Origin of the sequence: Novosphingobium barchaimii LL02 (assembly GCF_001046635.1) — a bacterium.
GTDB classification, from domain to species: domain Bacteria; phylum Pseudomonadota; class Alphaproteobacteria; order Sphingomonadales; family Sphingomonadaceae; genus Novosphingobium; species Novosphingobium barchaimii.
The window spans coordinates 55464-165697 of the sequence record NZ_KQ130455.1; the positions used below are offsets into that span (position 1 = coordinate 55464).

Genomic DNA, 110234 nt, shown 5'->3' on the forward strand with positions numbered 1-110234 from the left:
GATCCGCCCGATAGTGCCGGCGGCGAGGTCGATCATGTAGTTGGTCCCGTGCCCCCGCGAATCGTCGAAGCTGCGTCACAGGATGGCACCCGTTGCGCCCGGCTCTTGGCGTAATGGCCACCGATGCCTTCCTCGAAGCGGCTGCGCGACACGGTCAGCGCGCCGTAGTTGCCGATTATAGGTCGAATGAACGCAGCCTGCGCTTCGCAGGTGCCGAGCCGGGTGAAGGTGGTCCTATCTATGGCGATGGCACTGGCAGGGTCCTTGTCAAGAAACTAGCGCGGCGATACGGCGGAAGGATCAACGCGCTTAGTCCCGCTCGCCCCAGCGCCATTTCCATCCTCCGCGCGTGTGCTTTGCGGCCACGACCGCGAACAGACCGGTAGCCAGCAAGAACAGAGCAAATGCCGCCGCCCGCCCCGCGGGATTGCCCATGCCGTGGAGCATGCCGATACCAGCAAGGGCCGCGACATAACAGGCTATCACCAGCCAGCCCTGCCAGGCGATCGGCAGGCCGGCGCCGTAGCCGTAGCGCCTGGGTGCGAACCAGGCGCCGCGTTCATCCATCATACGTGTCATCGTTCGTCTCCTTGGGGGGGCGGCCGCGACGTGGCGGCTCCGCGACTTCGAGCTTCACCCCGCGCCGGGCGAGGGCCTCGCGCAGCAGTACTTCTACCTCCGCATTGACCGACCGAAAATCGGCCGCTGCCGCCCGTTCCAGAGCTTGGAACAACGCCGGATCGAGACGGAGCGCGAAAGCCTTTTTGCCGGGTGACGCCATATGAGACTTACTGGTAGAGCGTGCCGGCGTTGAGGACCGGCTGGGCTTCGCGCTCTCCGCAAAGCACGACCATCAGGTTGGAGACCATGGCTGCACGGCGCTCGTCGTCGAGTTCGACCACGTTCTTCTCTGAAAGCTGGGCCAGGGCCATTTCCACCATCGAGACCGCGCCTTCCACCAGCTTGCGCCGCGCGGCGATCACGGCCTCGGCCTGCTGGCGGCGCAGCATGGCCCCGGCGATCTCGGGCGCGTAAGCAAGGTGGGTGAGGCCGCATTCGTCCACGGTAAGGCCGGCGACCTGCAGACGCTCGATCAGTTCCGCGCGCAGTTCCGCGTTCACCTGGGTATGGCTACCGCGCAGGGTGATCTCGGCGTCCTCGACGTCGTCATAGGCATAGCGCGAGCCGATGGAGCGGACGGCGGATTCGATCTGCACGTTCACGAAGGCCTTGTAATCGTCCACGTCGTAGAGCGCCTGCGCGGTGTCGGCGACGCGCCAGACCACATTCGTCGCGATCTCGATCGGATTGCCGCGCAGATCGTTCACCTTGAGCTTTTCGGAGACGACGTTGTTCGAACGCACCGAGATCTTGGTCTTGGCCATCCACGGCCAGACCCAGCGTAGGCCGGCAATACGGTCGGTGCCGCGATAGCTACCGAACAGGGTGACGGCGGCGGCCTGGTTGGGCTGTATCATGTAGAAACCGCTGAGGATAAGCACCTGCACCCCTACGGCAGGAAGCACGAAGGCGAGGAACGCCATGACCGTGCCCGGCCCTGGGTCGGCGCTCGAGGCGAGGCTGACGATGGATGCGAAGGTGGCCACCAGCAGCGCCAGAAACACCGCGAGCATGACATAGCCGCTACGTGCCGAGGCCAGGCGCTCGCGGCTGGCATTGATGGGCAGGTGCGAATCGGACATCAGCGATAACCCTCTTAAAGTGATATCACATTAATATCGAATTCGGGATGCCCGTCAACGTCGCCGAAAGCACCTGCGCGAGGGCAGCTTGAAATTTCCGCGCTTGGCCTGTATAAACAGGTCTGCGGGCCGGGCCCCTCTGGCGCGGTGCAGGACATGATTTCTGCATCTCGTGATGTCGGACCGCATCGGGTGAAACCGGTGCAGGACCACACACTCGCTCTGGCATTGATTTGTCACGCAACTCCCGCCCGCTTCATCCGATCGAACCCACTCTAGTTCGATAGGGATTTGTAATGACCAATCGCATGTACCGCCTGCTTGAGCTTCACCAGAAGCTGGACGCCGTTATCAAGCGCACGAAGGCAAGCCGTTTTGTCGACCCGTTGGCGGTCGCCCGGCTGGAAAAACGCAAACGCAGACTGAGGGACAGGCTGGCGCGACTTTTCGCGTTCCCGCCGCACCGCGCGGTGAGCCTGTAATCCGCCTTTGTCGGTGTACCTTCGCGGGTGCCGGCGCTGCTTTTCCCCTGGGCCTTGACCGGCCCCGTTCGGGCGTAAATCCATGGAATTTCTTTTCACACTCTGGCTAGGCACGCCTGCCTGGTTCTGGCTGGCTTTCGCCGCTCTCGTCCTCATTCTCACCGCCTTCGACCTCGGCGTCCTGCACAAGGACGACCGCGAGATGGGCATCGCCGAATCGCTGAAGCTGTCTCTGTTCTACATCGCCATTGCCATGGCGTTCGGCGGCTGGATCTGGTGGGCCAAGGGCTCTGCCCCGGCGATCGACTACTACACTGGCTATTTCATCGAGAAGGCGCTCTCGATCGATAACGTCTTTGTCATATCGATGATCTTCGGCTTCTTCGCGATCGCGCCCAAGTATCAGTACCGCGCCCTCTTGTGGGGTATCCTGGCGGTGATCGTGCTGCGCGGTTTGATGATCGCGGGCGGCGCCGCGCTCGTTTCGCAGGCGCATTGGGTCATGTACATCTTCGCCGCGTTCCTGATCTTTACCGGCGTGAAGATGCTGTTCGCCAGCGACGAAGCCCCGGACATCGGCAACAACCCTGTGATCCGATGGATCTCCCGGCACATGCGCGTGACCAAGGCGCACCATGGTGAGCACTTCTTCGTGCGCGAAACCGACGCGAAGGGCGTGCTGGTCTGGGCCGCGACACCGCTTTTCCTGGCGCTCGTGGTCATCAACCTCGCCGATCTCGTCTTCGCGGTGGATTCGGTGCCGGCGATCTTCTCGATCACGACGGATACGTTCATCGTCTACACGTCAAACATCATGGCTATCCTGGGCCTGCGTGCGCTTTACTTCGCGCTGGCGGCGATGGTGCACCGCTTCCACTACCTCAAGTATGCGCTGGCGCTGGTGCTGGTATTCATCGGCGGCAAGATCCTGATCGCCGACTTCGCGCTGGGCGGGGCCAAGTTCCCCCCGCTGCTCAGCCTTGCCGTAACGCTGGCGCTGATCGCAGGCGGCGTGGTCTGGTCCTTGTGGAAGACGCGCGGGGACGAGGCGGCCTGACCTTCAGGTCGAGCGCCCCTTGCGCACCGTCTGGTGGCGCTCGATCACCTGCTCCAGATCCGGGCCAACAAGATGCAGACGGGCCTGCTCCAGCAACAGGTCCGTTTCGCGCAGCACCTGTTCGCGCCGCGTCGCGCTGGAAACCTGCAGCGCGGCCGAGCGGAACGTATCAAAAGCCACGAGGCAGGCGATCGGACTGGTCGCCACGCCCGATCGTACCGAGCCCAGGCCGCGCGCCAGGAAATGGTCGAAGCCGTCGCGCAGCGGCGCAACCGGGCAGTCGGCGACCGGCTCGTTCCAGGCATCGCGGTCGAGATCGCGCTGGCCGATGAGCGAGGTGGCCGCGCCCAGCCAGTGCAGGGCGTTGACCGCCGTGAAGGGGTCGTTCACCGCCGGCGACAAAGCGCGCAAGGTGATCTCCACAAGTTCGTCGATGGAGAATTCCAGGTCTTGTTCGGGCGTGCGGGTGCCGCCCAGCGCGAATGCCCTGCGGATCTGCGCCGCCACCGGATCGGGCACGGCATCGGTCCCGGCCATGACCAGCGGCACGCCGGCGGAAACGAAATCGCCTGGCCGTGCCATCAGCCAGATCGGCATGTCCACGGTCCGCGCCACACCTACCAGGTGGTCGAAATCGATGACTCGGATATAGCCCGCCGCCTGCGCCTTGACGACGGTGCCCATCGGCCATTCGGCCATCCGGGCCTCGGCGGTGCCTTCCTCAGGAAAGCGCGAGGCGGCTTCTTCGAGCAGCCGGCGGCCGATCGCTTCCAGCACTGAATTGATGCGGATGCTGTCGGGCACGTGGTGCAGGAAATAGACCAGCACGGCGACGCACAGCAGCATCAGGCACGAGGCCAGCGCCAGCGACGCCTGCGGCACGAAGGCAAGATCCTGATCGCCCGCCGTGCGCACGCTCTGCAAGACCGAGATCGCATAGACGAAGGTGCCCACGAAGGTCGCCAGGCTGAACTGGTTGCCCTTGTCCTCCATGAAGTTGTTGAGCAGGCGAGGCCCGAAGGTCCCGCTGGCATAGGCGACCGCCGCGATGGTGATCGAAAACACGGTCGAGGCCACGCCGATCACCGATCCGGCCAGCACGGTCAGCATGTTGCTGGCCCCATCGGGTCGGGCCGGTATGATCCAGTGCGCGTTAGCCAGCCATGCGGTAGCGCCGGTGCGGTCGAGATGCACCAGCCCCAATGCCAGCGCTAGCCCGGCCAGCGAGAACAGGGCGGGGTAGAACCAGTAGCTGGCGCGCACCGCGAACCAGTTCGAGCGCAAGGACGCGAGCATCGAGAATTTCCCTGTAGCCAAGGCGGGGGGCAAGGCGCTGCCGACGCGCCTGCATTATACAGGTGCGGAGCCTTCGCAAGGCCGCTAGGACGCGCAGCGATGACCGTGAACCCATCCCAGCCAACTGCGCCGCCGTCTTCCGGGCATGACTGGACGCCGCGTCATCTGCTGGCGCTGCTTGCAGCCAATGTCGCGCTGGCGCTGGGGGCATGGCTGGTGCGTCTCTCGGACACCGGGCCGGTTGCCGCCGGGTTCTGGCGCCTGACGCTGGCGCTGCCGGTGATCGCGCTGCTGGCCTCGCGCGAATCTTCGGCGCAGCGGCGGATGGGACGAGGAACGCTGATCCTGGTCGTCGCGGCTGGCGTATTCTTTGCGCTGGACCTTGCCGCATGGCACGTCGGCATCGTCCAGACGAAGCTGGGCAATGCCTCGCTGTTCGGCAATTCAGGCAGCCTCATCGTGATGGTCTGGGGTTTGTTCACCGCCCACCGGGCGCCGCGCACGGCGGAAATCGCCGCAATTGCCGCTGCGCTTGTCGGGGCAGGAATGCTGATGGGCGGTTCGCTGGAGATCAGCCACGCCAATCTCGTGGGTGATCTGTTCTGCTTGCTCGCCGGGGTATTCTACGCGGTCTACATCATCATGCTAAACGCCGCGCGTGAGCGGCTGGGGCAATATTCGCTGCTGGCCGTATCGACGGCTGCCAGCGTGCCCGTGATGCTCGTCATCGCGGTCCTGCTGGGCGAGACGATCATGCCCCACAACTGGACTCCCCTAATCGCGCTGGCCATCTCCAGCCAGTTGATCGGGCAGGGCTTCCTGATTTACTCGCTCAGGCACTTTCCGCCGCTGATCATCGGCCTTGCGCTTATGGCGCAGCCCGCTCTAGCCGCGACGGTGGGCTGGCTGGCGTTCGGGGAGACGCTGGGCACGCTTGATGTGGCGGGCATGGTATTGCTCGCTTTCGCGCTGGTGCTCGCAAGAGCCGGCGACAAACCCGCTGCAAGGAACTGAAGGCATGGCGCGACTGGTACTCTTCAACAAGCCGTTCGATGTACTCTCGCAGTTCACTGACCTGCGTTCGCCCACCCCGCGCGCGACGCTGTCGGATTTCGTGGATGTGCCCGGCGTCTATCCCGCCGGCCGGCTCGACCGGGACAGCGAAGGGCTGCTGCTGCTGACCGACGATGGCCGCCTGCAGTCGCGCATCGCCGACCCCCGTTTCAAGACCGCCAAGACCTATCTTGTGCAGGTTGAGGGCGAACCGGACGAGGCCGCCATCGCATCGCTGTGCAAGGGCGTGGCGCTGAACGACGGTTTGACGCGCCCCGCCAAGGCCCGCCGCATCGACGAGCCGGAGCTATGGCCGCGCACCCCGCCGGTGCGTTTCCGCAAGAGCGTGCCCGACTGCTGGATCGAGGTCACGATCTACGAGGGCCGAAACCGTCAGGTCCGCCGCATGACTGCCGCCGTCGGCCATCCTACCCTGCGCCTTGTGCGCTGGCGCGTCGGTGACTGGACGCTGGAGGGCGTTGCGCCGGGCGAATGGCGCGAAGCCGAATTCTGATCTGAATACGGCAAGGGAGACAAGGCCGATGCCACAAGACAGCATGATCGTCGTATGCCCCGTCTGCGCGGCCGCAAACCGCCTGCCCGCGGACCGGCTGGGCGCCGGCGGCAAATGCGGCAAGTGCGGCCATGCGTTGTTCGCCGCCGCGCCGGTCACGCTGACTGCGGCCAATTTCGATGCCTATGCGAGCAAGAGCGACCTGCCGCTGTTGGTCGATTTCTGGGCATCGTGGTGCGGACCGTGCCGGCAGATGGCCCCGGCCTTCACCGCCGCTGCGGCGCAGCTTGAACCGCGGATCCGCCTCGGCAAGCTGGATACCGAAGCGGAAACCGCGATCGCCGGGCGCTATGCGATCCGCTCGATCCCGACGATGATCCTGATCCGCAAGGGCCGCGAAATCGCGCGCCAGTCCGGCGCGATGCCGGCCGGCGCGATCGTCTCATGGGCGCGGCAGGCGGCGGGCGCCTGACCGCTCAGCGGCTGCCGAGGTCGCCCTTGCCGATGGTGCCGCTTGCCATCTCCAGCATGCGGTCGAGGCTCTTCTTGGCGGCGAGGCGCAAGGGTTCCTCGATTTCCACGCGCGGGGTCAGATCGCGCAGGGCGACGTAGAGCTTTTCCAGCGTGTTGAGCGCCATGTAAGGGCAGATATTGCAGTTGCAGTTGCCGTCTGCGCCCGGCGCACCGATGAAGGTCTTGTTGGGGATCGAGAGCTGCATCTGGTGGATGATGTGCGGCTCGGTGGCGACGATCAGCGTGTCCTGCGGGATCGTGGCGGCATACTGCAGGATACCGCTGGTCGAACCCACATAGTCGGCGTGGTCAACGATGTGGGGCGGGCATTCGGGGTGAGCGGCGATCGGCGCGCCCGGGTGCTGGGCTTTCAGCTTGAGCAGCTCGGTCTCGCTGAACGCTTCGTGGACGATGCACACGCCCGGCCACAGCAGCATCTCGCGGTTGAACTTGCGCGAAAGGTAGCCGCCCAGGTGCCGGTCGGGGCCGAAGATGATCTTCTGGTCCGCCGGAATCTGCTGGAGGATCGTCTCGGCGCTGGAACTGGTGACGATGATGTCGGACAGCGCCTTCACCTCGGTCGAGCAGTTGATGTAGGTCAGCGCGATGTGATCGGGGTGCGCCTCGCGGAAAGCCTTGAACTTTTCAGGCGGGCACGAATCTTCCAGGCTGCACCCGGCGTTGATGTCGGGCAGCACCACGATCTTGTTCGGCGAGAGAATCTTGGCGGTATCGGCCATGAATTTCACGCCGCAGAAGGCGATGACATCGGCGTCGGTCTCGGCGGCCTTGCGGCTGAGTTCGAGGCTGTCGCCCACGAAGTCGGCAAGGTCCTGCAATTCCGGGCGCTGGTAGTAATGGGCTAGGATGACCGCATTGCGTTCCTTGCGCAGCCGCTCGATCTCGGCGCGCACGTCTATGCCGGAAAGATCGGCTGGCATAACGGTCATGGCATTCCCTCTGGTACTGCGTCCCGGTCCTTGCGCCGGCACGGGGCCTATCTAGGGACGCGCGCGCCCGGACCCAAGGGGAAAATGCGCGATCAGGCAGCGGTGTAGCCCCTTGCGAACCCGATCCACCACGGCGATATCGCCAGCAGTTCGACCAGCATGTGGTTCAGTACGATCACGAGCATCACTGCCGTGGTTGCTGGATGTACCCTGCCAAGCACACGGCGGTCATGGCGCGCGATGATCACGGCGACCATAAGCTGAACCACCATCGCCAGCCATTCGCCCCAGGGCACGATCAATGGCATCGGCAGAACCCGGCCCAGCGCAGGGTCCATCAGCAGCACCGCGGAGCCGACCATCAATCGCTTGTGCCAATCCGCCTCTCGACGATGGATGACTGCGGTCAGGACGAGTGCCACGAAAGCCACCATGCCGAGATGGACCAGCGCAAGGAAATAGGCGGGCGTGAAGAATGGGGGGTAGAACTGCATGCGCAAGGCGGTCATGCAGGTCAGACTGGTCAGAATGGCGATCAATGGCAGCATCACCGCGCTCGCCCAGCCAACCTTGCGGTGCAGGGCCAACCTGGCGCCTACGCCGGAGCGCATGGTGTCGCCAGTACGCCCGGCCAGCAGCGACTGGGTGACAAACAGACCAAGCCAGGACAGCATCACCAGGCCGTGGATATGGAAGATGGCCGGCACCTTGGTATAGGGCACAAAACCGCGCAGGCCGAACTGGGCGAAACCGAAGAGGATGAAGGCGCTGATGCCGATCGACATCTTCGCCCAGAACGAGATACGCGCCACCTTCGCGCCAGCTGCGGTTGCCATGAATCGTCACCCACCCTGTTATGGGGCGGATAATAAAGCCGGTGCCGTTTTTCGCCAATACTTGCCGTAAAAACTAATTCGCGGCGGCAAGCGACCAGTTGTCGTCATGGCGCACTGTAATGCCGCGCTTTTCCAGGTCGATCAGGTGGGCAAGTACGGAGCGGCCCGCCGCCGGCCACAGTCTTTCATCGACCCCTTTGTACATCAGGGGAACCATGTCAGCGATTCGGGTGTGGCCCGATTCGATCTGGCGCAGGATCTGGCGCTCACGCTGGCGGCGGTGGCCGATCATGCCTCGCACAAGCTGGCGCGGCTTGGTGACTTCGGCGCCGTGGGCGGGGTAGTAGACCACGTCCTGCTCGCGCTCGTAGAGGCGGGCCAGGCTGGCCATGTAATCGCTCATATCGCCGTCGGGCGGGGAGACGACGCTGGTCGACCAGCCCATCACATGGTCTCCGGTGAACAGGGCGCCGGTTTCCTCCAGCGCGAAGCAAAGGTGGTTCGACGTGTGCCCCGGCGTGGCAATGGCGCGCAGGGTCCAGCCATCGCCTCTGAGCGTCTCGTTATCGTGCAGCACACGATCGGGGGCGTAGCCAGCGTCGAACGAGGCATCAGCGCGCGGGCCGTCATCGTCAAGCACCAGCGGTGCGCAGCCCACGATCGGCGCGCCGGTGATTGCGCTGAGCGGCGCTGCGGCTGGCGAATGGTCACGGTGGGTATGGGTGCAGCAGATCGCCACAACCCGGTCGTTTCCGATTGCCTCGACCAGCGCGGCGATGTGTTCCGGCTCGTCCGGGCCGGGATCGATCACCGCCACCTCACCGGCCTCGCCCACGATGTAGGTCTGGGTGCCGGTATAGGTGAAAGGCGACGGGTTGCGCGCCAGCACGCGCCTGACGAGCGGGCCGATGCGTTCGGCCACGGTATAGGGCCTGTCGATCTGGGTTGCGTCCATGGCGGCGATATGGGGTTTGCCGGCCTGCCTGTCGAGACGCTTGCCGCGCAGGGCCCTCGTTCTCCGCTGAAGTTCTCAGCCGGCGATGCGTCGTTCGATACGGTCTCGCAGGCTCTGCAAGGCACTGGGAGAGGCTAGGTCTGTCAGGCGCCACGATTGGTCGAGGCGCAGCAGGCGCTCGTAGAAACGGCGCGTGGTTTCCACCAGGCGCGCGGTCGTGGGGGCGAGCAGGGCGGTCTGCTGCGGGTCGGAGAGGCGCATATCGGATGATAGACGGCCATGGCGACGAAGCTGCATCTCGTTGATTTCACGGCGGAAGAAGGCCCGTTGGTTGAGCAGCCACGCGATCGCGTGCATCATCCGCGTGGTCGTGCGCAGGCCTTCGCTCGACAGCGCGATGCGGGCGAGGTCTTCGTCCTGCGCATGGTCGCTGTCGGGCCGGCCGGAAAGCGTGAAGGCGGTACGCACCTCGTCCGAGAGGAGCAGTGCCTCGCAATAGAGCGCCTCGACGATGCGTGGATTGATGGTGGCCGGTTCGGACATGACGGTTTCATATTTCCGAACCGCGAGTCGGCGGCAACTGGGCTGCGGCCAAAATCCCGCGCAAAAAAACCGCTGTCCCCTATCGGTACGCTTCACAGCGATGGCGACGTAACCGCAATTGCCGCAAATTGATGCAAATCGCGGATTTCAGCAGCATCCGGGAGGAGCCGCGGCCAGCGTGTCAGGCAATGATGTCCGGGATCAGGTAATCCGCAATCTGGCTGATCTGGTCCTTCAAAAGCAGCTTGCGCTTCTTCATGCGGGCGATCTGGAGCTGATCGCCAGACCCGGCGCCCATCAGAGCATCGATTGCCGCGTCGAGATCGCGATGCTCAATCTTCAGGATTTCGAGGCGCTTGCGCATTTCCTCTTCGGTCACGCCGGAATTCCTCAATCACAAAATACGCGCTGGAGCGACCATCCGTGCATGGCCCGGGGCAGCGCACGGCGCGAATCCTGCCCAGCGCAGGATTCATACGATTCACCGATATGAAGCATTACGAGTCTTCGCAAGATGCCCCGAATGTGGTTCCTTCCCTTTCGCGCCGGATCATCGAAGCCGAGTCGCCAATTCGGGTCACTCGACAGAAGTTCGTTCGCCACAGGTCCGGCCCCATAAGGAGGAACCGTCCATGGATAGTTCGCACGTCAGCGCTCTTCAGCTCAAGCATGCCGGTATCGAACGGCAGATCCACGAGGAATTGAGCCGTCCGATGCCTGATGCCGTGGTGGTCCAGGCTCTCAAGAAGAGAAAGTTAGCGCTCAAGGAGGAGATCGGACGGTTCTAACCGCCGATCCCGAGCCGCCTTATCAGTTGAAGGCCAGACCGCAGGCGCATTTTACGCCCATACGAATCCACCGGTCGCACCGGAGATCCCCGATATAATACCAATTACCTGAATCGACGGCATCCGCTGCGTTCCCAAAGCGATCCCTTTGCGTTACTCCTCTGGGTATGAGTGGAGCCGTCGAAGCAGCCAGAACCATCCTCACCCGCCTTCACGAGGTGATGGCCTCACGCAGCAATGCGCAGGCCAAGCTCAACAACGTGGTGGAAGTGATCGGAGAAAGCCTCGATAGCGAGGTTTGCTCGATCTACCTCCTGCGTGAAGGGATGCTGGAACTTTTCGCGACGCGCGGCCTTGCCCAGGAAGCCGTGCACGTCACGCGCATGGCCGTGGGTGAGGGCTTGGTTGGCACGATTGCCGACCAGACCGGCACGCTCAACCTGGCCGAAGCAGCCGCGCATCCTGACTTTTCGTACCGCCCCGAAACGGGCGAGGACAAATATCACTCCTTCGCGGGCGTGCCGATCGTGCGGCGCGAACGCGCGGTTGGCGTACTGTGCGTCCAGCACGTGGAACCGCGCCGCTACGAAGAAATCGAGATCGAGGCGCTGCAGACGGTGGCGATGGTTCTTTCCGAACTCATCACCAATGCCGACCTCATCGACGAGGAGGACGCCCGCGCGCTGAGCGCGGGCCAGACCGGACCGATGCAGATGAACGGGCTAACACTCGTCAAGGGCCTTGCGCTCGGCGTGGCGGTCTATCATCAGCCGCGCGTCACCATCGAGCATATTGTCGCGGAGGATACCGAGGCCGAGCGCCAGCGCGTCATCACGGCATTCGACCGAATGCGTGAACAGATCGACCGGATGGCCAACCAGGCCGAGTTCGGCGTCGGCGGCGAGCATGAGGAGGTTCTCGAAACCTATCGCATGTTCGCCTACGACGAGGGCTGGACTCGCCGCATCAACGAAGCGATTGATAGCGGCCTAACCGCCGAAGCTGCGATTGAGCGGGTTCAGCAGCGCACCCGCATGCGCATGCGCCAGATCGACGATCCCCTGCTGGCCGATCGTATGCACGATCTGGAGGATCTGGCGAACCGGCTGCTGCGGATCGTCTCGGGCCAGCTCGGGACGGCGGCGTCGATGGGGCTGCGTAACGATGCGATCCTGATCGCGCGCAACCTTGGCCCGGCCGAACTGCTCGAATACGACAGGCGGCGCCTCAAGGGCGTGATCCTTGAGGAAGGCTCGCTCACCAGTCACGTCGTAATCGTCGCGCGCGCCATGGGCGTGCCGGTACTGGGCCGAGTGCGGGGGTTACGCGGCGTCGTGCGTGACGGCGACCAGATTCTGCTCGATGCAGATCAGGCCACCGCCACCGTACGTCCCTCGCCTGGCTCGCTGGAGGCTTTCGACGCCCGATTCGCCAGGAGCCGTGAACGTCAGGCCATCTATGCGGGTCTGCGTGACGTGCAGGCGACGACGCGTGACGGCACCCGGATCAACGTGATGATCAACGCCGGGCTCCGCGACGATGTCGCCAACCTTAACCTTACCGGCGCTGATGGCATCGGCTTGTTCCGCACCGAATTCCAGTTCCTCGTTTCTGCCACGCTGCCCCAGCGTGAGAAACAGACCCGTCTCTACCGCGATGTCATGGATGCTGCGGGAGACCGCCCGGTAGTGTTCCGCACGGTCGACATCGGCGGCGACAAGACGCTGCCTTATCTGCGCCACGACGACGGCGAGGGGGAGGAGAACCCGGCGATGGGCTGGCGCGCGCTGCGCGTTGCGCTCGAACGCGATGGGTTGCTCAAGGTGCAGGCGCGTGCGCTGCTTGAGGCCGGCGCAGGCCGCAAGCTCAACGTCATGTTCCCGATGGTCGCGGAACCGTGGGAGTTCGACGCTGCCAAGGCCGTGTTTGACGGCCAGCTCGATTACCTGCGCAAACGCAAGAAGGTGCTGCCCGAAGTGATTCGCTACGGCGTGATGCTCGAAGTGCCGGCGTTGGCCGAGCAACTCGACCTGATCGCGCCGAAGATTTCGTTCCTTTCGATCGGCACCAACGACCTTACCCAGTTCCTGTTCGCGGCTGACCGTTCCAACCCGAAGCTGGCGGAGCGTTACGACTGGCTTAGTCCGGCGATCCTGCGGTTCCTCAAGCGGGTCGTGCGCACACTTGACGGCACCAAGGTGGACATCAGCGTTTGCGGCGAAATGGGCGGGCGCCGCCTGGAAGCGCTGGCGCTGCTCGGACTGGGTATCCGGCGCTTATCGATCACTCCGGCAGCGGTCGGCCCGATCAAGGAACTGGTCGGCAAGGTCGACCTGGGCGAGATCACTGTCGCCATGGACGGCTGGATGGCGGCGCCGCCTGCCGACCTGCGCGCCGAGATGGTCGCCTGGGCCGCCGCGCGTGATATTCATGTCGATTGAGCGCGCCGACACTCGCGAGTCGGCCCAATGCCCGTGAGCCTGGGCGTGTTCGCTATTTGTCTCAACGAAAATGTTCAAAGTGCAGTTATGGCCGCATAATTTTCAAGCGATTGGCGGTGCACTGATTGACTTTGCCTCGTCAGACGGTTTGGTTAGTCACAGGTCAGGTCGCATTTACCACACCCTTCTGGAGCAGAATGGAAAACGTCGAATCCCAGGGTCATGCGCGAGAGTCGCAAAGCGCCGGAGCCCAACTTCGCGCGGCGCGTGAAGCTGCCGGCCTCAGCCGTGCGGACATCGCCTCGCAGACCAAGGTCGCCGAACGACATCTCCTCTCCATCGAGGAGGATCGGCTGGGCGATCTCGCTGCGCGCACGTATGCGGTAGGTTTCGCGCGGGCCTATGCCCGCGCCGTTGGTGTCGACGAAAAGGTAATCGCGGCGAAGATCCGCGCCCAGCTTGAAATTGACGTGCCCGAGCGGCATGAGGCCGTTCCCAGCTTCGAGCCGGGCGATCCCGCGCGTGTGCCTACCCGGCGCCTCGCCTGGATCGCGGCGGCTGGCGTGCTGGTCGCGGTGGTGGTGCTTCTGGTGTTCTGGAGCAGCTTCCTTTCGCCCCAGGGTGCGCTGCCCGATCTCATCGCCGACAAGCCAGCTCAAACCGCTGCGCCTGCGACCTCCGTGCCGCCGCCGCCGGCGCCCGTTCCCACGAGCGGCCCCGTTGTGCTGACGGCGACCGGCGATCAGGTCTGGCTCAAGGTCACTGATGGCACGGGCGCGCAGGTGCTCCAGAAAGAACTCGCCAAGGGTGAGAGCTGGACCGCGCCGGCGGGCGTTGCTGGCCTGAAGCTGCGTACCGGCCGCCCAGATGCCTTGCAGATTTCGGTCGGCGGCAAAGCGCTCCCGCCGCTTTCGGACAAGCCCGAACTTGTGACGGGCGTTTCGCTTACCCCGGCAGACCTGCTTGCCCGCTCCAATCCAGGGTCTGCATCGGCACCGGCCGGTTCTGGTCAGAGCGCTGCGCCTGCACCGCTTTCCACGGTTTCCAACTAACCCCGCCTCGACAGGCGGGGGCAGTTTCGGGCAACACGCCCGAACCAGCCCACTGGTTAATTCCCGGTTCCGCCGGCCGCTGCCATAAATGCGGCTTGCGATTTTCCGGCACGGAGTTGATTTGGCGATGAAACGTACCCTTGGCGCATTGCGCACGACACACTGGCTGGCAACGGCTGCTGCGGTGTCGATCCTCGCTGGTGGAGTAGCCCCCGCCTCCGCCCAGGATGCGAACACGAGCGCGCGCCTCAATAAGGTCGAATCCGAAGTGCGTGCTTTGCAGCGCAAGGTTTTTCCGGGTGCGGACGGCAAGTTCTTCGAGCCCGAAATCACTTCGAAGCCTGCCCCTGTCACTACCCCCGGCCAGCCCGCCAGCACCCCCGTCACCGACCTCTTGACCCGCATGGACTCGGTCGAAGCGCAGATGGCGCGGCTTACCTCCCAGGTCGAACAAAACACCAACCGCATTGGCCTGCTTGAAGCCAAGCTCGCCGCCAGCGCGCCGGCACCGCTGCCGATGGACGCAGCGCCGCCCGCACCGCAGAGCAACCTCGACGCCATGAGCGGGGGCGCTTCGACAGCGCCCGTCACGCCGCGCCCCGTCGTGGCGGCTCCTGTTCCGGCGGCGCCTGCGCGTCCGGTGGCGGCGACATCCTCGCGGATCGAGGCGGTGAAGGCCATCGTCAAGCCGCAGAGCGCTGATGCCGGCGACGACGAGTACAGCTACGGCTTCCGTCTGTGGGAAGCGAAGTTCTACCCCGAAGCGCAGCAGCAGCTGAAGATGTACCTTGAAAAGTACCCCAAGCACGCGCGGGGCAGCTGGGGGCGCAACCTGCTCGGCCGCGCTTATCTGGACGACAATAACCCGAGCGAGGCAGCCAAGTGGTTCCTCCAGAACTTCCAGGCCGACAAGCGCGGCGACCGTGCTTCCGACAGCCTGCTCTACCTCGCGGTGTCGATGAAGCAGCTCAAGGACACCAAGCGCGCCTGCATCGCGCTCGCCGAATTCAGCGAGACGTATGCGGCCGAAGCGGCGGGACGCCTGAGCGGTCTTTATAACTCGACCCGCAGTGGACTGACCTGCACCTGACATGCCGATAGACGAAGGCGCTGCGGGCCGGTTTCGGGCCGGTCTGGCGGCGCTCTGGCCTGAGGGCGTGGATGAGGAAGGCGCGCGGCTTGGCTTAGCTGTATCCGGCGGGCCTGACAGCCTTGCCCTGTTGCTGCTGGCCCAGGCGGCGCTGCCGGGACGGGTTGAGGCAGCAACGGTGGACCACGGGCTGCGGCCCGAAAGCGCGGGCGAAGCAGCCGAGGTCGCGCGGATCTGCGCAGACCTTGGCGTTCCCCATGCCGCGCTGCCGGTCGAAGTCGCGCCTGGCAATGTCCAGGCCGAGGCCCGCGCCGCGCGCTACGCCGCGCTGGCGGGCTGGGCTGCGCAGCAGGGCCTCGCCGCGCTGGCGACCGGCCATCAGGCCGACGATCAGGCCGAAACTCTGCTGATGCGCCTCAACCGGGCCAGCGGCGTAGCGGGCCTTGCAGGTGCGCGTGAGCGAGGCACGGTGTCCGGCGCGGCCCTGCCGCTGCTGCGTCCGGTGCTGGCATGGCGCCGCGCCGAGCTTGGCGACGTGGTGCGCGGTGCCGGGCTGGTCGCCGCCGAAGATCCCAGCAACGCCAACGACCGTTTCGACCGCGTGCGTATCCGCAAGGCGCTGGTCGATGCGGACTGGCTCGACGTTGCCGCCATCGCACAAAGCGCCGCGCATATCGCCGAGGCCGATGCCGCGCTCGACTGGATGGCCGCGCTCGAATGGCGTTCCTGCGTGAAGAAGGAACCGATGGGTCTGAAATACCGCCCTCAGGCTCCGCGGGCGGTGGTCTTGCGCGTGCTTGCACGGGTCGTGCGCGAACTGGACGGCGAGGAAGCGCGCGGCGGCGCCATCGCCCGGCTGCTGGAAAGCCTTGTTTCGGGGCGACCCGCGTCCATTGGCAATCTGGTGGCGCGGCCCAATGCGGGCGGCTGGAGCTTTGCGAAAGCCCCGGTCAGGGCGGTCCGGCGCGAACGCTGAGGTTTAGCCACCGACGAGGCTGTCGCCCATGCCGACCTGCTTGCCGCGTGTAATATAGACCTTGTCGCCGACTTTAGTCGTCGAGAACAGTTTGGCGGCGAAGTCGTTGGGCATGCCCACGCAGCCGTGGCTGGCGTAGCCAAGCGCCACGTCAGACCCGTGCAGGGTGATCCCGTCGTTGGTCAGGCGCTGCATGTAGGGCATCGGCGCGCCGGTGTAGATGTTCGAGACGTGGTCCTTGTCTTTCTGGGTGATCGGGAAGACGCCCAGCGGAGTGGGCTTGTCCTCGGTGCCGAGCAGGACGGCGGTCGCGCCGATCTCATAGCCGGAGCGGAACACCGACAGCACCCGCGCATCGAGGTCCACCGTCACGACGATCGGTCCGGCGGGCACGTTCTTGTCGTCCCAGTGCCATTCGCCGTATTTGATCGCGCCGCTGATCGGCAGGATGCGCTTGATGACGAAGGGCTCGTCCTTCTTCCGTACCGGGGCGGGCCTGGCATCGGCGACCGGGGTAGGGGCCGCCAACTTCGCCTCGGCCAGCGATGCCGGTTCCGGCTTATCGGGCGAGGCCGCGACCACGAGCACGCCGGCAATGGCGGCAAGGGCGACGAAGCCCGAGGCGAGGAGAATGCGCGCGTCCAAGTGAATTTTTCCGTTCCTGTCTGGCGACTCTCTCTGGCAGATCGGCCTTATCATCGCGTAAATGACGGTGAAGTGCCAGCGAGCGCGGAGGCGAGTTTGTCGCAGATGCGGCGGGGTGCGTTCGTTAACGCGGCGATGCGATCCGGTGCGCTGTCGCAGCGTTACCTGCGCCTCAGCGCTTGGCGATGCCTTCGCGCAGGATCGAGTTGGCCAGTTCCGCCACTTCTTCGGCGCCCGCGTCTTCGGACCAGACGGCGTAGCGCAGCCCCAGGAACACGTTCATGCCCATGATCGCCCAGGCATGAGCCTCGCCCAGGTCTTCGCGCAGCTCGCCCTTGCGGATGCCTTCGGCGAGACGTTCGTGGATGCGGCGTGCGGTGTTGCGATAGTGCAGGCGGAAGCTGTCCGGGTCGACGAATTCGCACTCGTCGATGATGCGGTAGATTTCCTTGTGCTCGCTGGCGAAGCGCAGGAACCCGGTGAGCGAGGCGCGTTCGGTTTCCAGCGCGGGCAGGTCCTGCTGCCGGGCGCTGCGCGCTGCCTCGCGGACTTTGCCGCTAAGGTCGTCGACCAGCGCGCGGAAGATCTCGTCCTTGGAATTGAAGTAGGTGTAGAAACTGCCCAGCGCCGTGCCCGCGCGCCGGGTGATGCCGGTGATCGAGGCTTCGTGGAAACCGCGCTCCCCGAATTCGATCGCCGCCGCGTCGAGCAGCTTGCGCAAGGTACGCCGGCCTCGTTCGGTGCGAGGCGCCTTGTCGGCAGGGCCTTTGTCAGCTGGTGGCGTCGGTGTGGTCACAACGACACAGCTAGACCGCTCTTTGTGCATTGGCAAACATTCAAAGTTGAAAGTCGGTTCAACTGTCAATAAGCAGGCATCCAACGATAAGCGACCATGGGAGAGTATACGATGCGCAAGGTGCGATTCCTCGCGATTTCCTCCAGCGTTCTGGGCCTGTGCGGCGGTTTCGGCATTGCCGCCCCGGCGCTGGCTCAGGAGGCCCCGGCAAGGCCCGAAGCCGCCTCCGAAGCATCGGGCGGCGATATCATCGTCACAGCGCGCCGCCGCGAGGAACGCCTGGTCGACGTGCCGATCGCGGTCACCAGCTTCAGCGGCGAACAGCTCGCGAAATCCGGCGCGATCGATATTACCGAGATCGCCAATTCAGCCCCCAACGTCACGCTGGAACCGTCACGGGGCACCAACTCCACGCTGTCCGCGTTCATTCGCGGCGTCGGCCAGCAGGACCCGGTATCGGGGTTCGAGCAGGGCGTCGGGATCTATCTTGACGATGTGTACCTCAATCGCCCGCAGGCCGCCGTTCTGGATATCTACGATGTCGAGCGGATCGAAGTGCTGCGCGGGCCGCAGGGTACGCTTTATGGGCGCAATACCATCGGCGGCGCGGTGAAGTATGTGACCAAGCAGCTGCCGCAGGACTTCTCGCTCAAGGTTAAGGGCACTTACGGCACTTACGACCAGGCCGATCTGATCGTCACCGCCTCGGCGCCTGTGAGCGACCTGATCCGCGTCGGTGGATCGGCGGCGCGCCTGTCGCGCGGGGGCTTCGGCAGGAACCTGACCACGGGCGATGACAACTACAACAAGGATATCTGGGCTGCGCGCGCCAGCGTCGACATCGGCGGCTATGGCGAGCCGGTGCTGATCCGCATCTCGGCCGATTACACCAAGGACAAGTCGAACCCGCGCGGCGGCCACCGTCTGATCCCCGGCTACGCTTCGGGCGCGCCGGTGCTCAGCGACGTGTTCGACACGCGCGGCGGCCTCAACGATCCCCGGCAGGAGGTCGAGGCTTACGGCTTCGCCATCAACGCCACCGCCGAACTGAGCGATAGCCTGACCTTCCGTTCGATCAGTTCGTGGCGCAAGGACGACAGCGCTTCGCCGATCGACTTCGACGCGCTGCCCGCGGTCGACCTCGACGTGCCCGCCTTCTATCGCAACGAGCAGACCAGCCAGGAATTCCAGTTCCTCTACGACGATGGCGGCATGGTGCAGGGCCTGCTCGGCGGCTACTATCTTTCGGCCAAGGCGGACACGCAGTTCGACACCCGGCTGTTCACCGCGCTGAACGGCCTGACCGCCTTCACCCAGGCGAATGTCGATACGGAGACCTTCGCGGTCTTCGGCGACTTCACTTTTGATTTCACCCAGCAGCTCAGCCTGTCGGTGGGCGGTCGATATACCTGGGATGAACGCCGCGCGCAGATTTTGCGGCAGAACTATCTTGGCGGCGGATCGCCGGTATTCGGCGGGGCGGGCCTGCCACTGGGCGCGCCGAGCACCGATTTTTCGGGCAAGGCGACCTTCAAGAAATTCACCCCGCGCGCCTCGATCAGCTTCAAGCCGACGCCGGACCACAACATCTACGCCAGCTTCAGCCAGGGCTTCAAGGGCGGCGGCTTCGATCCGCGCGGCGTCGGTGTCAACGCGCCTGCGGCTACGCCGGGGAGGCCGACCGACGCCGAAGTCACCGATTACCTCAGCTTCAAGCCCGAGACGGTCGACAGCTACGAGATCGGCTACAAGGCCAACCTGTTCGGCGGCGGCTTCTATATCGCGGCAGCGGCGTTCCAGATGGACTACAGGGACGTGCAGATCCCCGGTTCGGCGGGCTGCAGCGTGGGCGGTATCCCGACCTTCTGCGGGATCATCACGAATGCCGGCAAGGCCCGATTCCGCGGCTTCGAACTGGAAGCCAATGCCCGTTTGGCACAGGACATGATGGCGGCGGGCGACCGGCTCAGCCTGTCCGGGTCGCTTGGCTACATCGATGCCAAGTATAAGGAATATATCGCCAATATCGGCGGCGTTCCCACTGATGTCGCCCCCAACCGCGATGTTCAGAACACCCCCAAGTGGACCACCAGCGCCACGCTGGCCTACACGGCGCCCGTGGGCGAGGGCGACGTCTCGTTCAGCACGACCTATGCGTACCGCAGCAAGACCCACCAGTTCGAGATCCCCAACCCCTACCTCGACCAGAAGGGGTACGGACTTGTCGACGCCAGCCTGGTCTACTCCGCACCGGGCGGGCGCTGGACGCTGGGCGTGCACGGCAAGAACCTGTTCGACAAGCAGTACAAGACCTCGGGCTATACGTTCCTTGCCGCCAATCCGGTCACCGGCGAACTGCTGACGGCGCCCAGCGGACGGTTCATTCCCACGCTCGGCACCGAGGGCACGCTGACCGCCTTCTATGGCAACCCGCGCCAGGTTTTCGCCACCGCGACACTGGCGTTCTGAGGGGTCTGCCGGTCCATCATGGCCCGGCACCCCTGCGTCTGAAAGGAACCTTGCGTTATGGACTACCGCGTCCACCGCTATCGCAGCGCCTGCGGGCGGCTCGACCTTGCCGCGCGCGATTATCCGGGCGCAGGCCCTCAGGCTCCGGTCCTGCTGATGATGCACGGCCTGACGCGCAACAGCGCCGATTTCGAGCCGCTGGCGGCAAAGCTGGCCGGGCGCTACCGGATGATCGTGCCCGACCAGCGCGGGCGCGGTCTTTCGCAGTGGGACCCGGACCCTGCGCAGTACCGCCCGGACGTCTATGCGCAGGATATGCTGGCGCTGCTGGATGACGTTGGCATTGCGCGCGCCGGACTGGTTGGCACATCGATGGGCGGGCTTATGGCGATGGTGATGAACGCGCTGCGGCCCGGTCTTGCGAAGGCGGTGGTCCTAAACGACATCGGGCCGGTGCTGGATTCGGCGGGGCTGGCGCGGATACAGGGCTATGTCGGCCCGTCGGGCGGGATGGCGGACTGGACCGAGGCTGCCGCCCGCACCCGCGCGATCAACGGCTCGGCTTTTCCTGATTACGGCAGCGCGGACTGGACGGCGTTCGCCCGCCGTATCGCCCACGAGAACCCCGACGGCACCATCTCCTTCGCCTATGATCCGGCCATTGCAAAAAGCGTTGTCGGGGACGATCCGCAAACCGTGCCGCCCGACCTCTGGCCCTTGTGGGATCTGCTGGACGCTGTGCCGGTGCTGGTGGTGCGCGGTGCCCTTTCGGACCTGCTCGGCGCCGCGACCATGCAGGAGATGGCGCGCCGTCACACTGGCAGCTATGCGGGCGTTGAAGTGCCGCGCGTCGGCCACGCCCCGATCCTTGACGAGCCGGCGGCGCTGGCGGCGATCGAAGCCTTCCTCAAGGAGCATGTAACCTGACATGAGCGACACCGCCGCCATCGCCCAGCCTGCGAGCAGGCCCGCCGCCTCGCCCAACCTCGTGCTGGGGATGCTGCTGCTCGTCTACATCTTCAATTTCGTCGACCGGCAGATCCTCTCGATCCTGGCTGCGCCGATACAGGCCGAACTTGGCCTCGACGATGCCGAACTGGGAATGCTGGGCGGCCTTGCCTTCGCGATCCTCTATTCGACGCTGGGCGTGCCGCTGGCGTGGGTGGCCGACCGCACAAGCCGGTCATGGGTCATCACCGGCTCGCTGGTGGTGTGGAGCCTGTGCACTTCGGCCTGCGCGCTGGCGCAGGGGTTCTGGCACATCTTCCTTGCACGCGTGGGCGTCGGCGTTGGCGAGGCAGGGGGGGTGGCGCCCAGCTATGCGGTGATCGGCGATCATTTTCCCAGCCACCGCCGCGCTTTCGCGCTTTCGGTCTATTCGCTGGGCATCCCTCTTGGCTCTGCGATGGGCGTACTGGCGGGGGGCTATGTGGCGCAGGCGGTGGACTGGCGCACGGCGTTCCTTGTCGTCGGACTCGCCGGCATCCTCATCGCGCCGCTGTTCAAGCTGGTGGTGCGCGATGTCCCGCGCCCTGTCGGCAACGCGGCCGAGGCATCTTCGATCCGCTTTGGCGATGTGGCCGCGACGCTGGCGGGCAAGCGCGCCTTCTGGCTGCTCAGCTTCGGCGCCGCGTCCAGCTCGATGCTCGGATATGGCCTGATGTTCTGGCTGCCCAGCCTGCTCCAGCGCAGCTTCGGACTGGACCTCGTCCATACCTCGTGGTTCATCGGCGCGGTGCTGCTGCTGGGCGGCTGCGTGGGCGTGCTGGCGGGCGGAATCCTGGCTGACCGGCTGGGGAAGGGCGACCGCGCCTGGTACGGCCGGGTTCCGGCGATTGCCTTCGTCTGCGCCGTGCCGCTGTTCGCTGGCGGCATCTGGACGTCCAGCGTGCCGCTGGCGTTCCTGATGTTCCTGGTGCCTCAGGCGCTCGCCTATTTCTGGCTGGGCCCGGTGACGAGCGCGGTTCAGCATCTTGTCGAGCCGCCCGCGCGGGCAACCGCCTCGGCGCTGTTCCTGCTCGTCAACAACCTGATCGGGCTTGGCGGCGGCATTTATGCGCTGGGCGCGCTGTCCAAGGCGCTGGCGCCGGTATGGGGGAGCGAATCGCTGCGCTATTCCATGCTCTTCGCGCTGGCTCTCTATCTTGTTGCTGCTGCGCTCATGGCGCTGGCCGGGCCCGCGCTGCGCCGGGAATGGGTGGCGGAAAAGTGATCGGCTCCGGGATGGAGGGGGCAACGCTGGCGTTAACCGCCGCGCTTTGTGCGCTGGCGGCGCTCAACCTGGCGAGCTTTGCCGCCTTCGCCATCGACAAGGCGCAGGCCAAGGCCCGCCGCCGCCGGATCGCGGAATCGACGCTGCTCTGGCTCGCACTCTTGGGCGGCAGCCCCGGCGCTTACGCCGGGCGGCGCGCCTTTCGTCACAAGACCCGCAAGCAGCCGTTCGTCCGGCGCCTCCACACCGTTGCGGCGCTGCAGGTGGCCGCGCTCGGTGCTGGGGCTTACCTGCTGCTGCGATAGTCCTCAGACCAGCCAGCTACCGGGATTGGGCATAGGCAGCTGCTTCTGGGCCTTGAGAATGCTCATAACACTGCGCACGATGACCAGCACCGACACCAGCGGCAGGATCACGAAACCGATCAGGGCGACCATCAGCACGAAGCCCAGCACCGTCCCGATCAGGAAGATCCAGAAAGTGCGAATCGCATATTCGTAATGGGATACTTCCCACTGTGCCTTGGGTTCGCCGCGCCAGACATAGGCCAGGACCACGCCGACTATCCCGGTGATCCCGGTGATGTACGAGGCGAGGTAGAGCAGGTTGATGATCGTGGGATTGTTGAATTCGAACCCCGTAACCGGGGCCGAACCGGCAGGCCTTTCAGCGGGCTTGGGGTCGAACTCGGTCATTGCTGTCCTCCTGTCGGCGCGCGGGCCGGGTTCCCGATAAAGCGATGCTGCCCGGTTTGACCCGCCGAAGCAAGGATGCCGGGCGCCTCCAACCCCGGCGCCGCGCCTGCTCCGGCCTATGTTCAGCACGAATGGCACGGTCGCGGGCAAAACCAAGGCTGGCGCCGCGCGGCGGGGATGGTTAGAGAACGGCTCCATGAGCGATACCAGCGATACCGTTTCCTTCGGCTATGAAGACGTCCGTGCAGAGGAGAAGGAGGAGCGCGTGGGCGCGGTCTTCTCCGCCGTGGCGCGCAAGTACGACATCATGAACGATGCCATGTCCGCGGGCATGCACCGGGTCTGGAAGGACAAGTTCGTGCGCCGGGTCAAACCGCGCAGTCATGAACAGATCCTCGACATGGCCGGAGGCACTGGCGACATCGCCTTCCGCATGGAAGAAGCGGGCGCGCGCATCACCGTCTCGGACATCAACCAGGACATGCTCGACGTCGGGATCGAGCGCGCGATGGAGCGCGGCATCGACACCCTCGTCTGGTCCCGCCAGAACGCCGAGGAGCTGAGCTTCGAGGACCGTTCGTTCGATGCCTATACGATCGCGTTCGGCATCCGCAACGTCACCCACATCGACAGGGCCCTGGCTGAGGCGCACCGCGTGCTCAACTATGGCGGGCGCTTCTTCTGCCTTGAATTCTCGACCACCGAATGGCCGGGTTTCAAGGAAGTCTACGATGCCTATTCGCACAAGCTGGTGCCGAAGATCGGCCAGATGATCGCGGGCGATGCCGAATCGTACCGCTACCTGATCGAATCGATCCGCCGCTTCCCGCCGATGCCCGAATTCGAGGGCATGATCCGCAAGGCCGGCTTCCGGCACACCAAGGTCGAGCCGATCATGGGCGGCCTCGTCGCGATTCATTCGGGCTGGAAGGTCTGACCACACGGTGACCACCACCCCCGTCCACATCGTGCGCCTGCTCAAGTGGGGCCGCATCCTCGCGCGTCACGGCGCGCTGCGCGGGATCGAGAACGACCGCAACGCCCCGGCGGCGGTCAAGCGGCTGTGCCGGATTGCCCGTTTCGGCACCCGCCAGTCGCCCGAGCCGGACTATGCCGGTGCCTTCCAGGAAATCGGCCCCGCCGCGATCAAATTGGGTCAGGCGCTGGCGACGCGTCCCGATCTCGTCGGCGAAATCCCCGCGCGTAACCTGCTCAGCCTGCAGGACAGCCTGCCGCCGGTGGCCTTCGCGGCGATCCGCAGCCAGATCGAAAGCACTTTCGGCAGGCCGGTCGAAACGATCTTCGCCAGCATCGAAGAGGAGCCGGTCGGCGCGGCCTCGATCGCTCAGGTTCACCGCGCGGTCACGCCGGACGGGCGCAGGGTCGCGGTCAAGGTGCTGCGGCCGGGCATCCGCGAACAGTTTTCCCGCGACGTCGAGACATACGAATGGGCCGCTGCCCACCTTGAGGCTCTGGGCGGCGAGGCCACGCGCCTGCGCCCGCGCGCGGTGATCGCCAACCTCAAGCGCTGGACCCTGCGTGAATTCGACCTGCGGCGCGAGGCGGCCTCCGCTTCCGAACTGGCCGATGCGATGAAGGGCATCGAGGACTACCGTGTCCCCGAGATCGACTGGGACCGCACCAATGGTTCGGTCCTGACGCTGGAGTGGATCGACGGCGTCAAGATGAGCAACCTGCCCGCCTTGCGTGAGGCCGGGCACGACATGCCCGCGCTGGCCCGGCGGTTGGTCATAACTTTCCTGACCCAGGCGATTTCCTGCGGGTTCTTCCATGCCGACATGCACCAGGGCAACCTGTTCGTGCAGGGCGGTCCCAATCACAGCACCATCGTTGCGATCGACTTCGGCATCATGGGCCGGATCAATCGTCAGGCGCGGCTGTGGCTGGCGGAAATCCTCTACGGGCTGACCACGGGCAATTACCGCCGCGTGGCCGAAATCCACTTCGAGGCGCAGTACGTCCCCAGCTATCACACCGTCGAGGAATTCGCGACGGCGCTGCGGGCCGTGGGCGAACCGATGCGCGGCAAGGCGGTTTCGGAACTGTCGGTCGGGCAGATGCTCGACGGGCTGTTCGCGATCACCCGCGATTTCGACATGGCGGTGCAGCCGCACCTGTTGCTGCTGCAAAAGACCATGGTCATGGTCGAGGGACTGGCAACCGCGCTCGACCCGAAGATCAACATGTGGGACGTCTCCGGCCCCTTCGTGAAGGAGTGGATCCGCGACGAACTCGGCCCCGAGGCAGTGATCGTCGACCGCCTGCGTGCGGACGTCGACACGCTGCTGCGCCTGCCCGCGCTGGTGCGCCGGATCGAGGAGAGCTTCCCCGCCAAGGGCGGCGCGCCCGAACAGGCACCGCTGCCGGATATCGACATCATCTGGGCCAAAGGTTCGGGTCGTAAACGCGAAAGTAACCACTGGGGTGGCTATGCTCTGGCCGCAATCCTTGGGGGCACTGCGGCGTGGGCACTGACGTACTGGACACTTCTGACCTGATCGGCGCGCGCCCGCTTGCGCAGACGGGTGGACGTTTCGCAAGCTGGTCGCCGCTGCTGGCGCGCGTGGTGCTGGCCGCGCTGTTGTTGGTGGTGATCGCCTCGATGATCGTGCCCACCAACAAGCCGGGTAACCGCTCGCCCTGGCTCGGTCCGGTCGAAGGCCCGGTGGATGCGGGCGGCAAGGCCGTCGACACCCCGGACAAGCCCTACGATGAAGACATCGCGCTTTACGAAGTCGCGATCGAGCGCATCGCGAAGGGCGAGAGCTACTACGACTTCATCGTGCCCGAGCAGCGCGGCCGCGACTATCCGGTGAACCCGGGCATTGCCGTGCGACTGCCGACGCTGGCTTATATCGACGCATGGCTGGGCAAGACCGGTCAGTTGGTGGCGGCCATCGCGCTGATGCTGGCGATCATCGCGACATGGTGGCAGCGCCTTGGCGAAGAACCCGAGGATGGTGGCCGTCTGCGCCGCCTGGGTACGGCTTTGGTGTTCGTAGGGGCCTCTTTGGGCCTCAACCGTCACTACTTTCCCCTGCACGAGCTTTGGGCCGGCGGGCTGATCGCGCTGTCCTTCGGTCTGCACCGCATCGGCCGCCATGGGCAGGGCGGGCGCTGGGTCGCCGCCTTTGCCGTGGCCGCGCTGGCTCTGGCGATCCGGGAACATACGCTGCCCTACGTCCTGCTCATGGCCGCTTTTGCGCTGTGGCAGCGAAACTGGCGGGAGAGCGCTGCTTGGATAGCACTGATCCTTCTGTTCTTCACCGCTCTCACCTGGCACCTTGAGATCATCGCCCGGGATGTTCTCGCCACGGCCCGCCGTGGCTGGTGATGCGCGGCATGACCGGCTGGCTCGCCAATGTAGTGCAGTCGAGCAACCTGCGCTGGCTGCCGCATTTTCTCGCAGGCCCGGCCGTGATCCTGATGACATTCGGCTGGCTGGGCTGGCGAAGCCGTTCGGGACTGTTCGGCTTCCTGCTCTGCGCTGGCTACGGCGTCGCCTTCATGATCGCGGGTCGGTGGGACAACTTCTACTGGGGCGCAGTGATTGCGCCCGCCATGTTTGCCGGCATCGTCTTTGCCCCGCGCGCCGTATCGCAGCTGGTTGCGGCGGCGCGGCTGCCCGGTTTGTCCCGGCTCCAGCTCGCAAACTGATTGCACCTCCTTACCCGGTGCTGCAAAAGCCGAGGCATGAACGGACCCCGTATTCTGCTGGTCGTGGGCGGCGGCATCGCTGCCTACAAGTCCTGCGAACTCGTGCGCACCATCCGCAAGGCGGGTGGCTCGGTCACATGCGTGCTGACTGAGGGCGGCGCAAAATTCGTGACGCCCATGACGCTGGCCGCGCTCTCGGAAAAGCCTGTCCACACCACTTTGTGGGACCTCAGGAATGAGGCCGAGATGGGCCATATCCAGCTCAGCCGCGAGGCCGATCTGGTGGTGGTCTGCCCGGCGACCGCGGATCTGATGGCCAAGATGGCGGCAGGCATCGCCGACGATCTGGCGACCACCTTGCTGTTGGCCACTGACAAGCCGGTCATGGCGATCCCGGCGATGAACGTGCGCATGTGGCAGCACGCGGCCACCATTCGCAACGTCCAGAGCCTGCGCGCCTCCGGCGTCGATGTGATGGAGCCGGACGAAGGCCCGATGGCCTGCGGCGAATTCGGCCCTGGCCGCCTGCCCGAAGTCCAGATGATCTGGCAGCGGATCGCACAGGCGTTGGCTGGCGGGTCGGTCATGGACGACGCGCCCCAGGCCGATGCGGCGGACGGGCAGGGTGTTGGCGGCGTCCCCGGCGCGGCGATCGCGCGAGGCGGGAAAGCCATCGGTCTCGGCGCTTCCTCGCCGCTGGTGGCGACCAAGGGCGAAGCGCGCGCCGCACCGCCGACCGACCCCGACGCGATCAATCATCTCACGGGCGGCGCTGCGCCGCAGCCATTCGACCCGCTTGCCGGCCAGCCCGATTTCGATCGCGGGCTCGAGCACCGGCCTCTGTACGGGCGCCATGTGCTGGTCACTGCCGGCCCGACCCACGAACCGATCGACCCGGTGCGCTACATCGCCAACCGGTCCTCCGGCAAACAGGGCTTTGCGATCGCCGCCGCCGCTGCCGAGGCCGGCGCGCGGGTGACGCTGGTGGCCGGGCCGGTTCACCTGCCAACCCCGCCTGGGGTCGAGCGGATCGATGTCGAGAGCGCGCTGGAGATGGCCGATGCGGTGGAGGCGGCCTTGCCCGCCGACATTGCCGTCATGGTCGCCGCCGTCGCCGACTGGCGCGTTTCGCGCTCCGCTGACCAGAAGCTCAAGAAGAAGAGCGGCGATGGTCCTCCGACGCTGGAGCTGACTGAAAACCCCGATATTCTCGCCACGCTTGCCAAAAGCGCCGGGCGTCCTTCGCTGGTCGTCGGCTTTGCCGCAGAGACGCAGGACGTGATCCGCTATGCCCGTGAAAAGCGCGTGCGCAAGGGCGCCGACTGGATCATCGCCAACGACGTGTCCGGCGATGTCATGGGCGGCGATGCCAATACCGTCCACATCGTCACCGGCAGCGATGTGATTTCTCTTCCCGAAATGCCCAAGGAGGATGTCGCGCGCATCCTCGTCGAAAGGTTCGCAGATGCACTCCCCCGCTGAAGTCCCCGTCATGGTCAAGATCCTGCCCCACGGTGAGGGTCTGGACCTGCCCGCTTACGCCACGGACGGCGCGGCGGGCATGGACGTGGTTTCGGCCGAGGATGTCACCCTGGCCCCCGGCGCTCGCCATGCGGTGGCGACCGGGCTGTCGATTGCGATCCCTGTCGGTTTCGAGATCCAGGTGCGTCCGCGCTCCGGCCTTGCCCTGAAGCATGGAATTTCCGTGCCCAACGCGCCCGGCACCGTCGATTCGGACTATCGCGGCGAGTTGAAGGTGATCCTCGTCAACCTTGGCGCCGAGCCGTTCGAGATCGTGCGCGGCGACCGCGTGGCCCAGTTGGTGCTCGCGCCTGTCACCCGCGCCTCCTGGCTCAAGGTCGATGAACTCGATGCGACGGTGCGCGGCGAAGGCGGTTTCGGTTCGACCGGCGGTGTGGTCGCACTGGGTAACTGAAGGTCAGCCGGCAAACACGCCAAGCCACCACAGTAGAAGCAGCAGGGCTCCGATCAGCACCACCGCTAGGGAAAGGTAGCTCTGCCAGCCTCGTCGGCGCGGTTTCGCTTCGGAGCCGAGGCTTGTGACCACATGCCCGGCGACTTCGATGATGGTTCCGATCACTTCGCCAGCGATTTCGTGCGGCATGAGGGGCTTCAGTCGCCGCGCTTGCCGGGCTTGCTATCGCGATCCCGGCGCGCCTTGCGCCACTTCAGCCCGTACCAGCCCGCGCCGCCCAGACCGCCGATCATCATCACGCCCTTGGCGAGCGTCTCGAAGGCAGCGCTGAGCGCGCCGATCGTGACGCCCCAGAAGAGCTGCGACAGGATCGCCATGAAATTGTGCATCAGTCAGCATAATCCGGGATTGGGCAGAGGGTGGTAACGGGGCTTGCGCCGACACCATAGCAAAAGGACGGGGCCGCAATATTTCAGCGGACCCGTCCTTTTGTCTTTGCCGCTTTTCGCAGGGCGGGACCTGTCAGTTCAGCTAACCGCGATTACTTCTTCTCCGGCGCCACGGTGATGCGCGCTGTCTCGCCCGAGTTTCCCGGGAATCCGGTGAACATTGCCTCTACGAGATTGGGAACGAGATATTGCAGGCGGTTGGAAGTCGACACGGCTTCCGACTTGCCTTCGAACAGGCGCTGTCCATCTGCGGTACGGTCGATCTTCATGCTGATGCCGCTGGTGTAAATCGTATACGACTGAACGCCGCCACCGTCGAAGAACGGGTCATAAAAGCCGTAGCGCCAAGGGGAGCCAAAGCCGCCCCAGCCACCGAATCGGCCGCGACCGAAACGGCCAAAGCCGCCGTAACCGCCCCAGGGACCCCAGTAAGAGTTGCCGATGGAAGTGGAACGAACGCGCTCACGGCCGCCATCGACGCCGTAATCGAAGCGCACGATGAGGGTTGCACGGGCAGGGTCCTCGACCGGAGTGTAGCCCAGCTTGGCCATGCGATCACGCACGAGCGAGGCATATTGGGCGAACTCCAGCCCGCCGGAAAGCTTGGGATCGTCGGCGACGATGGCGAAGCTTTGCCCGGACGGCGCGGGAAGCTGCGACTGGAAGCGCGAGACGTCCGCCTTGAAAGGCGTAGCGCAGGCAGCGACCGCCATGAGCAGCATGGCCGCTGCGACAAGCCGCAGCTTGCCTAATCTTGATGGGGAATGGTGTGTCATCTTCTTTTTGCTCCACGTACCCGAAGAGCCCGTGACGCCCACTCCCGGCGCGGCCTTCGATTCCTTTTGATCCTGTCGTAAAATCAATGCCCTGAATAGCGGTTGAATGGAGTTGCCCATGCGATGGATTGTTAGGCCATTCACGAAGCGTCCACCCGGCCGCATTGACCGGACGACTTGATCGACTGCGTTCCATGTAGGAAGTGAGCAGGGCCATGACGAGTCCGATCCCCATTCTTTCCCTGCCGATTCTGTCCCTTCAGTGCGGAAAGGTCGTCCCGTTCCGCGCCGAGCACGAGCCGAGCGCCATTGCCAAGCGCCCGGTCGCGGGGCGGGTGAGGGTTCACCGCCTTGGCCTTGAAGGCGATGCCCAGGCCGACCTTTCGGTTCATGGCGGGCCGGACAAGGCGATCCACCACTATCCCCACGATCACTATGCCTTCTGGCGCGATGCGATCGGCGAGCATCCACTGCTGGCCGATTACGGCGCTTTTGGCGAAAATATCTCGACGGCTGGGCTGACCGAAGAGGGCGTCTGCATTGGCGACAGGTGGCGGCTGGGCAGTGCGCTTGTCGAAGTGAGCCAGGGGCGCCAGCCCTGCTGGAAACTCGACCACCGTTTCGGCGGCGCGCGGGTCAATGCGGCCTGCATCAAATCGCGCCGCCCCGGCTGGTACTACCGCGTCATCGAGGAAGGCGTTGTCGGTGCCGGCGATACGATGGAATTGATCGACCGCCCCTTCCCCGACTGGAGCGTACTGCGGGTATTCGGGCTGCTCATCGCGGGCGACCACAAGAGCGACCGCGCGGGCCTTGAAGCGCTGGGCGAAGTCACCGCGCTGGCCGAGCCGTGGGTGCGCCGCCGGGCGAAGCTGCTGGGCGCGCCAGGCTGAAATCTGCTCTTCCGGCCGGGCAGCACCCAGTTGCAAAGCGCGCAAGTTGATGAAAGACATGCGGGTGAGCATGTTCATGAAGGCCGGGTCGGCCTGAAATATCCACCATTGCAAAGAGCCTGCGCGATTGTGGCAGGCATTGCCGATGTAGGAAATGCCGGATCAGGCCGGGCGGCGGAAGCCTCCCGAGGAAAGCTCCCGCCTCGGGGCCCAGCCTAGCCGCGAACGAGGCCCAGCGCGTCGTAGGCCTTGTTCAGCGTCGGGATTGCCAGCGCGCGGGCCTTTTCGGCGCCCTTGCGCAGGATCGCGTCGAGCGCGGCGGTATCCTCGCGCAGTTCCACGAAGCGGGCGTTGATCGGGGCCAGCTTTTCAACCAGGAGGTCGGCCAGCGCCGGCTTGAACTTGCCGAAGCCTTCGCCGCCGAAGTCGGCCAGCACGCCGTCCACGGTGTTCCCGGACATGACCGCGTAGATGGCAACAAGGTTCTTCGCCTCGGCGCGGCCTTCCAGGCCTGCCTTGTCCGAGGGCAGGGGCTCGGGGTCGGTCTTGGCCTTCTTGATCTTCTGCACGATCGTGTCGGCGCTGTCGGTCATGTTGATGCGGCTCATCTCGGACGGGTCCGACTTGCTCATCTTCGCGGTACCTTCGCGCAGCGACATGATCCGCGCCGCCTCGGGCGGAATGAAAGGCTCGGGCAGGGTGAACACGGGTACGATCTCGCCGTCCTCGTCCCTGGGCGCGAAGTCGTTGTTGAACTTCTGCGCCACGTCGCGGGCCAGTTCGAGGTGCTGCTTCTGGTCCTCGCCCACCGGAACGTGGGTGGACTGGTACAGCAGCACGTCGGCGGCCTGCAGCACCGGGTAGGTGAACAGGGCGACGCTGGCGCCTTCGCGGTTCTTGCCCGCCTTGTCCTTCCACTGGGTCATGCGGTTCAGCCAGCCCATGCGCGCGGTGCCGTTCAGCAGCCACTGCAGCTCGGCGTGCTGCGGAACCTGCGCCTGGTTGAACAGGATCGAGCGGTCGGGGTCGATGCCGCAGGCGACCAGGGCCGCGACCATCTCGCGCGTGTTGGCGGCAAGGTCAGCCGGAACATGCGGCATCGAGATCGCGTGGAGATCGGCCAGGAAGTACAGGCACTCGCCGCCTTCTGCGCTGACCCGGTCCTGCATCGCCACCCAGTTGCGGATCGCGCCGAGGTAGTTGCCAAGGTGCAGGTTGCCGGTAGGCTGGATGCCGGAGAGGATACGCATGGAAATTCCCGTTTGCCGATGGGTCAGGTTTCGAAAGGTAAGGCGCCTGATGTCTACGCCGGGCGTCGCCGCCGCAGGAGCCTGAGGTCGTCGCGGGTGAAGGCACCCGAAACCACCGTGGCGAGCCCATAGACGAGGCAGCCCGAGGACACCAGCACCGCCAGCGCAAGCCCGCGCACCAGCCATGTGCCGTGGACGTAAGGCATCACCAGGCTCTGCCCGAACCACAGCGCCACGCCCATCGCTATGGCAGCCAGGGCAAGGCGCGGGGCGCGGCGGCGCAGGCGGGCATCGAGGGTGAAATGGCCGCGCTTCACCAGCGCGAAATACAGCATGGCGACATTGACGGTGGAGGCGATCGCGGTCGCCAGTGGCGGGCCCATGTGCTGCAGCGGCACGATCAGGATGAGGTTGCCCGCCAGGTTCACCGCCATCGAGATCATCGCATAGCGGACTGGGGTGCGCGTATCCTGCCGCGCATAGAAGCCCGGCGTCAGCACCTTGACCAGGATATAGCTGGGCAGGCCGATGGAAAAGGCCGCCAGCGCCTGCGCGGTGAAGGTGACATCGGCGGCATCGAACTTGCCATAGCCGAACAGCGCGGCCGCGATCGGTCCGCCGCATACGATCAGCGCGGCGGCGGCGGGCAGGGTCAGCAGCAGCGCCAGTTCCAGCCCTCGGTTCTGCGTTTCCATCGCGGCGCCTTCCTGTCCGGCGCCAAGCTGGCGCGAGATCGTGGGCAGCAGCACGGTGCCAAGGCCGATGCCGATCAGGCCCAGCGGCAGCTGGTTCAGCCGGTCGGCCATGTAGATGTAGGTGACAGAGCCGTGGGGCAGCAGATAGGCCGCCAGCGCGGTGGAGATGACAAGGTTGATCTGCACCGCCCCGGCGCCGGCCGCGGCGGGCAGGATCAGTTTCAGCAACTGCTTCACGTCGGCGTTCCACACCGGCAGGCGCAGGCGCATCGAAACACCGTTGGCGCGGCAGGCCAGAACCAGCCAGGCAAGCTGCAGCGCGCCCGAGACGGAGACACCGATCGCCTGGTTGCGGGCGGTGATCAGCGGGTCGTCGGAATGAAAGCCCAGCAGCGCGACAATCAGCGTGAGGTTGAGCAGGATCGGCGCGGCGGCATTGACCCAGAACTTGCTCAGCGAATTGAGGATGCCGCCCAGCAGTGAGACCAGGCTGATGAGCATCAGGTAGGGGATGGTCATCCGGCTGAGCGTGACGGCAAAGGCGAACTGTTCGTGGCTGACGTCGTTGAAGCCGCCCGAAAGCAGGAAGGTCACCGGCCAGGCGAACACTTCCAGCGCCACGGTCATGACGATCAGCACCGGCAGCAGCACCGACAGCGCCTGTTCGGCAAAGGCGATGCCGGCGGGCAGGCCTGGGCCTTTGGTGTCGCCCACCTTCTTGTTGAACATCGGGATGAAGGCCGATGCGAAGGCGCCTTCCGCGAACAGGGCGCGGAACATGTTGGGCAGCCGAAAGGCGATGAGGAACGCGTCGGAAGCGAAGCCGGCGCCGACGTACCGCGCGAACAGACTGTCGCGCACGAGGCCCAGCACGCGGCTGGCCAGGGTCAGTCCGCCGACACTGGCGAGCGCCTTGGCGAGGTTCATAGGATCGCAGCCAACTCGTTCAAGGCACCATCTCCCGCTAGTGCCGCGCGAAGTCGGGGCACCCGGCCACTGCGGTCATACGTCCTGGCTTTGCCGGGAACGAACGGGTTGTCACGCGGTAAAATCGAGCCGCTCGCCCTTCCTGCGTGGAAGGGCGAGCGGTTGTCGATCGGGAAGCGCTGGCTCAGGCGTGGCCGGCCGGCTCGCCCATGCCGGCTTCGACCGACTGGGCCTGCGACTGGAGCTGCTGCACGTAGAGGCCGTTGAAGTCGATCGGCTCGAGCATGAGCGGCGCGAAGCCGGCATCGCGCACGGCATCGGCGATCACGCGGCGCGCGAAGGGGAACAGGATGCGCGGAGCTTCGGCGAACAGGAAGGCATGGGCCTGCTGCTCGTCGATGTTGCGCATGCCGACCAGCGCGCAGTAGCTCAGTTCCACGGCGAAGGCGGTGCCTCCCTCGTTGCGCGAGGCGCAGGTGATCTTCAGCTCGACCTCGTGGACCTCGCCCTCGATCGCGCGTGCGCCGATGTTGAACTGCACGTCCACCTGCGGCGCGTCCTGCCAGGCGAAGCTCTCCGGTGCGTTCGGATTCTCGACCGAGAGATCCTTGACGTACTGCGAGATGATGCCGGCCGCAGGTGCGGTGTCTTCGCCGTTACCCAGGTCCAGGTCGGAAATGATGTTGCCTTCGTCGGCCATCGCGGTGTCTTCCCAAATGAAATCTGACAATGAAATCCGAAGGCGCGCCTAAAACATTTTGCCGGTTCGTGGAACACCTGAGCTTGCGGAAAATTGTAGTAGCACGTCCCGATAGGGTTCGATGCGTGCTCGATGGCGGTTCGATCTGGCGGAAAAATGCCCCGAATGGCCGGCTCACGCGTTGTTCATTTGTAAAGTCTACCTATCTGGGGCTATGTTGGAGCGCTAAGGCTTATGCGGCTGGAGTCTCCCCACGGGGAACCCCGCCCGCAGCAAGCCGGAGCCACCGCCGCCGCGTCCGAATGCTGTTTCAGGCATTTAAACGCGGGTCGTGCGGACAGAAGGGATGGATTTAGGGACGTGACACCGGAAATAGTGATCCTGGCCATGATCGCAGCCTTCCTTGGACTGCGGCTTTATTCCGTGCTTGGCCGCCGCGCCGAGCATGAGGAAGAGCCGATTCAGGGGCGCTTCGAAGGCCGCCAGGGCCAGCCCGGCGCACCGCGCGTGCCCGCGCCTCCCCGCACCGAACAGCGCGGCGATGGCCGGGACGATGCACGCGCCCGTGCGCAGCTGGGTCAAGGGCTTCGCGAAATGCCGCTGGCTTCGTCGGCGGTGGAACGCGGCCTTGCCGAAATCGCACAGGCCGACCGCCGTTTCGATGCGGCGGCGTTCGTGGAAGGCGCCCGCAGCGCGTACCGCATGATCCTCGAAGCGTTCTGGAAGGGCGACAAGGCCGAACTGCGCCAGCTGTGCGACAGTGACGTCTACGCCGGTTTCGCCGCCGCCATCGATGCCCGCATAGAAGCCGGTGAAACGCTCGATAACCGTCTCATCCGTATCGAGGAATGCACGTTCGTCTCTGCCGGCGTGGAAAGCGGTTATGCCCGCATCGGTCTGCGTTTTCGCGCCGACATCGCCGCGGTTACCCGCAGCGCCGAAGGTGTGGTGATCGCCGGTTCGCTGGACGATGCCATCGAAGTGATCGACATCTGGACGTTTGGCCGCGCCGTGAACTCGCCCGATCCCGACTGGCTGCTTGAAGAGACCGACGAAGGTTGATCCCCGCTTACGCGGTGATATCCAGCCGTACCTGAAAATGCCCCGTGCCCACAGGCGCGGGGCTTTGTTTTGTGAAAGAGTGCGATGGTGCGGCAGGGGGACAATTCGGCTGAGCGGCCGGTTTCGAAAATGCCGGCCTTGAGGGCCCTTGCGCGCGTCGGGCTGAAAGGCCTGCTGGGCGCGGGCCTGATGGCGGCGCTGGCGGCCTGCGGCGCGGTCGTGCCCACTACCGGCGGCCCGTCGGTGAGCCGCCCGCCCGTCCGGCCGGGTCCAAGCAGCACCGCCGCTCCAACCAGCCCGAATGCGGCGGCGCTAGGCGTCAAAGCGGGACGCGCCGTTTCCGCCTTGCCGATGAGCACCGCCGATGCCGCCGGCGCGCTGGCCTCGTTCCGCGAAAGTTGCCCGCGCCTGATCTCGCGCACCGATGGCAGCGGCCTCACCAGCCCGGACGACTGGCGCCAGGCCTGCACCGCCGCCGCGAACTGGGGTCCGGGATCGCCCGCTGCATTCTTCGTCAGCTATTTCGAAACCGCGCAGGTCGGCGATGGCAATGCCTATGCCACCGGCTACTACGAACCTGAGATCGCCGGTTCGCGCAGCCCCCTGCCGGGCTACGCCGCGCCGGTCTATGCGATGCCGGCCGACCTCGTCCGCGCCCGGCCCGGCGATGCCGCACCGCTCAAGGACGGGCGCATGCCGCTGGGCCGCTACGGCGCGGGCGGGGCGTTCACCCCGTACTACGACCGCGCGCAGATCGATGCCGGCGCGCTTGCCGGCCAGGGACTGGAGATCGCCTGGGCCGCCGATCCGGTCGAATTCTTCTTCCTCCAGGTGCAGGGCTCGGGCCGCCTCGTCGCGCCTGACGGCACCGTGACCCGCATCGGCTATGCCGGGCAGAACGGCCTGCCCTACACCGGCATCGGCGGCGTCATGCGCGAGCGGGGCCTGATCGGTTCCGGCCCGGGGCAATACTCCGGCTCGATGCAGGGCATCATGCAATACCTTCGCGAACGCCCCGCAGAAGGCCGGGCGCTGATGGAGCAGAACCGGTCGTGGGTCTTCTTCAAGATCCTCAACGGCGATGGACCGCTCGGCGCGCTGAACGTGCCGGTGCGCAGCGGCAACTCGGTTGCCGCCGATCCGCGTTTCGTGCCGCTTGGCGCCCCGGTCTGGCTCGATCTCGACCGGCGCGAGGCGAACGGCATGTGGATCGCGCAGGACACCGGCGGCGCGATCAAGGGCGCCAACCGCTTCGATACCTTCTGGGGCGCGGGCGCGCAGGCGCGGACCACGGCCGGCGGCATGAGCGGGCGCGGTAGTGCGCTGATCTTCGTCCCGAAGGGAACGCTGGCGCGGCTCGGCGTGCGATGAGACGTCCGGGCCGCCGCCTCACGGCCGAGGAAACAGAGATTTGGGCGCAAGTCGCCCGCACGGTAAAGCCGCTCGAAAAGCGCCGCCTGGCGCCTGCCGCAGCGATCCCAGAGGTTGCCGGCAAGGCTCCCGAGGCGCCGCCCCCCGCGCCGCCAGCCCGCAAAATCAAAGGCCGCGTCCCGCCGCCGCTGCCCCCCAAACCCGCCCCTGCGAAGCCCAGGGCCGAGACCCAGGCCCATCTCGACGGTTCGTGGGACAAGCGTATCACCAAGGGTACGCTGATGCCCGATTTCAGCCTCGACCTGCACGGCGCCACGCTCGACCAGGCCTATACCCGGCTGATGCATGGCCTGACCCAGGCGCGGGCAATGGGCGCGCGGGTGGTGCTGATCGTCACCGGCAAGCCGCGCCCGGTCGACGCCGCGGACCGGGGCACCGCCCGCGGGGCGATTCGCGCTAAAGTCGGTGATTGGCTCTCGGCCAGCGACCACGCCTCGGACATCGTGGCGATTCGCGGCGCGCATCGCCGGCACGGCGGGCAGGGCGCGATCTATGTGGTGCTGAAAAAACGGCGGTAAGGGCGCCGCGCGAAGGCGCCGCCCTTCGGCTCGCTCATACTTTCTGGAGTTCGCCCAGCTTGCGCTCCCAGGCGAGTGCGTGCTCCACGATCGTGGGCAGGTCTGCGTAGCGCGGCACCCAGGGAATGGTCGCCTTGATCCGGCTGTTGTCCGAGATCAGCGCATCGGGATCGCCCGCACGGCGCCCTTCGAGGCGCCGGTCGATCTTCTGGTTGGTCGCGCGGTCTACCGCATCGAGCACTTCCAGCACCGAGAACCCGCGCCCGTAGCCGCAGTTCATCGTCAGCGAGCGGGCGGGCTCTGCGATCAGCGCCTCAAGCGCAAGGACATGCGCGTTGGCGAGGTCCGAGACGTGGATATAATCGCGCACGCCCGTGCCATCCGGCGTATCGAAATCGGTGCCGAACACGCCGACATGGCTGCGCTTTCCCAGCGCCGCCTCGACAGCGACCTTGATGAGGTGGGTTGCGCCCGCCGTCGATTGGCCAGTGCGGCTCTGAGGGTCGGCGCCGGCGACGTTGAAATAGCGCAGCGCACAGAAGTTGAAGTCATGCGCCTTGCCGACATCGGCCAGCATGAATTCCGTCATCAGTTTCGACATGCCGTAAGGGTTTATCGGCGAGCGGGGGCTGTCCTCCGTGACCGGAGAAACCTCGGGAATGCCGTAGGTGGCGGCCGTCGAACTGAAGATGAAGTGCGGGACCCCGGCCTTCACCGCCGCGTCGATCAGCGCGCGGCTCTTGGCGGTGTTGTTGTGATAATATTTGAGCGGGTTCTCGACCGATTCCGGCACCACGACCGATCCGGCGAAATGCATGATCGCCTGCGTGCCCTGTTCGGCGAAGATCCGCGCGAGCAGGTCGCCGTCCTCGATGTCGCCTTCATAAAGCGTCACGCCCTCTGGCACGGCAAAGCGAAAGCCGGTTACCAGATTGTCGATGACCGCTACCGGCCACCCCGCATCCTTGAGCGCGAGAACCGCATGGCTGCCGATATAGCCGGCTCCGCCGGTGACGAGAACAGGATGCTTGATGGTCATGAACGCCCTATGCGGTTGTCGCTGTAGCATCCCTTGCAAAGCCGAGAGATCCTGCAAGGAACTGCCGTCAGGCAATATGGAGCGTGTTGTAGTGGGTCAAATTAAACCGTTGCGATAATCGAGGTTATGTCGATGAGCGCGCCGTCTATTGTGAGGGTTACGCGGCCCGTGTCGATGTAGATGCCGTTGAAGGTTATCGCAGGCAGCGAAAATACCTGCAGAACGGCAAACAGAACCGGCAAGTGGATCGCGGCTTCAGCCCCTCGCCGGGCAAAGCTTCGTCCGTCGGCGCCAGATGGCAGGGCCTGCATTACCGATTCGCCGGGATGATCGCCGATATGCGTCACCGCGAATGGAAGTGAGCATCAATGCGATGCTATCGTCTCCTTCAGCGCGCGAACCTCAATCCGAGCCGAACAGGTCCCTCGTGAACACCTTGTCCTTCACGTCCTCGACGGCGGCGGTCATGCGGTTGGCCAGGATGACGTCGCATTCCTGCTTGAAGGCATCGAGATCGCGCATGACCTTCGATCCGTAGAATTCCGCTTCGATCATCGCGGGCTCGTAGATCACGACCTCGATGCCCTTGGCCTTGATGCGCTTCATGATGCCCTGGATCGAGGACTGGCGGAAATTGTCCGAGCCGGCCTTCATGACCAGGCGAAATACGCCCACCTTGCGCGGCTTGCGGGCAATGATCTCGTCGGCGAGGAAATCCTTGCGCGTGCGGTTCGCGTCGACGATGGCGCGGATCAGGTTCTGAGGCACTTCCGAGTAGTTGGCGAGCAATTGCTTCGTGTCTTTGGGCAGGCAATAGCCGCCGTAGCCGAAGCTGGGGTTATTGTAGTGCGAGCCTATGCGAGGATCCAGGCCGATGCCGTTAATGATCTGGCGCGTGTCCATGCCGCCGGCGATCGCGTAGCTGTCCAGTTCGTTGAAGAACGCAACACGCATGGCCAGGTAGGTGTTGGCGAACAGCTTGATGGCCTCGGCCTCGCGCGCGTCTGTGAAAAGGATTTCGACATCCTTCTTTACCGCGCCCTGCAGCAGCAGGTCGGCAAAGATGCGGGCCCTTTCCGACTGTTCCCCCACAATGATGCGTGAGGGGTGGAGGTTGTCGTAAAGCGCCTTGCCCTCGCGCAGGAATTCGGGGCTGAAAATGATCTGGTCGGTCTTGTAGCGCGCGCGCGCCTCGTCGACGAAGCCCACCGGGATAGTTGACTTGACGACGATCGTGGCTTTGCTGTTGGCGGCCACCGCCGCCTGAATTACGGCCTCGACCGAGGACGTGTCGAACTTGTTGGTGTCGACATCGTAATTTGTGGGGGTGGCTACAATGACGTAGTCTGCACCTGCGAGCGCGGCCTGAGCATCCAGCGTAGCGGTAAGGTTGAGCGGCTTGGCGGCAAGGAACTCTTCGAGTTCGGTGTCGACGATTGGCGATTTGCGCGCGTTCAGCATCTCCACGCGCTCCGCCGCGATGTCGACCGCGGCGACTTCGTTGTTCTGCGCCAGAAGCGCAGCGTTGGAAAGGCCAACGTAGCCGAGGCCGAAAACCGCAATCTTCATGCAGGAATACTCGCGAAAGACATTGTCGAAACCGCCGTATCGATGGCGACGCGTGAGTGGGAAAGCGCCAACTTTTGAGCGCCCGGCGCCCTGCCCACGTTCCCCGGAGCGAATTCCTATTCCGCATCGCAGCACGACGCGTCAACGCATTTATCCGGAGATAGCAAATGCGTGCCATATTGCATGCAAAAGGGAAGATCAGTCGCCCGCGTTTTCGTCTGACTGGGCATCGGATTTGAATCCTATGCCGGAGAGAGAAGTCTGGAGGATTTATAAAAAAGTCATGTGATTTTATTTAATTGTAAATATGTGTTCCGAATGGTGATTAGTTAATATTGTAATTGCAATTTTTCATGCCGCTGCCGAAGAATGATTTCTTGGGGTTTCCGGATGGATGAAAATTTGATCTTGCCGATGTGCGGTTTGCAGATAACGGAAACTGCCTGCTCGGCCGGGGCTGTGCAGACGAAGCGCTGTTCGGTGGCAGTTCAATCGACATCGAAGTGCTCCGGCGCCAGTCCGTCCAGCCGCCGTCGATGCATCAGGGTGAAGGCGGCTTCGACCCTGCGAGTGTAACTGGCGGTGTCGAACAGGGGGTGCGTGCTTCGGTTTTTGGCCAGGCGGACGCGTAAATTCCCGAGGCGGTCCGCGTCATGGGCCAGCGCCTGTGCCAGCGCCGCATAGGCCGCCTCGCTCTCCACCGCCAGTTCGGGCAGGCCTACGGATCGGACAAGGCTCGCTGCGACGCGGGCGGCAAACTGGCGCCCGGCCAATGTCAGGACCGGCAGGCCTGCCCATAGCGCATCGCTTGCCGTGGTGTGGGCATTGACTGCGAAGGTATCCAGGAAGAGGTCTGCGTGCGCCAGCCTTCCGAGGTGTTCGGCGTGGGGGATGGGCGGAGCGAAGATCAGCCGTTCGGGGGCGATGCCGCGCATCTGAGCCTCACGGCGCAGGTTTCGCCGGGTATCCGCTCCGGTGTCGAGCAGCCACAGGACACTGCCCTCGGCGCCGTGGAGCAGGTCCATCCAGATGTCCCATTCGGCGGGGGAGATCTTGTAGCTCTGGTTGAAGCTGGCGAAGACGAAGCCTTTCGCCGGCAGGCCCCATCCGGCGCGGCCCCGCGTATCGGCGACGATGCTGCGGGCATCGTCGTTGGCCTGGTAGCAGTGAGCAAGGCGCACGACCTTCTCGGTGAAGAAGGCTTCCGCGCCTGCTGGCACTGTAACGTCATCGGCGATGAAGTAGTCGATGGCCGGATGGCCCGACGTTCCCGGATAACCCATCCAGCTCACCTGCACCGGGGCCAGGCGGTGCCCGAACAGGCGGGTGCGCGTGCCCAGCGTGTAGCCCTTGAGGTCCACCGCGATGTCGAGAGCGTCGGCGCGGGCGAGCGCGACTACGTCCTCGTCGCGCATCGGGCCGATCTCGGTGAAGGCGTCTGCCTGTTGGCGCACGGCGATGCGCGCTGCGTCAGTCTCTCGGCGCGGGCCGTAGCTGTAGAGACGGACCTCGAAGCGGGCGCGGTCATGGGTGCGAAAGAAACCGGCCATCAGGTGCATCGTGGCGTGGTCGTGGAAGTCGGCGGAGAAATAGCCGATGCGGATGCGGCCATCCGCCGACGGGGCGGGATCGGGCAGGCTTGGCGGCGCGTCCGGGAACATCCTGGCGGCGCAGGCCTGCGAGCGGCGGAGTTGATGGGCGGGATCGTCCACGAAGGGGAGCGAGGCGAAGGGCTGCACGGCGGCGGCATCCGGGCCCTGCGTCAGGGCATAGTCGCGGCGGGCGTGCCAGTCGCAAAGGTGTGCTTCCTCGAACAGGGCCTGGAGCCGGGCGGAGCTGTTCTGCGGGTCCAGCGCCAAAGCGGCGCGGAAGGCGGCGATGGCGGCGGGCCTTGCGCCCTTGAGGACGAGCGCCTTGCCGCGATTGACCATGGCCTGGACGTTGCGCGGATTGGCGACCAGTGCGCGGTCGAAGGCGGCGATGGCATCGTCGGCGCGCTGGGCGGCAAGAAGCTGGGCGCCCATGTTGTTGTGGGCGTCGGTGTGGCCTGATTGCAATGTGGCGGCGGCGGCGAAGCAGGCGATCGCTTCATCGCGGTATCCCTGCCGGGCGCGCAGGTTGCCGAGGTTGTAGTGTGCCTCGACATGGCCGGGATCGCACGCGACCGCCGCCTCCAGCCACTGCGCTGCTTCGTCCAGACGCCCGGCCTGTTCCAGCATGTTGGCAAGGTTGTAAGGCGCGTCGGCATAGCCGGGCGCTCGGGCAATGACCTCACGGTAGACAGCCTCGGCTTCATCCATTCGCCCTTGGCGGCGCAGCGCGATGGCGAGGTTGTTGTAGCCGGCGTCGCCGTGCGGATCGGCGGCGACGGCGCGGCGAAAGGCGGCTTCCGCCTCGGCGTGGCTACCCAGTTCCAGCAGGGCGGCACCCAGCAGATTGTGGACGCCGTGGGCATGGGGGTGCTTGTCCGAGATCGCCTGCCCGCAGGCCGCCGCCTCGTTCATGCGGCCGGCGTTGAAAGCGGCGACCATGCGGTCGAACGCGATCTGGGCCGGGGTGTCGCCCGGCTCGTCCAGCGCTTTGAGGGCAGCTATGGCGCGGGCGTTGCGCGGGTGGCGGGCCAGCACCTCGTGGTAAAGGGCGCGGGCGGCCTGGGCGTCGCCGCGCTTTGTAAAGCTCCTGGCCTTGATCAGGAGGCTTTCCAGTCCGCTCATGTCCTTCTCCGCTCCGATCTCCCTGCGGGTAGCCAAACAGGGTGCAGAACGGATGAGCGAGGCGCTGAGGGAAACTTCTTATGCGGTCCGCAGGATCTCGCTGGAGCGATTTAGAACAGGTGTTCAGCAATTTGTATTGACTATGCCCCCCGGCATCGTCAGCCAACGCAGACGATCGGGCCGTTAGTGCCGGGATAAAATGCGGGAGCTTGCTGGATGACGTCGCCGAACCATGGGCCGCTTGCCGGAAAAGTCGCGCTGGTCACCGGGGCCTCGTCGGGCATCGGCGAAGCTGCGGCGCTGTGCCTGGCGCAGGCCGGCGCCAGTGTGGCCCTGTCCGCCAGACGCGCCGACAGGCTGGCCGGCCTGGTCGCCGCGATCGAGGCTGCGGGCGGCAAGGCTCTGGCGATCCCCGGCGACATGATGATCGAGGATGACGCAAAGCGCGCGGTGGAGGAAACCGTCACCGCGCTGGGCGCGATCGACATCCTGATCAATTCGGCCGGAGTGATGCAGGCGGGCGGTATCGAGAACTGCGATACCGACCTTTACCGCCGGGTCATCGACATCAACCTGATGGGCACCGTCTACACCTGCGCGGCGGCGGTGCCGCACATGCTGAAACAGGGCGAGGGCGATATCATCACGATCTCCTCGCTCGCGGGGCGCAAGGGTGGACCGATGACCAGTGCCTATTCGGCCAGCAAACATGCCGCCAATTCCTTCACCGACGGCATCCGCCAGGAACTGGGCGGCAAGAACATCCGGGTCACCACGCTGATGCCCGGCGCCACCGAGACCGAGGTGGGAGACAACATCGTCGACCCGAACTGGCGCACCGCGATCAAGGCGCATGTCGGCAAGGAAGGCGCGGTCAAACCGCGCGACATCGGCGAGGCCATCGTCTTCATCCTCTCGATGCCGCGCCGTACCAACATCTCGGAAATCACCGTCAGGCCGACGACCGATACCTCCGCCTGACCACCAACGCGAATACCAACGGGAGCAGGACAATGGCCGGAAGGCTTCAGGACAAGGTCTGCGTCATCACCGGCGCAGGTTCAGGCATGGGCAAGGCGATGGCGCAGCTGTTCCATGCGCAGGGAGCGAGGCTGGTTCTCACCGATATTTCGGGCCAGCAGGACGAAGTGGCGGCCGCACTCGGCAATGAAGCGATCGCGCTGCACTGCGACGTTTCCGACGAGGCGCAGGTTCAGGCGATGATCGCCGCCGCCGAGACGCGCTTCGGCCGGCTCGACGTGCTGTGCAACAATGCCGGTTTCGGCGGCGGCATGGCGGCGCTGCACAAGCAGCCGGTGGAGCTTTGGGACAAGGTCCATGCCACCAACATCCGCGGTGTGTTCCTCTGCATGAAATACGGGATCGAGGCGATGCTGAGGACCGGCGGCGGGGCTATCGTCAATACCAGCTCGGCCTCGGCGGTGATCGGCTGGAAGCATCACGGGGTCTACAGCTCGGCCAAGGCCGGGGTGCACCAGCTGACCAAAGTGGCCGCGCTCGACTATTCGGACCAGAACATCCGGGTGAACGCGGTGGCCCCCGGCACCATGTGGACCGGCCTCGTCGAAGCCTCGAAGACGCACGAGGCGCCGCCCGAGGGATTTCCCACGCTGGCCGGCATCCCGATGGGCCGTTGGGGTTATGCGCAGGACATCGCCAATGCCGCACTGTTCCTGGCAAGCGACGAGGCCGCCTATATCACCGGTGTGATCCTGCCGGTGGACGGAGGCTATTCGATCGGCTTTTCGGGAATGGGCGCGGAGCGTCCGGGTATCGTCAGCGTCGATACCGACCGGGCGTGAGGGGCGGCTGGTTAGGCCCCTGCGATGATGGCGGGTTCGATTACCGGCACGGACAAGTACGTGACCGCAGAATACCGCGACAGCCCGACGCGCAAACATGGCGTCTCGCACGCGCATTGCATCGCACCGGCACGCATCGTAGCACGCCCGCATGATCGCTCACGTCGAACCGTTTCACGCCACCACCATTGGCCGCCTCGCCTATGAACTCGCAGGCCAGGGGCGCGATGTCATTCATCTGGAGTACGGCCAGCCCTCCACCGGCGCGCCGGCTGCGGCCATCGCCGCTGCCCACGCGGTGCTCGACAGCGAGGCGGGCGGCTACTGGGAAAGCCCCGCGCTGCGGGAGCGTATCGCCCGCCATTATGCCGAGGCTTACGGCGTCACCGTCTCGCCCGAGCAGGTGTTCCTGACTTGCGGCGCATCGCCGGCGTTCGTGCTGGCGCTTTCCTGCCTGTTTCGCCCCGGCGCACGGGTTGCGCTCGCCCGGCCCGGATACGTGGCCTACCGCAATGCGCTGCGCACGCTCTATATCGAGCCGGTCGAGATGGCCTGCGGACCCGCAGAGCGTTACCAGGTCACCGCCGCCGCGCTCGATGCGATGGATCCCGCGCCGGACGGGCTGATCGTCGCCAGCCCCGCCAACCCCACCGGCACCGTGATCGCGCCCGAGGAGCTGGCCGCCATCGCCGAAGTCTGCGCGCGCAAGGGCATCGCGGTGATCTCGGACGAGATCTACCACGGCCTCACGTATGGCCCGGCGGCGCAGTCGATGCTCCAGCACGTGCCGGATACGCTGGTGGTGAACAGCTTTTCCAAATGGTTCAGCATGGCCGGCTGGCGGCTGGGCTGGCTGGTGGTGCCGCCCGCGCTGATCGACGCGGCGCGCGCGCGCATCGCCAACCTGTTCCTGACCCCGCCGGTCCTGGCCCAGCACGCCGGGCTTGTCGCCTTCGACTGCGATGAGGAACTGCACGGCCATCTCGCCAATTATGCGCGCAATCGCGAACTGTTGCTTGCCGCGCTGCCCCGCCTCGGCCTTGCCCATATCGCCCCGCCCGACGGCGCCTTCTACATCTGGGCGGACATTGGCCACCTGACCGATGACAGCTTCGCCTTCTGCCGCCAGCTTCTGGCGGATACCGGGGTCGCCACCGCGCCGGGGGTCGATTTCGATCCCATCGACGGCAACCGCTTCATCCGCTTCAGCTTTGCCGCCTCCACCCCCGAGATAGAGGATGCGATAGAGCGGATGGTCGTCTGGTTCGCCGCCCGCGCCTGATCCCTCGCGCCTGCCGATCGCCCGCGGACCGGGATGAAATTCAAACCGCGGATGGCTGTGTATACGGCGCTTTCACATCACCTATGTAGAATGTAGCAAGGCGGGACAGTGCTGCAGCGCACGCGGAATCTGCGTATTGACGCAAAGCGGCACTTCGGGACTTTGGCGCACCTTCGGACGCGAAAGAATAAATAGAGATGGCCAGTACCCTGAATCAGATCATCGACGACCGCACGCGTGCGCGGCGCCTGCATGATTTCCTGCACGACTGCGCGGGAAGCGCTCCGGGCGAGGAAGCGCAGCGCGTGCGAGAGGCGATGCTGGAACTGGGCGGCAGCGGTATGGAAGGCAAGGGTCCGCTCGACGTGGCGGCGCTTCACGCCATGCTGGAAAGCGGGGCGGTGACCTGTGCGGTGCTGGAACTGATGGGGCCGGACGCCTCCTTCATGCTTTCGCGCGGGCCGCAGGGCGCCTGTCTGGCCAGCGTGGTCCAGAACAATGGCGCGGAAGAGGCGATCGCCGAAGCGTCAAGCCTTGGGCTGGCCTTGCTGGGCGCGCATGTCGCTGCGGTGCTGGCCCGGATCGAGAAAGCATCTTTAGACACCGATGCGCTGCCCCGACCAGTGTCGATGCGGATGCACTGACCGTCTGCCTGCTTTCAAAGCGGTGGGAAAGACGGCTGATATCTCCCTTCTGCTTTATAAAACCCACTGCTTCATAAAGCCCACTGCAGGCCCGGCCGGGAGGGGATATCGACCGGGCCTGCGTTCTCAGGAGACTGTGGGTACAGTTATCGGCCTTTGTGCCGACAACCCCGGTATAGCCGTGCGTGGCTAACACTGCGTTCACGGCGCTCTAGGGGCATTTGCGCAGGCCGCTCAATTGACAAGCGCAGCCTCTATGGCGATGCGGATCGCGTCCGAGGTGTGGTTGGCGCCCAGCTTGTTGAGCATGTTGGCGCGGTGGATTTCCACCGTACGCGGGCTGATCGAGAGTTTTTCACCGATCAGGCGGTTGGACAGACCGCTGGCGACACCCCCCAGTACTTCGCGTTCGCGGCGGGTCAGGCGGTCGACCCGGGCGCGGGACATGACTTCGCGCAGCTTGGCATTGCCCAGGCTTTCGGCGCGGATGATTGCCTTGCCGAGGTTTTGGCTCAGTTCTTCCGGGCTGATCGGCCAGGCGATGTAGTCGATCGCGCCGTCGAGGATGGCCTGGACGATGCGCGGCGCATCGGGGCTTTCGCTGAAGGCGATGATCGGGAACCAGTCGCCGTGCCGGGCCATGCTTTCGATCAGGTCTTCGATAGCGCCGTCCTCGTCGTGGATCAGCACCACGCCCGAGCGCGGCCACGACGCGGCCAGTTCCGAGACATTCTCGAACGGTTCGACATGGATGTTGCCGGCGGACAGCACGTGACTGATGCCGGCACGGCGCCGGCTGTCGCTGTCGATAAGAATGAGGTTCGAGATGAGGTCCACGGCCAGTCTCCCATTGGGTATCTGCCTAGGGAGATATTCGCATCTTTCGATCCCCGCGCGTCCGACCTGCTCCAAAATCGAGGCAACGCGGCGGATAACCAAGGCTAACGCGGCCTCTTTGGCGTACTACGCAAACACCGAAACGGGTGTTTACCCCGCTTTCAGCGCCTGGCCGATCTCGCAGAAGTCCGCGCGAAGTTCGGTTATCCGCTCTGCATCGAAGTTCAGCGCGCTATCCAGCACCGTGCGCCGCGCGGCTTCGTAAAGCTGGCTCAGCGCGCCCGCGACCCCTTCGGCCCCGGCAATGCCCATCTGCAGCGCGGTGATGGCCGTGAGCGCGCGGGTCATGGAGCGGCTTTTCAGGCAGTTGTCGCCGCGCATGTCGGCATGGACGGCAGTGCCCAGCGCGCTGACCAGATGTTCGAAGCACAAGTGCACCAGTTCTGCCGGGCCGGCGCCGCTGACGCGCGCGTCGAAATCGACCCGGCGGTAGGCTTCCTGGGGGGAGGTCATCCGGAGCATGTCAGCTGCTCTTGTTCCACTGGGCGATCTGGTTGGTCAGCATCGCCAGCGTCGATTTCGAGGCGCCGATGCGCGTTTCAGACGCGGTGTACTGCGCAACAAGCCGCGCGCGCAGCTTTTCCTGCTGCTCGGCAAGGTCGCCCTTTTCGGTGGAGATGCCGGTCTTCTTCTTGGTGTACCCGGCGATCGAGCTGCCCAGCGAGTAGGCGTCCGTGGTCGACACCGCCGCGCGGTAGATGCGGTCGACGGTGCCGTAGACGCCGTTTACGCCATTGGTGAACATCGCCGCCACGCCCTTGGGGTCGGCAGCCGTCGTCGCGCTCAGGCGGTCGGTGTCGAGCGCGAAAGTGCCGTCGCGCTGGGTCTTGAGGCCAAGGTCGGCCAGGGTCTTCGCCGCGCCGGTGGCGCCGGGCATGATCGTGGTGGAGCCGAGCGCGGAGAGCAAGCGCTTGAGCGCGCGCGCGCCGGTATCATTCGCAAGGTCGCCGCCGATCGACGTCGCGGTGTTGAGGGCCGAGACCACTTCGTTGAGCGCGTCCACGAAGTCCTGCATCGAGGCGGCGATGGCGCCGGCCGGATCGGAAAAGCCCAGCGTGGTCGGCGCGCCGGTGTTGACCGCTGCAAGTTGCAGTTTCACGCCGGGGATGGCGTCGGTCACGGTGTTGGACGTGGCGGTCATCGACAGGCCATCGACCTTGAAGGCGGCGTCGCTCGCGGTGTTCAGAAGCTGGCCGGTGGCGGCGCCGGGCGACCAGGCCAGGGCGGCAAGGCTGGGGTCGCCGGCCTCCAGCACGAAGCCGTTGGCGGCGCCTTGCGGCCCTTTCAGCACCAGCTGCGCGCCGTCGACGGTGTTGGTGACATAAGCGCTGACCCCGGCATTGGCGCCGTTGATGGCGGTGGCGACATCGGCAAGCGTGGCGCCCTGCGGGACCGTGATGTCGACTGCGGCGTGGGCGCTGTCCTGCGCGAAAGTGCCGCCCGAAACAGCGCCGAACTTCAGCGTCAGCGTACCCGATCCCACCGTGCTGCCGGTCGCTGTGAACGGCGCGCTGGCAAGCTGCTGGCCGCTGGCGAGCCGGGTGACTTCAAGCGAATAGCTGCCGCTGGGCTGGCTGCTGCCCGATAGCGTGGCCGAGGCGACGGAGGCATTGGCGAGGCTGGGCGTTCGCGCAAGGCTGCCCGAGCGCACCAGCGTGCCTAGCGAGGTATCCAGCCCCAGCATCAGCGATTTGATGTTCGAGGCCGCCGAAATCTGCGCGTCGAGCTTGTCCGACTTCGTCGCCAGACGGTCGTTGCGCGAGGCGAACTGCGCATTGGCCAGATTGTTGGCCAGCGCGGTCATGTCGACGCCGCTGCCACCGCCCAGCGCTGTCACGAGCGAGGAGGTGGTGACAGCCGAGGCGCTGGTCGAGGAGGAGGGGCTGCTTACCATGGTTCCCAGAACGGCATGGAGGCCGCGGTTTTAAGCGGCGTCGGCGCCGGACAAATCTTCACGACACCGACCCCGGATCGAGCCGCCCGTCCGCATCGAAACGCACCGTCACCGGCACCGAGACTTGCGGCGCGGTGCGCTTTTCGCCGCGTTTCAGGGCCATGACGAAGGCCAGCAGCGCGGCGACCGCGACATAGTGTTCCTCGCGGATCACCTGCCGTTCGCGCGTGGAGTAGAACACCGAGCGGGCCAGCGCCGGGTATTCCAGCACCGGCAAGGCGTTCTCTGCGGCCAGCTGGCGCATCGCGAGCGCTGTTTCCCCGCGTCCGCGTGCCACCACGATCGGGGCGGGGGCCTTGGCGGGGTCATAGGCCAGCGCCACCGCGAAATGGGTCGGGTTGGTGATGACGAACTGCGCCTGCTTCATTGCCGGAACCAGCCCGCCCATGGCGATCTTGCGCTGGCGGTCCTTTATCATCGCCTTCTTTTCGGGCGCGCCTTCGGATTCCTTGGACTCGTCGCGCACGTCCTGAAGGGTCATCTTCAGGCGCATCATGCGGCGCACGATCTGGATCGGCAGGTCGAACAGCGCGATCACGAACAGCCCTGCTGCCAGCCAGAACAGCAGCAGGACTATGGTGTCCCACGCCCAGGAAAGCTGGGCCATCACATCACCCCGCCCCAGCCGGGCGAAAGCGTCGATGCGCCCGTCCGCCCATGTCCAGGCGATCACGCCAAGCAGCGCGACTTTGGCCAGGCCCTTCACCATTTCGATCCAGCCCGATGGGCCGAACACCCGTTTCAGCCCCGACATCGGGTTGATCCGCGATGCCTTGGGCGCAAGATTGCCGCCCACCCAGCGCCCGTCCCCGAAGCCGAGCTGCGACACCAGCGACACCGCGATCACCGCGCCGCCCAGCACCGCGATCGGCGGCAGGCCCGCAAGCAGCGCATCCATCAGCCTGTCGCCGGGACTGAAATCGTCGAGCGAGGCGCGGTCGAACGTGAAGCCGGAACGCAGCAGCCGCTCCGACAGGCCCAGCAGCCATGGCCCCGCCAGCAGCATCCATGCCGCGCCGATCGCCACCGATGCGGCGGTCGCCAGTTCGCGCGGGCGGATGACATCGCCGCGCTGGGCCGCGTCGCGCTTGCGCTTTTCGCTGGGGGCGAAACTTTTCTCGCCTTCCTGCTCGCTCATGGGCCAAGCACCCGGGCGGCGTTGGCCAGAGCCTCGGCGGAGAGGCGGGCGACCATGTCGGTCAGCACCGGGGCGGCGATCATCAGCGCCGCGATCCCGCCCAGCACCCCTGCCGGCATGCCCAGCGCGAACAGGTTGAGCGCGGGCGCGGAGCGGCTCAGCACGCCGGTCACCACCTGCACCACCAGCAGCACCAGCGTGACCGGCAGGGCGATGGCAAGGGCAGTCAGGAACATCTGGCTGGCGAACCCGGCGACCAGGGCGAAGCGTTCCGGCCCCAGCCATGTCTGGCCGGGCGGAAACACCTCATAGCTGCGCACGACCAGCGCGAACCATTGCAGATGCGCGCCCAGCGCGAGGAACACCAGGGTCAGCACCACCATGAAATACTGACCCAGCGCAGGCGACTGGGCGCCGCCCACCGGATCGATCGCGACCGCGATGTTCAGTCCCATGCCGCCGCCGATCACCTCGGCGGCGATCAGCGGCGCGGCGAACGAAAGCTGCAATACGAAGCCCAACGTCAGGCCCACCAGCACTTCGCCCATGACGGAAAGGATGCCCGCCGCCGACAGGAGCTGCGCGGGCGCCGCCACCGGCGTCCAGGCGCAGACCATCACCGCGACAGCGCCCGCCACCATGACGCGCACCTGCGCCGGCACGGTGACCGCGCCGAACAGCGGCGCGGCGACCAGCGCGGCGCCGATCCGGGTCATGACGAAGACCAGCCGCCAGAATTCGGCCTCCAACGCGCCGTAGCCGAAGTCCAGCCCGATCATTGCGCCACTTGCTGCGCGTCGCCGGTGCGGGCGATCTGGGCGAAGACTTCCTGCGTGTAGTCGGCGATCAGCGTCATCATCGAACCGCCCAGCAGGACCAGCACCAGCGCGATGACCGCCAGCTTGGGCACGAAGGTCAGCGTCTGTTCGTTCACGGAGGTTGCCGCCTGGATGATGCCGATGACAAGGCCCACCGCCAGCGATGCCAGCAGCACCGGCGCGGCGACCAGCGCCGTCACCCACAGCATCCTGTCGGCCAGGGCGAGGAGGGCGGAGATGTCCTCCATCAGCGCGGCCTTGTGCGAGGGTGCTTCGACAGGCTCAGCATGAGCGGAAACACAAAAATGACATTCCAACACCGCTCATGCTGAGCCTGTCGAAGCACCATGCGTACAAGGCAAACCATCACCCGAAACTCTGCGCCAGCGAACCCATCAGCAGCGCCCAGCCGTCCACCATCACGAACAGCAGCAGCTTGAACGGCAGCGAGACCACCATCGGGCTCATCATCATCATGCCCAGGCTCATCAGCACCGACGACACCACCAGGTCGATCACCAGAAACGGCAGGAACAGCATGAACCCGATCTGGAACGCGGTCTTGAGTTCGCTGGTGACGAACGCGGGCAGAAGCACCGAGAACGGCACGTCGGCGCTGCTGGCAAAGCGCGGCGGCCCCGAACGACCTTGGGCCATTTCCGCGAACATCATCAGGTCGCGTTCGCGGGTCTGCCGGATCATGAAGGCATGGAAGGCGCGGCCCCCGTTCTGGATCGCGGCCTCTGCATTGATGGTGCCGGCCGAGTAGGGGGCGATGGCGGTCTGGTTCACCGTCTCCAGCGTGGGCGCCATCACGAACAGCGAGAGGAACATCGACAGTCCGATCAGCACCTGATTGGGCGGCGATTGCTGCAACCCGATCGCCTGTCGCAGGATCGACAGCACCACCAGGATGCGCGTGAAGCTGGTCATCATCAGGATCAGGCTGGGCAGGATCGTCAGCAGCCCCATGATGAGCAGAAGCTGGAGCGACATGTTCATACCCGGCCCGCCCGCACCGCCCAGCGACCCGAATGCACGGTCGAGCGCGCCGGGAATGGCGGTTTGCGCATGGGCGCTGAAAGGGCAGAGGAGGGCGGGGATGACGGCCAAGGCCCCGGCCCACCGGGACAACGCGAATCCGCGAGCGATCACAGACCGTCCTCGGGCAGCCGCACCCTTGCAGGCGCCTCGGCCAGCCGGGTCAGGCCCTGCCGCGAGGCGGAGACCAGAATCTCGCGCCCGTGAAACTCGATCACCGCCAGCTTGAGCGTGGGCGAAAGCATTGTCGTCTCGACGATGCGGATCGATTGCGACCCGGTGCCCACCCCCACTTTCGCCTGCAGTGTCCGGGCCAGCTTCAGGCACCCCCAGATCATCAGCGCGATCATCGGCAGCAGCACGATCAGCTTGAGCACATACCAGAGCATAACCGGTCACTCGCTCCCGCTCAGGCCGCTCTCGGGCAGCCCCAGCGCATCGTCCGGGGCGGCGGTTTCCTCCACCCCCAGCATCTCGACGATGCGCAGGCCGAAGCGCCCGTTGTGCGAGATCACCTCTCCGCGCGCGATGGGCTTGCCGTTGACCAGCACGTCGAGCAGTTCGTCGGTCATCCGGTCAAGCATCACGAGGCTTTCCGGCCCCAGCGCCAGCACGTCCTTGAGCTTCATCTGGGTCCGGCCCAGTTCGACAGACAGGCGCACGTCGACATCGCGCAGGAAGTCGAGGCCGCGGGAATGGATGCTCATATCGTTTCGGGTTCCCAAATCAGAATGCGTTTTGCAGCTGGACCGCGACCCGGTCCTCGACTTCGCCGACCGTGCCGGCGGCAATGGTGCGCCCGTCGATCTTGAGCGGCACCGAGCGCGCCACCGTAACCGGCAGCACGTCTCCGGGGCGCAGCGACGAAAGGCGTGAGAAAGGCAGTGTCATGTCCACCAGCACAGCGGTCACCTCGATCGGCATCGAGGCGAACGGCTCGCCGTCTGGGCCGGGCCGGGCGCGCGGGGCAAGCCGTCGTTGGCGGCGCGGCACGACAAGCGCGGCGGCCAGCGTCGAGAGCGGCAGGGCGAGCGCCAGCGACCATGGCTGGGCGGCTGGCTCCTCGATCTCCAGCACGATCCGCAGCAGCGGCTCGGCAGGCGCGAAGGGGGCCAGTTCGGACAGGCTGGTATCGCGGCGCAGCGCGGTGACGCGGTGGGTTGGATCGCCGCCCAGCCCGGCGCTGAGGGCGGCGGCGATCGCATCCTCGATGCGCGCCAGCAGCAATTGCGCCGAAAGTGGAAACACGGACGGCAGCGGCTGGGGCACTTCGCCCCGCCCGCCGAATGCGCGGTCCAGCAGGCGCAGCACCGGCGCGGCCTCGAACGTGGCGAGCAGCGGCAGTCGGCGGGGGCCAAGGCCCATCAGGCTGTGCGCGGTGAGCCCCGCGTTCGCCTCCTCCATCGCGGCAAGCGTGGATTCTGCCGGAATACCGATGCGCACCAATGGAGCCTCGCCGCCCGCCAGCCGGGCAAGCCCGTCCGGCAGCGTGCGCGCCAGCGTTTCGCCCAGCTTCGCCAGCGGGCGCACCATGTCCCCAATCGAGGGGCCGGAGCCGAGCAGTTCGGCGCAGTGCCGCGCCCTGGGCGGGGTTTCCTGCGCCATCACTGGACGATGAAGTTACGGAAGTAGACGGCATCGACGCCGCCGAAGCCTTCCTTCTGGATCAGCACTTGATTGATGGTGTCGGTCATCCGCTTGTTGAGACGTTCCTTGCCGCCGATCGTGGTGGCGTCTTCCTCGGGCGTGTCGGCCAGGATTTCGAGCAGGCGCGAACGGATCGCCAGTTCGTGCTTGGCCAGCCATTGCAGCACCCGCCCGTCGCGCCGGGTGGAACAGGCGATGCTGGCCTGAACCATCGAATCGCTGTCCTTGAGGTTCGAGGTGAAATCGTCGGTGAAGCTGAAGTAGGCGGTGCGATAAGGATCGCCGCCCTCGCTTTCGGCTTCGGCGCCGCCACCTTCTCCTTCACCCTCGCCTTCCTTGGCGGGCGGCGCATAGGGATCGGCGGCGCCCTTCTTGACGAGCTGGGGTCCTTCGTCCTTCTTCTTTTCCTCACCGTGGCCGCCGATCATGCCTGCCATCATCAGCCCGAACACCGCCCCGCCGCCGACCACAAGCATGGCCACGGCGATGAGGATCAGGCCCATCTTGCCCTTCTTCTTCGGCTTTTCGTCGCCGTCGTCCTTGGCAGGTTTTGCGCTCATTTAAGAAAATTCCCCGGTGTTCGGACGGTCAATGTGCTGGCCAGCGGCTGGGCGCGGCCCGTACTGCTTCAGGCGTAGATGTCGCTGCCCGGTCGCTGCTCGCCGCGGCTGCGCGGCGGCGCGCGGTGCTGCTGCTGGTCCTGAAGGTGCCCGAAAGCGGAACCCTCGCGCCGGGCCTGCTGGCTCTGGCCCCCGTTCGTATTGGCATTGGCGCTGGTCTGCGGATGACCGGTGTTGGGCTGCTGCTGGGCCGGGTTTTCCGGACGCGCCGGATCGCCATTCCCTGCCGCGCTGTTCGCGGCTGCTGCGGCGGCGGCCTGGACGGCGCCGTTGAATTCGGGATCGCGGCTCGCCAGCGTAACGGAAAGGCCGCCGTCCTCATGCCCGATCTGCATCGACACCCGGCCGAATTCGGCATGGGAAAGCGCGGTACGCACGACATGCGGACTGGCTGCCTCGCGCGCTTCGGCGAGGCGGGAGACGAGCGTTGCGAAGTCCTGCGGCGTCTCGCCGGTGGAGGAGGGCGCGGAAGCACCGTCAGGCGAAGGCGTGCCGAAAGCGATGGGCACGGCATCGACCATCACCGGCTGGGGCATGGCGAGAACCGTGCGCGCCGGGGCTTCCACCTCGGTGGCCGGGGCTGGATGGCCTTTGACCTCGACCGGTTCTGCGCGCGCGGGCTTTGCGCAAGCGAGCGTGCGGGGCTGCTCGGCCTCGCCCTGAACGGCGACGTCAGCGGACGGCGCGGGCGCGGCGGCGGGCGTCGAGGTAACGGCTTGCGAGCTTTGCGCGATGGCATGACTTTGAGCGACCGGGGCCGGCTCGACGGGCTGCTGCATTGGCCGCACCGCAGTCGGCGTTACCACAGGCGGGGAGGTTTCAAGCGTGGTGATCCGAACCGGAGCGAGGGGAGCCGGGTCTGCGGGGCGCGGCTGGAACGGCATGGAAGGCGCCGCAGCGATCCCCCGCGCGGCAGCGCCCCCGGCGTCTGCGGCCACCAGTTCGATCGGTTCGAACTCGGCTCCATTCGCCTCACGCGCGGGGATGCTGAGGGGCGCCGCCGCAGCACTATGCGCGGTAGCTTCGGTCGAAGGCGCGGCGGCGAAGGCAGGCGCGGGTGCATCCGTCACCGGCACGGAGCTGTTCGCAGCCGCCGGAGCGGCGCGCGGGGTATCGCTGGGGGGGGCTGGCCGCCGGGACGCGGTGCGAAGGTCAGCGGGCGCCGCCAGTGTCGGCGCGGCGGGCGCAGCGGACGGCGTGGCCGGCAACGTCTGCTCGGCGATCACGGGCTGCGCGGGCGAGGGAGCCGCGAACAGGTCTGGAACCGGCAAAGCGGCGGCCGATGAGGACGTCGCGGCGGGCGCGGCTGCAAGGGAGGCCTCGTTCGCGGCGGTGGCCTTGTCATCGTGCCTGGTGCGGATGGCGTGGGCGGCAGGCGGCAACATCTTGCCGGTCTGCTTGCCGCCCTTGCCGTCCATGCCGACCAGGGGGGCGGGAGTTTTCGCAGGCGGCATCGGCAGGGCACCAGCGGGCAGGCCGGGCTTGACTGCGGTTTTCACCGTAGCTGGGGCCGATGGTGCGACGGTAGGGCCGTCAGCCTCCGGCGAGGTTACCGTGAGATCGGCTGCGACCGGCTCAAGGCCCGGCGTCGAGGGTGCTTCTGTGCGAACCGGCGCAGCCATGAAAGCGACTGCCGATGCGACCGGGGACGTGGCCGAAAGCGCAGGGTTTCCAGGCATCTGGAGCGAATTTTGCGGCTGTGCTGCGGGACTGACCGTGATCGGAAAGGACACCCCGGTCGCGCCTTTCACGGCGCTTGGAATTGCAGCCGCACTGGCCTGCAGTGCGAGAGCGGCGAGGCCGTCCTGCGTACCTTTGGCGGTATCGGCGAGGGGGGGCACCGGGGCCGGGGAAACCACGAACTCACCCGCCTGAAAAATGGGGCCTGCCGTCTGGCCAGTGGCAACCTGCGTGATCCCCAGTAGCGCGGCGAAATCGCCGCCCGGCATACCCACAGCAGCAGCCACGGCATGGGCGGCGATGGCGGGGTTAAGCGTCGGGGCGGTGGTCGGGATCATGCGGGGCCTGTCCTGTCTGGCGTCGTCCACCTTTATTCAAGATCCGTGCCACTTGCCTTGCGGCCGGTCAGGACCGGGGCCTGCGCCTTGCTGGCGATGCGGCGTTCCTGGAGGGCGGTGCGGTCATCGATGGCGGCACGGCGGCGTTCGGCTTCTGCCAGAGCCTGCTGCCTGGCGTCCGCTACCGACTGCGCGCGCAGGGCATCGCCGTCGGTGGTGCGGCTGAGCGTCTGCAGGCCGGCGACGAAGCGGGCGACATGGTGCAATGCGGCGCCGTCGGCGGCTTCGCGCCGCGCGCCGTAGTCGGTGGCGAGCTGGCGGGTGCGGTCAGACAAGGCGCGAAGCTGCGACAGGGTGCTTTCGGCCTGCGCCGCTTCAGTAGCGGCCGTCTGCTTGGCGATGGCGCGCAGTTTCTCCAGCCGTTTCAGGCGGGCGAGGCGTTTCTGGTCGGGGCTCACCCCAGCAGTCCCGCAAGCTGGCCGGCGCTGGCATCCAGGCCGACGATCTCGCGTTGCGGCTGGCACAGGAAGCCGGTGAGGGCGCCGTGCATGGCGATGGCGCGGTCAAGCTGTGGGTCGGCGCCGGTGCGGTAGGCGCCCATCAGGACGAGGTCGCGGTTGGCCTCGTAACTGGCGGTGAGGGCGCGGAAACTGCGGGCCAGATGCTGGTGGGCCAGCGGCACGATATCGTTCATCACGCGGCTGAGCGAGGCGGCGATGTCGATCGCCGGATACTGCCCGCGCTGCGCCAGCTCGCGGGAAAGCACGACATGGCCGTCGAGGATTGACCGCGCTGTATCGACTACCGGATCGTCCTGATTGTCGCCGTCCGCCAGCACTGTGTAGAGGCCGGTGATCGAGCCGCCGCTCGCGGCTGAATTGCCCGCGCGCTCGACCAGCTTGGTGATCGTCGCCAGCGCGGAAGGGGGGTAGCCGCGCGCGGCGCCGGGTTCTCCCAGCAGGAGGCCGATTTCGCGGGCGGCATGGGCGACGCGCGTCAGGCTGTCCAGAATGAGCAGGACGCGCTTGCCTCGGCTGCGGAAATGCTCGGCCATCGAGGTGGCCAGCATCGCGCCGCGCAGGCGCAGGTTCGGGGCATGGTCGGCGGGGACGGCCACGACGACGGTCTTGTGCTTCTTCTCGTCGTTCATGTGGCGCTCGACGAAGTCCGAAACCTCGCGCGCGCGTTCGCCGATCAGGCCGACGATCACCACGTCAGCGCTGGCCCCGCGCGCGATCATGTCGATCAGCACGGATTTGCCCACGCCCGATCCCGCCATCACGCCGATGCGCTGGCCGACGCCGAAGGTGGTCAGCGCATTGAGCGCCCGCACTCCGGTATCGAAGGGCAGGCGCACCGGGCTGCGGTCCAGCGCGGACGTGCGCACGCCGCCGGCGGGCCATTCGAGGCGGGTGTGGATCGGCAGCCCGCTGTCGATCGGCAGTCCCTCGCCGTCGACCGCCCGGCCCAGGAAAGCGTCGCCCACGGGGAGCATTCCGGGGCGGCCTTCGGGAACCACGCGCGCGCCGGGACGCAGCAGGATGGTGTCGCCCAGCAGCATCATCATCGTGCGGCCATTCCGAAATCCGATGACTTCGGCGGGGAAGGTCCCGCGCGGTCCGTTCATAACCCGGCACATCGCGCCGACCGGGACGGCGAGGCCGCTGACTTCGAGCAGCCCCCCGTCGCAGGCGGTGACGGTGCCGAAGCGGCGCGGGGCGAGGTCCACCGGCGCGGCGGCGAAATCGGAAAGGATGGCGGCGTGAGGTGTGGTCATGGGTGTCGGCTTCTCGCGAGGGAAGGGCGATGGCGTGACATGCGCGTGCTCTCGAACTCGTCGCCCTGAACTTGGTTCAGGGTCCATCGTGCCGCGATCCCGGTGTTCGAGGCAGGCAACCGCCCGGTCGGTTCTGTCAGACCAGCCAACGGGCCCGGCGGTGACATGGACCATGAAACAAGTTCAGGGTGACGACGTGAGACGTGGCGAGGGCGAGCGGAAGCGGAAGCGGAAGCGGGCATGGCCTTTGCTCACCCCTGATGCAGCGCTTCGGCGATCGCCATGCGCCAGCTTGCGGGGCCGTCCTCCACCCCGCCGGCGGTGCCTTCGACGCGCACGGTGCCGCGTTCCAGCGCAGCATCGGGCACGACCTGCCATTCGGAGTTCATCCGCAGCGAGATCAGGGCGATGTCGTCGGGGTGCAGCCTGACCACGCGCTCGTCGTCGGCGCGGGCCAGCATGGATACCGCGCGGGTTATGCGCTGCATCAGCGCGGCCTCGTCGATGGCGAGGGGCGCCAGCGCTGCCTCGCACAGCGCCGCGACGGTATCGCGCAGGCGCAGGCGCAGGTCTTCCTCAAGGCCGGCGTCTAGGCGGGTGAAGGCCAGCGCCAACGCCTCGTGCGCGGCGGCCATCGCGATGGCGTGGGCCTCCGCCGCTTCGCTCGCCTGAACGTGGCCATCGGCGAAACCGCGCGCATAGGCTTCCGCGATCAGGTCCGGCGCTTCAGGCTGCATCAGCGTCCCTGCGGGTTCGTGCAGGGTCATGCCGAACATGCCCCCGAAGCGCGCATCGGGGCGAAAGCCCGCCGACTGGCCCAGCGCCTCGACCAGCGAGACGCGCGGGCGCGGGCTGACGACCAGCGGCGCCGTGGGCGGGGTAAGACCCGGCTGGGTCAGCGAGAAACCAAGGTCAGACATAGTCGTCGTCTCCGCCCGAACCGAACACGATCGTGCCGTCTGCGGCCAGCTTGCGGGCCACCGCGACGACGTCCTTCTGCGCGGCGACCACGTCTGCCAGCTTCACCCGTCCGCGCGCGGCGATCTCGTCGCGCACGCCGTCTGCGGCGCGGCTGGACATGGCGCGGAAGAACACTTCGCGCTCGTCCTCGGCGATGCCCTTCAGCGCGTCGATCAGGGTCTCGTTGGGGACATCGCGCAGCAAGGCGCCCATCGCCTGCGCATCGAGGACGAAGAGGTGTTCGAACTTGAACATCTCCTCCTCGATCTGGCGCGCCAGCACTTTGTCACGCTTGGCAAGCGCGCCCATGACGTGCTTTTCGGCGACTTTGCCGATGCCGTTGATGATTTCGGCGGCCTCGCGCGCGCCGCCCATCTGCAAGGGGCGCTGTCCGTGGCTTTCGGTGATCCGGCGCGAGAGCAGTTCCTCCAGCATCTCGATCGCCTGCGGGGCGACGGGGCCGAGCGTGGCGATGCGGTGAACGATTTCGGGCTGGACCAGTGGCGGCAGGGCGTGAAGCACGGCCGCCGCGACTTCGGGGTCGAGCTGGATCAGAAGCACGGCGATGGCCTGCGGATGCTCGCCCTTGAGCAGCGGCACCAGCGCGTCGGGGGTCAGCCAGCGCGCCAGTTCCAGCGGCGAGGTCTGCGGGGCGGCGGGGGCGATGCGGCGCATCACGTTGTCGGCCTTCACATCGCCCACGGCGCGGCTCATCATCGCGTGGACCTGGCCCACGCGGTCATGTGCGACAAGGCCCATCCGCTCGGTCTTGGCGACGAACCCGGCGATGGCCTGGGCGATCACATCGGGGCCGATCTCGCCCAGCGCAACCATCTTTTCGCCCAGCAGGCGCAGTTCGCGCGGGTCGAGGGCGCTGAGCAGTTCGGCGGTCTGCTCCTCGGCCAGAAGCATCATCATCACCGCCGCGCTGTCTGCGGCCTGCAAGGGAGCGATTTCAGTCATTTACGCGGCCTTGGAAGGGGCTTCGGGAGCGGGTTCGGCAAGCATCTGGCGCAGGACGTGGACCGCGCTTTCCGGCTTTTCGGCGACGATGCGCTGGGCCAGCCCAAGCTGGCGCGAGAGAAGTTCGGCGCGGCTGACCTCCACGGCCACGCCCTCCGGCGAAGCCATCGGCAGGGCAGGCGCGGTATCGCTGGCATCGTCCGCCTCGGCGGCGGCGCCCTTCTTGCCCTTTTTCGCCTTGGCTGGCTTGTCGCCGCGCATGGCGTTTATCATCGGGCGCACGCCCAGCAGCAGGACCAGCAGCACTGCGAGAACCGCCGCGCCGTTGCGCACGACCATGGCGAACCACGGCGCTTCGTAGAACGGGGCGGCCTCCACCGCGACCGGCTCGAAACTGCGGGTGACGATCTTCACCACGTCGCCGCGCTGCGGATTGGCGCCCACCGCCGCACTGACAAGCGCTTCGAGGTCGGCCAGATCCTTGGCCTTGGCGCCCTTCATGGCAGCGGCGCTGATCGCCACCGCCACGGTCAGACGCTTGATCCCGCCCGGGCCGGTTTCGGAGACGGAAACCTGACGGCCCAACTCATACGTCTTGCTGGTCGAGCTTTCTCCGTTGGTGGGCGCCGGAGCAGCGGGGCCGGCGGGCACGGTTCCCTGCGGCGCGCCGGCTACGGCCTGCGTCGCGGGCGGCGGGGTGTTCGACAATACGCCGGGGATGCCGCCCGCCTGTCCGGGGCCGGAGGTCTGCGATTGCTGCAACTGTTCCGAGCGGACCACGCCGTCCTTGTCGTAGCTTTCGCGCGCGGCGGTCACCTGGTCCATGTCCAGCTGGACCTGGGTTTCGGTGGTGAAGTTGCCGTCGCCCAGCATCGGGGTGAGGAGTTGCGACACTTGCTCGCGCAGTTTGGTTTCCAGGCGCGATTGCATGTCGAGGCGGTCGTTGTCCGCGCCCGCGCCTTCGGACAGCAGGCGGCCATGCTGGTCGACCACGCGCACTGCGTCGGGCGAAAGGCCCGGCACCGATCCCGCGACAAGGTTGACGATGGCCGAGACCTGCCCCTCGCTAAGCTGGCGCCCGGATTTCAGGCGCACCATGACCGAAGCGGTGGGTGCCAGATTATCGCGCACGAAGACGGACTTTTCGCCTTCGGCAAGGTGGACGCGCACCGAATCCACGCCGTCGATCTGGCCGATGGTCAGTTGCAGGTCGTGCTCGCGGGCGGAGCGCATGCGTTCGCCTTCCAGCGTCCGGCTTGCGCCCATCGGCAGTTTGTCCAGCATCTGGTCGCCGGTTTCGGGCGTGGCCAGTGCGCCATCGGACGCCACCAGCATCCGCGCCTTGTAGAAATCGCCCTCGGCCACGGTGAGCGCGCCGGTCTGGTTGTCGATGGCGTACTTGATCTGCGCCGCGTCGAGCGCCTCGGCCACGCCGGCGCGTTCGCTGTCGCCCAATTGGGCATAAAGCACACGCTGGGGCGAAGGCGCCATCATGCTCCAGGTCAGCGCCGCGCCGCCGATGGCGGAAAGGCCGATGAACAGCGGCATCATCTTCTTCACCGCAGGCTGCTGGGTGATGGACGAAAGGCGGGTCAGCACGCTGCCGCCCGAAGCGTTTCCAAAACCGCCGAACTTCGACGGCGAACCAGATACGGGAACAAGATCGGCCATCTAGTCAGACTCCCATCCGCATGATGTCCTGGTAGGCGGACAGCAGCTTGTTGCGCACCTGCAGGGTGGCTTCGAAGGCGACGCCGGCTTCCTGGCGGGCCAGCATGACCTTGGCGACATCGGTGACCTCGCCCTTTTCGTAGGCGACGCTCAGCGCTTCCGAGCGGCTCTGCACTGAGCTGACACCGTCCAGCGCCGTCTGGAGCGAGGTGGCGAAACCGCCGGTGGGGGCTTGTCCGGCGCCCTGGGTCTGAGTGGCGGCCTGCGCGGTATGGATCTCGCGCAGCAGGTCATTGCGGGAGATGATCTGCTGGCGCAGTTGCAGGATCTGCTGAACGCCGCCCGCGCCGCCCATGCCGCTGATCGAGGGAATGCTGCTCACCGGCCGCCTCCCATTGCCGAAGGAGCGGGGGCGGCGCGCCCGATTTCGATTCCGGCCTCGCGCATCGAGGCGAGGCGGTAGCGCAACGTGCGTTCCGAGATACCCAGTTCGCGGGCCGCGCGCAGGCGGTTGCCGCCGCAGGCCTCCAGCGTTTCCACGATGGCGCGGGCTTCGGAGTGCTGGACTATGCTCGACAGCTTGCGGTCGCCGTCGCCTGCCTCGACAGGCGCGGCGAACGGCAGGTCGAGGCCGCCGATCACCGGGACCGCGACAAGGCGTGCCGGGCTGTCGAAGACGATGTGCTCGGGGGCGATCCGGGCGTTCCCGTGGGCGAGCAGCATCGCGCGGCGGACCACGTTCTCCAGTTCGCGCACGTTGCCCGGCCAGGAATGCAGCCGCAGCATGGCCAGCGCGCCTTCGGTGAGGCAGGGCACGGCTTCGCTGCCACCGATGGCGCGGGCATGGCGCAGGGCCATGGCGAAGGCGAGCGGGGCGATGTCGTCCGGGCGCTCACGCAAGGGGCGCAGCTCCAGCGGGAAGACGTTGAGGCGGTAGAAAAGGTCGGCGCGGAAACGGCCCTGCGCCACTTCGGTGGGCAGGTCGCGGTTGGCGCAGGCGATCACCCGCACGTCCACCTTGATCGCGCGGGTCGAGCCGATCGGCACCACTTCCTGCTCCTGCAGCGCGCGCAGCAGCTTGGCCTGAAGCGAGAGGGGCAGCTCGGCGATCTCGTCGAGCAGCAGGGTGCCGCCGTCCGCCGCGCGCATGAAGCCTTCGCTGGCCGCCGTCGCTCCGGTGAAGGCGCCCTTCTGGTGGCCGAACAGCATGGCCTCCAGCATCGTTTCGGGCATGGCGGCGCAGTTGACGGCGATGAACGGCTGGTCGCGGCGGTTCGAACGGGTGTGGATGAAGCGGCTGAGCACTTCCTTGCCGGTGCCGGTGGGGCCGTTGATGAGCACCGGGATGTCGCTGACGGCAAGGCGCTCCGCCAGCGCGAAGACGGACAGGCTTTCCGGGTCGGCGGCGATGGGGTCCTCGGGACCGGCGGAGGCGGCCAGCAGCATGGCCAGCGCGGTTTCGCTGACCGGGTCGGCGTAGGTCATCGAGGTCAGGCTGGCGCCTTCGCGGGCAAGCGCCGGTGCCGGACCGCGCGACAGTCGCACGCAGCGGGTGCGGGGGCGTAGCGGGGTGCGGTCTGCAAAATCGCGGAAATCGATTGCATCGCCGTTAAAAAGAGAGGCGGCAATCGCCCCGGCGCGCCGGAGCAGCGGGCCGTGGAGGCGAACCGTTTCGTTATTGATTTCCAGAGCGGCCATATCGCGGATTCCCTTGGAATTAACCAGTTCCCTGAAGCCGCTTATGCGTGGTTAACGGCAAAAAGAGCGGTAATTTAAGGCCGCGTAGATGTCCGTAATCTGCCGTTCGGCGGCAGGTTTCTGCAGGGCCTTCCATCCGCTGCGAGGCTCGCTCTGCCGCGCATTGGGAAGCAGATCATCGGCTGGAATCCCCGAAAATCGCGGGTTTCGCGGCGGAACGTCAGGTTGGATCGCATTGGGCAGTCGCAGCGGCGCAGCGAAGTAATAATCTTCACGCGCGCGCGATTGCCGCGCGGGAGATTCGTGAATCGGCAGATTCGCCTGCTGCCGATTCGCCTTCGCCGCGCCGCGCCTCAAACGATTTCACGCCGGGACTTAAAGTTCGCGGGAGGCTGCCGGTCTAGAGGCTGGCAGCGGGCTGGATGGGCCGGCCGGTTGCTCCGCAAAGCCCATGACTGATGGGCCGGGATTATCGGGACACTCAACGGGAACCTCATCATGTCTGTCATCAATACCAACATCAGCGCCATCCGGGCGTCCAACGCCTCGAACGCCGCCAACAAGATGCTCGGCACCGCGATGGAGCGCCTGTCGACCGGCAAGCGCATCAACTCGGCCAAGGACGATGCCGCCGGCCTTGCGATCTCCACCTCGATGACCTCGCAGATCCGCGGCATGAGCCAGGGCATCCGCAACGCCAACGACGGTATCTCGCTGGCGCAGACCGCCGAAGGCACGCTGTCGGAAGTCAGCAACATGCTGCAGCGCGTGCGTGAACTGGCGATCCAGTCGGCCTCGGGCACCTATCAGTCGTCGGACCGCGCGGCGATGCAGCAGGAAGTCACCGCGCTGACCTCGCAGATCTCGGACTCGTTCACGCAGGTCAAGTTCAACGGCAACACGCTGATCTCGACCACCTCGGGCACCGACCTGACCTTCGACATCCAGACCGGCTCGAACTCGGGCGAGAAGGTCACGCTGACCGCCAAGGCCATCAACGGCGCCAACCTCGCCGCCTCGGCTCTGGACGTGACCGACGCCACCAAGGCCGCCGCCACGCTGACGAACGTGGACAATGCGCTGAAGGACGTGAACTCGACCCGCGCTTCGCTGGGCGCCGGCCAGAACCGCCTGGAATCGGCGATCAACAACCTGACCAACACCGTCACCAACCTGTCCGACGCCAAGAGCCGCATCGAAGACGCCGACTACTCGGCCGAAACGACCGCGATGGCCAAGGCCCAGATCCTGAGCCAGGCATCCACCGCGATGCTCGCACAGGCCAACCAGAGCCAGCAGAACGTCCTCTCGCTGCTGCGCTAGAATTCCAGCGCAGTCGGCGGACCGGCTCCCCGTTCCCCGGTGAGTCTCGCCCGGTGGTCAGCGCTGACCGCCGGGCGTTTCGGCGTCTGCGGCGCCCGCGCATGGCGCAAGTTGATGATGTACATGCGGGCGGCATGTGCCTTGTGAGGCGCACGGCGGCACCCGGAACGACGGTGAGAAAGAACCGCTGTGAAGATAGCAGCCATCGGCGATGTAGGAAAATGGTCCGGCGGCAAACGCCCCATTCGGTGCGCGCGGACGAGATGCCCCCCTATCGGTTGCGACGGGGTAACGCTGCGCATGACCCACTTCGCACATGCTGAGCTTGTTGAAGCGTGGAGGCGCCGCGCTCCGTTTCACGGGCCTTCGACAGGCTCAGGCTGAGCGGGGCGGATAGTCCGATGTTGGTGGGAAGCGGTCCCTGGTATGCTGCTGCAAAATATGTTTTTTGCATTTGAACAGAGGGCTATCGTCGGAGAGAGGGAAAGATGAAGCAGATGCGATACGCGATGGCAATGCGGTGGTTGTGCATTCCCCTGCTCGGCCTGACCTCAGCGTGTGACTCGGCAGTTATCAGCAAAGCAAAGCGCGCAGAAAATGATGGAAATATCATCGACAATGATATGATGACGCAAATGTACCCTCGTTCATATCGACCCGGCAGTCCTCCCTATCTGGAGCGAGACTATGAGGCAGGCGCGGACTTCATATGCGCCGAGATCAAGCTGAAATATCGGCGCGACATTTGTTCAGAGCCTGAGATCAACTGGAAGTAGCAACTGAGCAAAAGCGCGTTTTTTGCTCGTGGTCTTAAGATACGTCCACCTTGGGGCGGGACCGGACTGGAACGGATTGGCTTTTTTTGAGCATTACCTGCCGGGCACGAACGACGGCCATTCTGCGCGAGACCGGCCTGGAACATGACGAAAGTGTAATGAAACTGCGCCGGCCGCATCCTCGTTGTTAGGTTAGTTTCCCATGGTTGAGGACGCCTGACATGAAGTACGCATCGTTAATCGCCCTGCCGCTCCTTATGATCGCTGCTCAGCCGGCCATGGCCAAAGGCTGCATCCGGGGCGCTGCGGCCGGAGCCGTAGGCGGCCACATGGTCGGCAAGGGACACGCCGTCGCCGGCGCGGCAGTGGGCTGCGCGGTGGCGCATCATCACTATGCGAAAAAGGCAAAAGTGGCGGCCAAGCACGGATAAGTGACAAATCCATAGACCGCGACCGTGCATCACGGACGCCTGAAGTCAGCCCTCCACCACCCGTCAATTCAGCAGCGTGATCGAAATCCTGCGGTTGCGCGGATCGTGCGGGTTGGCGGGGATCAGCAGTTCGCGGTCGGCGACGCCCTCGATGCGGCGGAAGCGGTCTTCCTTGATGCCGTCGCGCAGCAGGGCCTGGCGGGTTGCCTCGGCGCGCCCGGCGGAGAGTGACCAGTTGTTGCCCACGGTGCCCGCCGCGAAGGGCAGGGCGTCGGTGTGGCCGCGAACGGTGACGCCGCCGCCGCCTGTGCCCAGTGCCTCGCCCAGCGCGGCCAGCAGGTCTGATGCCTCGGGCGTCAGCACCGTGGTGCCCAGGCGGAACATCGAGAAGTTCGCGTCGTCGACAAGGTCGATACGCACGCCTTCAGTGGTGTCGACCAGGCGCACCTGCTTTGCCAGCCTGCGCAGGCGCTCGGTGGACTGGAGCTTCTTTTCCACCTGCTGGCGGGCGAGCTGGGTGCGCTTGGCACCTTCCTTCGGTCCACCGGTGGCGTCGCGCGGGATGGTGATGGCCTTGTTGCCGCTGCCGCCGGGGTGGGGCAGCTTGTCCTGCGCGGTCAGCGAAGTGCCGCCCAGCAGGCCGGTGCCCGATCCCGTGCCGGACTTGCGGTTCTTGACCAGAGTGGGCGAGAAATAGTCGGCGATGCCCTTGCGCTGTTTTTCGGTGGTGGCGCCCAGGATCCATAGCAGCAGGAAGAACGCCATCATCGCGGTCACGAAATCCGCATAGGCGACTTTCCACGCGCCGCCGTGGTGGCCGCCGGCGACGACGGTGATCTTCTTGACGATGATCGGGCGGACTGGCTCGTCGGCGCTCTTGGCCATCTTACTTACCGCGCATCGCGTCGAGCAGATCGGACAGGCTGGGGCGGAAGGCGTGGCCCAGGCCGGACCTGGCTGATTCCACCACCAGCGGCTGCGGCCAGCCGTGCAAGGACGCGATGATGACCTGCTTTACCGCGTGAAAGATCTGCTCGTCCGCCTCCAACACCTGTTTCAGGCGGCCCGCCATCGGCGCGACCATGCCGTAGGCCAGCATCACGCCCATGAAGGTGCCGACCAGCGCCGAGCCGATCATCCCGCCCAGGATCGAGGGCGGCTTGTCGATCGAGCCCATCGTCTTCACCACGCCCAGCACGGCCGCGACGATGCCCAGCGCGGGCAGCGCGTCGGCCAGGCCCTGCAGGGCGTGCTGCGCTTCGTGGGCTTCGTGGAAATGGGTTTTCATCGCATTGTCCATCACGTCCTCCACCGCGTGGACCTCCAGCGTGCCGGAAGAGACGACGATCAGCGTCAGCGTATCGGCTATGAGGTGGACCAGCGGCTCGTTGCCGAGCAGGCGCGGGAACTGCGCGAAGATGGCGGAGGACTTGGGATCGGCGACATGGCTTTCCAGCGCCACCGGGCCTTCGGAGCGCAGCAGCTTCATCAGCCGCGTGGTCAGGATGATGACGTCGATGTGGTCCTGCTTGTTGTGTTTCGGGCCTTTGAAGACCTTCATCATGCCGCTGCCCAGGCCCTTCAGCTCGTGCATGGAATTACCGGTGACGATCGCCCCGATCGCGGCGCCGCCGATGATGAGCATCTCGTGCGGGATCGCCTCCATCACCGGGCCAAGCGCGCCGCCGGTGATCGCGAAGCCGCCGAAAACCATCACCAGCAGGATGACGACGCCGATGATTGCGAACATGGGTTTGTGGTCCTTCGTGAGCGGCTGCGAGGGATGCAGGTTAGCTGGAAGCTGGTTATTTCCGCTTGTTCAGCGGCCTACGCAGAACTGCGTGGTGTGGGGGCGGGGTGGGCCACGCGCAGCATGGTTCCATGCGCCTCGTCACCCTGAACTCGTTTCAGGGTCCATCGCGCCGCTAACCCCGATGTCTGCGGCAGCAAACCGCCTGCTGGGTTCTGTGGAACTACCCACCGGGTCAGGCGGCGTGATGGACCCTGAAACGAGTTCAGGGTGACGATGATTTTTGGCTCTGCTCTTGCTCGTCGTCCGTACCGAAATCAGCGCAGCTGGTTGAACAGGCTCAGGCTGGAGAGCTTGGCGAAGCCGGCCTGGCTGGCCTCCAGCACCGTGAGCGTTTCCTGAAGCCGCGCCATGGTGGAGGCGATGTCGGTGGCGCCAAGGTCTGTCTGTTCGGCGGAGCGCAGTTCGCCCCGGTCGATGCGGCGCTCGCCGGTCAGTTCGATCCAGGCGAGCCGGGTGCCGACCACGGTCTGCCCGGTACTCAGGGTGTCGAGGCCGGTCTGGAGACTGGCGAGGGCGTCGTTGGCTCCGACAGTTGGTGTCGTCCCGGCCTTGAGCGCGTCGGACAGCGCCTTGACGGTGGCCATGACGTCGCTCTGGATGCCGTTCCTGTCGGTGAAGGTCAGGAACTGCGGGCCGGTCATGGAGCGGGTGACGCTTTGCCCTTCGCCCAGCGGCAGGTCTTCGCTGCTGGCGGAGCCGACATAGGCGGCGTTGCCCGCGGCATCCAGCTTATAGGCATCGCCCGTGCTTTCGCCGCCGAACAGTGCATGGCCGTTCGAATCGCGGGTATTGGCCAGGCCGAACAGCGCGGCGTGGACCTGATCCAGTTCGGTCGCCACGGCGCCCCGCTGCTCGGCCGTCAGGGTGGAGGAGGCGGCCTGGGTCGCCAGTTCCTGCGCGCGGATGATGGTGTCGGCGATGTCGGACATGGCGCCGTCGGCCAGCGTCAGGTCGGCATTTGCGCGGTTCGCGTTGGCGGTGTCGATCTGCGACAGCGTCTCCTGCCGCGACAGGGCGCGCAGGCGCGAGGCGGCGACCGGGTTGTCGGAAGAACGGCTCAGCTTCTGCGTGGTGCTCAGCTGGGTTTGCAGCGTCTCCGCCTGTCCGCGCAGCGACTTCATGTCGGTCCGCGACTTGTCGAAGAAGGCGCCGGTCGAGGTGGAAATGGTCGTCATGGCGGGCCTACCTGATCGAGAGGATGGAATCGAAGATGTCGCTCGCCACCTGCATCACCCGCGCCGAGGCCTGATAGGCCTGCTGGAAACGGACGAGGTTCACGGCTTCGTCATCGAGGTTCACGCCCGCCTGAGCAGACAGCGCGGACTGCGCGCTGCCCGCAATCGCGGCGAGGGCATCGCGGGTGATCGTGCGCCCGGCGACGGCGCTGGATATGCCGAACAGCAGGGTATCGACCGCGCCGGAAGGGTCCGCCGTTTCGAGCGCGCCGCGCATCGCGGCAAGGTTGGTCATGTCGCGGCTGCCGGCCGCCGCGCCCGCTGGCGCCGTTGCGATGGCGGTGCCTTTGCTGGCGACCATCGCGATGTCCGCCGCGCCGGTGCCGGAAAACAGTGGCTGGCCGGGGCTGCCCTGAAGGTCCACGCCGCCCGTTTGCGCGGTGTTGATGGCGCTGACGATGCCGCCCGCGATGGTGTCCAGCTGCGTGCGCGCGCCGGCCAGTTCCACCAGCGCCTGCGCCTTGCCGGCGACCGCGCCGGAGCTGAGCGTCACCGCCTGGCTGTTCACCGAGAACGACACCGTGCCGTTCGCCGCGCTGGCCATCGACAGCGTCTTTGCAGTGGCGCCCGATACCAGCGAGGTGCCGGTCGGCCCGCCCAGCGTGACCGAGACGGACTTGTCGGCATTGATGGTGGTGGTGATGTCGGCATGATCGCTCAGCTGCTGGAGCAGGCTATCGCGCTGGTCGAGCAGGGTGGACTGGTCGCCCGATGCATCGCCGCCGCTGCGCATCAGGCGCAGGTTCACTTTCGCGATTTCTCCGGCGAGGCGGTTGACGGTGTCGACGCCGTCCTGCGCTTCGAAGCGCAGGCCCTTGCCTGCCGCGTCCAGGTTCTGCGCGGCGGTGTTGAAGGTCTGCGCCATGGTGCGCCCGTCCTCGATCACCTGCGCGCGCAGGGAACCGTCGGTGGGGTCCGACACCAGCTGCTTGAGGCTGCCCTCGAAAGCGACCACCGAATCGTAGACGCCGGTCTGCTCGATCGCGGTCTGCACGCTTTCCAGCCCCGCCACCTCGGCCGAGGCGCGCGCGGCGTCGGAGCCGGTGCGGCGAACCTCGGACTGGCGGAACACGTCGGCGTTGCGCACGATCCCGGTGATCCGGGCGCCGGCCAGGTTGATGCCGGTGGGCGAGGCATTAAGCGATCCCGCCGTGACTTCGGCCACCGAAACGCTGCGGCGCACGTAGCCTTCCGTCTTGGCATTGGCGATGTTGTTCGCCGTCACATCCAGCGCGGTGCGGGCAACGCGGGCGCCCGAACGCGCGATCGAGAGAAGGTCGGAGGCCATTATGCTACCTGGTTTTCCGTTTGCGCGGCGCCCGGGCTTCGACAAGCTCAGCCTGAGCGGGGTTCGTGGGAGGGGCGCTTGGCCCGAATACTAGAACGGTAGCTGGGCGGGGATTTTCAGGGTGATTTTATCGGGCGAAAAGCAGTGCGTGTTCCCCCTTCCCCCTCCGTCAAAATCCCCGTCACCCTGAACTCGTTTCAGGGTCTATCTCGCCGCAAACCCTGCGCTCTCACGCCGCAAACCGACGGGGCGGCTGGGAGCTGGGCCAACGGGTGACGCGGCGCGATGGACCCTGAAACAAGTTCAGGGTGACGGAGTGGGAGGGGCAACGGATTGCGTCAGGCACCGTCCGGCGGTGACGGGTTGGGAGGGCGACAGGCTGCGTCAGCCACCGTCCGGCTTGGTCGTCGACCCGCTTCCCGCATCATCCGCTCGTCCCGAGTTGCTCGCAGGACCGCCGACGAACTTCGCCATCTGCTCCTCCAGTATCTTCGCAAGGCCCAGCACGCCCGACTGCACGGTGCTATCCGCGACGTGTTCGTCCTGAAGCTGGCGGAAGGTATCCAGCGCCTGCCCGCCGGAGATATCGCCCGCGCCGCCATCTCCGCCGAAGCTGGTCTTGCGCGCGGCGCTCAGCATCTCGCGCACGAAAACGGCCTCGAACTGCTTGGCGACGGTGTGCAGCTTTTCGCGGTCGGTGGCGTCCGCCCTGGTCGCCATGCCGGGAGCGGCGGGAAGGATCGTGCTCATATGATGACCATTTCCGCCTTGAGGGCGCCGGCCTGCTTCAACGCTTCGAGGATCGCCACCAGGTCGGACGGGGTGACGCCCAGCATGTTGAGCGCATCGACCACCTTGGACAGCGAGGCGCCGCCCCTGAACAGCGCGACCGAGCGGTTTTCCTCCTCGACCGAGACGTTCGAGTGCTGCTCGGTCGCGGTGCGGCCCCGGCTGAACGGGGCGGGCTGGACCACCTGCTGGTTCTCCTCGACGCGCACGGTCAGCTTGCCGTGGCTGATCGCGGCGGGGGACAGGCGCACGGCAGAGTTGATGACCACGGTGCCGGTGCGGCTGTTGACGATCACCCGCGCGGCGGTTTCCGCCGGGTTCACGTCGATCATCTCGATCGCCGCCATCACGCTGGCGCGGCTGTCGGGATTGCCCGGCAGGCGCAGGGCCAGGGTAACGCCGTCCTCGACCGAGGCGGTGTTGGGCAGGCGCGTGTTGATCGCATCGCGCACGCGCGCGGCGGTAAGGAAATCCGCCTCGAACAGGTTCCAGCGCAGCATCTCGCCGCTGTCGAAGCCGGTGGCGACGGCGCGCTCCACGCTGGCCCCTTCGGCGATGCGGCCCACGGTGGGGATGTTGACGGTGACCTTGGACCCATCGCGGCCCGAGGCGTCGAGACCGCCCACGGCAAGGTTGCCCTGCGCCATCGCGTAGACCTGCCCGTCGGCGCCGTAGAGCGCGGTGAGGATCAGCGCGCCGCCGCGCAGGGACTTGGCCTTGCCGATGGTCGAAACGGTGACGTCGATGCGCTGCCCCGGCTTGGCGAAAGCGGGCAGGTCGGCGGTTATCATCACGGCGGCGGCGTTCTTCAGGCCGGGCGCGATGCCCGGCGGCAGCGTCAGCCCCATACGGCCCGAAACGCCCTTCATCGCCTGCGTCAGGTATTCGAGATTGTCATCCCCCGTGCCCGGCAGGCCGACGACGACGCCGTAGCCGGTGAGCTGGTTGGTGCGCACGCCCTGAAACTGCCCCAGATCGCGCACGCGCTCGGCATGGGCAGGGACGGTGAGCAGGGTTAGGGCGATGGCGGCACGGGCGAGGTGCGCGAGCAAGCGTATGCCGCCCCACACTTCGTCATCCCCGCGCAGGCGGGGATCCATCTTCGAGGGCCCGCGTAGCCATGCAGGGCAGGAGATGGATTCCCGCCTGCGCGGGAATGACGAAAGTAGGGAAAGAAGCGTCATCTGCATCCTCAGAACGGCGAGATCTTGTTGAAGAAACGGCCCAGCCAGCCCTGCTTGCTGGCCTGCTGGAGCGCGCCCTTGCCGGTATATTCGATGCGGGCATCGGCCACGCGCGACGAGGCGATCTGGTTCTCCTGATCGATGTCGGCAAGGCGCACGATGCCGGAGAAACGCACCCATTCGTCGCCCTGGCTGATGAGCATCTTCTTCTCTCCCCGCACCAGCGCGGTGCCGTTGGCGCGCACTTCGGCGATGGTGACCGCCAGGGTGGTATCGAGCGCGGATGTCTGCGCGGCGCTGCCCTGTCCGTTGAACGACGAATTCGACGCGGCCTTCAGCGAATTGGGCTTCAGCAGCTGCGAGATCAGGCCCGTGGTGGGCGGGGTGATGGATGCGCTGCCGCTCTTGCCGCTTTTGGAGCTGACCGCCTTGGACGCGGTGGTGCTTTCGGTCAGCAGGATCGTCAGCGGGTCGCCCACCCGCGCCGCGCGCGTGCCCTGATACAGCGGGGCGTATCCGGCCGAGACGTTGAAGATCGAGCCGGTTGGCGGCGCAATCGGCGCGGGGGCCACGGGCAGGCTGGCCTCGAAGCCGGAGGACTGCGGCGGCTTTTTCGCGAAAGCCGGGGTCGCCAGGAGCGCGAGGGCGACGGCGGCATGCTTCGACAAGCTCAGCATGAGCGGGTTTTTGTTTTCCGGCATTTCCTGCCTCCGGCCATCCTGAGCTTGTCGAAGCCGGCCATCTTGAGCTTGTCGAAGCCGTTCATCCTGAGCTTGTCGAAGGACCATCACAGCGTCTGGTTTGCGTTGCGCAGCATTTCATCCACCGCCGAGATCATCTTCGAATTGATCTCATAGGCGCGCTGCGTCTCGATCATGTCGACCAGTTCCTCGACGATGTTGACGTTGGAGCCTTCCAGCATCCCCTGCCGGATGTGGCCGCGTCCCTGCTCGCCGGCGATGCCGATCTGGGCGGGGCCGCTGCCGGCGGTTTCCAGCATGAAGTTGTCGCTGGCCGATTGCAGCGCCACGGGATTGGTGAAGCTGGCGATTGTGATCTGCCCCAGCTGCGTCGGCTCCGACTGTCCGGCAAGCTGCGCGGAAACGGTGCCGTCGTCCGAAACGGTGATCGTGGTCGCGCCTTCGGGCACGGTGATGCCCGGCTGCACGGCATAGCCCTGCGAGGTCACCAGCTGACCTTCGGCGGTACGGCTGAAATTGCCCGCACGGGTATAGCCAAGCTGGCCGCCCGGCAGCTGGACCTGAAAATATCCATCACCGTCCAGCGCCAGGTCGAACGAATTGCCGGTGGTCTGCAAGGTGCCCTGCGTCTCCATCCGCGTGGTCGACTGCACAGCGACGCCGGTGCCCAGATTGAGGCCGGTGGCATAGGCCGTCTCGGTCGAGGACTGCGCGCCCGCCACCCGCGCATCCTGATAGGCGAGCGTGGCGAAGTTGGCGCGGTCGCGCTTGAAGGCGGTGGTCGATACGTTGGCGAGGTTGTTGGCGATCACGCGCATGCGCGTGTCCTGGGCCTCTAGCCCGGTGCGGGCGACCTGAAGTGCGGAACTGGGCATTGTCTAAATCCTCTGGCGTTTCGGTGTTCGGACGGCGTTTTCAGTCCAGCCGCATCAGGCGCGCGCCGGCTTCGTCGAGCTGCCCTGCGGTCTGGACCAGCTTGGTGCGCATATCGAAAAGCCGCTGCGCCGCGATCATCTCGACCAGTACTTCGGAAGGGTTGACGTTGGACTGCTCCAGGGCTCCGGGAATCACCTGAGCGTTCTCGTCCACCGGCAGGATTCCGCCATTCGGCACGCGAAACTGGCCGGCGATATCCTTGGCGATCCTGGTCCCGGCGGTGCTGACCAGCTTGAGCCTGTCGATCACCTGCGGGGCGGCGTCGGGGGTGTCCGGGTCCTGCACCAGCACGCCGCCGTCCGGGCCGATCGTCACCTTAAAGCCGGGGGGAACCGAGATCGGGCCGGAACCGCCGATCACCGGCAGGCCGTCGCCGTTCTGCAGCACGCCGGTGACGGTGACCGAAAGATCGCCGCGCCGGGTGTAGCTTTCCTGGCCATCAGTCGCCTGCACCGCCAGCATCGCATCGCCCTGCATGGCGACGTCGAGCGGGTAGTTCGTGCGGTTGAGGCCGCCCGCCTTCATCGACGCGGCAGAGACCTCGGTGCTCGACAGGCTGCGCACTTCCAACTGCGGGCCTTCCAGCGTGGTGGGCGTGGCCTGCAGGATTTCCGCCTTGAAACCGACGGTCTGCGCGTTCGACATGTTGCTGGCGATGACGCGCTCGCGGTTGAGCGAGGCGTTCATCCCCGAGACGGCGGTGTAGATCAGGCGGTCCATCGGCGGGTCCTTTTCCATTGGTGCACACCGCACGTCGCCGCCGCAGAACCGTCACCCTGAACTTGTTTCAGGGTCCATCTCGCGGTTTGACCGGACGGGTTAGTGCGTAGTGCCGCCGGTGCGGATTACGGCGGCAAACACAGGTTGGCCGGCGAAATGGACCCTGAAACAAGTTCAGGGTGACGAGGAATATCAACGCAGCGTCGTGCTTTACGGGCAGACGTGGTTCATCAGGTGCGCAGGTTGATGACGGTCTGCGAGATCTGCGTGGCGGTATCGATGGCCTTGGCGTTGGCCTGGAAGTACCGCTGGGCGCTGATGAGATCGACCAGCTCCTCGGCGATATCGACGTTCGAACGCTCCAGCGAGCCGGAGTTCAGCGGGCCGAACGCGCCCGAACCGGGAGCGCCGAAATTCGCCTCGCCGGACTTGCCGGTGACCTTCCAGCTCGAATCGCCGACCTGCTTCAGGCCCGAGGGGGCGACGAAGTTGGCCAGCGCCACGGTGCCCAGGGTCACGTTGCTGCCGTCGTCGTAAGAGGCGACGACCATGCCTTCCTGGTCGATCGTCACGCTCGCATAAGCCGAACCGGCGGCGTTGGTGGGGGCGACCTGCGCGTCCTGATGGACCGCGGTATTGGTGACGCCGCCCACGGAGGGGAAGACCTGCAGACGCGCGCCTTGCGCGTTCTTGATGAAGCCGCTGCCGTCGACGCTGAAGGCGCCGTTGCGGGTATATTCGGTCTGGCCGGACTTGGGCGAAACGGTGGTGAAGAAGCCTTCGCCGCCAATGGCGATGTCAAGCGCGTTGCCGGTCTGCTCGATGGCGCCCACGTTGAAGTCCTGCGCGATCACGCTGACGCGCGAGCCGATGCCCACGGTCAGCGAGGGGTCGGTGACGATCGACGACGAGATGATGTCGGCGAACTGGGTATTGCTTTTCTTGAAGCCGTTGGTTTCGGCGTTGGCGATGTTGTGCGAGATGACGTTGAGTTCGGTCTGGGCGTTCTTCAGGCCGGTGAGCGAGGTGTAATAGGACATCTAAGGTACTCCGAAGAAAGGGTTTCAGGCGTTCTTGTCGGTCTGGGAAGCGGCGAGCGCGGCCACGGCATCGGCGGTCGATTTCTGCGCCTCGGCCAGCGTGTCGAGCTGGCCGGAGATGGTCTTGAGCGTCTCACCCATCTCGGTGGTCCCGGCGAGCGAGGAGAACTGCGCCATCTGCGCCAGCATCTCCTTCTGATCGACCGGATCGAAGGGGTCCTGCTGCTGCATCTGGGCCGTCATCAGCTTGAGGAAATCGCCCTGGTCCAGCGACGAAAGCGAGGTCCTGTTCGACGACGTGGCCGACGAGGGGTTGGTTACGGAAGTGACGGTCATTTCATCCTCATCGTTTCGAGCATCAGGTTCTTGGCGGTGGACAGGGCCTCGACCATGTTCTGGTACTGGCGCGAGGCTTCGAGCATCTCGACCATCTCGGCGTTCTCATCGACGGGCGCGGACCACACATCGCCGTTCTCGTCGGCAAGGGGGTGGTCGGGGTTGTGCTGGCGCACGGCAGCCGCCTTTTCCCGCATCACGCCCGATACAGCGACGGTGGAGAGGCCGCTGGCGCGGTCGAGGTCTTCGGAAAAGACGGCGCGGATCGGCTTGTAGGCGCCCTGTTCGGTGCCCGAGACGGAACCGGCATTGGCCAGGTTCGAGGCCGCCGCGTTCATCCGCACCAGCTGCGCCGACATGCCGCGCTGGGCGACGCCGAACAGGTTCATGGGACCTGACATCGTCAATCCCCCCGCAGCGCCCGCTTCACGGTATCGACCCGTGAGCGGATGAATTCGAGCGTGGTCGAATAGCCGACCGCGTTTTCGGAGAAGGAAAGCTGCTCGTTCTGCAGCTCCACCGTATTGCCATCGAGCGAGGGCATCACCGGCACGCGGTAGAGCGTCGCCGAATGCACCGCCTTGTCGATCCCGGCGCCGGCATCGGCGGCCTTGATCGCGGCGGTGAAGTCGATGTCGCGGGCCTTGTATCCGGGGGTGCCGGCATTGGCGATGTTGGAGGCAAGCACGCCCATGCGCTGCGAGCGCAGTTCCAGCGCCTTGCCATGTATTCCGAATAGATCCTGCGGCATTTGGGTGGTGTCCCGAACTGTGTGCCGGATGTTTCGCAAGAGACGTGCCAATCGGTTGCAGTGCAGGTTTTGGCGGAGATCGGTTTGTGGCTGTGGGGGCTTCGACACGCTCAGCCTGAGCCGGTTTCGGGCACTTTGACCGACAGGACCATTCTCTCAATTCCGCTCAGGCTGAGCTTGTCGAAGCCCCCGGCGTCCTCCCGCCTCCACTCGCCGACCGGCAAGTCCTTGCCGCCCACCGGCAAATGCGCGCCTGAGGCTGAATTTGCCGCGTGCCGGCCCGTTCTGTGCTGCAAATGGAGTACGGCCGATGATCTCCCACACCCTGTTCGACCCTGCCGGCGCCGCGATCGTCGTCGGGGGCACCTGCCTTGCCACCGTGCTTCGCTGCGGTATCTGGGACACGCGCATGGCCTTTGCCGGGGTGGCCCGGCTGCTGCGCCCGCGATTTAGGGCGGCGCAGGCGCGGGCGGAGCTGGCCCCGCAGGTTCAGGAAATCCAGCAGGACGGCGTCATCCGCGCCGAACCCCACCATTTCGGCGATGAGGAATTCGATGCCGTAACCGATGCGCTGATCGGCTCGCGCTCGATGGGAGGGCTGCAGGGCGCCCACGCCGCGCACAAGCGCCGCCGCGTCGACCAGAGCCGCCGCGCGGTACGCACGCTGGAACAGGCGGCGGAACTTTCGCCGGTGTTCGGCCTTGCCGGTACGCTGGTCGCGCTGACCCGTCTGCCGGCCGATCCCGGCGCCGCGTCCGATTTCACCGGCGCCATCTCGATGGCGGTGCTGACCACGCTTTACGGGCTGCTGCTGGGCAACCTGCTGTTCGCGCCGCTCGCCCGCATGATCGCCCGGCGCGCGGCGCAGGAGGAGCATGAACGCCAGCGCGTGCTCGACTGGCTGGAAAGCCAGGTCGCGGGCGCTCTGCCGGGCGCATTGCCGGGGGGCGGCAAGCGGTGAAGGGCACCAGTTCGTTCGGCTGGCAGACTTCGCTGGCCGATCTTGCTCTGATCCTGTTCATGCTGAGCGCCGCCTCGCTGCACAATCGCCCGGCCGGGCAGGCGAAGGCCGACCTTCATGCCTCTGCGCGGTCCGAACCCCTTGCGGTCTACCACGCCGCTCCGGGTGCCCCGCCTCTGGACGTGTGGCTGGAGCAGCAGGCGGCCGATCCGCGTCAGCAACTTACCATCACCGCCCGTTACGGCGCCGCGCCCGGCGCGCGCGATGCGGCTCTGGCCGAGGCTGCGCGCCTGCTCGCCGAAGCCGGAGCGCATGGGCGCGCCGCGCGGATCGTGGTGGAGCCGGGCGCCGGTCCCGCCCGTGTCGCCCTGGCCTATGACGTGCCGGAGCGCTGAGAGACCGTTTGAAAATGCGCGAAAGAGCGCATTTTCGTGTCGGCACCAGCCCACTCCCCCACCCGGCCACCCACTAGTGTACCCTTGATGGGTGGCCGGGTGGGGGAGTGGGCTGGTGCCGCAGAATGGGCAAAGCCCATTCTCAAACGGACTCTTAGAAGCTGGCACGGGACTTGCTGTGACGGGGCGGTAAGCCTCTTTGCGCATAAAGGTATCCGAATGCCCGCCAGCCTGTTCCTTTTGGCCACTGCCGTTTCGGCGCAGTTCGCCGATCTCGACGCCATAGACCGCCAGATCGCGAGCTTCACCGGCGCCCCGGCAGGCGAGATGGGCGGCGCCGCAACCCCGGTGGATCGCCGCCTGCGCCTTCAGCCCTGCCATGCCGGCGTGGCCATGTCGTGGCGCACGCAGGCGCAGGACAGCGTCGTGGTGCAGTGCGGAGACCCCTCCGGCTGGCGGCTGTTCGTGCCGGTCCGCAGCAGCGGTGCAGGGCAGGGCGCGCCCGCCGCCATCTCACGTGGAGATGCCATCGCCATAGCCGTTTCGGGCGATGGCTTCACCGTGTCCCAGCCCGGCGAGGCGATGGAATCCGGCCCCGTTGGCGGCTGGATCAGGGTGCGGCCACTGGCCGGGCCCGGCGCCAGCCTTGCGGTCCGGGGCCAGATGATGCGCGCGCGGGTCGAGCGGCCGGGGCTGGTTTCCGTTCCCATGCCCTGATCGCAAATGTTGACCGCAAATTCTGGCGGCAACCGGCAAGTGGCAAAAACCTGCCGCCCGCCCCCTTTAAACGGCCGCGCCGATGTCGTTCTGGAAGACAGGACATCTCAAGGAGCGGCAAATGCCACCTATCGAACTGGGATCCGCGCAGCGCATCGGCGCAGTCGATACCCGGCTGGCCCGTGTCACGGGCGGTGACACGGCCACGGTCAACACCAGGCCAACCACTTCCGTCTCGGCGGCTCCGGCCGTGGAGACTTCGCAGGCCCTGAACGCGGGCGCTGCCCCCATCGACACCGACCGGGTCGCATTGATCCGCAAGGCGGTGGAATCGGGCAACTATCCCGTGGTTCCGGCCAAGATCGCCGACGCCATGATCGCGGCCGGCATGTTGCTCAGGAGCGCCCACTAAATGCCGACTTCCCCCCTTCGCCCAAGCGAGCTTAGCGGTGCCTTGCGGCAAATGCTTGCCGTTCTGGAAGACGAGCGGCAGGCCCTTGCCGGTCTGGACCTCGACGCGATCGTCGGGACCACGCTCGACAAGAACCGCCTGTGCGGAGCGCTGGAAGGTCTGGACGCCATTCACCTTGATGAGGAATGCCGCTCGATGCTGGACGCGGCGCGCCGGCTTAACGAGGTGAACCGGCAGGTCCGCAACATCATCGCGGCCAATGTCACGCGGCGCCTGAATGCGCTGACCGGCAGCCCGCAGCTCTACCGCATCCCGCCGGGCTACGCGATGGCGGCAAGGGGCTGACGGCCCGGCCGCTCTTGGAAATCTGGCACGGCTCTTGCTGAAACGCTCCCGGTACATGGTGTGCCGGGAGTTTTGGTTTGAGCGACGGACAAGTCTTCGCCGGCATCGCCACGCGGTCAGCCGTGGGGGCCACATCGGGCGGCTCGCAGGTCCGCGCCGCGATCGCCCATGCGGCCGAGGCCACCGGCGTCGATTTCCAGTACCTCATGGCGCAGGCCAAGCTGGAATCGAGCTTTGATCCCGCCGCCCGCGCCGCTACTTCCAGCGCGGCGGGGCTGTACCAGTTCACCTCCGGCACCTGGCTTTCCACGATGGGCCGCCACGGCGCCGAGCACGGCATGGGCTGGGTCAGCGATGCGATTCAGGGCGGCACGCTCGATCCCGCCACGCGGGCGCAAGTCATGGGGCTGCGCTATGACCCGCAGGTTTCGGCGCTGATGGCGGGCGAACTCGCCGCCGACAACCGCGCCGATCTTATCGCGCGCCTTGGCCGGGAGCCGGATGCCGCCGAACTCTATCTCGCGCATTTCCTTGGCTCGGCCGGGGCCGGGCAATTCCTTGAAGCACTGGCGCAGAACCCGAACCAGAGCGCGGCGGGCATCCTGCCCAAGGCGGCCGCCGCCAATCGCGGCATCTTCTTCGCAGGCGGCGCGCCGCGTTCGGTCGGCTCGGTCATGGCGCTGATGCGCGGCAAGGTGGCTGGCGCCATGGAGGGCGATTTTTCGCCCGGCATCGGCGGGGAATGGACGCCCGGATCGCCCTCCCTTGGCTATGAGAACGTCGCCCTGGAAGCGGCCAGCTACCAGCCTTCCGGCCCCCTCGCGCGGGAATTCAACGCCGGGCTGCCCGCCGCTGCCGCCACTGGCCAACGATCGATGGCCGACACCCTGCAAGCCGCGTTCGGTACGTCCGGTTCCGCCGCCAGCGGCCATGTCCGCGATGCGTACTCCAAGCTGGCGAGGCTTGGTCTGTGACCCTGCTGGGACGTATTCGAAACGCCGGAGCCATCGCGCTGCCGGCGGGTATCCTCGTGCTTATCGTGCTGATGATCGTGCCGGTTCCGGCTTTCGTGCTGGACGTGGCGTTCGTGCTCAACATCGCGCTGTCGGTGGCGGTGCTGATGGCGGCGATGAACGCGGAAAAGCCGCTCGATTTCTCGGCCTTCCCCTCGGTCCTGCTGTTCGCCACGCTGCTGCGCCTGTCGCTCAACGTCGCCTCCACCCGTGTGGTGCTGGTCCACGGGCATGAGGGAGAAGCGGCAGCGGGCAAGGTGATCGAGGCCTTCGGCGCCTTCCTGATCGGCGGCAATTTCGCGGTCGGCATCTTCGTGTTCCTGATCCTCGTCATCATCAACATGGTGGTGGTGACCAAGGGCGCGGGGCGCGTTTCGGAAGTGTCCGCGCGCTTCACGCTGGATGCGCTGCCGGGCAAGCAGATGGCCATCGACGCCGACCTTGCCGCCGGGCTGATGACCGCCGACGAAGCCAAGGCCCGCCGCCGCGAAGTGGCGACCGAGGCTGACTTCTACGGCTCGATGGACGGTTCCTCGAAATTCGTGAAGGGCGACGCGATCGCCGCGCTGCTGATCCTGGGCGTCAACATCATCGCGGGCTTCTGCCTGGGCATGATAAGCCACGGGCTGACCGCATCGCAGGCCGCGCAGACCTATATCACGCTGGCCATCGGCGATGCGCTGGTGGCGCAGGTGCCCTCGCTGCTGCTGTCGATCGCGGCTGCCGTCATCGTCACCCGCGTGTCTGACAGCCGCGACCTTGCCGGGCAGATCGGCAACCAGTTTGCCGCCCCCGGCACATGGTTGCCGGTGGCGGCGGTGCTGGGCGCGATGGGCATGATCCCGGCCATGCCGCAAAGCATCTTCCTGCCCGCCGCCGCGCTGGCGGGATGGATGTGGCATGCCCTGCGAAAGCGCGCCGAACGCGCCCTTATCGCCTCGGTCGAAGTGGCGGAACCTGCCGCCCCCGCCGATCCCTCGCGGATCGAGCTGGAGGATGTTTCCGACCACACCCTCGTCACCATCGAACTCGGCTACGGCCTTGTGCAGCTGGTGGACGAGCGGCGCGGATCGCCGCTGGTCACGCGCGTCACCGGCGTGCGCAAGCAGCTGAGCCAGTCGTTCGGCTTCATCGTGCCGCAGTTTCGCGTGCGCGATGCGCTGGACATGCCGCCGCATGACTACCGCATAGTCCTGGGCGGCGTGAACCTGGGCGGCGCGGCGATCCGGGCGGACAAGGTCCTCGCCATCGACGCGGGCGAGGCCAGCCCTCACCACGCCCTGCGCGGCGAGGCGACGTGGGACCCCAGTTTCGGCTGCCCCGCCCTGTGGATCGACCCGGCCGCGCGCGATCACGCCACCGCCGAGGGGTTCCTGACCGTAGACCCCGGCACCGTCATCGCCACGCACCTGAACCAGTTGCTATCGGCGCGCCCGCAGGACCTGCTGGGCCCGGATCAGGTGCGTGCGCTGATCGATTCGCTGAAGGAACACTCCGCCGGTCTGGTCGAGACGGTGTACCCCGCGCCGTTGACGCTTGCCGGCGTCACCCGCCTGGTGCGCGCGCTGCTGGAGGACCACATCCCGATCGCGCATCTGGTGCCGATCTTCGCCAGCCTTTCACGCGCCGTCCAGCAGACGGTGGACCACGACCGGCTTGTCGAACTGGTCCGCGCCGATCTTGGCGCGCTGATCGTCGGGCGGGTCTGCCCGCCCAGCGAGCGCCTGCCGGTGGTGACGCTGGATGCCGGGCTGGAGGCGGCGATCGTGCAGGGCATGGTCGATCCCGCGACCGGCCAGCCGGTGATCGAACCGGACCTTGCGCGCATGATCGGCGAGCGCATCACCGCGCTTGGCGAGATGCGCGGCCCCCACGCGATCCCGCTGACGCTGGTGGTGCAGCCTCGCGCGCGCCGGGCGTTGGCGGCGCTGCTGCGCCTGCGCGCGCCCGGCTGCCTTGTACTCTCGATTTCCGAGCTGCCCGCGACCCAGCCGATCGAGGTCATCGACGTGATCGGCGCCGCCGCTCCGCCGCAGGAACCGCGCGGCCTTCCCGCACCTGACAACGCCGAAAGCATGGCCGCATGAACCAGATGTCTTTTTCGACCTCTTCCCCGTCCGCGTCTCCGGCGGCGATGCGTGCCTATCAGGGCGACGTGGGCGACCGCGTGCGGCGCTTCCTGCCGATGGTGCGGCGGCAGGCCTGGCATGTTCACGGCAGCGGACGGCCGGGGATCGAACTGGAGGATCTCGTCCAGGCGGGCCTCGTCGCGCTGACCGAATGCGCGCAGAAACACGCCGGGCCGACCGAGGACGGCTTTGCCGCCTACGCCAAGATGCGCGTGCGCGGCGCGATGGTGGACATGGTCCGCCGCAGCCTGCCGATGTCGCGCGGGGCGGGTGAACGGAGGCGCCTGCTGGCCGAAAAGGAAACCGCCCTGCGCGGCAGCCTTGGCCGTGAACCCAACCCGCGCGAACTGGCGCAGGCGATGGGCATCGACGAGCGGGAACTGGCTTCGCTGCGCGCATCGAGCCAGCCGCTGCGCTTCGATTCGCTGGATGAGGCCTATTCCGACCAGAACATGGCCTTCGCCGCCGAAACGCCCGACAGCTTCGCGATGCTGGCGGGAGAGGAAACGCGCGGCGCGGTGATCGCGGCGATTTCCGACCTGCCGGACCGGCTGAAGCTGATCGTCCAGCTCTACTTCGTCGAGGAACTCAACCTGGCCGAGATCGCCGAAGTGCTGCAGGTCTCGGTGCCGCGCGTGCATCAGCTCAAAGCGCAGGCGATCGACAAGCTGCGCGCCGGTCTGGAGGGCGTGGCAGAGGTGCTGTGACGCTGCCGCTTGGTGTGCCGGCTCAGGCTGCGGCTGCTTCCAGTCTCGGGGTTGGCGGGGCGGAGCGGGGAAGTCTTAGCCCCAGCCAGCGCGTCAGCGGCCGCTCTATGCAGAGATGCAAGGCCAGGCCCGCGGCCGTGCTCAGGACGACATAGAGCAACATCGCGGCGACCGGGAGCTCCCGCGCCAGCGCTTCCCCGCCGATGTGTTTTACCAGGCCGAACAGCAAGGGATGGACGAGGTACAGGCTATAGGACGAATCGCCCGCCAGGATGAGCCAGCGCGGTACTTTGAGGTGGGCCGACGCCAGGATCGCCGATGATGCCAGCACCGCGCCCAATGCCAGAACGGCAATCCGCCACCAGACAGGGTCATTGTGATCGGGGATCAGTGTCTGCTGCAGTACAAGCATCACCAGACAGCCGGCAGCGAGGCCCAGGAACGGATGCCGATTGTGGATCGCCGGGTAGGATTTGTGGAGTACGGCCAGTCCGATACCCAGCAGGAAGGGCAGCAGCAGGGGGTCCGTCCATTCCTGCGCCAGGGTCGACGGGTCATGATAATGCCAGATGGGATTGAGAACCTGGTCCGTCAGTAGGAGCACTCCCAGCGTGCAGCAAAGCAGCATCAGGCCGCGCCGGACAAGCAGCGACACCGCGAACAGAACGTAGAAAAACATCTCGAAGTTGAGGGTCCAGCCCACGCCGAGCAGCGGGCGTATCAGATGGCCGTGGACGATGTAGGGAATGAACAAAAGCGATTGCATCACCCGCACCATGCCCACAGGTTCGGCGTTTCGCAGGATGATCACGAGGGTCAGCATGGTCATCATCCAGTAGAGCGGGACGATGCGTATCAACCGTTTCTGCAGAAACGAGAGGGAAGCTCCGGGCATCCCGAACGTGCCGCGACTGATGTAGACCATGATGAAGCCGCTGACGGTGAAGAACATCAAAACCCCGAGCGAACCGAGCAGTTCGTAGGAGCGAGCCGGAAGAATGAGCGAGCCGAAACCGCCCGCCCAAAGCGCGCCGTGAGCGATCACGACGAACCAGGCGGCGACAGCGCGTAATCCTTGTACCGCGTCCAGACGTTGCATGCGGCCCCACCTCTTTTGCCTCAAGGTCCCCCGCCGAGGGTCCCGGATTTCGGGAGGCAAAAGAATGGGCGGTGCTAACTGGGTAAAACTACGAGCCCGCTTTTTGCGCCAGCAGCGCCGGGGTCAGCACCTGCGGCAGCGTCTCGGGCTTTGCGCCCTTCGCATACCAGACGTAAAGCGGCACCCCGGCCGCGCCCCGCGCGGTGAGGTAGCGGGTGATTTCGGGATCGCGGCGGGTCCAGTCACCGCGCAGGACGACGACGCCGGCCTTTTCGAAGGCGGCCTTCGTGTCCTCGCGCTCGATCGCGACTTCCTCGTTGACCTTGCAGGTCAGGCACCAGTCGGCGGTCATCCACACGAACACCGGCCTGCCTTCACCCTGCGCCTTGGCCAGGGCTTTGGCCGAGAACGGTTTGGCGTTGATGATCGAGGCCGTTTCGCCGGGCTGATGCTGCGGCTCCGGCATCGTCAGCACACCGACGGCGAGCACGGCAAGGGCCAGGCAGGCGGGGATCAGCGCGGGGCGGCCGCGGCGCTGGTTGCGCCCGGCAAGCGCCAGAAGCGCCAGCAGCATCGCCGCCAGCGCCAGCACGTAGGACAGCGTTGCCGCGCCGCCAAGACGCCACACCAGCCATGCCAGCGCCAGGGCGGTCAGCGCCATCGGCACTGCCATGATCCGGCGGAAGGTGACCATCCATTTGCCCGGACGGGGCAGGCGCCGACGCAGGGCCGGTACGAAGGCGATGGCAAGGAAGGGCAGCGCGATACCCAGGCCCAGCGCCGCGAACAGCGTCAGCGCGGGGGCCACCGGCAGCAGCAGGGCGGCGCCCATCGCACTTGCCATGAACGGGCCGGTGCAGGGCGTCGCGACGAAGGCGGCGAGCAGTCCGGTCGCGAACGACCCCTGCGCGCTGCCGCCGCTGGCGAAGCCCGGCACGGCGAATTCGAACAGGCCCAGCAGATTGGCGGTGATCGCAGCAGCCAGCACGAACAGCGCGACGACGACTGCCGGTTCCTGCAACTGGAATGCCCAGCCCACTTGCTCGCCGCCCGCGCGCAGGGCCAGCAGCGCCGCGCCCAGGATCAGGCAGGCGGTGATGACACCGGCGGAATAGGCCAGCCCTTCGACCCGTGCATGGGCTTCGCTTTCGCCGGCGCGGGCAAGGCTCAGCGCCTTGAGCGACAGGATCGGGAAGACGCAGGGCATCACGTTGAGCAGCAGGCCGCCCGCCACCGCCGCCAGCAGCAGCCAGGGCAGGGCGGGCAGTTCGGGCGCTTCGGTATCGCTCGCCACAGGTTCGCCGCCGGTGGGCACGGGGCCGGGCTTGGCGGTCAGCGCGATGCCGTTGCCGAAGCCGTCGAGGCGCAGCACGGCGTCCACCGTCCCCGCTGCGGGGGAGGCGAAATCGGGGCGCGGGATGGTCACCAGCAGGACGTCGCCCTTGCGGCTGAACATCTGCGCCGCTGCGTAATTCACCAGCTTGTCCTCGCGCACGAACAGGTGCGGCGCCTCCAGCTTGACCGAGGCGGGCAGGGGGATCGCCAGGCGCAGTGTCTTGTCGGTCAGCGCAAAGGCGGCGGGGGCATCGAGCGGGGCGGGAAGGGCGCGCGTCCACTCGTCAAAGCGCTTGGCCGTCTTCTTGTCCGGCGCCGCGCCGACAACGATCTCGGTCGCGAGTTCGGCGCGTTCGGGGACGCACAGCTGTTCCGTGCAGGCCAGCCACTGTGCCTTGACGCGGACCGGCAGGCGGGTGCCCGCGGTCGCCTTTTCAGGCAGCGTCACCGGCACCAGAACCGCATATTCCTTTTCGTAGACGTGGTTCATCAGGCCCTGCACCACCAGCGTGCGGGGCACCGGGTAGGCCGGTTCGCCAACGCTGGCGCCTTCGGGAAGCTCCCACGCCAGCTGCATGCCCAGCCCCGCGTCGCCCGGATTGATCCAGTAGCCGTGCCAGCCCTTTTCGGGCGACATGCGGATCGCCAGCGTCGCCTTGCCGTCCACGATCGGACCGGCGACCAGCTCCGCCGCGATATGGGTGGGCGCCGCCTGGGCGGGCAGGGCACTTGCGAGAAAGACTCCCAAAAGCGCCGTGAGTTGACATAGAACCGTCACAAGGGCGGCGTAGCGGCGCGAGGTCATGATGCTTCCCGTGTGTTGGCCAATGGGCTTGCACTACCCTTGCACGCGGGTGGCGATCCGATCACCGATGCATTTGCCCTCAACGCGCAGACTTTTCAAGGAACCTCCCCCAATGCGGCTCCCTAATCTTCCGATGGCCTTTTCATCGCTCGCTGTCGTCCTCGCGCTTGGCGCCGCCGCTCCGGCCTTTGCACAGGACACTGCCCCTGCCGCACCTGCGCAGGCCCCCGCGCCCGCGGCGCCCACGACCCCGCCCAGGCTGATCGTCGCGATCTCTGTCGACCAGTATTCCGCCGATCTGTTCCAGCAGTATCGCGAACGCTACACCAAGGGCCTCGCGCGCTTGCTGCAGGGCACGGTGTTCCCCTCGGGCTTCCAGTCTCACGCGGCGACGGAGACCTGCCCCGGCCACTCCACCTTGCTGACCGGCGTGCACCCCAATCGCACGGGCATCATCGCCAACAACTGGTTCGTCCCCGGCATCGGCCGCGACGACAAGCAGGTGTACTGCTCCGAAGACGAGACGAATCCGAAAAGCACGTCCGAGGATTCGGTCATCAGCCCCGATCACCTCAAGGCACCGACCCTGGGCGATCTCCTCAAGAAAAAGAACCCGGCCACCCTCAACGTCGCGGTATCGGCCAAGGACCGCGCGGTCGTGATGATGAGCGGCCACACCGCCGACGCCGCCTACTGGCTCAAGGGCAAGGGCTTCACCAGCTTCGAGGGGCGCAAGCTGTCCCCCGCCGCGCTGGCAGAGAACAAGGCGCTCGCCGCCAAGGTCGCGGCAGGTGCGGCCGAACTGCCGGTGCCGGGCTGGTGCGGCGACGTTGACCGGCCCACCGATGTGGGCGGTTTCACCATCGGCACGTACCGTTTCCCGCTGAAAGCCGGCGACATGAAGGGTTTTTCGAACAGCCCGCGCATGGATGAGGCGACCACCGATCTGGCCATCCGCCTGCTCGACGAAATGCCGCTGGGCAAGGATGACGTGCCCGACGTGCTCTCGGTCAGCTACTCGGCCACCGACAAGGTCGGTCATGCCTACGGCAACGAGGGCGTCGAGATGTGCATCCAGATGAACGTCCTCGACCAGACGATCGGCACGCTGCTCGGCGCTCTGGATGCGCGCGGGCTGGACTATGTGGTCATGCTCAGCGCCGACCACGGCGGCGCCGATGCCCCCGAGCGCATGAAACTGCAGGGCGTGCCCGATGCCGCGCGCCTCGACCCGTCGCTGACCGACGAGGGGCTGTCGGCCTCGGTTTCCAAGGTCACCAGGATCACCCCCAAGTCCGGCCCGCTGCTTTACGGCGCAGGCGGCTCGGGCGATATCTGGCTCAACGCCGGGCTCACCCCGGCGCAGCGCAGGAAAGTGATCGCCGAGCTGGTCAGGCAGCTCAAGGCCAACCCGCAGATCTCGGGCGCCTACACCGCCGAGGAACTGAAAAAGGTCAAGGTCCCCAGCGGCCATCCGCAGGATTGGAGCGAAATCGAGATCGTCGCCGCCTCCTTCGATCCGACCCGTTCGGGCGACGTGCTGATGATGACGAAGCGGGCCGTCGTGCCCGGCACCAAGGCGGTTCCCGGCTACACCGCCACTCACGGCAGCCCCTGGGACTACGATCGCCGCGTGCCGATGCTGTTCTGGCGCAAGGGCCAGGTCCGCATGGAGCAGGCGCAGCCGGTGGAGACGGTGGACATCGCCCCGACCCTCGCCGCGCTGGTGGGGCTTTCCGAGCCGGCCGGCACCTGGGACGGCAGATGTCTCGACATCTACGCCGGGGAGTCCGATAGCTGCTCGTGATGAGCGACTCGAATACGACTGCACCGAATACGGCCCTTACGCCCTCCGGGGGTGAACGCCGTGACCTGATCATCCTGGGCGGCGGCCTTGTCGGCATGACGCTGGCGCTGGCCGCCGCAAAGGCCGGGATCACCTCCCACGTGATCGACCGGGCTGACCCGGCCGATCTCGTGGCCGAGGGCGCGGATGCGCGCGCCTCGGCCATCTCTACGGCGAGCTGGAACCTGTTCACCAATATCGGCCTTGCCGAACGGCTGAAACCGCTCGGCTGCCCGATCGATTCCATTGCCGTAACCGACGGGATGAAGCCGGGCCGGATCGATTTTACGCCCAAGCCCGAAGAAGGCTCGCTGGGCCGCATGTTCGCCAACCGTGACTTGCGGATCGCCCTGTTCGACGCCGCGCGCGAAGAGCCGGCCATCGCCTGGCATGTAAGGACCGAGGCGGTGCGCCGGGATCGCGGCCCCCACGGCGTCGAGGTGGAGCTTGCCGACGGGCGGATACTCACCGGCTCGCTGCTGGTGGCCGCGGAGGGGCGCCAGTCGCCCACCCGCGATGAAGCCCGCTTCGCGCTCGCCAAGTGGGATTACAGGCACCGCGCCACCGTGGCGGCGCTGTTCCACGAAAAATCGCACGAAAACACCGCCTGGGAAATCTTCTACCCCGCCGGTCCCTTCGCGCTGCTGCCGCTGCTGGACGATGAACAGGGCCGCCATCGCAGCGCGCTCGTCTGGACCGTGGCCGAAAAGGATGCGGCCGGGGTCATGGCCATGCCAGATGCGATGTTCGTCAACGAGGTCGCCTCGCGGATGCACGGGGTGCTGGGCGCGATCTCGCTCGCCGCGCCGCGCATGAGCTACCCCTTGCGTTTCCATCATGCGGGCCGCGTGGTGGACGAGCGCCTTGCGGTGATCGGCGATGCGGCGCACGGGATGCACCCGATCGCGGGACAGGGGCTCAACCTTGGCCTGCGGGATGTCGGCGCTCTGGTAGAGGTACTTACCGAGGGTATGCGCCTCGGGCTGGAACCCGGCGATGCGCAGATGCTCGCGCGGTATGAGAAGTGGCGCAGCCTCGATACCTTCATGGTGATGTCGGTGACGGACGGGCTGACTCGCCTGTTCGGCATCCCCGGCCGCCTGCCCAGCGCCGCGCGCCGTCTGGGAATGGGCGCGGTGCAGCGCCTGCCCGCGCTCAAGCGCTTCTTCATGGACGAGGCGCGGGGCATGTCGGGCAAGCTGCCGGAGCTGCTGCGGGCATAGCCTTCAGATCGTTATGATGGACCTGCGGCCCGGGCCAGATCGTCCGGGCGGTCCACGTCGAAATGGATCGCGGGATCTGTGCAGTCGACGAATGTCACATCATCCCTGCGGCGCAGCAGGCGTCCGGCGCCTTCGTCCCCGGTAAGGGCGCAGATATCGGCGAATGCGCGGGATGACAGCAGGACCGGATGGCCGGGGCGGCCTCCCTGGCGCGGCATGGCGGCATAGGCCGGGCCGATCGCCGCAGCCAGGCTTGCGGCCAGCCCATGCGGAATCCGGGGCATGTCGCCAAGGAACACAAAGGCGCCCTTTGCGCCGCTCACCGCCGCGACGCCGGTCTTGAGTGTGTCTGACAGCGCGGTGCTGGCAAGCCGCACAACCTCCACCGCAGGCTTGCCCGGGCATGGCTCCAGCGTGAGGCCGGGCCGCGTGACGACCACGACTTTCGCCACGGGCGCGGCGCGGGCGGCGCGGATCGCATGGGTCAGCAGGGGGGCACCGTCCAGCGGTGCAGCGAGCTTGTCGCTGCCGAAACGGACGGCGTGACCAGCGGCGAGAACTATTGCCGCGAACCAGTCACCCGGCAGGCATCCATCGGCGGTCACGCGCGCTCGCGCGCCGGATTCAGGGCCTGCATGATTTCGGCGATGATGCCTGTCGCCACTTCCCACGGCGATTTTCCCAGCCCCGGAACGCCCGGCGAGAGGTGCAGCCGGGCCAGTTCCTCAGCGCTGGCACCAGCCGCTTCCAGCGCGGCGAGGCGTTCGCCCGCGCGCGATTTCGCGCCGATCATGCCGACATAGCCAGCGTGCCCGCGCAGCGCGGCAAGGCAGCCTGCCAGATCGTGGTGATCCTCATGCGTCGCGCCCAGATAGGCCGTCCAGCGATCGACCTTGAGCCGGGCCAGCGCTTCGGCGGGTTCCTCGCGCAGATATTGCGCCACCGGGAAGGGCGGGGGCGCCTGAGGGCCGCCGGGGCGCAGCACGATCGTCTCGAATTGCGCCATGGCCCCCAGCCGAGCGGCGGCAAGGGCGCCGGGATCACCGCCCGAGACGATCAGCCGGCGCGGCGGATCGTAACGCCGGGCGATGCGAAACGGTTCGTTTGTGAAGGACAGCAGCGGGCCGGCGTCTTCAGTGACGGACTGCGTCTCGCCGTCGCTGACCCAGGTGCAGGAACGGCGCTCCGCCGCGTGGCGCAGCAGGCCGCGCAGGGCGGGCGAATCGCTTGTGACCCGTTCGAGCAGGACATGGAGTGCGCCGCCGCAGCGCAGCCGCAGGTCGATCCAGGGGCTGCCCATGCCGTAGTGCAGGCGCCGGGGCCGGCCATCGGCAAGCACCCCGGCGGCATGGTTGGCGACATCGCCTTCGATGCAGTCGCCCGAGAAGTAGCCGCTTGCCGAAACGCCGCCGTCGGCGCCGGCTGCGAACAGCATCTGCGCGCCGGGGCCCCTCGGAGCGCTGCCGGCAACCTGATAGAGTGTCGCCAGCGCGGCCGGGCGGCCAGTTGCTGCGTGCCGGGCAAGCGCGGGACGGATATCATCGACCCAGCCGAACTCGGGCCAGTCGGCGCTTTCGATCTCGCCGGTGAGGGGCTGGTCTGCCAGGGTTGTCATCAGGTTTGTGCAGCCCCGCGCCGCCCCGCGCCGCGCTCACCCGTGTCTTCGACCAGCGGGTAGCCGGTGCCCGCGGTGATCTCACGGATGGTAAGCTGCTCGAAGGATATTTCCTCGAACAGCGCCAGAAGGGCAGCGGTCAGCGCATTGCGTTCTACGCCTCTCAGGCTGGTTTTCATGAGCCATTCTGTATCATTTGGCGGGTCCGGTGTCTAACCGGCTCTGGCCGATGTCTGCGATACGAGCGGGGATCAGCCCTCGCCGATACGGTCCGCAAACAGCAGGCGCCCGCCTGATATGTGCCACAGCGCTTCGTTGAAGTCGGAGTTGCTCATCGCGAAACAGCCTTCGCTGCGGCCGAGCTTGCCCCACTTTTCGATCATGGTGGGGTCCACGTACCATGCGGGGTGCATGACGATCGCGCGTGGCAGCGCCATCGAATTGTCGTTGTCCAGTCCGACGAGGCGGATCGAGGTGCCGTACTTGCCCTTGTACCATTCGGCGGTGAGGTAGGCCCCGCGTGAGGTCGCCTCGGAGCCGGGCGTGTTGGAGAAACTTTGCAGCCAGCCGCTGTGCGCCGGATCGGAGCCGCGTCCGTGGGCCACCAGGAACGAGCGCACGGTCCCGTTCTCCAGATTGGCGAAATGCAGGCGCGGCTTCCACGATGGCTGCGCGAAATCGACGATCCCGACCACGTCCGCACGCCACAGATGCCCGCGCACGCGCTGGGCCTGGAGCGACGCGACCTGAAGAACGCGATTCTGATATGAGGTCAGCCCGCTGGCCAGCGCCGGGGCCGTGGAAAGGCCGGTCGGAAATGTGCTTGCCAGCGTAGCGGCGGCGCCTTCGCCGGGCGATGCGGCACCTGAACTCAGTTCTTCCGCCGCGAAGGCGCGAGATGGAAGGGCCAGGCCGAGGCCTGCTACGAGACTGCCCTTGAGTACTTTCCGCCGGGAATGGGTGCGATCCATAGTTGCACTAATAACACAACCTGGCGCAGCGATCTACCGTTCCGTCGAGCGATTGGCGCACCCGCAGAGCGCTCTGGCGCATCCAGGCCGGAGCGGGGCAATTTACACGAACGCGTGGTCCCGGTTTTACCCCGGTTTTACCCGGGACCACGCGATCCGCGAATCAGGCCACCACCTTCAACGACTTGCGGCTGTGCTGGGCGATCCAGTCCTCCAGCACCGGAGCGATTCGGTTTCGCCACTTGCTGCCGTTGAAGATACCGTAATGGCCAACTTCCTCGGCCAGATAATACTTCTTGCTCTTCTCGGGCAGGTGGCTTGCCAGGTGCAGTGCGGCACGGGTCTGGCCGATGCCGGAAATATCGTCACGCTCGCCCTCGACGGCCAGAAGCGCCGTGTCGCGGATCCCCGACAGATCGATAACCTCGCCGCGGTGGACGAATTCACCCTTGGGCAATGAGTGTTTCTGGAACACGTGTTCCACCGTCTGGAGATAGAAGTCGGCGGTCATATCGCACACGGCGCGGTATTCATCGTAGAACGCCTTGGTCGAATCCGCGCTGTCGCCGTCGCCGGCGACCATGTGCTTGAACATGCCGTAGTGGCTCATCATGTGGCTGCCCAGGTTCATCGCCATGAAGCCGGCCAACTGCAGGAAGCCCGGATAGACCCTGCGGCCGGCGCCTGGGTACATCTGCGGCACAGTGGCAACGACGTTGTTCTCGAACCAGGAAAGCGGCTGCTGCATCGCCACGTCGTTGACGCTGGTGGGCGCCTCACGGGTGTCGATCGGGCCGCCCATCATGGTCAGTGTGGCAGGGCGGCAGGGATGCCTCTTGGCGCCCATGATTGCCGTGGCGGCATAGGCGGGAACCGACGGCTGGCACACTGCGAGCATATGCGCGCCGGGGCCGATGTGGTCGAGGAAGTCGATGACGTAGTCGATATAGTCGTCGAGGTCGAACTTGCCGGCGCTGGCGGGAACCAGCTTCGCATCGGCCCAGTCGGTAATGTAGACTTCGCAGCTTTCCGCCATGCGAGCCACCGTGCCGCGCAGAAGAGTGGCGTAGTGGCCGCTCATTGGTGCGACGATCAAGAGCTTGGGGGCATTTGCCGGCAGGCCCGGATGCTCGAAGCGCAGCAGGTTGCCGAAGGGGCGATGGAGCACGATCGATTCGGTGACGGGATGGGTCTTGCCGCCCACGGTCACCGTCTCGATCCCGAAAGCAGGCTTGCCGCGCGGAGCAGCGGCATGCGCGAATACGTCCAGTGCCGAGGCCATGACAGGGCCCAAGCCGAAGTAACCCATTGGAAGTTTGGGATTGCTCAGCATTTCCGCGCCAACCGATGCCCATGCGGCGGCACCGCTCATCATCGTACGCTGCAGTTCGTAGGCGTTGTAAAGCAAAGTGAATCTCCTGGCCGAAATCGGCCGTCAATCGGTCAATTAAACCATGATCTGGGCACTAGGGGTTAATGGTGCAACGCGGCAATTACGAAATCTGTTAGTCGTATTTCGCGCAAATCCACCGCTTCGTCGCGAATTTCCCATATTCCGGCTGCTCTGGCATCAAGAAAGTCATTGTACCCAAGGAGGCCTTTTCCTTCATCGCGCCAAGCTGTAAGGGCGCGCGATGGACACGGCGCAGGGCATATCCGCTTCATCTGAAGACACCGCCGCACCGGCGAAGCGCAGCAGGAGCCGCAAGGGAAACCTCGGCCCCTTGCGCATGGTCTGGCGCGAGATGCTCAAGTATCCGGGCTGGATGGCCATGGCGGGCCTGGCGCTGATCACCACGGCGACTTCGACCCTGGCCATCCCGTTCGGCTTCCGCCAGATCATCGATCAGGGATTTGCGAAAGGCGCCGATCCCCATGCGATCCGCTGGTGGTTCGCGGCGCTGCTTGGCGTGGTGGTGGTGCTGGCTATAGCCACCGCGATCCGGTTCTACTCGGTCTCCTGGCTTGGGGAGCGCGTCATTGCCGATATCCGCCTGCGGGTACAGCGGCACATGCTGACGCTGGCGCCGGGTTTCTTCGAGGAAAACAGTCCCAAGGAAATCTCCTCGCGCCTGACCGCCGACACCGCGATCATCGAGCAGATCGTCGGCACCACGGTATCGGTGGCGCTGCGCAATGCCATCATGGCGATCGGCGGGGTGATCTACCTGTTCGCGCTGGAGCCCCGGCTGACCGCGGGCCTGGTGATCGCCATTCCCGTCGTGATCGTGCCTATCGCGATGTTCGGACGGCGGCTGCGTGCGGTATCCCGGTCTAGCCAGGACCGCGTTGCCGACATCGGCGCTCTGACCGGCGAAGTTCTTGGTGCGATCAAGATCGTGCAGGCGTTCAATCAGGAAGGCCGCGAGCATGAGCGGTTCGCCGCCGCCGTCGAACGCACGTTCGATACCGGCAAGAAGCGCATCTTCATCCGCTCGGTCATGACCGCGGTGATCATGTTCCTGATCTTCGGCGCGATCACGGTCATCATGTGGTGCGGCGCCATCGGTGTTGCCGCCGGCTCGATCACGGGCGGCACCATCGCCGCTTTCGTTGTCACCGCAGGCATCGTGGCAGGCGCGTTCGGCTCGCTGACCGAGGTCTACGGCGACCTTGTGCGCGGCGCAGGTGCCGCCAGTCGCCTTGCCGAACTGCTGGGCGAGCGTCCCACCATCGCCGCGCCTGCGCGCGCCCTGCTGCTGCCTGAGCCGCCGCGCGGCAAGCTCGCTTTCGAGCGCGTGACTTTCCGCTATCCCTCACGCCCCGACCTGCCGGCGCTGCACGATTTCAACCTGACCATCGAACCGGGCGAGACAGTGGCGATCGTCGGACCTTCGGGCGGTGGCAAGTCGACGCTGTTCCAGCTTGCCGAGCGTTTCTACGATCCGCAGAGCGGCGCCATCAAGATCGACGGCGTGCCGCTCGCCTCTGCCGATCCGGGGCAGATTCGCGAGCGCATCGCGCTTGTCCCGCAGGAAGGCGTGCTGTTCGCCGCGAGCGCCCGCGACAACTTGCGCTATGGCAACTGGCAGGCCGATGACGCCGCGATCTGGGAAGCGGCCCGCGCCGCCAACGCGGAAAGCTTCCTGCGCGCGCTGCCGCAGGGCCTCGATACCTTCCTGGGCGAAGACGGCGCCCGCCTTTCCGGCGGCCAGCGCCAGCGTATCGCGATTGCCCGGGCATTGCTGCGCGACGTGCCGATCCTGCTGCTGGACGAGGCGACGAGCGCGCTCGACGCCGAGAGCGAGAGGCTGGTGCAGGACGCGCTCGACCGGTTGATGGCGCACCGCACCACGCTGGTCATTGCCCACCGCCTCGCCACGGTGCGCCAGGCAGACCGGATCATCGTCATGGACGCCGGCCGTATCGTCGAACAGGGCACGCACGACAGCCTGACCCGGGCCGGCGGGCTCTATGCGCGCCTTGCCTCGCTTCAGTTCGACAGCCCGCCGATCATCCCGCTGGGTTGACGCCTGCTCTGGGGACGGCGCTGCCTCCAACGGAGGGAGCCTCGTTTAAGGGAGCGGTGCCAGCCGTGATTGCGGCGGATTTGCCGCTCATCGCAAGGCAGAGGCGATCCGACGCCATTTTCGGCTGGCATTGCGCGGGATGACAATTATGTTGCGCGCCATCGTGGGCCGTCGTGGCCCAGCCGTAATATCCTGTCGTACCCCCATTTTCACGAAAAGGTCAGGACATGTCCCGCTTCTCCGGCAAGGTGCTCGCTTCGAGCGCTGCTGTTTCCGTTTTCGCTCTCGGCTTTGGCCTGTCGTTCACCGCTAGCGCACAGGAAGCAGCCCCCGCTGCCAAGCCGTCGCTCGCGCCTTCTGCCGACTGGGGCAAGTTCGGGGTCCAGACCCAGTGGATCGACAAGTCGGTCAAGCCGGGCGACGATTTCGACGCCTACGTCAACGGCACCTGGAACAAGACCGTCGAACTGCCCGCCGACCGTACGCGGTGGGGCTCGTTCATCGAGCTGAACGACTTGTCGGAACAGCGCGTTCACGCGATCCTCGATGAGCTGGTCGCCTCCAACCCCGCGCCGGGTTCGGACGCCGCGCGCATCGCGGCCGCCTACAAGGCGTTCATGGACACCGGCGCGATCAACGCGGCTGGTCTTGCCCCGGCCAAGCCCTACCTTGACCGGATCAAGGCGGCGAAGACCCCCGCCGATCTCGCCCATCTGTTCGGCCAGCCCGGCTATGCCTCGCCGCTGGGCGCCTATGTCGGCGCGGATGACAAGCAGAGCGACATCTACGCGCTCAACATCGGCGTCTCCGGCCTCGGCCTGCCCGACCGCGACTACTACCTGAAGAACGACGAGCGTTCGGTCACCCTGCGCGCCCAGTACCAGACGTATCTGGCGTTCCTGCTCGGCAAGGCCGGCTATCCCGACGCGCAAGGCGCCGCCAAGGCGGTGCTGGCGCTTGAAACCAGCATCGCCCAGGCCGACTGGGACCGCGCCGCTGCGCGCAACCCCGACCTCACCTACAACAAGCTGCCCGTCGCCGAATTCGAAGCCATGGGTTCGCCCGGCGTGGTGAAGGGCTTCCTCACCAGCCTCGGCGCGCAGAAGGCCACGTATGTGCTCGCCGCCGAAATCCCGCCCACGGCCGAGGAACTGAAGGCCGCCCGCATCGATGCGGCAAAGGCGCAGACGCTGTTCGGCGGCGGTGTGCCGGCGGTGATCAAGCTGGTGGACACGGTGCCGGTGGCGACCTGGCAGGCCTACATGACCGCGCATTTCCTCAGCGACAATGCCACGGTCCTGCCGTCCGAAATCGACGACGCGCGCTTCGCCTTCTACGGCAAGACGCTGTCCGGGCAGCCCGAGCAGCGCGCCCGCTGGAAGCGCGGCATCGCGGCGGTCGAAGGCATGGCCGGCGAACTGGTCGGCAAGATCTACGCCGCGAAGTATTTCCCGGCCGAGCAGAAGGCGGCGATGACCGACCTTGTCGCGAATCTGCGCAAGGCCATGGGCGTCAACCTCAAGGACCTGGCGTGGATGAGCCCCGCCACCCGCGTCGAGGCCAAGGCCAAGCTGGATGCCTTCACGCCCAAGATCGGCGCTCCCGCGACGTTCAAGACGTATGAAGGCCTTGCCTTCTCGCCCACCGACCCGCTGGGCAACGCCGTCGCCGCCGGCGCCTGGCAGAGCGCCTTCGACATGAACCGCATCGGCCAGAACGTCGACCGCGCGGAGTGGGGAATGCTGCCCGAGACGGTCAACGCCTACTACAATTCGACCTTCAACGAGATCGTCTTCCCCGCTGCGATCCTGCAGCCGCCGTTCTTCAACCTGACGGCGGACCCGGCGGTCAACTACGGCGGCATCGGCGCGGTGATCGGTCATGAAATGGGCCACGGCTTCGACGATCAGGGCGCCAAGTCCGATGGCACCGGCAACCTGCGGGACTGGTGGACTCCGGCCGACAAGGCGGCGTTCGAAAAGCTGCAGGACAAGCTGGCGGCGCAGTATGACGCGCTCTGCCCGTTCGATGACGGCAAGACCTGCGTGAACGGTCACCTCACCATGGGCGAGAACATCGGCGATCTTGGCGGCCTCAGCCTTGCCTACCGCGCCTACAAGCTGTCGCTGAACGGCAAGCCGGCGCCTGTGATCGACGGTTTCACCGGCGACCAGCGCTTCTTCATGGGCTGGGCGCAGGTATGGCGCTCGAAGGTGCGCGAGGCGCAGGCCCGCCAGTTCCTGATCACCGATCCGCACTCGCCGCCGCAGTACCGCATCAACGGGATCGTTCGTAACTTCGACGAATGGTACAAGGCGTTCGGGGTGAAGCCGGGCGAGAAGCTGTACCTGGCTCCCAAGGACCGCGTGCGTATCTGGTAAGCGGCTGCGCAGGCCCACCCCGCCATTCAGACGAGTTGGCGGCGGCGGGGTGGGCCTCGCGGTGCCGGTGTTTTCGATGCCCGGCAAAATTCCGCATCGCGGCACGTGCCCGGTTGACTTGACCTGTCCATCCGGCATGACCTTTCGCCCATGGACCTTACTTTCACCGCGATCCTCCTCGGCATTGTCGAGGGCCTCACCGAGTTCCTGCCCGTCTCTTCGACCGGCCATCTCATCCTTGCCACCCGCCTGTTCGGTTACGATTCCAGCCAATGGGCGACGTTCAACATCGTCATCCAGCTGGGCGCGATCCTGGCTGTGATCGTGCAGTTCTGGCGTACCTTCTGGGCCGTTGGCACCGGGCTTCTGAAGCTCAATCCCACATCGATCCGCTTCGTGCGCAATGTGCTGCTGGCCTTCATCCCGTCGGCCATTCTCGGCCTGCTTCTCAAGCACTACATTGACGCCCTGCTGGGTGAACCGGCTGTGGTCGCCTGGGCGTTGATAATCGGCGGCTTCGCCATCCTCGGCGTCGAGAAGATCGCCAAGCCCGGCCCGCTGACGGGCGTCGCCGAACTGCCCGCGAAGCAGTGCCTCGGCGTCGGCCTTGCGCAGTGCCTCGCGATGGTGCCGGGCGTCAGCCGTTCCGGCGCGACGATCATGGGCGCGCTGGCGATGGGCGTCGAGCGCCGCACCGCCGCCGAATTCAGCTTCTTCCTTGCGGTTCCCACGATGGTCGGGGCAACCACGCTGGAACTGCTGGGCGCGCGCGAGGAACTGATGGCGGGCACCGGGGTTGTGGGCTGGAGCGAGATCGCCATCGGCTTCTTCGTTTCCTTCGTGGTGGCGCTGGTCGTCATCAAGGCGTTCATGGCCTTCGTCAGCAAGTCCGGTTTCGCGCCGTTCGCGTGGTATCGCATCTGTGCCGGAGCCCTGGCGCTGTTCCTTTTGTCGAGGGTCTGACACATGGGTAGCGGCAAAGATAAAAGCGTCGCCGACAAGCTCCACCGCAAGGACTACGAGAAGCTTCTCGAGCCCATGGAGGAGGAACTGGTCGCCATGGCACGCTGGGCGCAGAAAACCGCGGCCCGTGTCCTTGTCCTGTTCGAAGGGCGCGATACTGCTGGCAAGGGCGGCGCGATCAAGGCGTTGTCCGGCCAGCTCAATCCCCGCCAGTGCCGCACGGTCGCGCTCGCCGCGCCGAGCGAGCGCGAGCAGGGGGAATGGTACTTTCAGCGGTACGTACCCCATCTGCCGGCGCGTGGAGAGATCGTGCTGTTCGATCGCTCGTGGTACAACCGTGCCGGGGTGGAGCGGGTGATGGGCTATGCCGACCATGCCCAGGTCGAGGCCTTCCTGCATCATGCCCCGCTGTTCGAGAAGGCGCTCGTCGACGACGGCATTCTGCTGTTCAAGTACTGGCTCTCCTGCGACCAGGAGAAGCAGGAGGAACGACTTGCCGAACGCGCCGATGACCCGCTCAAGCGCTGGAAGCTCTCGCCCATCGATATCGCCGCGCGGGAGAAGTATGATGAGTACACGCTGGCGCGCGAAGCGATGCTCAAGGGCAGCCACACGGCCCATGCGCCCTGGACGCTGGTGGACTTCAACGACCAGAAGCGAGGACGCCTAACCCTGATTCGCGACTTTCTCGATCGTTTGCCCGACACGGGCCTCGAAGCGCCGGAAGTTGACCTGCCGCCGCTCAAAGGAAAGCTCCGCCGCGAGAAATTCGGCGTTCTTGAGCCTATCGAGTCGTTTCCGATGCCTTGAATCGGCGTCCGGTGCTTGACTTTGCGGGGCCGATTCTGCATGGGCCGCAGCCTTGCAGGGCAGCATGCATATGCCGCCCTCGTGGTATTGTTTAAACGCCGGCCTGCCAGGGCGGCTGAAACTTAGAGAGTACAGGAACCGCCATGGCGAAGCCCGCAACCGTCAAGATCCGTCTGGTCTCGACCGCCGACACCGGATTTTTCTACGTTACGAAGAAGAATCCCCGGAACACCACCGAGAAGATGAGCTTCTCCAAGTACGATCCCGTCGTGCGCAAGCATGTCGAGTTCAAGGAAGCCAAGATCAAGTAAGGTTCACGGTCGGTTCAAGGCTGTGGACCCAATGGGGAAGCCATGAACCGTACCATGAAAACCTTTCGATCCTGTGTGAGCGCGGCCGCTTTGGCCGCGCTTTCCATTCCGGCTCTCGCGCTTTCGCAGCCGGCTCTCGCAGCCGAACCTGCCGATGCGAAGCAGCTGGCACAGGCCGTCGAGGCGCTGCGCGCGATCGACAGTCTGAAGGCCAACTTCGTCCAGACCGACCGTTCTGGTCAGTCCGTGAACGGCGTGCTGACACTCAAGCGGCCCGGTAAGATCCGTTTCCAGTACGAGAAGAGCGCCAACATGCTCATCGTCGGCGACGGCAAGGCCCTGACCCTTATCGATTACGACGTGCGCCAGGTGCAGCGCTGGCCGATCAGCAACAGCCCGCTGGGCGCGCTGCTGGATCCCAAGCGCGATGTCGCCAGGTTTGGCCGCGTGTTGCCGACTGGCAATCCCAATGTCATCAGCATCGAAGTGCGCGATAGCACTCATCCCGAATACGGGGTCATCACGCTGATCTTCCAGCGCAAGGCCTCCGCGCCGGGGGGACTGGAACTGACCTACTGGGTTTCGCTCGATTCGCAGAACAAGCGCACCACCATCTCGCTATCGAATCAGCGCTACGGCGTACCGGTTACCGATAATGATTTTCGCTGGAACGATCCGCGTCCTCGCAATCGTCGTTAACGCACTCGTCGCCGGCTTGGAACGGGTCGGCGCAGGTTGTGCGCTCTTAGCGACAAACAGCGACAGTTTTCTGACTTTCGTTCACTTGGCAGCAAGGCAATCCATCCTACATAGGTGTTGTCAGAGCGGCTTTGAGGCGGGTTTCCCCCCTGTTGCCCGCGCCTCCTGAGTGGCCGCTTTGATACTAGCGTGACGAACGCTTACAGGAACCCTCGAGCCTCTGCCCCCGGCTCGAGGGTTTTCTGTTGCCTGCCTCAGGGCTCCCCGTCTGGGAGCGCTGCGGCCCCCTCTGGCATTTCCCGAACCGGGTGCTTAAAGCCAGCGCCATGAAAATCGCCACCTGGAACATCAACTCCGTCCGTCTGCGTATCGACCAGGTCGAGCGTCTCCTCACCGAGCAGGCGCCTGACGTGCTGTGCCTGCAGGAGATCAAGGTCGCCGAATCCCTGTTCCCGCACGAGATGTTCGAGCGGCTGGGCTATACGCACCGCGCCATCCACGGCCAGAAGGGCTACCACGGCGTCGCCACCGTTTCGAAAGTGCCGTTCCGGGACTTCTCCAAGTACGACTGGCAGGACAACGGCGAGGCCCGCCATATCGGTGTGGAACTGCTCGGCCCCGGTCAGGGCATGATCCTGGAGAACGTCTACATCCCCGCCGGCGGCGACGTTGCCGATCGCGAGGTGAACGCCAAGTTCGGCCAGAAGCTGGACTTCCTGGAGCGCATGACCCGCTGGGCTGAAAAGGTCGACCGTCCGACCCTGATCGTGGGCGACTTCAACATCGCCCCTCTCGAATCAGACGTCTACAATCACAAGGCATTGCTCAAGGTCGTCAGCCACACGCCGCTGGAGGTCGAGACGCTGAAGCGCTTCCAGGACGCGCATGGCTGGGTCGACATGGGCCGCCACTTCATTCCCGCGCCCGAACGCAACTATTCCTGGTGGTCCTACCGCAGCTACTGGCGCGAGAAGGACCAGGGCCGCCGCCTCGATCACATGTGGGCTTCGCCCGATCTGGCACTGCAGGCGCGCGGCCACCACTTCGTCGAGGAGACCCGCCGCTGGGAGCAGCCCAGCGACCATATCCCGCTCGTCACGGAGTTCGAACTCTGAGCGCGGGCCTGCCCTCGGCCGGTGCCCGCCGCGTCGCGCTGGCGCTTGATGCGCTGCGCCACGGCTGGCCGATTCGCGTTGAGGGCGGCGAAGTGCTGCTTCCCGCCGAGACCGGCTTTGCGGCCGGCGTCACCGCCCCGCGCATGTTGATCTCGGCGGCGCGGGCGGTGACGCTGAAACTGGCCAACCAGCGCGAGGCCGCCGTGCCCGAGGCGCCGGTGCTGATACGTGCCGCCGCGCCTTTCGACCTCGAAACCGCGCGCGCCGTGGCCGATCCCGCGCTCGATCTGGTCCACCCGATGAAGGGCCCGTTCGCGGCGCAGCCCATCGACGACCTCGAAGCCGCGCGCACGGCGATGGAACTGGCGCGGCTCGCAGGGATATTGCCGGCCTACCTCGTCGCCCCGGTGCTGGACGGCGAAGTGCAGGTGGTCTCCCCCGCCGACCTTGCCGAGTGGAAGGACACCGCCCGTCTCGAGATCGCCAGCCGCGCCCATCTGCCGGTTGCCGCCTGCGAGACGGCGGAGATCGTCGCCTTCCGCGCGCTCGACGATCTGCGCGAACATGTCGCGCTGGTCATCGGCACGCAGGACGGTGACCGGGCGCCGCTGGTGCGCCTCCATTCCGAGTGCCTCACCGGCGATATCCTCGGCAGCCTCAAATGCGATTGCGGCCCGCAGCTCGACGCCAGCCTGCGGGCGATGGCGGATGAGGCGGCGCAGGGGGGGTGGGGCGTGCTGCTCTACCTGCGGCAGGAGGGCAGGGGCATCGGCCTGGTCAACAAGCTGCGCGCTTACCGTCTGCAGGACATGGGCTACGACACGGTCGATGCCAACAACCGCCTCGGTCTGCCGACCGAGGCCCGCGATTTCCCGGTGGCGGCGCGGATGCTGGACCTGCTGGGCGTGCATGCGGTTCGCCTGATGACCAACAACCCCGCCAAAGTCGCGGCGCTGCAGGGCGTGGGCGTCGATGTGATCGAGCGCGTGCCGCACCGGCTGCCGCCCAACCCGCACAACGCCCGCTACCTCGACACCAAGCGCGACCGCACCGGGCACCTGCTTTAAAGCGCGCGCCCCGGAACGGCGTCCATTGGCGCGGCGGTTGAGACCTCCTATCTCCCTCTCACGATGCCAGAGCTTCCAGAAGTCGAAACCACCGTGCGCGGGCTTGCGCGCTTTCTCGAGGGCGAGCGAATCGCCCGCGTCTCGCTCAACCGCGCGGACCTGCGCCGGCCGTTCCCACCCGATCTCGTCCAGGTGCTGACCGGGGCGAAAGTGACCGGCATGGGGCGACGCGCGAAATACGGTCTGATCCACACCGACCGTGACCAGACCATGGTCTTCCACCTCGGCATGTCGGGGCGCTGGCGAATCGAACCCGATACTCCCGACAAGCACGATCACCTTGTGCTCGAGACGGGCAGCGGCCACGTCCTGGCGCTCAACGACGCGCGGCGGTTCGGCTCTGTCGACCTGGCGCCCACCGAAGGGCTTGAGGCGTGGGGACCGTTCGCCTCGCTCGGGCCCGAACCGCTGGGCGAAGGGCTGACTGCCCGGCACCTGCGCAGCGCCTTCGCGGGGCGAACCGCGCCGATCAAGCAGATGCTGCTCGACCAGACGATCGTCGCCGGGCTTGGCAATATCTACGTATGCGAGGCGCTGTTCCGGGCCGGTATCCGCCCGGATATGGCGGCGGGGCGGGTTACACTGCCCGCGCTCACCCGTCTGGTGCCGGTGATCCAGGCCGTATTGAGCGAATCGATTGCGGCCGGTGGCTCCACCATTCGCGATTATGCGCAGCCCAATGGCGAACTGGGGTACTTTGCCGCAGCCTGGCAGGTCTATGGCCGCGAAGGCGATCCGTGCTCGTGCGGCGAGCCGATTCTACGCTTCGTTCAGGGCGGGCGAAGTACCTTCTGGTGCCGCAAATGCCAGAAATAGGGGCTTTGGACCGGCTCGTCCGGGTTGACGGGAACGCCCTTCATCGGTAAGGGCCGCGCTTTCCGGCGAGTCCGCTCGCCAAGAGTAGATTCGTTAGGCATAGGGCCGCGTTCCCACCAGTTGGGCGGCCAGACAGAGGAAATTCGATGGCCAATACGCCGCAAGCCCGCAAGCGCATCCGTCGCAACGATCGCCGCGCCGAGATCAATACCAACCGCGTCAGCCGCATTCGTTCCTTCGTCAAGAAGGTCGAAGCCGCTCTCGAGGGTGGTGACAAGACCGCAGCGGCCGACGCGCTCAAGGCTGCACAGCCCGAGCTGGCACGCGGCGTTGCCCGCGGCGTGCTTCACAAGAACACCGCGTCGCGCAAGCTGTCGCGCCTGACCAAGCGCGTCGCTGCGCTCTGAGTCGGCGCTTCTGCTTTTGCAGAAGGTGATTCGCAGTATCGGGTAGGTCGCCAGTTGGCCGGCCTGAGTACGGAACAAGAACGGAGCCGGGGTCATCGACCTCGGCTCCGTTCTTGTTTTTACCGCAGTGCAGCAATGCTCCGGGTAAACGCACGGAAAAGCTGCGATTCGGCGCGCTGCAGCGCGGAACATTCTGAAATTAAAGCACATTACAGTTCGGCGACGGATTTCGGCGGGGTCCCGTTGAGTCAACAGCCATAATTTTATTTATTTGGGGAGCGCCGTCTTGCCTGCGAGGCAAAGGCCTTCCTAAAAGGGCGCTCGGCAGTTGCGGAACTGGCCGGGGAATCAGCGATAGCGTCTGGATAGACAGCCGTGGACATGCGTTCACGGTTGGGGGAAGGCTTACCCTTCCTCTCCTGTATGGCGGCCATCGCTGGGGCGTCCCTTGCTCTCGCAACCACGTGGGTATTCAAGCGGGCTAGGGGGTTCGACCGGTGTCAAATACGTCAACAGGTCAGCCTTCGGTGAACGCTTCCCAGGTGAATCTCCCCGCGGTCAGCAGCGGGGCCGATCAAGGTGTGAACAGTGTGAACAGGAAGTCCAAGGTGGTGCGAGTGGCGGTCGAAGAAGATCAGGAGGCCGTTAATCTGGCGGCGGACTGGGCTGACATCAGCCAGGGCCTGCGCAAGGACCTGGGCCATCAGGCGCATAGCCAGTGGATCAAGCCGATCCAGCCGGGTACATACTGCGGGGAAACCGGCACGCTCGACCTGTACCTGCCGACCGAATTCTCGGCCAACTGGGTAACGGACCGATTCGCCGACCGGCTGTCGCTGGCATGGAAGATCGCCCGCCCCGACGTGCGCCACGTGCGCATCCTGGTCCATCCGGGCCGCCGCCAGTTGCCCGAACTGCGTCTGGGCAACGGCGGCCGTCCGTCAAGCGCGCCTGCCAACGATTCAGCCATCGGTTCCTCGGACCCGCTCGCCGCCGCACTGGCCGGTGAAGCCTTCGCCTCGCTGGGCCAGGGCCCTGCCGGCATCGACGCTTCGCAGACCTTCACCAGCTTCGTGACCGGCACGTCCAACGTGCTGGCCTGCAATGCCGCGCAGCGCATGTCCGCCCCGGAAACGCCGCAGTTCTCGCCGCTTTACCTCAAGGCCGCTACCGGCCAGGGCAAGACGCACCTGCTGCATGCGATCGGCCATGCCTATCTGGCCAGCCACCCGCATGCGCGCATCTTCTACTGCTCGGCCGAGCGTTTCATGGTCGAGTTCGTCCAGGCGCTGCGCCAGAACCAGATGATCGAGTTCAAGTCGCGCCTGCGCGGCTTCGACCTGCTGCTGGTGGACGACATCCAGTTCATCATCGGCAAGGCTTCGGCGCAGGAAGAACTTCTCTACACGATCGATGCCTTGCTGCAGGAAGGCAAGCGTCTGGTCTTCGCCGCCGACCGTGCGCCCCAGGCGCTCGACGGGGTGGAACCGCGCCTGCTCTCGCGCCTGTCGATGGGCCTCGTCGCCGATATCCTGCCGGCCGACATCGAACTGCGCCGCTCGATCCTGGAAAGCCGCCTCACCCGCTTCGCCTCGGTCCAGGTGCCTGCCGACGTCATCGAATTCCTGGCCCGGACCATCAATCGCAACGTGCGTGAACTGGTCGGCGGTCTCAACAAGCTGATCGCTTACGCCCAGTTGACCGGTCAGGCCGTGTCGCTCCAGCTGGCGGAAGAACAGCTTACCGACATTCTCTCGGCCAACCGCCGCCGCATCACGATCGACGAGATCCAGCGCACGGTCTGCCAGTTCTACCGCATCGACCGCACCGAGATGAGTTCGAAGCGCCGCGCCCGCGCCGTGGTGCGCCCGCGTCAGGTCGCGATGTATCTCGCCAAGGTGCTGACCCCGCGCTCATACCCCGAGATCGGCCGCAAGTTCGGCGGACGTGACCACTCGACGGTGATCCATGCGGTTCGTCTGATCGAGGAACTGCGCACCCGCGACGCGGACATGGACGGCGACGTGCGTTCGCTGCTGCGCCAGCTGGAAAGTTGAGTTCTCCCGGACTTGTGCCGGGTTCATTCACAAAGTTGCCCACAGGGGCCGAGGGTATCATGCCTTCGGCCCCTGTTTCTTTGTGAATCGCGGCCGGCATGCGCCCCGGTGTGGGCGCCCTCGGTTCGGAAAACGTGAAAACGATTGCATGCCCGGATACCGGACCAGGACAAGCAATGCGCCATTGCCTTGCCGCTCATAGCCAGGATCGGCCGGATCGGCGCACAAGTTAACACTTCGATAAGCCCCTTTCGGTAGCGTCAAATGCAAGTTTCGAATTTCATTCTCATTTTACGGAAAGAAGGCATCCCCCCATGCGCTTCTACAAGGCCACGGCATTTCTCTTCCCCCGCAGTTATGAGCGGCGGGTCCTGTTCTTCTGCTTTGGCGCAGTTCACATCCCTCTGATCGCCTGCATCGTCCTTCAGGCGATAACCGGGCAATGGCAGCCGGCCACCTTGCTGACGCTGCTGGCCGCCACGTTGGTAGGCACGGGCCTCGGCCTTGCCGCGATCCATGCGCTCCTTGCCCCGATCGGCGAGGCGACGGCCATGCTCGCCGCGATCCAGAACGGCGAGCGCATCCCCGTCGTCCCCGCGGGCGGCGCGGATCTCGTCGGCCGGCTGCTTACCGGTGTGACCATGGCCGCCAACGAGACTGCGGCCCGGATCGAACAACTGGTCGATGCCGCCGAACGCGATCCGCTGACCGGCATCCGCAATCGGCGCGGTTTCCTCGATTCGGCGGAACAGGTCCTGCGTGGCCGGAGCAATGCGGTCCTGGCCATCATCGACATCGATCACTTCAAGTCGATCAATGACGAGTACGGCCACGATACCGGCGACCAGCTGCTCCAATCGCTCGCCCGCAAGATCGAGGATTACCTGCGCCGCAGCGATATCTGTGCGCGCTGGGGCGGTGAGGAATTCGCGGTGCTGCTGCCCGACACCACGCTCGACGAAGCGCGGTTGGTCATGGAGCGTCTGCGCGCCACCGTCGCGCTCGACACCGGGCTCGGCGTCGAGGACCGGGCGGTGACGTTCTCCTGCGGCCTTGCACCGGTGCGTACGTTCGCGCAGCTGGGCGACGCTACGAAGCAGGCCGATGCAGCCCTCTATGCCGCCAAGAACGCGGGACGCAATCAGGTTCACGTAACCGGATCCTGATGCGCCGGACATGGGGCGGGCGCTTGCTTTCCGTCCCTTTGCCGCTTCACCCCTTGGCGCACATGCTGTAGGCGCTGGCTCGATGATTCCCGCCACTTTCGGACAAGCCCTTCTGCGCGGCATTCGCGGCCGCTGCCCGCGCTGCGAGCGGGGAGGGCTATTTCGCAAGTGGCTCAAGCCGCTTGAGCGCTGCCCGGTCTGCGCGCTGGACCTGACGCCGCAGCGCGCGGACGACTTTCCCGCCTACATCGCCATGATCGTCACCGGGCACCTGATGGCGCCCCTGATCATCATGCTCTCGCTCGATTTCGAACTGGGGCCGGTGGCAATGATGGCGATCCTGGTGCCGCTGGCGCTGGTGATGATGCTGGGGATGTTGCAACCGGCCAAGGGCGGCGTCATCGCGCTGCAGTGGTGGTTTGGCATGCATGGCTTCGTCAAGGAGCGGCTCCCCGAGGACACGTCCGAACCATGAGCCTTACTACGGACCGTCTGGCGCGATTCGCCCGGCATATCGTGCTGCCCGAAGTGGGCGGTACAGGTCAGGTGGCTTTGTCGGACGCGCATGTGGTGCTTGTCGGCTGCGGCGGGATAGGCAGTCCTTCCCTGCAATACCTCGCTGCAGCCGGCATAGGCCGACTGACCCTGGTGGACGATGACGTCATCGACATCAGCAACCTTCAGCGCCAGACGATTTATACGCCATCGGATGTCGGCAGGCCCAAGGCGGAAACGGCAGCCGAATGGGTGCGGCGTTTTGATCTTGGCCTGAAGGTCGAACCCGTGATCGCGCGAATGGGGACTGGTAACGCGCACGAGGTGCTTTCCGGCGCGGACCTCGTACTGGACGGCTGTGACAACTTCGCGACTCGGCTGCTGGTGTCAGATACCTGTGTGGAACTGGGCATCCCGCTCACCAGCGCGGCGATCGGCCGGTTTCAGGGGCAGGTTGCGAATTTTGCCGGGCACTTGCCGGGCCAGGCCTGCTACCGCTGCTTCGTGGGCGATGCCTTCGATGCGGTGGACTGCGACACCTGCGCTGCCGACGGGGTGCTGGGCGCGATGGTCGGCATGGTCGGTACGTTTGCCGCGATGCAGGCGATGCGGGTGCTGCTGGCCGGTCACGCCGCTTTCGGCGAGCCGCAGTTCGGCACGCTGCACCTCATCGACGGGATGGCGCCCTCGATGCGTCCGCTGAAGATCGCCAAGGACCCGGCCTGCAAGGCTTGCAACCGATCCCCGGTCACCGGGAAGGATTAAGCATTTCTTCGACCCATTGCGACACTATTTGCGTGGCCGGGCCGTGGCGCGCCTCGTCGAACCATCCTGTTCCCTGGCTGGGCTCCAGGTTGAGTTCCAGCGTCGCCGCGCCCAGCTCGCGGGCATTGCGAACGAAACCGGCGGCGGGATAGACCGCGCCCGAGGTGCCGATCGAGACGAACAGGTCGGCCTCGTGCAGCGCTTCGAAGATTTCATCCATCCGGTAGGGCATCTCCCCGAACCACACGATGTCGGGGCGTAGTGCCGGTTCGCCGCATTCCGGGCAGGGCGGGCGCTCGATCAGCGTTTCCTTCCAGCGCGAGCGGGCATCGCAGGCGGTGCACCAGACGCTCAGGTGTTCGCCGTGCATGTGCAGGACGCGGCTGGCCCCGGCGCGCTCGTGCAGGTCGTCGAGGTTCTGGGTAACGATCAGCAGATCTTTGCCCCATTCGCGGTCCAGCCTGGCCAGCGCCATGTGGGCGGCGTTGGGGGTTTTGGTCTGGATCGCCTCTCGCCGCATGTCGTAGAAGCCCAACACGAGGTCCGGGTCGCGCTCGAAGGCTTCGGGAGTGGCCACGTCCTCTACGGCATAGCTTTCCCATAGACCGCCTGCACTACGAAACGTGTCGATCCCACTTTCGGCGGAAATGCCTGCTCCAGTTAGAATCACGATGTTTGGGATGGTGGCCATGGATGCCGATATAGCCGATTTCATAACGGGACCGACAGGCCGCTTCCGTCCGTAAGGGGGTGGCTAGCTGCCGTTTGCATCTTGGTTCTGGTGCGGCTTGGGCCACCTCTGGCGTGTTGACAGATCCTCGGGACAAGGGGAGTTGAGGAAAGGATCTAGCAGGCGCTCAAATTTGATGGCTCGGTGGAAGAAGGCACTCGTCGGTCTTGGCTCGTTTGTAACATGGTTCTTCGGGCTCATCATCGTCGGCGAGCAGGGTTATGCTAGTCAGTACTTCTGGCTGTCCGGCTGCGCGCTCGCGATAGGCTTTGCAGTGGCCCCTTTCTGGCGTTTACGGCGGTCAGCTTGGTACTGGTGGACAGTGGCGGCTATCACCACGGCCAATCTGTCATTGGTATATCTTATGCGCGC

General features: G+C 66.0%; 119 protein-coding genes (2 of these 119 cut by a window edge). 56 read left to right on the forward strand and 63 right to left on the reverse strand.

The annotated features are described in order from the left end of the window. From V474_RS26405 to V474_RS14605, 4 genes are all read right to left on the reverse strand, one after another. A protein-coding gene (locus V474_RS26405; protein WP_059152216.1) for a hypothetical protein crosses the window boundary here: on the reverse strand, positions 1–36 show its 5' portion. 174 nt of this gene lie to the left of the window's left edge; the window shows 36 of its 210 coding nt (coding positions 1–36); the start codon lies at positions 34–36; its stop codon lies beyond the left edge, outside the window. Between the two features lie 273 nt (positions 37–309). Continuing rightward, positions 310–579, reverse strand: a complete 270-nt coding sequence (locus V474_RS14595) for a hypothetical protein (protein ID WP_148649410.1) — start codon at positions 577–579, stop codon at positions 310–312. Beyond that, entirely contained in the window at positions 560–781 is a 222-nt protein-coding gene (locus V474_RS14600) for a hypothetical protein (RefSeq protein ID WP_059152218.1), read from the reverse strand. Before V474_RS14600 ends, V474_RS14595 begins: the two co-directional genes overlap by 20 nt. A 7-nt stretch (positions 782–788) precedes the next feature. Then, complete coding sequence (locus V474_RS14605) at positions 789–1703, reverse strand: SPFH domain-containing protein (RefSeq protein ID WP_059152219.1); 915 nt, start codon at positions 1701–1703, stop codon at positions 789–791. Positions 1704–2011: 308 nt separating this feature from the next. Between V474_RS14605 and V474_RS14610 the strand changes: the two genes are divergently transcribed. Both V474_RS14610 and V474_RS14615 read left to right on the forward strand, forming a co-directional pair. After that, positions 2012–2185, forward strand: coding sequence for a DUF465 domain-containing protein (locus tag V474_RS14610; RefSeq protein ID WP_236711276.1), 174 nt, complete (start codon positions 2012–2014; stop codon positions 2183–2185). Between the two features lie 82 nt (positions 2186–2267). Continuing rightward, positions 2268–3242, forward strand: a complete 975-nt coding sequence (locus tag V474_RS14615; RefSeq protein WP_059152221.1) for a TerC family protein — start codon at positions 2268–2270, stop codon at positions 3240–3242. Between the two features lie 3 nt (positions 3243–3245). On the opposite strand, the gene V474_RS14620 is transcribed toward V474_RS14615, so the two are convergent. Further along, a complete protein-coding gene (locus V474_RS14620; RefSeq protein WP_059152222.1) occupies positions 3246–4538 on the reverse strand; it encodes a DUF2254 domain-containing protein in 1293 nt (430 codons plus the stop codon). Positions 4539–4637: 99 nt separating this feature from the next. Between V474_RS14620 and V474_RS14625 the strand changes: the two genes are divergently transcribed. The 3 genes from V474_RS14625 to trxC are packed head-to-tail and all read left to right on the forward strand — an operon-like array spanning position 4638 to position 6577. Next, on the forward strand, positions 4638–5552 hold the full coding sequence (locus tag V474_RS14625) for a DMT family transporter (protein WP_059152223.1): 915 nt from the start codon (positions 4638–4640) through the stop codon (positions 5550–5552). A 4-nt stretch (positions 5553–5556) separates the two neighbouring features. Continuing rightward, complete coding sequence (locus V474_RS14630; RefSeq protein ID WP_059152224.1) at positions 5557–6105, forward strand: pseudouridine synthase; 549 nt, start codon at positions 5557–5559, stop codon at positions 6103–6105. A 28-nt stretch (positions 6106–6133) separates the two neighbouring features. Beyond that, positions 6134–6577: a thioredoxin TrxC gene (gene trxC / locus V474_RS14635; RefSeq protein ID WP_059152225.1), complete on the forward strand. Its 444-nt coding sequence runs from the start codon at positions 6134–6136 to the stop codon at positions 6575–6577. 4 nt (positions 6578–6581) lie between these two features. Here trxC and nadA read toward each other — a convergent pair whose 3' ends face one another. From nadA to V474_RS14660, 5 genes are all read right to left on the reverse strand, one after another. Beyond that, positions 6582–7568: a quinolinate synthase NadA gene (nadA, locus tag V474_RS14640; protein ID WP_059152226.1), complete on the reverse strand. Its 987-nt coding sequence runs from the start codon at positions 7566–7568 to the stop codon at positions 6582–6584. 92 nt (positions 7569–7660) lie between these two features. Then, positions 7661–8404 (reverse strand): hypothetical protein, encoded by a 744-nt coding sequence (locus V474_RS14645; RefSeq protein ID WP_059152227.1) that lies wholly within the window; start codon positions 8402–8404, stop codon positions 7661–7663. A 73-nt stretch (positions 8405–8477) separates the two neighbouring features. Further along, positions 8478–9359: an MBL fold metallo-hydrolase gene (locus V474_RS14650; protein WP_059152228.1), complete on the reverse strand. Its 882-nt coding sequence runs from the start codon at positions 9357–9359 to the stop codon at positions 8478–8480. Positions 9360–9434: 75 nt separating this feature from the next. Continuing rightward, positions 9435–9902, reverse strand: coding sequence for a DUF1465 family protein (locus V474_RS14655; protein WP_059152229.1), 468 nt, complete (start codon positions 9900–9902; stop codon positions 9435–9437). A gap of 181 nt (positions 9903–10083) precedes the next feature. Then, positions 10084–10281, reverse strand: coding sequence for a YdcH family protein (locus V474_RS14660; RefSeq protein WP_043980368.1), 198 nt, complete (start codon positions 10279–10281; stop codon positions 10084–10086). Between the two features lie 253 nt (positions 10282–10534). Between V474_RS14660 and V474_RS24975 the strand changes: the two genes are divergently transcribed. From V474_RS24975 to tilS, 5 genes are all read left to right on the forward strand, one after another. Continuing rightward, positions 10535–10690, forward strand: a complete 156-nt coding sequence (locus tag V474_RS24975; RefSeq protein ID WP_082057986.1) for a YdcH family protein — start codon at positions 10535–10537, stop codon at positions 10688–10690. Between the two features lie 167 nt (positions 10691–10857). Next, entirely contained in the window at positions 10858–13131 is a 2274-nt protein-coding gene (ptsP, locus tag V474_RS14665) for a phosphoenolpyruvate--protein phosphotransferase (protein ID WP_059152230.1), read from the forward strand. A 197-nt stretch (positions 13132–13328) separates the two neighbouring features. Beyond that, positions 13329–14183 (forward strand): helix-turn-helix domain-containing protein, encoded by an 855-nt coding sequence (locus V474_RS14670; RefSeq protein WP_082699804.1) that lies wholly within the window; start codon positions 13329–13331, stop codon positions 14181–14183. A gap of 127 nt (positions 14184–14310) precedes the next feature. Continuing rightward, complete coding sequence (locus V474_RS14675; protein ID WP_059152231.1) at positions 14311–15273, forward strand: tetratricopeptide repeat protein; 963 nt, start codon at positions 14311–14313, stop codon at positions 15271–15273. Between the two features lies 1 nt (position 15274). Continuing rightward, on the forward strand, positions 15275–16249 hold the full coding sequence (tilS, locus tag V474_RS14680; RefSeq protein ID WP_059152232.1) for a tRNA lysidine(34) synthetase TilS: 975 nt from the start codon (positions 15275–15277) through the stop codon (positions 16247–16249). A 3-nt stretch (positions 16250–16252) separates the two neighbouring features. On the opposite strand, the gene V474_RS14685 is transcribed toward tilS, so the two are convergent. Further along, the gene (locus V474_RS14685; protein ID WP_059152233.1) at positions 16253–16894 is read right to left on the reverse strand and encodes a L,D-transpeptidase family protein; all 642 of its coding nucleotides are present in this window, start codon (positions 16892–16894) and stop codon (positions 16253–16255) included. A 172-nt stretch (positions 16895–17066) separates the two neighbouring features. Then, positions 17067–17720, reverse strand: a complete 654-nt coding sequence (locus V474_RS14690) for a TetR/AcrR family transcriptional regulator (protein WP_407938343.1) — start codon at positions 17718–17720, stop codon at positions 17067–17069. An 81-nt stretch (positions 17721–17801) separates the two neighbouring features. Here V474_RS14690 and V474_RS14695 point away from each other — a divergent pair, with 81 nt between their 5' ends. Genes V474_RS14695 through V474_RS14710 form a run of 4 tightly spaced genes read left to right on the forward strand, consistent with a single transcriptional unit; the run spans position 17802 to position 22676 of the window. Beyond that, positions 17802–20159 (forward strand): TonB-dependent receptor, encoded by a 2358-nt coding sequence (locus V474_RS14695; protein WP_059152235.1) that lies wholly within the window; start codon positions 17802–17804, stop codon positions 20157–20159. A 57-nt stretch (positions 20160–20216) separates the two neighbouring features. Then, positions 20217–21086, forward strand: coding sequence for an alpha/beta fold hydrolase (locus V474_RS14700; RefSeq protein ID WP_059152236.1), 870 nt, complete (start codon positions 20217–20219; stop codon positions 21084–21086). Position 21087: 1 nt separating this feature from the next. Next, a complete protein-coding gene (locus V474_RS14705; RefSeq protein WP_059152237.1) occupies positions 21088–22371 on the forward strand; it encodes a spinster family MFS transporter in 1284 nt (427 codons plus the stop codon). After that, complete coding sequence (locus V474_RS14710) at positions 22368–22676, forward strand: DUF1294 domain-containing protein (protein ID WP_330219645.1); 309 nt, start codon at positions 22368–22370, stop codon at positions 22674–22676. Before V474_RS14705 ends, V474_RS14710 begins: the two co-directional genes overlap by 4 nt. 3 nt (positions 22677–22679) lie before the next feature. On the opposite strand, the gene V474_RS14715 is transcribed toward V474_RS14710, so the two are convergent. Then, positions 22680–23066 (reverse strand): DUF4870 family protein, encoded by a 387-nt coding sequence (locus tag V474_RS14715; RefSeq protein WP_059152239.1) that lies wholly within the window; start codon positions 23064–23066, stop codon positions 22680–22682. 196 nt (positions 23067–23262) lie between these two features. Between V474_RS14715 and V474_RS14720 the strand changes: the two genes are divergently transcribed. Genes V474_RS14720 through dut form a run of 6 tightly spaced genes read left to right on the forward strand, consistent with a single transcriptional unit; the run spans position 23263 to position 28680 of the window. Continuing rightward, on the forward strand, positions 23263–24003 hold the full coding sequence (locus V474_RS14720) for a class I SAM-dependent methyltransferase (RefSeq protein WP_059152559.1): 741 nt from the start codon (positions 23263–23265) through the stop codon (positions 24001–24003). A 7-nt stretch (positions 24004–24010) separates the two neighbouring features. Continuing rightward, entirely contained in the window at positions 24011–25585 is a 1575-nt protein-coding gene (gene ubiB / locus V474_RS14725; RefSeq protein ID WP_059152240.1) for a 2-polyprenylphenol 6-hydroxylase, read from the forward strand. Then, the gene (locus V474_RS14730; RefSeq protein WP_236711277.1) at positions 25552–26421 is read left to right on the forward strand and encodes a hypothetical protein; all 870 of its coding nucleotides are present in this window, start codon (positions 25552–25554) and stop codon (positions 26419–26421) included. The genes ubiB and V474_RS14730 overlap by 34 nt, the downstream gene beginning before the upstream one ends. Before the next feature lie 8 nt (positions 26422–26429). After that, entirely contained in the window at positions 26430–26744 is a 315-nt protein-coding gene (locus tag V474_RS26625) for a hypothetical protein (RefSeq protein WP_236711278.1), read from the forward strand. Positions 26745–26780: 36 nt separating this feature from the next. Continuing rightward, the gene (locus tag V474_RS14735; RefSeq protein WP_059152241.1) at positions 26781–28226 is read left to right on the forward strand and encodes a bifunctional phosphopantothenoylcysteine decarboxylase/phosphopantothenate synthase; all 1446 of its coding nucleotides are present in this window, start codon (positions 26781–26783) and stop codon (positions 28224–28226) included. Next, on the forward strand, positions 28210–28680 hold the full coding sequence (gene dut, locus V474_RS14740; RefSeq protein WP_059152242.1) for a dUTP diphosphatase: 471 nt from the start codon (positions 28210–28212) through the stop codon (positions 28678–28680). Before V474_RS14735 ends, dut begins: the two co-directional genes overlap by 17 nt. A gap of 3 nt (positions 28681–28683) precedes the next feature. On the opposite strand, the gene V474_RS14745 is transcribed toward dut, so the two are convergent. The 3 genes from V474_RS14745 to V474_RS14755 all read right to left on the reverse strand — a co-directional run bounded on the left by V474_RS14745 (position 28684) and on the right by V474_RS14755 (position 29905). Further along, the gene (locus V474_RS14745) at positions 28684–28869 is read right to left on the reverse strand and encodes a hypothetical protein (RefSeq protein ID WP_059152243.1); all 186 of its coding nucleotides are present in this window, start codon (positions 28867–28869) and stop codon (positions 28684–28686) included. Between the two features lie 8 nt (positions 28870–28877). Continuing rightward, a complete protein-coding gene (locus tag V474_RS14750) occupies positions 28878–29069 on the reverse strand; it encodes a hypothetical protein (protein ID WP_059152244.1) in 192 nt (63 codons plus the stop codon). A gap of 152 nt (positions 29070–29221) precedes the next feature. Then, the gene (locus V474_RS14755; protein ID WP_059152245.1) at positions 29222–29905 is read right to left on the reverse strand and encodes a DUF4136 domain-containing protein; all 684 of its coding nucleotides are present in this window, start codon (positions 29903–29905) and stop codon (positions 29222–29224) included. A gap of 215 nt (positions 29906–30120) precedes the next feature. Between V474_RS14755 and V474_RS14760 the strand changes: the two genes are divergently transcribed. Continuing rightward, entirely contained in the window at positions 30121–30798 is a 678-nt protein-coding gene (locus V474_RS14760; protein WP_059152246.1) for an MOSC domain-containing protein, read from the forward strand. 215 nt (positions 30799–31013) lie between these two features. On the opposite strand, the gene trpS is transcribed toward V474_RS14760, so the two are convergent. From trpS to secB, 3 genes are all read right to left on the reverse strand, one after another. Beyond that, complete coding sequence (gene trpS / locus V474_RS14765; protein ID WP_059152247.1) at positions 31014–32048, reverse strand: tryptophan--tRNA ligase; 1035 nt, start codon at positions 32046–32048, stop codon at positions 31014–31016. A 53-nt stretch (positions 32049–32101) separates the two neighbouring features. Continuing rightward, complete coding sequence (gene murJ, locus V474_RS14770; protein ID WP_059152248.1) at positions 32102–33670, reverse strand: murein biosynthesis integral membrane protein MurJ; 1569 nt, start codon at positions 33668–33670, stop codon at positions 32102–32104. Between the two features lie 184 nt (positions 33671–33854). Further along, entirely contained in the window at positions 33855–34370 is a 516-nt protein-coding gene (gene secB / locus V474_RS14775) for a protein-export chaperone SecB (RefSeq protein WP_059152249.1), read from the reverse strand. A gap of 360 nt (positions 34371–34730) precedes the next feature. Here secB and V474_RS14780 point away from each other — a divergent pair, with 360 nt between their 5' ends. From V474_RS14780 to V474_RS14790, 3 genes are all read left to right on the forward strand, one after another. After that, complete coding sequence (locus tag V474_RS14780; protein ID WP_059152250.1) at positions 34731–35432, forward strand: Tim44/TimA family putative adaptor protein; 702 nt, start codon at positions 34731–34733, stop codon at positions 35430–35432. A 189-nt stretch (positions 35433–35621) separates the two neighbouring features. After that, the gene (mltA, locus tag V474_RS14785; protein ID WP_236711301.1) at positions 35622–36803 is read left to right on the forward strand and encodes a murein transglycosylase A; all 1182 of its coding nucleotides are present in this window, start codon (positions 35622–35624) and stop codon (positions 36801–36803) included. Next, entirely contained in the window at positions 36800–37381 is a 582-nt protein-coding gene (locus V474_RS14790) for a Smr/MutS family protein (RefSeq protein WP_059152251.1), read from the forward strand. The genes mltA and V474_RS14790 overlap by 4 nt, the downstream gene beginning before the upstream one ends. Before the next feature lie 34 nt (positions 37382–37415). Here V474_RS14790 and galE read toward each other — a convergent pair whose 3' ends face one another. From galE to V474_RS14805, 4 genes are all read right to left on the reverse strand, one after another. After that, entirely contained in the window at positions 37416–38420 is a 1005-nt protein-coding gene (galE, locus tag V474_RS14795; RefSeq protein ID WP_059152252.1) for a UDP-glucose 4-epimerase GalE, read from the reverse strand. A 101-nt stretch (positions 38421–38521) separates the two neighbouring features. Beyond that, entirely contained in the window at positions 38522–38767 is a 246-nt protein-coding gene (locus V474_RS25625) for a hypothetical protein (RefSeq protein ID WP_148649412.1), read from the reverse strand. Positions 38768–38822: 55 nt separating this feature from the next. After that, positions 38823–39989, reverse strand: a complete 1167-nt coding sequence (locus V474_RS14800; RefSeq protein WP_059152253.1) for a nucleotide sugar dehydrogenase — start codon at positions 39987–39989, stop codon at positions 38823–38825. A gap of 488 nt (positions 39990–40477) precedes the next feature. After that, positions 40478–42703 (reverse strand): O-linked N-acetylglucosamine transferase, SPINDLY family protein, encoded by a 2226-nt coding sequence (locus tag V474_RS14805; protein WP_082699806.1) that lies wholly within the window; start codon positions 42701–42703, stop codon positions 40478–40480. A 216-nt stretch (positions 42704–42919) separates the two neighbouring features. Between V474_RS14805 and V474_RS14810 the strand changes: the two genes are divergently transcribed. The 4 genes from V474_RS14810 to V474_RS14825 all read left to right on the forward strand — a co-directional run bounded on the left by V474_RS14810 (position 42920) and on the right by V474_RS14825 (position 46452). After that, positions 42920–43684, forward strand: coding sequence for an SDR family oxidoreductase (locus V474_RS14810; RefSeq protein ID WP_059152254.1), 765 nt, complete (start codon positions 42920–42922; stop codon positions 43682–43684). Between the two features lie 32 nt (positions 43685–43716). Beyond that, positions 43717–44526, forward strand: coding sequence for an SDR family NAD(P)-dependent oxidoreductase (locus V474_RS14815; RefSeq protein ID WP_059152255.1), 810 nt, complete (start codon positions 43717–43719; stop codon positions 44524–44526). A 151-nt stretch (positions 44527–44677) separates the two neighbouring features. Continuing rightward, positions 44678–45808 carry a pyridoxal phosphate-dependent aminotransferase gene (locus tag V474_RS14820; protein ID WP_059152256.1) on the forward strand — a complete coding sequence of 377 codons (1131 nt, stop codon included), beginning with the start codon at positions 44678–44680 and terminating at the stop codon, positions 45806–45808. Between the two features lie 197 nt (positions 45809–46005). Next, positions 46006–46452, forward strand: coding sequence for a hypothetical protein (locus V474_RS14825; RefSeq protein WP_059152257.1), 447 nt, complete (start codon positions 46006–46008; stop codon positions 46450–46452). Positions 46453–46686: 234 nt separating this feature from the next. Here V474_RS14825 and V474_RS14830 read toward each other — a convergent pair whose 3' ends face one another. The 19 genes from V474_RS14830 to V474_RS14920 all read right to left on the reverse strand — a co-directional run bounded on the left by V474_RS14830 (position 46687) and on the right by V474_RS14920 (position 63654). Further along, positions 46687–47289 carry a response regulator transcription factor gene (locus V474_RS14830; protein WP_059152258.1) on the reverse strand — a complete coding sequence of 201 codons (603 nt, stop codon included), beginning with the start codon at positions 47287–47289 and terminating at the stop codon, positions 46687–46689. A 150-nt stretch (positions 47290–47439) separates the two neighbouring features. Further along, a complete protein-coding gene (locus V474_RS14835; RefSeq protein ID WP_236711279.1) occupies positions 47440–47802 on the reverse strand; it encodes a flagellar export chaperone FliS in 363 nt (120 codons plus the stop codon). A gap of 10 nt (positions 47803–47812) precedes the next feature. Continuing rightward, complete coding sequence (fliD, locus tag V474_RS14840; RefSeq protein ID WP_059152260.1) at positions 47813–49243, reverse strand: flagellar filament capping protein FliD; 1431 nt, start codon at positions 49241–49243, stop codon at positions 47813–47815. Positions 49244–49301: 58 nt separating this feature from the next. Next, entirely contained in the window at positions 49302–50441 is a 1140-nt protein-coding gene (locus V474_RS14845) for an EscU/YscU/HrcU family type III secretion system export apparatus switch protein (RefSeq protein ID WP_059152261.1), read from the reverse strand. Next, the gene (fliR, locus tag V474_RS14850; RefSeq protein WP_059152262.1) at positions 50438–51220 is read right to left on the reverse strand and encodes a flagellar biosynthetic protein FliR; all 783 of its coding nucleotides are present in this window, start codon (positions 51218–51220) and stop codon (positions 50438–50440) included. Before fliR ends, V474_RS14845 begins: the two co-directional genes overlap by 4 nt. Continuing rightward, the gene (fliQ, locus tag V474_RS14855; protein WP_043980434.1) at positions 51217–51507 is read right to left on the reverse strand and encodes a flagellar biosynthesis protein FliQ; all 291 of its coding nucleotides are present in this window, start codon (positions 51505–51507) and stop codon (positions 51217–51219) included. The genes fliR and fliQ overlap by 4 nt, the downstream gene beginning before the upstream one ends. A 118-nt stretch (positions 51508–51625) precedes the next feature. Beyond that, positions 51626–52372 (reverse strand): flagellar type III secretion system pore protein FliP, encoded by a 747-nt coding sequence (gene fliP, locus V474_RS14860; protein ID WP_330219646.1) that lies wholly within the window; start codon positions 52370–52372, stop codon positions 51626–51628. A gap of 38 nt (positions 52373–52410) precedes the next feature. Beyond that, entirely contained in the window at positions 52411–52689 is a 279-nt protein-coding gene (locus V474_RS14865; RefSeq protein ID WP_059152264.1) for a flagellar biosynthetic protein FliO, read from the reverse strand. Between the two features lie 6 nt (positions 52690–52695). After that, complete coding sequence (gene fliN, locus V474_RS14870; RefSeq protein WP_059152265.1) at positions 52696–53007, reverse strand: flagellar motor switch protein FliN; 312 nt, start codon at positions 53005–53007, stop codon at positions 52696–52698. A gap of 19 nt (positions 53008–53026) precedes the next feature. Then, a complete protein-coding gene (locus V474_RS14875) occupies positions 53027–53905 on the reverse strand; it encodes a FliM/FliN family flagellar motor switch protein (protein WP_059152266.1) in 879 nt (292 codons plus the stop codon). After that, on the reverse strand, positions 53905–54507 hold the full coding sequence (locus V474_RS14880; RefSeq protein ID WP_059152267.1) for a flagellar basal body-associated FliL family protein: 603 nt from the start codon (positions 54505–54507) through the stop codon (positions 53905–53907). The genes V474_RS14875 and V474_RS14880 overlap by 1 nt, the downstream gene beginning before the upstream one ends. A 68-nt stretch (positions 54508–54575) precedes the next feature. Continuing rightward, the gene (locus V474_RS14885; RefSeq protein WP_059152268.1) at positions 54576–56585 is read right to left on the reverse strand and encodes a hypothetical protein; all 2010 of its coding nucleotides are present in this window, start codon (positions 56583–56585) and stop codon (positions 54576–54578) included. 32 nt (positions 56586–56617) lie between these two features. Further along, the gene (locus V474_RS14890) at positions 56618–57043 is read right to left on the reverse strand and encodes a hypothetical protein (protein ID WP_059152269.1); all 426 of its coding nucleotides are present in this window, start codon (positions 57041–57043) and stop codon (positions 56618–56620) included. Further along, on the reverse strand, positions 57040–58362 hold the full coding sequence (locus tag V474_RS14895; RefSeq protein ID WP_059152270.1) for a FliI/YscN family ATPase: 1323 nt from the start codon (positions 58360–58362) through the stop codon (positions 57040–57042). The genes V474_RS14890 and V474_RS14895 overlap by 4 nt, the downstream gene beginning before the upstream one ends. A 251-nt stretch (positions 58363–58613) precedes the next feature. Further along, the gene (locus V474_RS14900; RefSeq protein WP_059152271.1) at positions 58614–59282 is read right to left on the reverse strand and encodes a FliH/SctL family protein; all 669 of its coding nucleotides are present in this window, start codon (positions 59280–59282) and stop codon (positions 58614–58616) included. Further along, positions 59275–60285 carry a flagellar motor switch protein FliG gene (fliG, locus tag V474_RS14905; protein ID WP_059152272.1) on the reverse strand — a complete coding sequence of 337 codons (1011 nt, stop codon included), beginning with the start codon at positions 60283–60285 and terminating at the stop codon, positions 59275–59277. Before fliG ends, V474_RS14900 begins: the two co-directional genes overlap by 8 nt. Beyond that, positions 60286–61956: a flagellar basal-body MS-ring/collar protein FliF gene (fliF, locus tag V474_RS14910; protein WP_059152273.1), complete on the reverse strand. Its 1671-nt coding sequence runs from the start codon at positions 61954–61956 to the stop codon at positions 60286–60288. Between the two features lie 4 nt (positions 61957–61960). After that, a complete protein-coding gene (fliE, locus tag V474_RS14915; protein WP_059152561.1) occupies positions 61961–62329 on the reverse strand; it encodes a flagellar hook-basal body complex protein FliE in 369 nt (122 codons plus the stop codon). Between the two features lie 5 nt (positions 62330–62334). Next, positions 62335–63654, reverse strand: coding sequence for a sigma-54 interaction domain-containing protein (locus tag V474_RS14920; RefSeq protein WP_059152274.1), 1320 nt, complete (start codon positions 63652–63654; stop codon positions 62335–62337). Positions 63655–64152: 498 nt separating this feature from the next. Between V474_RS14920 and V474_RS14930 the strand changes: the two genes are divergently transcribed. The 3 genes from V474_RS14930 (at position 64153) to V474_RS14940 (ending at position 66184) form a co-directional block, all read left to right on the forward strand. Continuing rightward, positions 64153–64977, forward strand: a complete 825-nt coding sequence (locus V474_RS14930) for a flagellin N-terminal helical domain-containing protein (protein ID WP_059150492.1) — start codon at positions 64153–64155, stop codon at positions 64975–64977. A gap of 488 nt (positions 64978–65465) precedes the next feature. Next, on the forward strand, positions 65466–65753 hold the full coding sequence (locus tag V474_RS14935; protein ID WP_059152276.1) for a hypothetical protein: 288 nt from the start codon (positions 65466–65468) through the stop codon (positions 65751–65753). Positions 65754–65974: 221 nt separating this feature from the next. Beyond that, complete coding sequence (locus V474_RS14940; RefSeq protein WP_059152277.1) at positions 65975–66184, forward strand: hypothetical protein; 210 nt, start codon at positions 65975–65977, stop codon at positions 66182–66184. Positions 66185–66247: 63 nt separating this feature from the next. On the opposite strand, the gene V474_RS14945 is transcribed toward V474_RS14940, so the two are convergent. From V474_RS14945 to flgB, 13 genes are all read right to left on the reverse strand, one after another. After that, a complete protein-coding gene (locus tag V474_RS14945) occupies positions 66248–67069 on the reverse strand; it encodes a flagellar motor protein MotB (protein WP_059152278.1) in 822 nt (273 codons plus the stop codon). 1 nt (position 67070) lies between these two features. After that, the gene (motA, locus tag V474_RS14950; protein ID WP_059152279.1) at positions 67071–67934 is read right to left on the reverse strand and encodes a flagellar motor stator protein MotA; all 864 of its coding nucleotides are present in this window, start codon (positions 67932–67934) and stop codon (positions 67071–67073) included. 317 nt (positions 67935–68251) lie between these two features. Continuing rightward, on the reverse strand, positions 68252–69172 hold the full coding sequence (locus tag V474_RS14955; RefSeq protein WP_059152280.1) for a flagellin N-terminal helical domain-containing protein: 921 nt from the start codon (positions 69170–69172) through the stop codon (positions 68252–68254). Between the two features lie 7 nt (positions 69173–69179). Next, positions 69180–70520 carry a flagellar hook-associated protein FlgK gene (flgK, locus tag V474_RS14960; protein ID WP_059152281.1) on the reverse strand — a complete coding sequence of 447 codons (1341 nt, stop codon included), beginning with the start codon at positions 70518–70520 and terminating at the stop codon, positions 69180–69182. Positions 70521–70904: 384 nt separating this feature from the next. Then, on the reverse strand, positions 70905–71270 hold the full coding sequence (locus V474_RS14965) for a rod-binding protein (protein WP_059152282.1): 366 nt from the start codon (positions 71268–71270) through the stop codon (positions 70905–70907). Then, on the reverse strand, positions 71267–72409 hold the full coding sequence (locus V474_RS14970) for a flagellar basal body P-ring protein FlgI (RefSeq protein WP_059152283.1): 1143 nt from the start codon (positions 72407–72409) through the stop codon (positions 71267–71269). Before V474_RS14970 ends, V474_RS14965 begins: the two co-directional genes overlap by 4 nt. 92 nt (positions 72410–72501) lie before the next feature. Then, positions 72502–73194, reverse strand: coding sequence for a flagellar basal body L-ring protein FlgH (locus V474_RS14975; RefSeq protein ID WP_059152284.1), 693 nt, complete (start codon positions 73192–73194; stop codon positions 72502–72504). Positions 73195–73280: 86 nt separating this feature from the next. Then, on the reverse strand, positions 73281–74069 hold the full coding sequence (flgG, locus tag V474_RS14980) for a flagellar basal-body rod protein FlgG (protein ID WP_059152285.1): 789 nt from the start codon (positions 74067–74069) through the stop codon (positions 73281–73283). Positions 74070–74109: 40 nt separating this feature from the next. Next, positions 74110–74850: a flagellar basal body rod protein FlgF gene (locus V474_RS14985; RefSeq protein WP_059152562.1), complete on the reverse strand. Its 741-nt coding sequence runs from the start codon at positions 74848–74850 to the stop codon at positions 74110–74112. 230 nt (positions 74851–75080) lie between these two features. Further along, positions 75081–75890, reverse strand: coding sequence for a flagellar hook-basal body complex protein (locus V474_RS14990; RefSeq protein WP_059152286.1), 810 nt, complete (start codon positions 75888–75890; stop codon positions 75081–75083). A 24-nt stretch (positions 75891–75914) separates the two neighbouring features. Beyond that, a complete protein-coding gene (locus V474_RS14995) occupies positions 75915–76226 on the reverse strand; it encodes a flagellar hook assembly protein FlgD (RefSeq protein ID WP_059152287.1) in 312 nt (103 codons plus the stop codon). Then, a complete protein-coding gene (gene flgC, locus V474_RS15000; RefSeq protein ID WP_200844898.1) occupies positions 76223–76615 on the reverse strand; it encodes a flagellar basal body rod protein FlgC in 393 nt (130 codons plus the stop codon). The genes V474_RS14995 and flgC overlap by 4 nt, the downstream gene beginning before the upstream one ends. A 14-nt stretch (positions 76616–76629) precedes the next feature. Beyond that, positions 76630–76977 (reverse strand): flagellar basal body rod protein FlgB, encoded by a 348-nt coding sequence (gene flgB / locus V474_RS15005; RefSeq protein ID WP_059152288.1) that lies wholly within the window; start codon positions 76975–76977, stop codon positions 76630–76632. A gap of 310 nt (positions 76978–77287) precedes the next feature. Between flgB and V474_RS15010 the strand changes: the two genes are divergently transcribed. The 8 genes from V474_RS15010 (at position 77288) to V474_RS15045 (ending at position 83656) form a co-directional block, all read left to right on the forward strand. Further along, entirely contained in the window at positions 77288–77938 is a 651-nt protein-coding gene (locus V474_RS15010) for a MotA/TolQ/ExbB proton channel family protein (protein WP_059152289.1), read from the forward strand. Then, positions 77935–78333: a hypothetical protein gene (locus V474_RS15015; protein ID WP_059152290.1), complete on the forward strand. Its 399-nt coding sequence runs from the start codon at positions 77935–77937 to the stop codon at positions 78331–78333. The genes V474_RS15010 and V474_RS15015 overlap by 4 nt, the downstream gene beginning before the upstream one ends. A 219-nt stretch (positions 78334–78552) precedes the next feature. Beyond that, positions 78553–79050, forward strand: a complete 498-nt coding sequence (locus V474_RS15020) for a flagella basal body P-ring formation protein FlgA (RefSeq protein ID WP_059152291.1) — start codon at positions 78553–78555, stop codon at positions 79048–79050. 121 nt (positions 79051–79171) lie between these two features. Further along, the gene (flgM, locus tag V474_RS15025; protein ID WP_052505596.1) at positions 79172–79462 is read left to right on the forward strand and encodes a flagellar biosynthesis anti-sigma factor FlgM; all 291 of its coding nucleotides are present in this window, start codon (positions 79172–79174) and stop codon (positions 79460–79462) included. Continuing rightward, positions 79463–79807, forward strand: a complete 345-nt coding sequence (locus V474_RS15030; RefSeq protein ID WP_059152292.1) for a flagellar protein FlgN — start codon at positions 79463–79465, stop codon at positions 79805–79807. Between the two features lie 77 nt (positions 79808–79884). Continuing rightward, positions 79885–80781, forward strand: a complete 897-nt coding sequence (locus tag V474_RS15035) for a transglycosylase SLT domain-containing protein (protein WP_236711280.1) — start codon at positions 79885–79887, stop codon at positions 80779–80781. 71 nt (positions 80782–80852) lie between these two features. Continuing rightward, entirely contained in the window at positions 80853–82907 is a 2055-nt protein-coding gene (locus V474_RS15040; RefSeq protein ID WP_456237692.1) for a flagellar biosynthesis protein FlhA, read from the forward strand. Continuing rightward, on the forward strand, positions 82904–83656 hold the full coding sequence (locus tag V474_RS15045) for a sigma-70 family RNA polymerase sigma factor (RefSeq protein ID WP_059152294.1): 753 nt from the start codon (positions 82904–82906) through the stop codon (positions 83654–83656). The genes V474_RS15040 and V474_RS15045 overlap by 4 nt, the downstream gene beginning before the upstream one ends. Before the next feature lie 22 nt (positions 83657–83678). On the opposite strand, the gene V474_RS15050 is transcribed toward V474_RS15045, so the two are convergent. Next, a complete protein-coding gene (locus tag V474_RS15050; RefSeq protein ID WP_059152295.1) occupies positions 83679–84755 on the reverse strand; it encodes an acyltransferase family protein in 1077 nt (358 codons plus the stop codon). Between the two features lie 88 nt (positions 84756–84843). After that, complete coding sequence (locus V474_RS15055; protein ID WP_059152296.1) at positions 84844–86895, reverse strand: protein-disulfide reductase DsbD family protein; 2052 nt, start codon at positions 86893–86895, stop codon at positions 84844–84846. A 133-nt stretch (positions 86896–87028) separates the two neighbouring features. On the opposite strand from V474_RS15055, the gene V474_RS15060 reads away from it, so the two are divergent. Further along, a complete protein-coding gene (locus V474_RS15060) occupies positions 87029–88702 on the forward strand; it encodes an alkaline phosphatase family protein (protein WP_236711281.1) in 1674 nt (557 codons plus the stop codon). Next, positions 88702–89964, forward strand: coding sequence for an FAD-dependent monooxygenase (locus V474_RS15065; RefSeq protein WP_059152298.1), 1263 nt, complete (start codon positions 88702–88704; stop codon positions 89962–89964). Before V474_RS15060 ends, V474_RS15065 begins: the two co-directional genes overlap by 1 nt. 11 nt (positions 89965–89975) lie before the next feature. Here V474_RS15065 and V474_RS15070 read toward each other — a convergent pair whose 3' ends face one another. The 5 genes from V474_RS15070 to V474_RS15090 form a co-directional block, all read right to left on the reverse strand. Then, positions 89976–90569, reverse strand: coding sequence for a nucleotidyltransferase family protein (locus V474_RS15070; protein ID WP_236711282.1), 594 nt, complete (start codon positions 90567–90569; stop codon positions 89976–89978). After that, positions 90566–91579: an XdhC family protein gene (locus tag V474_RS15075; protein WP_059152299.1), complete on the reverse strand. Its 1014-nt coding sequence runs from the start codon at positions 91577–91579 to the stop codon at positions 90566–90568. The genes V474_RS15070 and V474_RS15075 overlap by 4 nt, the downstream gene beginning before the upstream one ends. Next, positions 91579–91758, reverse strand: a complete 180-nt coding sequence (locus V474_RS26410; RefSeq protein ID WP_059152300.1) for a hypothetical protein — start codon at positions 91756–91758, stop codon at positions 91579–91581. Before V474_RS26410 ends, V474_RS15075 begins: the two co-directional genes overlap by 1 nt. 72 nt (positions 91759–91830) lie before the next feature. Next, complete coding sequence (locus V474_RS15085; RefSeq protein WP_059152301.1) at positions 91831–92550, reverse strand: murein L,D-transpeptidase catalytic domain family protein; 720 nt, start codon at positions 92548–92550, stop codon at positions 91831–91833. Between the two features lie 163 nt (positions 92551–92713). After that, positions 92714–93958: a polyhydroxyalkanoate depolymerase gene (locus V474_RS15090; RefSeq protein ID WP_059152302.1), complete on the reverse strand. Its 1245-nt coding sequence runs from the start codon at positions 93956–93958 to the stop codon at positions 92714–92716. Positions 93959–94184: 226 nt separating this feature from the next. Here V474_RS15090 and V474_RS15095 point away from each other — a divergent pair, with 226 nt between their 5' ends. The 14 genes from V474_RS15095 (at position 94185) to V474_RS15160 (ending at position 109132) form a co-directional block, all read left to right on the forward strand. Next, positions 94185–96020 (forward strand): ABC transporter transmembrane domain-containing protein, encoded by a 1836-nt coding sequence (locus tag V474_RS15095; RefSeq protein ID WP_059152303.1) that lies wholly within the window; start codon positions 94185–94187, stop codon positions 96018–96020. Between the two features lie 227 nt (positions 96021–96247). Further along, a complete protein-coding gene (locus tag V474_RS15100) occupies positions 96248–98401 on the forward strand; it encodes a M13 family metallopeptidase (RefSeq protein ID WP_059152304.1) in 2154 nt (717 codons plus the stop codon). 150 nt (positions 98402–98551) lie between these two features. Next, positions 98552–99364, forward strand: coding sequence for an undecaprenyl-diphosphate phosphatase (locus tag V474_RS15105; RefSeq protein WP_059152305.1), 813 nt, complete (start codon positions 98552–98554; stop codon positions 99362–99364). A gap of 3 nt (positions 99365–99367) precedes the next feature. Continuing rightward, entirely contained in the window at positions 99368–100174 is an 807-nt protein-coding gene (gene ppk2, locus V474_RS15110) for a polyphosphate kinase 2 (protein WP_059152306.1), read from the forward strand. A 143-nt stretch (positions 100175–100317) separates the two neighbouring features. Next, complete coding sequence (rpmG, locus tag V474_RS15115; RefSeq protein WP_007688317.1) at positions 100318–100485, forward strand: 50S ribosomal protein L33; 168 nt, start codon at positions 100318–100320, stop codon at positions 100483–100485. A gap of 42 nt (positions 100486–100527) precedes the next feature. Beyond that, positions 100528–101184: a LolA family protein gene (locus V474_RS15120; protein ID WP_059152307.1), complete on the forward strand. Its 657-nt coding sequence runs from the start codon at positions 100528–100530 to the stop codon at positions 101182–101184. 326 nt (positions 101185–101510) lie between these two features. Then, a complete protein-coding gene (gene xth, locus V474_RS15125) occupies positions 101511–102299 on the forward strand; it encodes an exodeoxyribonuclease III (protein WP_059152308.1) in 789 nt (262 codons plus the stop codon). Next, a complete protein-coding gene (ribA, locus tag V474_RS15130) occupies positions 102248–103366 on the forward strand; it encodes a GTP cyclohydrolase II (RefSeq protein WP_082699835.1) in 1119 nt (372 codons plus the stop codon). Before xth ends, ribA begins: the two co-directional genes overlap by 52 nt. Before the next feature lie 63 nt (positions 103367–103429). Beyond that, complete coding sequence (gene mutM, locus V474_RS15135) at positions 103430–104242, forward strand: bifunctional DNA-formamidopyrimidine glycosylase/DNA-(apurinic or apyrimidinic site) lyase (protein ID WP_059152309.1); 813 nt, start codon at positions 103430–103432, stop codon at positions 104240–104242. Between the two features lie 146 nt (positions 104243–104388). Further along, the gene (gene rpsT / locus V474_RS15140; protein WP_043972368.1) at positions 104389–104649 is read left to right on the forward strand and encodes a 30S ribosomal protein S20; all 261 of its coding nucleotides are present in this window, start codon (positions 104389–104391) and stop codon (positions 104647–104649) included. Between the two features lie 590 nt (positions 104650–105239). After that, positions 105240–106706 carry a chromosomal replication initiator protein DnaA gene (dnaA, locus tag V474_RS15145; RefSeq protein WP_148649413.1) on the forward strand — a complete coding sequence of 489 codons (1467 nt, stop codon included), beginning with the start codon at positions 105240–105242 and terminating at the stop codon, positions 106704–106706. Between the two features lie 314 nt (positions 106707–107020). Then, entirely contained in the window at positions 107021–107872 is an 852-nt protein-coding gene (locus tag V474_RS15150) for a GGDEF domain-containing protein (protein WP_059152310.1), read from the forward strand. An 82-nt stretch (positions 107873–107954) separates the two neighbouring features. Then, a complete protein-coding gene (locus V474_RS15155; RefSeq protein ID WP_059152311.1) occupies positions 107955–108347 on the forward strand; it encodes a DUF983 domain-containing protein in 393 nt (130 codons plus the stop codon). Continuing rightward, on the forward strand, positions 108344–109132 hold the full coding sequence (locus V474_RS15160) for a HesA/MoeB/ThiF family protein (protein ID WP_059152312.1): 789 nt from the start codon (positions 108344–108346) through the stop codon (positions 109130–109132). The genes V474_RS15155 and V474_RS15160 overlap by 4 nt, the downstream gene beginning before the upstream one ends. Here V474_RS15160 and V474_RS15165 read toward each other — a convergent pair. After that, positions 109116–109823, reverse strand: coding sequence for an NAD-dependent deacylase (locus tag V474_RS15165; RefSeq protein WP_059152313.1), 708 nt, complete (start codon positions 109821–109823; stop codon positions 109116–109118). The genes V474_RS15160 and V474_RS15165 overlap by 17 nt on opposite strands. 175 nt (positions 109824–109998) lie before the next feature. Here V474_RS15165 and V474_RS15170 point away from each other — a divergent pair, with 175 nt between their 5' ends. Continuing rightward, positions 109999–110234 carry the 5' portion of a hypothetical protein gene (locus V474_RS15170; protein WP_059152314.1) on the forward strand. Its footprint extends 154 nt past the window's final position, so the window shows 236 of its 390 coding nt (coding positions 1–236); the start codon lies at positions 109999–110001; the stop codon falls past the right edge of the window.

Bases quoted from the DNA above. Each gene is read 5' to 3' on its own strand.
- V474_RS14595 (WP_148649410.1), bottom strand. From the start codon at position 579: ATGACACGTATGATGGATGAACGCGGCGCCTGGTTCGCACCCAGGCGC.
- V474_RS14600 (WP_059152218.1), bottom strand. From the start codon at position 781: ATGGCGTCACCCGGCAAAAAGGCTTTCGCGCTCCGTCTCGATCCGGCG.
- V474_RS14605 (WP_059152219.1), bottom strand. From the start codon at position 1,703: ATGTCCGATTCGCACCTGCCCATCAATGCCAGCCGCGAGCGCCTGGCC.
- V474_RS14610 (WP_236711276.1), top strand. From the start codon at position 2,012: ATGTACCGCCTGCTTGAGCTTCACCAGAAGCTGGACGCCGTTATCAAG.
- V474_RS14615 (WP_059152221.1), top strand. From the start codon at position 2,268: ATGGAATTTCTTTTCACACTCTGGCTAGGCACGCCTGCCTGGTTCTGG.
- V474_RS14620 (WP_059152222.1), bottom strand. From the start codon at position 4,538: ATGCTCGCGTCCTTGCGCTCGAACTGGTTCGCGGTGCGCGCCAGCTAC.
- V474_RS14625 (WP_059152223.1), top strand. From the start codon at position 4,638: ATGACCGTGAACCCATCCCAGCCAACTGCGCCGCCGTCTTCCGGGCAT.
- V474_RS14630 (WP_059152224.1), top strand. From the start codon at position 5,557: ATGGCGCGACTGGTACTCTTCAACAAGCCGTTCGATGTACTCTCGCAG.
- trxC (WP_059152225.1), top strand. From the start codon at position 6,134: ATGCCACAAGACAGCATGATCGTCGTATGCCCCGTCTGCGCGGCCGCA.
- nadA (WP_059152226.1), bottom strand. From the start codon at position 7,568: ATGACCGTTATGCCAGCCGATCTTTCCGGCATAGACGTGCGCGCCGAG.
- V474_RS14645 (WP_059152227.1), bottom strand. From the start codon at position 8,404: ATGGCAACCGCAGCTGGCGCGAAGGTGGCGCGTATCTCGTTCTGGGCG.
- V474_RS14650 (WP_059152228.1), bottom strand. From the start codon at position 9,359: ATGGACGCAACCCAGATCGACAGGCCCTATACCGTGGCCGAACGCATC.
- V474_RS14655 (WP_059152229.1), bottom strand. From the start codon at position 9,902: ATGTCCGAACCGGCCACCATCAATCCACGCATCGTCGAGGCGCTCTAT.
- V474_RS24975 (WP_082057986.1), top strand. From the start codon at position 10,535: ATGGATAGTTCGCACGTCAGCGCTCTTCAGCTCAAGCATGCCGGTATC.
- ptsP (WP_059152230.1), top strand. From the start codon at position 10,858: ATGAGTGGAGCCGTCGAAGCAGCCAGAACCATCCTCACCCGCCTTCAC.
- V474_RS14670 (WP_082699804.1), top strand. From the start codon at position 13,329: ATGGAAAACGTCGAATCCCAGGGTCATGCGCGAGAGTCGCAAAGCGCC.
- V474_RS14675 (WP_059152231.1), top strand. From the start codon at position 14,311: ATGAAACGTACCCTTGGCGCATTGCGCACGACACACTGGCTGGCAACG.
- tilS (WP_059152232.1), top strand. From the start codon at position 15,275: ATGCCGATAGACGAAGGCGCTGCGGGCCGGTTTCGGGCCGGTCTGGCG.
- V474_RS14690 (WP_407938343.1), bottom strand. From the start codon at position 17,720: ATGCACAAAGAGCGGTCTAGCTGTGTCGTTGTGACCACACCGACGCCA.
- V474_RS14695 (WP_059152235.1), top strand. From the start codon at position 17,802: ATGCGCAAGGTGCGATTCCTCGCGATTTCCTCCAGCGTTCTGGGCCTG.
- V474_RS14700 (WP_059152236.1), top strand. From the start codon at position 20,217: ATGGACTACCGCGTCCACCGCTATCGCAGCGCCTGCGGGCGGCTCGAC.
- V474_RS14705 (WP_059152237.1), top strand. From the start codon at position 21,088: ATGAGCGACACCGCCGCCATCGCCCAGCCTGCGAGCAGGCCCGCCGCC.
- V474_RS14715 (WP_059152239.1), bottom strand. From the start codon at position 23,066: ATGACCGAGTTCGACCCCAAGCCCGCTGAAAGGCCTGCCGGTTCGGCC.
- V474_RS14720 (WP_059152559.1), top strand. From the start codon at position 23,263: ATGAGCGATACCAGCGATACCGTTTCCTTCGGCTATGAAGACGTCCGT.
- V474_RS26625 (WP_236711278.1), top strand. From the start codon at position 26,430: ATGACCGGCTGGCTCGCCAATGTAGTGCAGTCGAGCAACCTGCGCTGG.
- V474_RS14735 (WP_059152241.1), top strand. From the start codon at position 26,781: ATGAACGGACCCCGTATTCTGCTGGTCGTGGGCGGCGGCATCGCTGCC.
- dut (WP_059152242.1), top strand. From the start codon at position 28,210: ATGCACTCCCCCGCTGAAGTCCCCGTCATGGTCAAGATCCTGCCCCAC.
- V474_RS14745 (WP_059152243.1), bottom strand. From the start codon at position 28,869: ATGCCGCACGAAATCGCTGGCGAAGTGATCGGAACCATCATCGAAGTC.
- V474_RS14750 (WP_059152244.1), bottom strand. From the start codon at position 29,069: ATGCACAATTTCATGGCGATCCTGTCGCAGCTCTTCTGGGGCGTCACG.
- V474_RS14755 (WP_059152245.1), bottom strand. From the start codon at position 29,905: ATGACACACCATTCCCCATCAAGATTAGGCAAGCTGCGGCTTGTCGCA.
- V474_RS14760 (WP_059152246.1), top strand. From the start codon at position 30,121: ATGACGAGTCCGATCCCCATTCTTTCCCTGCCGATTCTGTCCCTTCAG.
- trpS (WP_059152247.1), bottom strand. From the start codon at position 32,048: ATGCGTATCCTCTCCGGCATCCAGCCTACCGGCAACCTGCACCTTGGC.
- murJ (WP_059152248.1), bottom strand. From the start codon at position 33,670: ATGAACCTCGCCAAGGCGCTCGCCAGTGTCGGCGGACTGACCCTGGCC.
- secB (WP_059152249.1), bottom strand. From the start codon at position 34,370: ATGGCCGACGAAGGCAACATCATTTCCGACCTGGACCTGGGTAACGGC.
- mltA (WP_236711301.1), top strand. From the start codon at position 35,622: ATGGCGGCGCTGGCGGCCTGCGGCGCGGTCGTGCCCACTACCGGCGGC.
- V474_RS14790 (WP_059152251.1), top strand. From the start codon at position 36,800: ATGAGACGTCCGGGCCGCCGCCTCACGGCCGAGGAAACAGAGATTTGG.
- galE (WP_059152252.1), bottom strand. From the start codon at position 38,420: ATGACCATCAAGCATCCTGTTCTCGTCACCGGCGGAGCCGGCTATATC.
- V474_RS14800 (WP_059152253.1), bottom strand. From the start codon at position 39,989: ATGAAGATTGCGGTTTTCGGCCTCGGCTACGTTGGCCTTTCCAACGCT.
- V474_RS14805 (WP_082699806.1), bottom strand. From the start codon at position 42,703: ATGAGCGGACTGGAAAGCCTCCTGATCAAGGCCAGGAGCTTTACAAAG.
- V474_RS14810 (WP_059152254.1), top strand. From the start codon at position 42,920: ATGACGTCGCCGAACCATGGGCCGCTTGCCGGAAAAGTCGCGCTGGTC.
- V474_RS14815 (WP_059152255.1), top strand. From the start codon at position 43,717: ATGGCCGGAAGGCTTCAGGACAAGGTCTGCGTCATCACCGGCGCAGGT.
- V474_RS14820 (WP_059152256.1), top strand. From the start codon at position 44,678: ATGATCGCTCACGTCGAACCGTTTCACGCCACCACCATTGGCCGCCTC.
- V474_RS14825 (WP_059152257.1), top strand. From the start codon at position 46,006: ATGGCCAGTACCCTGAATCAGATCATCGACGACCGCACGCGTGCGCGG.
- V474_RS14835 (WP_236711279.1), bottom strand. From the start codon at position 47,802: ATGACCTCCCCCCAGGAAGCCTACCGCCGGGTCGATTTCGACGCGCGC.
- fliD (WP_059152260.1), bottom strand. From the start codon at position 49,243: ATGGTAAGCAGCCCCTCCTCCTCGACCAGCGCCTCGGCTGTCACCACC.
- V474_RS14845 (WP_059152261.1), bottom strand. From the start codon at position 50,441: ATGAGCGAGCAGGAAGGCGAGAAAAGTTTCGCCCCCAGCGAAAAGCGC.
- fliR (WP_059152262.1), bottom strand. From the start codon at position 51,220: ATGATCGGGCTGGACTTCGGCTACGGCGCGTTGGAGGCCGAATTCTGG.
- fliQ (WP_043980434.1), bottom strand. From the start codon at position 51,507: ATGGAGGACATCTCCGCCCTCCTCGCCCTGGCCGACAGGATGCTGTGG.
- V474_RS14865 (WP_059152264.1), bottom strand. From the start codon at position 52,689: ATGCTCTGGTATGTGCTCAAGCTGATCGTGCTGCTGCCGATGATCGCG.
- fliN (WP_059152265.1), bottom strand. From the start codon at position 53,007: ATGAGCATCCATTCCCGCGGCCTCGACTTCCTGCGCGATGTCGACGTG.
- V474_RS14875 (WP_059152266.1), bottom strand. From the start codon at position 53,905: ATGGCGCAGGAAACCCCGCCCAGGGCGCGGCACTGCGCCGAACTGCTC.
- V474_RS14880 (WP_059152267.1), bottom strand. From the start codon at position 54,507: ATGAGCGCAAAACCTGCCAAGGACGACGGCGACGAAAAGCCGAAGAAG.
- V474_RS14885 (WP_059152268.1), bottom strand. From the start codon at position 56,585: ATGATCCCGACCACCGCCCCGACGCTTAACCCCGCCATCGCCGCCCAT.
- V474_RS14895 (WP_059152270.1), bottom strand. From the start codon at position 58,362: ATGACCACACCTCACGCCGCCATCCTTTCCGATTTCGCCGCCGCGCCG.
- V474_RS14900 (WP_059152271.1), bottom strand. From the start codon at position 59,282: ATGTCTGACCTTGGTTTCTCGCTGACCCAGCCGGGTCTTACCCCGCCC.
- fliG (WP_059152272.1), bottom strand. From the start codon at position 60,285: ATGACTGAAATCGCTCCCTTGCAGGCCGCAGACAGCGCGGCGGTGATG.
- fliF (WP_059152273.1), bottom strand. From the start codon at position 61,956: ATGGCCGATCTTGTTCCCGTATCTGGTTCGCCGTCGAAGTTCGGCGGT.
- V474_RS14920 (WP_059152274.1), bottom strand. From the start codon at position 63,654: ATGGCCGCTCTGGAAATCAATAACGAAACGGTTCGCCTCCACGGCCCG.
- V474_RS14930 (WP_059150492.1), top strand. From the start codon at position 64,153: ATGTCTGTCATCAATACCAACATCAGCGCCATCCGGGCGTCCAACGCC.
- V474_RS14935 (WP_059152276.1), top strand. From the start codon at position 65,466: ATGAAGCAGATGCGATACGCGATGGCAATGCGGTGGTTGTGCATTCCC.
- V474_RS14940 (WP_059152277.1), top strand. From the start codon at position 65,975: ATGAAGTACGCATCGTTAATCGCCCTGCCGCTCCTTATGATCGCTGCT.
- V474_RS14945 (WP_059152278.1), bottom strand. From the start codon at position 67,069: ATGGCCAAGAGCGCCGACGAGCCAGTCCGCCCGATCATCGTCAAGAAG.
- motA (WP_059152279.1), bottom strand. From the start codon at position 67,934: ATGTTCGCAATCATCGGCGTCGTCATCCTGCTGGTGATGGTTTTCGGC.
- V474_RS14955 (WP_059152280.1), bottom strand. From the start codon at position 69,172: ATGACGACCATTTCCACCTCGACCGGCGCCTTCTTCGACAAGTCGCGG.
- flgK (WP_059152281.1), bottom strand. From the start codon at position 70,520: ATGGCCTCCGACCTTCTCTCGATCGCGCGTTCGGGCGCCCGCGTTGCC.
- V474_RS14965 (WP_059152282.1), bottom strand. From the start codon at position 71,270: ATGAGCACGATCCTTCCCGCCGCTCCCGGCATGGCGACCAGGGCGGAC.
- V474_RS14970 (WP_059152283.1), bottom strand. From the start codon at position 72,409: ATGGATCCCCGCCTGCGCGGGGATGACGAAGTGTGGGGCGGCATACGC.
- V474_RS14975 (WP_059152284.1), bottom strand. From the start codon at position 73,194: ATGCCGGAAAACAAAAACCCGCTCATGCTGAGCTTGTCGAAGCATGCC.
- flgG (WP_059152285.1), bottom strand. From the start codon at position 74,069: ATGCCCAGTTCCGCACTTCAGGTCGCCCGCACCGGGCTAGAGGCCCAG.
- V474_RS14985 (WP_059152562.1), bottom strand. From the start codon at position 74,850: ATGGACCGCCTGATCTACACCGCCGTCTCGGGGATGAACGCCTCGCTC.
- V474_RS14990 (WP_059152286.1), bottom strand. From the start codon at position 75,890: ATGTCCTATTACACCTCGCTCACCGGCCTGAAGAACGCCCAGACCGAA.
- V474_RS14995 (WP_059152287.1), bottom strand. From the start codon at position 76,226: ATGACCGTCACTTCCGTAACCAACCCCTCGTCGGCCACGTCGTCGAAC.
- flgC (WP_200844898.1), bottom strand. From the start codon at position 76,615: ATGAACCTGTTCGGCGTCGCCCAGCGCGGCATGTCGGCGCAGCTGGTG.
- flgB (WP_059152288.1), bottom strand. From the start codon at position 76,977: ATGCCGCAGGATCTATTCGGAATACATGGCAAGGCGCTGGAACTGCGC.
- V474_RS15010 (WP_059152289.1), top strand. From the start codon at position 77,288: ATGATCTCCCACACCCTGTTCGACCCTGCCGGCGCCGCGATCGTCGTC.
- V474_RS15020 (WP_059152291.1), top strand. From the start codon at position 78,553: ATGCCCGCCAGCCTGTTCCTTTTGGCCACTGCCGTTTCGGCGCAGTTC.
- flgM (WP_052505596.1), top strand. From the start codon at position 79,172: ATGCCACCTATCGAACTGGGATCCGCGCAGCGCATCGGCGCAGTCGAT.
- V474_RS15030 (WP_059152292.1), top strand. From the start codon at position 79,463: ATGCCGACTTCCCCCCTTCGCCCAAGCGAGCTTAGCGGTGCCTTGCGG.
- V474_RS15040 (WP_456237692.1), top strand. From the start codon at position 80,853: ATGATCGTGCCGGTTCCGGCTTTCGTGCTGGACGTGGCGTTCGTGCTC.
- V474_RS15045 (WP_059152294.1), top strand. From the start codon at position 82,904: ATGAACCAGATGTCTTTTTCGACCTCTTCCCCGTCCGCGTCTCCGGCG.
- V474_RS15050 (WP_059152295.1), bottom strand. From the start codon at position 84,755: ATGCAACGTCTGGACGCGGTACAAGGATTACGCGCTGTCGCCGCCTGG.
- V474_RS15055 (WP_059152296.1), bottom strand. From the start codon at position 86,895: ATGACCTCGCGCCGCTACGCCGCCCTTGTGACGGTTCTATGTCAACTC.
- V474_RS15060 (WP_236711281.1), top strand. From the start codon at position 87,029: ATGGCCTTTTCATCGCTCGCTGTCGTCCTCGCGCTTGGCGCCGCCGCT.
- V474_RS15065 (WP_059152298.1), top strand. From the start codon at position 88,702: ATGAGCGACTCGAATACGACTGCACCGAATACGGCCCTTACGCCCTCC.
- V474_RS15075 (WP_059152299.1), bottom strand. From the start codon at position 91,579: ATGACAACCCTGGCAGACCAGCCCCTCACCGGCGAGATCGAAAGCGCC.
- V474_RS26410 (WP_059152300.1), bottom strand. From the start codon at position 91,758: ATGAAAACCAGCCTGAGAGGCGTAGAACGCAATGCGCTGACCGCTGCC.
- V474_RS15085 (WP_059152301.1), bottom strand. From the start codon at position 92,550: ATGGATCGCACCCATTCCCGGCGGAAAGTACTCAAGGGCAGTCTCGTA.
- V474_RS15095 (WP_059152303.1), top strand. From the start codon at position 94,185: ATGGACACGGCGCAGGGCATATCCGCTTCATCTGAAGACACCGCCGCA.
- V474_RS15100 (WP_059152304.1), top strand. From the start codon at position 96,248: ATGTCCCGCTTCTCCGGCAAGGTGCTCGCTTCGAGCGCTGCTGTTTCC.
- V474_RS15105 (WP_059152305.1), top strand. From the start codon at position 98,552: ATGGACCTTACTTTCACCGCGATCCTCCTCGGCATTGTCGAGGGCCTC.
- ppk2 (WP_059152306.1), top strand. From the start codon at position 99,368: ATGGGTAGCGGCAAAGATAAAAGCGTCGCCGACAAGCTCCACCGCAAG.
- rpmG (WP_007688317.1), top strand. From the start codon at position 100,318: ATGGCGAAGCCCGCAACCGTCAAGATCCGTCTGGTCTCGACCGCCGAC.
- V474_RS15120 (WP_059152307.1), top strand. From the start codon at position 100,528: ATGAACCGTACCATGAAAACCTTTCGATCCTGTGTGAGCGCGGCCGCT.
- xth (WP_059152308.1), top strand. From the start codon at position 101,511: ATGAAAATCGCCACCTGGAACATCAACTCCGTCCGTCTGCGTATCGAC.
- mutM (WP_059152309.1), top strand. From the start codon at position 103,430: ATGCCAGAGCTTCCAGAAGTCGAAACCACCGTGCGCGGGCTTGCGCGC.
- rpsT (WP_043972368.1), top strand. From the start codon at position 104,389: ATGGCCAATACGCCGCAAGCCCGCAAGCGCATCCGTCGCAACGATCGC.
- V474_RS15150 (WP_059152310.1), top strand. From the start codon at position 107,021: ATGCGCTTCTACAAGGCCACGGCATTTCTCTTCCCCCGCAGTTATGAG.
- V474_RS15155 (WP_059152311.1), top strand. From the start codon at position 107,955: ATGATTCCCGCCACTTTCGGACAAGCCCTTCTGCGCGGCATTCGCGGC.
- V474_RS15160 (WP_059152312.1), top strand. From the start codon at position 108,344: ATGAGCCTTACTACGGACCGTCTGGCGCGATTCGCCCGGCATATCGTG.
- V474_RS15165 (WP_059152313.1), bottom strand. From the start codon at position 109,823: ATGGCCACCATCCCAAACATCGTGATTCTAACTGGAGCAGGCATTTCC.